This window comes from Portibacter lacus (assembly GCF_021533215.1).
Classification (GTDB): Bacteria; Bacteroidota; Bacteroidia; order Chitinophagales; family Saprospiraceae; genus Portibacter; species Portibacter lacus.
On sequence record NZ_JAJNKA010000015.1, the window covers coordinates 1 to 115,343 of the forward strand.

The 115,343-nt window shown below is 35.7% G+C and carries 106 protein-coding genes and 1 pseudogene (1 of these 107 running past the window's edge); 83 read left to right on the forward strand and 24 right to left on the reverse strand.

The features are described from left to right. Positions 1-329: hypothetical protein (locus L2586_RS20375; RefSeq protein ID WP_235294799.1), on the forward strand; the 329-nt coding region annotated here is incomplete at its 5' end. A 663-nt stretch (positions 330-992) separates the two neighbouring features. Here L2586_RS20375 and L2586_RS20380 read toward each other — a convergent pair. After that, positions 993-1,595, reverse strand: coding sequence for a YdeI/OmpD-associated family protein (locus tag L2586_RS20380; protein ID WP_235294800.1), 603 nt, complete (start codon positions 1,593-1,595; stop codon positions 993-995). Positions 1,596-1,798: 203 nt separating this feature from the next. On the opposite strand from L2586_RS20380, the gene dgt reads away from it, so the two are divergent. The 5 genes from dgt to L2586_RS20405 all read left to right on the forward strand — a co-directional run bounded on the left by dgt (position 1,799) and on the right by L2586_RS20405 (position 5,696). Then, the gene (gene dgt, locus L2586_RS20385; protein WP_235294801.1) at positions 1,799-3,166 is read left to right on the forward strand and encodes a dGTP triphosphohydrolase; all 1,368 of its coding nucleotides are present in this window, start codon (positions 1,799-1,801) and stop codon (positions 3,164-3,166) included. Beyond that, positions 3,163-3,696, forward strand: a complete 534-nt coding sequence (locus tag L2586_RS20390) for a DsrE family protein (RefSeq protein ID WP_235294802.1) — start codon at positions 3,163-3,165, stop codon at positions 3,694-3,696. Before dgt ends, L2586_RS20390 begins: the two co-directional genes overlap by 4 nt. Positions 3,697-3,956: 260 nt before the next feature. Continuing rightward, positions 3,957-4,499 carry a GNAT family N-acetyltransferase gene (locus L2586_RS20395; protein ID WP_235294803.1) on the forward strand — a complete coding sequence of 181 codons (543 nt, stop codon included), beginning with the start codon at positions 3,957-3,959 and terminating at the stop codon, positions 4,497-4,499. Further along, on the forward strand, positions 4,483-5,211 hold the full coding sequence (locus L2586_RS20400) for an alpha/beta hydrolase (protein ID WP_235294804.1): 729 nt from the start codon (positions 4,483-4,485) through the stop codon (positions 5,209-5,211). The genes L2586_RS20395 and L2586_RS20400 overlap by 17 nt, the downstream gene beginning before the upstream one ends. Beyond that, complete coding sequence (locus L2586_RS20405; protein ID WP_235294805.1) at positions 5,208-5,696, forward strand: hypothetical protein; 489 nt, start codon at positions 5,208-5,210, stop codon at positions 5,694-5,696. The genes L2586_RS20400 and L2586_RS20405 overlap by 4 nt, the downstream gene beginning before the upstream one ends. 175 nt (positions 5,697-5,871) lie before the next feature. On the opposite strand, the gene L2586_RS20410 is transcribed toward L2586_RS20405, so the two are convergent. Next, positions 5,872-6,762: a patatin-like phospholipase family protein gene (locus L2586_RS20410; RefSeq protein ID WP_235294806.1), complete on the reverse strand. Its 891-nt coding sequence runs from the start codon at positions 6,760-6,762 to the stop codon at positions 5,872-5,874. Continuing rightward, a complete protein-coding gene (locus tag L2586_RS20415; protein WP_235294807.1) occupies positions 6,762-8,465 on the reverse strand; it encodes a hypothetical protein in 1,704 nt (567 codons plus the stop codon). The genes L2586_RS20410 and L2586_RS20415 overlap by 1 nt, the downstream gene beginning before the upstream one ends. 44 nt (positions 8,466-8,509) lie before the next feature. Here L2586_RS20415 and L2586_RS20420 point away from each other — a divergent pair, with 44 nt between their 5' ends. Next, the gene (locus L2586_RS20420) at positions 8,510-9,010 is read left to right on the forward strand and encodes a Smr/MutS family protein (RefSeq protein ID WP_235294808.1); all 501 of its coding nucleotides are present in this window, start codon (positions 8,510-8,512) and stop codon (positions 9,008-9,010) included. On the opposite strand, the gene L2586_RS20425 is transcribed toward L2586_RS20420, so the two are convergent. The 5 genes from L2586_RS20425 to L2586_RS20440 all read right to left on the reverse strand — a co-directional run bounded on the left by L2586_RS20425 (position 8,997) and on the right by L2586_RS20440 (position 13,522). Further along, on the reverse strand, positions 8,997-10,094 hold the full coding sequence (locus tag L2586_RS20425) for a DegT/DnrJ/EryC1/StrS family aminotransferase (protein ID WP_235294809.1): 1,098 nt from the start codon (positions 10,092-10,094) through the stop codon (positions 8,997-8,999). The genes L2586_RS20420 and L2586_RS20425 overlap by 14 nt on opposite strands. Next, complete coding sequence (locus tag L2586_RS20430) at positions 10,084-11,028, reverse strand: glycosyltransferase (protein WP_235294810.1); 945 nt, start codon at positions 11,026-11,028, stop codon at positions 10,084-10,086. The genes L2586_RS20425 and L2586_RS20430 overlap by 11 nt, the downstream gene beginning before the upstream one ends. A 77-nt stretch (positions 11,029-11,105) precedes the next feature. Beyond that, on the reverse strand, positions 11,106-11,444 hold the full coding sequence (locus L2586_RS24875; RefSeq protein ID WP_394804427.1) for a GtrA family protein: 339 nt from the start codon (positions 11,442-11,444) through the stop codon (positions 11,106-11,108). 53 nt (positions 11,445-11,497) lie between these two features. Then, positions 11,498-11,902, reverse strand: a complete 405-nt coding sequence (locus L2586_RS20435; protein ID WP_235294811.1) for a sugar 3,4-ketoisomerase — start codon at positions 11,900-11,902, stop codon at positions 11,498-11,500. Next, entirely contained in the window at positions 11,903-13,522 is a 1,620-nt protein-coding gene (locus L2586_RS20440; protein ID WP_235294812.1) for a glycosyltransferase family 39 protein, read from the reverse strand. A gap of 82 nt (positions 13,523-13,604) precedes the next feature. Between L2586_RS20440 and L2586_RS20445 the strand changes: the two genes are divergently transcribed. From L2586_RS20445 to L2586_RS20460, 4 genes are all read left to right on the forward strand, one after another. Next, positions 13,605-14,441, forward strand: a complete 837-nt coding sequence (locus L2586_RS20445) for a BKACE family enzyme (protein ID WP_235294813.1) — start codon at positions 13,605-13,607, stop codon at positions 14,439-14,441. Further along, a complete protein-coding gene (locus tag L2586_RS20450) occupies positions 14,438-15,109 on the forward strand; it encodes an LbetaH domain-containing protein (RefSeq protein WP_235294814.1) in 672 nt (223 codons plus the stop codon). The genes L2586_RS20445 and L2586_RS20450 overlap by 4 nt, the downstream gene beginning before the upstream one ends. 329 nt (positions 15,110-15,438) lie before the next feature. Then, entirely contained in the window at positions 15,439-17,679 is a 2,241-nt protein-coding gene (locus L2586_RS20455; protein ID WP_235294815.1) for a hypothetical protein, read from the forward strand. A 266-nt stretch (positions 17,680-17,945) separates the two neighbouring features. Then, positions 17,946-21,959 (forward strand): T9SS type A sorting domain-containing protein, encoded by a 4,014-nt coding sequence (locus L2586_RS20460; RefSeq protein ID WP_235294816.1) that lies wholly within the window; start codon positions 17,946-17,948, stop codon positions 21,957-21,959. A gap of 132 nt (positions 21,960-22,091) precedes the next feature. On the opposite strand, the gene L2586_RS20465 is transcribed toward L2586_RS20460, so the two are convergent. The 6 genes from L2586_RS20465 to L2586_RS20490 all read right to left on the reverse strand — a co-directional run bounded on the left by L2586_RS20465 (position 22,092) and on the right by L2586_RS20490 (position 25,897). Further along, a complete protein-coding gene (locus L2586_RS20465) occupies positions 22,092-22,652 on the reverse strand; it encodes a DNA-3-methyladenine glycosylase I (RefSeq protein WP_235294817.1) in 561 nt (186 codons plus the stop codon). Then, the gene (locus L2586_RS20470) at positions 22,643-23,215 is read right to left on the reverse strand and encodes a nitroreductase family protein (RefSeq protein ID WP_235294818.1); all 573 of its coding nucleotides are present in this window, start codon (positions 23,213-23,215) and stop codon (positions 22,643-22,645) included. Before L2586_RS20470 ends, L2586_RS20465 begins: the two co-directional genes overlap by 10 nt. Positions 23,216-23,315: 100 nt before the next feature. After that, entirely contained in the window at positions 23,316-23,978 is a 663-nt protein-coding gene (msrA, locus tag L2586_RS20475) for a peptide-methionine (S)-S-oxide reductase MsrA (protein ID WP_235294819.1), read from the reverse strand. 77 nt (positions 23,979-24,055) lie between these two features. Further along, positions 24,056-24,817, reverse strand: a complete 762-nt coding sequence (locus tag L2586_RS20480; RefSeq protein WP_235294820.1) for an outer membrane beta-barrel protein — start codon at positions 24,815-24,817, stop codon at positions 24,056-24,058. Between the two features lie 160 nt (positions 24,818-24,977). Further along, a complete protein-coding gene (locus L2586_RS20485; RefSeq protein WP_235294821.1) occupies positions 24,978-25,613 on the reverse strand; it encodes a peroxiredoxin in 636 nt (211 codons plus the stop codon). Between the two features lie 11 nt (positions 25,614-25,624). Then, positions 25,625-25,897: a hypothetical protein gene (locus L2586_RS20490; protein ID WP_235294822.1), complete on the reverse strand. Its 273-nt coding sequence runs from the start codon at positions 25,895-25,897 to the stop codon at positions 25,625-25,627. 273 nt (positions 25,898-26,170) lie between these two features. Here L2586_RS20490 and L2586_RS20495 point away from each other — a divergent pair, with 273 nt between their 5' ends. From L2586_RS20495 to L2586_RS20525, 7 genes are all read left to right on the forward strand, one after another. Continuing rightward, positions 26,171-26,518 carry a hypothetical protein gene (locus L2586_RS20495; RefSeq protein WP_235294823.1) on the forward strand — a complete coding sequence of 116 codons (348 nt, stop codon included), beginning with the start codon at positions 26,171-26,173 and terminating at the stop codon, positions 26,516-26,518. A 597-nt stretch (positions 26,519-27,115) separates the two neighbouring features. Next, positions 27,116-27,460 (forward strand): hypothetical protein, encoded by a 345-nt coding sequence (locus L2586_RS20500; RefSeq protein WP_235294824.1) that lies wholly within the window; start codon positions 27,116-27,118, stop codon positions 27,458-27,460. Positions 27,461-28,155: 695 nt separating this feature from the next. After that, positions 28,156-28,500, forward strand: a complete 345-nt coding sequence (locus tag L2586_RS20505) for a hypothetical protein (RefSeq protein WP_235294825.1) — start codon at positions 28,156-28,158, stop codon at positions 28,498-28,500. 86 nt (positions 28,501-28,586) lie between these two features. Continuing rightward, entirely contained in the window at positions 28,587-29,747 is a 1,161-nt protein-coding gene (locus L2586_RS20510; protein WP_235294826.1) for an aminotransferase class V-fold PLP-dependent enzyme, read from the forward strand. 64 nt (positions 29,748-29,811) lie between these two features. Next, entirely contained in the window at positions 29,812-31,482 is a 1,671-nt protein-coding gene (gene ettA, locus L2586_RS20515) for an energy-dependent translational throttle protein EttA (RefSeq protein ID WP_235294827.1), read from the forward strand. 4 nt (positions 31,483-31,486) lie between these two features. Then, on the forward strand, positions 31,487-31,804 hold the full coding sequence (locus L2586_RS20520) for a cupin domain-containing protein (RefSeq protein ID WP_235294828.1): 318 nt from the start codon (positions 31,487-31,489) through the stop codon (positions 31,802-31,804). Next, positions 31,804-32,451, forward strand: a complete 648-nt coding sequence (locus L2586_RS20525) for an ankyrin repeat domain-containing protein (protein ID WP_235294829.1) — start codon at positions 31,804-31,806, stop codon at positions 32,449-32,451. Before L2586_RS20520 ends, L2586_RS20525 begins: the two co-directional genes overlap by 1 nt. 618 nt (positions 32,452-33,069) lie before the next feature. Here the strand turns inward: L2586_RS20525 and L2586_RS20530 are convergent. The 4 genes from L2586_RS20530 to L2586_RS20545 all read right to left on the reverse strand — a co-directional run bounded on the left by L2586_RS20530 (position 33,070) and on the right by L2586_RS20545 (position 38,281). Continuing rightward, positions 33,070-36,093, reverse strand: coding sequence for a M12 family metallo-peptidase (locus tag L2586_RS20530; protein ID WP_235294830.1), 3,024 nt, complete (start codon positions 36,091-36,093; stop codon positions 33,070-33,072). Positions 36,094-36,370: 277 nt separating this feature from the next. Continuing rightward, complete coding sequence (locus L2586_RS20535; RefSeq protein ID WP_235294831.1) at positions 36,371-36,571, reverse strand: hypothetical protein; 201 nt, start codon at positions 36,569-36,571, stop codon at positions 36,371-36,373. Between the two features lie 15 nt (positions 36,572-36,586). Further along, positions 36,587-37,213 carry a copper homeostasis protein CutC gene (locus L2586_RS20540; protein ID WP_235294832.1) on the reverse strand — a complete coding sequence of 209 codons (627 nt, stop codon included), beginning with the start codon at positions 37,211-37,213 and terminating at the stop codon, positions 36,587-36,589. 6 nt (positions 37,214-37,219) lie between these two features. Next, on the reverse strand, positions 37,220-38,281 hold the full coding sequence (locus L2586_RS20545) for a PorP/SprF family type IX secretion system membrane protein (protein WP_235294833.1): 1,062 nt from the start codon (positions 38,279-38,281) through the stop codon (positions 37,220-37,222). 104 nt (positions 38,282-38,385) lie between these two features. On the opposite strand from L2586_RS20545, the gene L2586_RS20550 reads away from it, so the two are divergent. The 4 genes from L2586_RS20550 to L2586_RS20565 all read left to right on the forward strand — a co-directional run bounded on the left by L2586_RS20550 (position 38,386) and on the right by L2586_RS20565 (position 45,453). Beyond that, positions 38,386-39,252 carry a C40 family peptidase gene (locus L2586_RS20550; RefSeq protein WP_235294834.1) on the forward strand — a complete coding sequence of 289 codons (867 nt, stop codon included), beginning with the start codon at positions 38,386-38,388 and terminating at the stop codon, positions 39,250-39,252. Between the two features lie 436 nt (positions 39,253-39,688). Beyond that, the gene (locus tag L2586_RS20555; protein WP_235294835.1) at positions 39,689-40,600 is read left to right on the forward strand and encodes a dihydrodipicolinate synthase family protein; all 912 of its coding nucleotides are present in this window, start codon (positions 39,689-39,691) and stop codon (positions 40,598-40,600) included. 75 nt (positions 40,601-40,675) lie between these two features. Beyond that, a complete protein-coding gene (locus L2586_RS20560; protein ID WP_235294836.1) occupies positions 40,676-43,939 on the forward strand; it encodes a SusC/RagA family TonB-linked outer membrane protein in 3,264 nt (1,087 codons plus the stop codon). Positions 43,940-43,956: 17 nt separating this feature from the next. Further along, positions 43,957-45,453, forward strand: a complete 1,497-nt coding sequence (locus tag L2586_RS20565; protein WP_235294837.1) for a RagB/SusD family nutrient uptake outer membrane protein — start codon at positions 43,957-43,959, stop codon at positions 45,451-45,453. A gap of 54 nt (positions 45,454-45,507) precedes the next feature. Here L2586_RS20565 and L2586_RS20570 read toward each other — a convergent pair whose 3' ends face one another. Continuing rightward, positions 45,508-46,233, reverse strand: a complete 726-nt coding sequence (locus L2586_RS20570) for a FadR/GntR family transcriptional regulator (RefSeq protein WP_235294838.1) — start codon at positions 46,231-46,233, stop codon at positions 45,508-45,510. A 173-nt stretch (positions 46,234-46,406) separates the two neighbouring features. On the opposite strand from L2586_RS20570, the gene L2586_RS20575 reads away from it, so the two are divergent. From L2586_RS20575 to L2586_RS20600, 6 genes are all read left to right on the forward strand, one after another. After that, positions 46,407-47,579 (forward strand): AGE family epimerase/isomerase, encoded by a 1,173-nt coding sequence (locus tag L2586_RS20575; protein ID WP_235294839.1) that lies wholly within the window; start codon positions 46,407-46,409, stop codon positions 47,577-47,579. 3 nt (positions 47,580-47,582) lie between these two features. Next, positions 47,583-49,178 carry a sialidase family protein gene (locus L2586_RS20580; RefSeq protein WP_235294840.1) on the forward strand — a complete coding sequence of 532 codons (1,596 nt, stop codon included), beginning with the start codon at positions 47,583-47,585 and terminating at the stop codon, positions 49,176-49,178. A gap of 133 nt (positions 49,179-49,311) precedes the next feature. Further along, positions 49,312-51,969: a sodium:solute symporter family transporter gene (locus L2586_RS20585; protein WP_235294841.1), complete on the forward strand. Its 2,658-nt coding sequence runs from the start codon at positions 49,312-49,314 to the stop codon at positions 51,967-51,969. A 361-nt stretch (positions 51,970-52,330) separates the two neighbouring features. Continuing rightward, on the forward strand, positions 52,331-52,738 hold the full coding sequence (locus tag L2586_RS20590) for a VOC family protein (protein WP_235294842.1): 408 nt from the start codon (positions 52,331-52,333) through the stop codon (positions 52,736-52,738). 154 nt (positions 52,739-52,892) lie between these two features. Continuing rightward, positions 52,893-53,678 (forward strand): VOC family protein, encoded by a 786-nt coding sequence (locus tag L2586_RS20595; RefSeq protein WP_235294843.1) that lies wholly within the window; start codon positions 52,893-52,895, stop codon positions 53,676-53,678. Between the two features lie 233 nt (positions 53,679-53,911). Beyond that, the gene (locus L2586_RS20600; RefSeq protein WP_235294844.1) at positions 53,912-54,814 is read left to right on the forward strand and encodes a sugar phosphate isomerase/epimerase family protein; all 903 of its coding nucleotides are present in this window, start codon (positions 53,912-53,914) and stop codon (positions 54,812-54,814) included. A 238-nt stretch (positions 54,815-55,052) separates the two neighbouring features. Here L2586_RS20600 and L2586_RS24715 read toward each other — a convergent pair whose 3' ends face one another. Further along, a complete protein-coding gene (locus tag L2586_RS24715) occupies positions 55,053-55,778 on the reverse strand; it encodes a T9SS type A sorting domain-containing protein (RefSeq protein ID WP_235294845.1) in 726 nt (241 codons plus the stop codon). Between the two features lie 160 nt (positions 55,779-55,938). Between L2586_RS24715 and L2586_RS20610 the strand changes: the two genes are divergently transcribed. From L2586_RS20610 to L2586_RS20690, 19 genes and pseudogenes are all read left to right on the forward strand, one after another. Continuing rightward, positions 55,939-57,036, forward strand: coding sequence for a choice-of-anchor V domain-containing protein (locus L2586_RS20610; protein ID WP_235294846.1), 1,098 nt, complete (start codon positions 55,939-55,941; stop codon positions 57,034-57,036). Between the two features lie 533 nt (positions 57,037-57,569). Continuing rightward, positions 57,570-59,003, forward strand: a complete 1,434-nt coding sequence (locus L2586_RS20615; RefSeq protein ID WP_235294847.1) for a serine hydrolase domain-containing protein — start codon at positions 57,570-57,572, stop codon at positions 59,001-59,003. A 190-nt stretch (positions 59,004-59,193) separates the two neighbouring features. Beyond that, complete coding sequence (locus L2586_RS20620; protein ID WP_235294848.1) at positions 59,194-59,445, forward strand: DUF6364 family protein; 252 nt, start codon at positions 59,194-59,196, stop codon at positions 59,443-59,445. Next, positions 59,445-59,867, forward strand: coding sequence for a type II toxin-antitoxin system VapC family toxin (locus L2586_RS20625; protein ID WP_235294849.1), 423 nt, complete (start codon positions 59,445-59,447; stop codon positions 59,865-59,867). Before L2586_RS20620 ends, L2586_RS20625 begins: the two co-directional genes overlap by 1 nt. A gap of 1,159 nt (positions 59,868-61,026) precedes the next feature. Further along, a complete protein-coding gene (locus L2586_RS20630; RefSeq protein ID WP_235294850.1) occupies positions 61,027-61,266 on the forward strand; it encodes a ribbon-helix-helix domain-containing protein in 240 nt (79 codons plus the stop codon). Continuing rightward, on the forward strand, positions 61,259-61,567 hold the full coding sequence (locus L2586_RS20635; RefSeq protein WP_235294851.1) for a type II toxin-antitoxin system RelE/ParE family toxin: 309 nt from the start codon (positions 61,259-61,261) through the stop codon (positions 61,565-61,567). The genes L2586_RS20630 and L2586_RS20635 overlap by 8 nt, the downstream gene beginning before the upstream one ends. Before the next feature lie 154 nt (positions 61,568-61,721). After that, positions 61,722-62,687 carry an alpha/beta hydrolase family esterase gene (locus tag L2586_RS20640; protein WP_235294852.1) on the forward strand — a complete coding sequence of 322 codons (966 nt, stop codon included), beginning with the start codon at positions 61,722-61,724 and terminating at the stop codon, positions 62,685-62,687. A gap of 540 nt (positions 62,688-63,227) precedes the next feature. Beyond that, positions 63,228-63,464 (forward strand): hypothetical protein, encoded by a 237-nt coding sequence (locus L2586_RS20645; RefSeq protein ID WP_235294853.1) that lies wholly within the window; start codon positions 63,228-63,230, stop codon positions 63,462-63,464. Then, the gene (locus L2586_RS24880) at positions 63,449-63,757 is read left to right on the forward strand and encodes a type II toxin-antitoxin system RelE/ParE family toxin (RefSeq protein WP_394804425.1); all 309 of its coding nucleotides are present in this window, start codon (positions 63,449-63,451) and stop codon (positions 63,755-63,757) included. Before L2586_RS20645 ends, L2586_RS24880 begins: the two co-directional genes overlap by 16 nt. Positions 63,758-63,916: 159 nt before the next feature. Further along, positions 63,917-64,387 (forward strand): hypothetical protein, encoded by a 471-nt coding sequence (locus L2586_RS20650; RefSeq protein WP_235294854.1) that lies wholly within the window; start codon positions 63,917-63,919, stop codon positions 64,385-64,387. Further along, a complete protein-coding gene (locus L2586_RS20655) occupies positions 64,377-64,913 on the forward strand; it encodes a hypothetical protein (protein ID WP_235294855.1) in 537 nt (178 codons plus the stop codon). Before L2586_RS20650 ends, L2586_RS20655 begins: the two co-directional genes overlap by 11 nt. Positions 64,914-65,056: 143 nt before the next feature. After that, positions 65,057-65,410, forward strand: a complete 354-nt coding sequence (locus tag L2586_RS20660; protein ID WP_235294856.1) for a type II toxin-antitoxin system RelE/ParE family toxin — start codon at positions 65,057-65,059, stop codon at positions 65,408-65,410. Continuing rightward, positions 65,388-65,687 (forward strand): helix-turn-helix domain-containing protein, encoded by a 300-nt coding sequence (locus L2586_RS20665; protein WP_235294857.1) that lies wholly within the window; start codon positions 65,388-65,390, stop codon positions 65,685-65,687. Before L2586_RS20660 ends, L2586_RS20665 begins: the two co-directional genes overlap by 23 nt. A gap of 271 nt (positions 65,688-65,958) precedes the next feature. Then, positions 65,959-66,024: pseudogene (locus L2586_RS24885) on the forward strand (hypothetical protein); the annotation flags it as partial. 117 nt (positions 66,025-66,141) lie between these two features. Then, positions 66,142-66,351: a hypothetical protein gene (locus tag L2586_RS20670; protein ID WP_235294858.1), complete on the forward strand. Its 210-nt coding sequence runs from the start codon at positions 66,142-66,144 to the stop codon at positions 66,349-66,351. A 114-nt stretch (positions 66,352-66,465) separates the two neighbouring features. Then, positions 66,466-70,416: an ATP-binding protein gene (locus L2586_RS20675; protein ID WP_235294859.1), complete on the forward strand. Its 3,951-nt coding sequence runs from the start codon at positions 66,466-66,468 to the stop codon at positions 70,414-70,416. Positions 70,417-70,538: 122 nt separating this feature from the next. Continuing rightward, complete coding sequence (locus L2586_RS20680; RefSeq protein ID WP_235294860.1) at positions 70,539-70,940, forward strand: LytR/AlgR family response regulator transcription factor; 402 nt, start codon at positions 70,539-70,541, stop codon at positions 70,938-70,940. 97 nt (positions 70,941-71,037) lie between these two features. Further along, positions 71,038-73,323 carry a beta strand repeat-containing protein gene (locus tag L2586_RS20685; protein ID WP_235294861.1) on the forward strand — a complete coding sequence of 762 codons (2,286 nt, stop codon included), beginning with the start codon at positions 71,038-71,040 and terminating at the stop codon, positions 73,321-73,323. A 502-nt stretch (positions 73,324-73,825) separates the two neighbouring features. Beyond that, the gene (locus tag L2586_RS20690) at positions 73,826-74,617 is read left to right on the forward strand and encodes a dioxygenase family protein (RefSeq protein ID WP_235294862.1); all 792 of its coding nucleotides are present in this window, start codon (positions 73,826-73,828) and stop codon (positions 74,615-74,617) included. 46 nt (positions 74,618-74,663) lie between these two features. On the opposite strand, the gene L2586_RS20695 is transcribed toward L2586_RS20690, so the two are convergent. Further along, positions 74,664-74,969: a helix-turn-helix domain-containing protein gene (locus L2586_RS20695; protein ID WP_235294863.1), complete on the reverse strand. Its 306-nt coding sequence runs from the start codon at positions 74,967-74,969 to the stop codon at positions 74,664-74,666. A gap of 166 nt (positions 74,970-75,135) precedes the next feature. Here L2586_RS20695 and L2586_RS20700 point away from each other — a divergent pair, with 166 nt between their 5' ends. The 23 genes from L2586_RS20700 to L2586_RS20805 all read left to right on the forward strand — a co-directional run bounded on the left by L2586_RS20700 (position 75,136) and on the right by L2586_RS20805 (position 98,407). After that, positions 75,136-76,998, forward strand: a complete 1,863-nt coding sequence (locus L2586_RS20700) for an autotransporter outer membrane beta-barrel domain-containing protein (RefSeq protein ID WP_235294864.1) — start codon at positions 75,136-75,138, stop codon at positions 76,996-76,998. A 356-nt stretch (positions 76,999-77,354) separates the two neighbouring features. Then, positions 77,355-77,495: a hypothetical protein gene (locus tag L2586_RS20705; RefSeq protein ID WP_235294865.1), complete on the forward strand. Its 141-nt coding sequence runs from the start codon at positions 77,355-77,357 to the stop codon at positions 77,493-77,495. Between the two features lie 258 nt (positions 77,496-77,753). Further along, a complete protein-coding gene (locus L2586_RS20710) occupies positions 77,754-78,833 on the forward strand; it encodes a hypothetical protein (protein WP_235294866.1) in 1,080 nt (359 codons plus the stop codon). Positions 78,834-78,931: 98 nt separating this feature from the next. Beyond that, complete coding sequence (locus tag L2586_RS20715; protein ID WP_235294867.1) at positions 78,932-81,832, forward strand: EVE domain-containing protein; 2,901 nt, start codon at positions 78,932-78,934, stop codon at positions 81,830-81,832. Next, the gene (locus L2586_RS20720; RefSeq protein ID WP_235294868.1) at positions 81,825-83,201 is read left to right on the forward strand and encodes an McrC family protein; all 1,377 of its coding nucleotides are present in this window, start codon (positions 81,825-81,827) and stop codon (positions 83,199-83,201) included. Before L2586_RS20715 ends, L2586_RS20720 begins: the two co-directional genes overlap by 8 nt. A 467-nt stretch (positions 83,202-83,668) precedes the next feature. Beyond that, positions 83,669-86,227, forward strand: coding sequence for a GAF domain-containing sensor histidine kinase (locus L2586_RS20725; protein ID WP_235294869.1), 2,559 nt, complete (start codon positions 83,669-83,671; stop codon positions 86,225-86,227). Next, a complete protein-coding gene (locus L2586_RS20730; RefSeq protein WP_235294870.1) occupies positions 86,220-86,642 on the forward strand; it encodes a DNA-binding transcriptional response regulator in 423 nt (140 codons plus the stop codon). Before L2586_RS20725 ends, L2586_RS20730 begins: the two co-directional genes overlap by 8 nt. Next, on the forward strand, positions 86,639-87,367 hold the full coding sequence (locus L2586_RS20735) for a hypothetical protein (protein WP_235294871.1): 729 nt from the start codon (positions 86,639-86,641) through the stop codon (positions 87,365-87,367). Before L2586_RS20730 ends, L2586_RS20735 begins: the two co-directional genes overlap by 4 nt. An 81-nt stretch (positions 87,368-87,448) precedes the next feature. Continuing rightward, positions 87,449-88,135: a hypothetical protein gene (locus tag L2586_RS20740; RefSeq protein ID WP_235294872.1), complete on the forward strand. Its 687-nt coding sequence runs from the start codon at positions 87,449-87,451 to the stop codon at positions 88,133-88,135. Between the two features lie 22 nt (positions 88,136-88,157). After that, complete coding sequence (locus tag L2586_RS20745; protein WP_235294873.1) at positions 88,158-88,700, forward strand: methylamine utilization protein MauJ; 543 nt, start codon at positions 88,158-88,160, stop codon at positions 88,698-88,700. Between the two features lie 9 nt (positions 88,701-88,709). Continuing rightward, entirely contained in the window at positions 88,710-88,949 is a 240-nt protein-coding gene (locus L2586_RS20750) for a hypothetical protein (RefSeq protein ID WP_235294874.1), read from the forward strand. 169 nt (positions 88,950-89,118) lie between these two features. Then, positions 89,119-89,445 carry a helix-turn-helix domain-containing protein gene (locus tag L2586_RS20755; protein WP_235294875.1) on the forward strand — a complete coding sequence of 109 codons (327 nt, stop codon included), beginning with the start codon at positions 89,119-89,121 and terminating at the stop codon, positions 89,443-89,445. Next, positions 89,442-90,491: a DNA cytosine methyltransferase gene (locus L2586_RS20760; RefSeq protein ID WP_235294876.1), complete on the forward strand. Its 1,050-nt coding sequence runs from the start codon at positions 89,442-89,444 to the stop codon at positions 90,489-90,491. The genes L2586_RS20755 and L2586_RS20760 overlap by 4 nt, the downstream gene beginning before the upstream one ends. Continuing rightward, entirely contained in the window at positions 90,488-91,330 is an 843-nt protein-coding gene (locus L2586_RS20765; protein WP_235294877.1) for an NgoPII family restriction endonuclease, read from the forward strand. The genes L2586_RS20760 and L2586_RS20765 overlap by 4 nt, the downstream gene beginning before the upstream one ends. Positions 91,331-91,563: 233 nt before the next feature. Next, positions 91,564-92,760 carry a DUF4268 domain-containing protein gene (locus L2586_RS20770; protein ID WP_235294878.1) on the forward strand — a complete coding sequence of 399 codons (1,197 nt, stop codon included), beginning with the start codon at positions 91,564-91,566 and terminating at the stop codon, positions 92,758-92,760. A 50-nt stretch (positions 92,761-92,810) separates the two neighbouring features. Further along, complete coding sequence (locus tag L2586_RS20775) at positions 92,811-93,275, forward strand: hypothetical protein (protein ID WP_235294879.1); 465 nt, start codon at positions 92,811-92,813, stop codon at positions 93,273-93,275. 186 nt (positions 93,276-93,461) lie between these two features. After that, positions 93,462-94,217: a DUF6090 family protein gene (locus tag L2586_RS20780; RefSeq protein WP_235294880.1), complete on the forward strand. Its 756-nt coding sequence runs from the start codon at positions 93,462-93,464 to the stop codon at positions 94,215-94,217. A gap of 169 nt (positions 94,218-94,386) precedes the next feature. Continuing rightward, a complete protein-coding gene (locus tag L2586_RS20785; protein WP_235294881.1) occupies positions 94,387-95,220 on the forward strand; it encodes a carbon-nitrogen hydrolase family protein in 834 nt (277 codons plus the stop codon). A gap of 119 nt (positions 95,221-95,339) precedes the next feature. Further along, entirely contained in the window at positions 95,340-95,924 is a 585-nt protein-coding gene (locus L2586_RS20790; RefSeq protein ID WP_235294882.1) for a Crp/Fnr family transcriptional regulator, read from the forward strand. Between the two features lie 45 nt (positions 95,925-95,969). Beyond that, entirely contained in the window at positions 95,970-96,644 is a 675-nt protein-coding gene (locus L2586_RS20795) for a DUF4386 domain-containing protein (RefSeq protein WP_235294883.1), read from the forward strand. Positions 96,645-96,925: 281 nt separating this feature from the next. Further along, a complete protein-coding gene (locus L2586_RS20800; protein WP_235294884.1) occupies positions 96,926-97,093 on the forward strand; it encodes a hypothetical protein in 168 nt (55 codons plus the stop codon). Between the two features lie 324 nt (positions 97,094-97,417). Further along, complete coding sequence (locus L2586_RS24525) at positions 97,418-97,543, forward strand: hypothetical protein (protein ID WP_262914192.1); 126 nt, start codon at positions 97,418-97,420, stop codon at positions 97,541-97,543. Positions 97,544-98,239: 696 nt separating this feature from the next. Then, a complete protein-coding gene (locus L2586_RS20805) occupies positions 98,240-98,407 on the forward strand; it encodes a hypothetical protein (RefSeq protein ID WP_235294885.1) in 168 nt (55 codons plus the stop codon). Positions 98,408-98,527: 120 nt separating this feature from the next. Here L2586_RS20805 and L2586_RS20810 read toward each other — a convergent pair whose 3' ends face one another. Then, positions 98,528-99,967: an FG-GAP repeat protein gene (locus L2586_RS20810; RefSeq protein ID WP_235294886.1), complete on the reverse strand. Its 1,440-nt coding sequence runs from the start codon at positions 99,965-99,967 to the stop codon at positions 98,528-98,530. 241 nt (positions 99,968-100,208) lie between these two features. Between L2586_RS20810 and L2586_RS24530 the strand changes: the two genes are divergently transcribed. Beyond that, positions 100,209-100,340, forward strand: a complete 132-nt coding sequence (locus L2586_RS24530; protein WP_262914193.1) for a hypothetical protein — start codon at positions 100,209-100,211, stop codon at positions 100,338-100,340. 524 nt (positions 100,341-100,864) lie between these two features. Beyond that, the gene (locus tag L2586_RS24535; RefSeq protein ID WP_262914194.1) at positions 100,865-100,996 is read left to right on the forward strand and encodes a hypothetical protein; all 132 of its coding nucleotides are present in this window, start codon (positions 100,865-100,867) and stop codon (positions 100,994-100,996) included. A 388-nt stretch (positions 100,997-101,384) separates the two neighbouring features. Here the strand turns inward: L2586_RS24535 and L2586_RS20815 are convergent, their stop codons facing one another. After that, the gene (locus tag L2586_RS20815) at positions 101,385-102,557 is read right to left on the reverse strand and encodes a serine hydrolase domain-containing protein (protein WP_235294887.1); all 1,173 of its coding nucleotides are present in this window, start codon (positions 102,555-102,557) and stop codon (positions 101,385-101,387) included. 349 nt (positions 102,558-102,906) lie between these two features. On the opposite strand from L2586_RS20815, the gene L2586_RS20820 reads away from it, so the two are divergent. The 11 genes from L2586_RS20820 (at position 102,907) to L2586_RS20870 (ending at position 113,948) form a co-directional block, all read left to right on the forward strand. Further along, positions 102,907-104,361 carry a TlpA family protein disulfide reductase gene (locus L2586_RS20820; RefSeq protein ID WP_235294888.1) on the forward strand — a complete coding sequence of 485 codons (1,455 nt, stop codon included), beginning with the start codon at positions 102,907-102,909 and terminating at the stop codon, positions 104,359-104,361. A gap of 117 nt (positions 104,362-104,478) precedes the next feature. Continuing rightward, a complete protein-coding gene (locus L2586_RS20825) occupies positions 104,479-105,837 on the forward strand; it encodes a sulfatase family protein (protein ID WP_235294889.1) in 1,359 nt (452 codons plus the stop codon). A gap of 162 nt (positions 105,838-105,999) precedes the next feature. Beyond that, entirely contained in the window at positions 106,000-106,707 is a 708-nt protein-coding gene (locus L2586_RS20830) for an autotransporter outer membrane beta-barrel domain-containing protein (protein WP_235294890.1), read from the forward strand. Between the two features lie 31 nt (positions 106,708-106,738). Then, complete coding sequence (locus L2586_RS20835; protein ID WP_235294891.1) at positions 106,739-107,977, forward strand: exo-beta-N-acetylmuramidase NamZ family protein; 1,239 nt, start codon at positions 106,739-106,741, stop codon at positions 107,975-107,977. A gap of 361 nt (positions 107,978-108,338) precedes the next feature. Beyond that, the gene (locus L2586_RS20840; protein WP_235294892.1) at positions 108,339-109,730 is read left to right on the forward strand and encodes a short-chain fatty acid transporter; all 1,392 of its coding nucleotides are present in this window, start codon (positions 108,339-108,341) and stop codon (positions 109,728-109,730) included. A gap of 36 nt (positions 109,731-109,766) precedes the next feature. Beyond that, positions 109,767-110,021, forward strand: coding sequence for a hypothetical protein (locus L2586_RS20845; RefSeq protein WP_235294893.1), 255 nt, complete (start codon positions 109,767-109,769; stop codon positions 110,019-110,021). Between the two features lie 64 nt (positions 110,022-110,085). Next, positions 110,086-110,568 (forward strand): hypothetical protein, encoded by a 483-nt coding sequence (locus L2586_RS20850; protein ID WP_235294894.1) that lies wholly within the window; start codon positions 110,086-110,088, stop codon positions 110,566-110,568. 284 nt (positions 110,569-110,852) lie between these two features. Beyond that, positions 110,853-111,659 carry a polysaccharide deacetylase family protein gene (locus L2586_RS20855; RefSeq protein WP_235294895.1) on the forward strand — a complete coding sequence of 269 codons (807 nt, stop codon included), beginning with the start codon at positions 110,853-110,855 and terminating at the stop codon, positions 111,657-111,659. Positions 111,660-111,873: 214 nt separating this feature from the next. Beyond that, complete coding sequence (locus tag L2586_RS20860; RefSeq protein WP_235294896.1) at positions 111,874-112,353, forward strand: Crp/Fnr family transcriptional regulator; 480 nt, start codon at positions 111,874-111,876, stop codon at positions 112,351-112,353. Between the two features lie 132 nt (positions 112,354-112,485). Next, positions 112,486-112,893, forward strand: coding sequence for a DoxX family protein (locus L2586_RS20865; RefSeq protein WP_235294897.1), 408 nt, complete (start codon positions 112,486-112,488; stop codon positions 112,891-112,893). Positions 112,894-112,934: 41 nt separating this feature from the next. Next, positions 112,935-113,948 (forward strand): LLM class flavin-dependent oxidoreductase, encoded by a 1,014-nt coding sequence (locus L2586_RS20870; RefSeq protein ID WP_235294898.1) that lies wholly within the window; start codon positions 112,935-112,937, stop codon positions 113,946-113,948. A gap of 360 nt (positions 113,949-114,308) precedes the next feature. Here the strand turns inward: L2586_RS20870 and L2586_RS20875 are convergent, their stop codons facing one another. Further along, on the reverse strand, positions 114,309-115,343 hold the 3' portion of the coding sequence (locus L2586_RS20875; RefSeq protein WP_235294900.1) for a DUF4861 domain-containing protein. Its footprint extends 252 nt past the window's final position; the window shows 1,035 of its 1,287 coding nt (coding positions 253-1,287); its start codon lies beyond the right edge, outside the window; its stop codon occupies positions 114,309-114,311.

Here is a 115,343-nt window from a genome sequence, read left to right on the forward strand (position 1 = left end):
TTAATCTTCGGGAGTACTTGGGATCAACGGAACGAAGTGGAGTTAATCCTAAGCTTGAAAATTTAATTCGCCATTTGTGTTTCAACGCTGTTGCGTTGAATAAAGAAATCAATAATTTGATTTTAATCTTCGGGAGCACTTGGGATCAACGGAATGAAGTGGAGTTAATCCTAAGCAAGGTCCAGCGGACCGAAGTTGTTTATAACTCTGATCTAACAAGGAAGTTGAGGTGCATCGCACCGGCTTTGTTGGTAAGAGAAGCCATCAATTCAAGTTTAGTAAATAACAATGCCGGTGCGCTGCTCCTTGTTGTTTGTGAAGGAGGATAATGTTACAAACAAGGTCAGTCCTACGGACTTTAATTCTAGCCAAAAAAACATACAAAAACATACATAGCCTTTGCTGGTGATCGGACAGGTAACAGGATGTGATACCATGAGTTTTTTCTAGAGGAAAGATTATGAATCTGCGTGATTTGCGAAATCTGCGGGATACTTATATTGCATGCAGTAAACTTTTTATTTAACTCCTCAACAAAAACATACACAGCCTCCGCTGTTGATCGGACAGGTAACAGGTGTGATACCATGAGTTTTTTCTCGTAAAATAATTTTTCAATTAGCTGTACTCCCAAAAAAACATACACAGCCTCCGCTGTTGATCGGACAGGTAACAGGATGTGATACCATGAGTTTTTTCTAGAGGAAAGATTATGAATCTGCGTGATTTGCGAAATCTGCGGGATACTTATATTGCATGCAGTAAACTTTTTATTTAACTCCTCAACAAAAACATACACAGCCTCCGCTGTTGATCGGACAGGTAACAGGATGTGATACCATGAGTTTTTTCTCGTAAAATAATTTTTCAATTAGCTGTACTCCCAAAAAAACATTCATAGCATCCGCTGGTGATCGGACAGGTAACTGGATGTGATACCATGAGTTTTTTTCTCTAACCACTATCCATTATCCATTATCCACTATCTACTATCATCTGCCTCCCCACAAAGTATTCAATGTCTTCCCTTCCCCAAGTAGAACTTTAATTTTCTCCAGCCGATCTAACTTCGTCTTCTCTCGCTTCGCATCTATTATATAATTACTAAATTCATTTTTCTGGCTAGTCGTAAAATTCTCAAATGTTTTTAAATGATCTGGATGGCTATCGAAATGAGATGAGAGTAGGCTTGGAATTTCGATCGGTACTTTGTTTTTCTTCTTGAAAGTGATACTCTTTCCTGATTTTTTATGCTCAATCGTTTCTTCTAAATAGGCGATTACTAGAGGTTCATCAATTTCTTCCAAATTCGCAAATCGCCATTGACGCATACCTACCGTCTTTCCTTCTTGAGCATTTTCTAAAACCTTAGATTTATCCTCGAGAAGCGCCCCCTCATGAAACCATAAGCAAGACCAATTCTTGAAACTTCCGATTCCAACTAAATTCTTACCTTCGAAGCCATAGGATGGCATTCCCCATTTAATGCTTTCTTCGAAGGGAAGGTTTAATAATAGACTTCTTAACTTTTCGAGCTCATTCTTTCTCTCTGTATGTCTCTGTATATATTCCTCTACCGATTTTACTGCAGCCATTTTCTTGATTTTTAACCCAATATTCTACCTGATTTGTAATTTAAATAAAAATCAGGAAATCAAATTGCAATCTTGATGAATTCTAAGTGAATCCATTATCCTACACCCTTCAAATTTGATTTTCAATACATTCCCATCGATTATGAATCATTAGAATGGTAAAGGTGGATTTTATTTGATATTATTGCAGATAATTGATTTTTATGAATTGGAATTCGTGTTTTACAGGAGAAAGTCTATCAAATTCTCCCGTTAAAAAGGATAGTAGGTCAAATTTCCAAAAGGATTATGATCGAATTATCTTTTCATCTTCTTTCAGGAGATTGCAAAATAAAACTCAAGTTTTCCCGCTTCCTGGGACTACTTTTGTACATAATAGACTTACACATTCTTTAGAAGTAGCTTCTGTCGGCAGATCACTCGGTGAAATTGTTGGCCAACATTTAATAGAGGATCCTGAAGTAGAACTGGATAACCATGCGGAAGCATTTTACGCTAAAGATCTAGCCTCAGTTATTTCTTCTGGTTGCCTTGCACATGATATCGGGAATCCTGCATTTGGTCACTCAGGTGAAGAAGCCATTTCTAATTATTTTGTGGAAAATGCAGAAGCCAACATAGAACACGAATCATTAAGGTCTAGATACACTGAAGCTCAGTGGGCTGATCTTACTTCTTTCGAAGGAAATGCGAATGCGCTTAGGGTATTGACCCAGCATTTCGGAGGTAAGTCTGAGAGCGGTCTTGGTCTAACATTGACCACCTTAGCCTCGATATTAAAGTATCCTTGCTCATCAAGTGATAGAGATAAGAAAATTAAACATCGAAAGAAATATGGGTTTTTCCAGTCTGAAAAAGCTATTTTTGAAAGTATTGCAGAGCGATTAGAATTTATTCCTGACGGCGATCAGGCGACCTTTAAGAGGCATCCATTCGTATATTTAGTAGAAGCGGCAGATGATATTTGTTACAATATTATCGATATGGAAGATGCACATAGAATTGGATTACTATCAAAAGAAAGAGTAAGTAGCGTTTTTCTTGATTTAATTAAAAAACTTGATTTAGAAGAAGTCAGACATGACCAAGTAGTCTCCACATTTGAAAGGATTATAGACGAAAATGAGTCGATTGCCTACCTTCGAGCTAAGTGCATAAGTGCTCTAGTTATTGCTTCTGTTCAGGAGTTTATGAATAATAAAGTGGCTATCATAGAAGGGAACTTCGATTCGAGTCTGGTCAATGAAATTGAAAATAAATCAAACGCATTAGAAGCCTTAGAGCGGATATCGTATGAAGAAATCTACCGTCATCCGTCAGTATTGGAAATAGAAGTAGCGGGATTTCATGTGATGTCAGAGTTGCTGAATATATTTCTTCCAGCAGTATTGAAATCGAATAGGTCATCGTTAGATAAAACCATCATTGCGCTCATTCCTAAGCAGTTCCAAAATCATATTAATGATCAAAATTTGTATCTAAGAACAATGAATGTTTTAGATCATATTTCTGGAATGACGGATGCATATGCGATGGAAATGTATAGAAAATTAAAAGGAATAGAAATATGAAAATCTACTTAATTGTTTTACTCTCTTTTTTAGGTCAATGGGTTTTTGGGCAAAGTGAAAATAGGATAGAAGGTCCAGTTATATTTGGGTATGGAGCAACTTATGAAATAGAGGACCCAGATTTTGAAATAGATGCTGACCAAGAATACAAAGTAATATTCGACCTTTATCAGAAGAATTCAAATCCTGAAAAAATAAATACATCCTTGAATACGATCGCTAGATTCATAAATATGCATGCTAATCTGGGTGTTGATGTTTCAGATATGAAAATTGTTGCCGTAGTGCACGGATCTGCGAGCAGTGATATTATGGACGATGAATTTCACAACGAAAAATACGATGTTGATAATCCAAATGCAGATTTGATTTCGAAGTTGCAGAAAGCAGGCGTAGAATTTTACTTGTGCGGACAGACGATGCATGTTCGAAACTTAGATCGTGATCAAATATTAGAGGGAGTAAACGTTGCATTGTCAGCGATGACTGTTAACAACTATTTTGTGGCTAAAGGTTATTCTCAGTTATAGCTTAAATAAAAAGAGCTAAGTCGAAATCATTCGGCTTAGCTCCGTGTCTTTTGATAACTCAAGTTGGATTTATGAGTTAAGACACACATAAAATATTTAATAGAATGTTCATTATATCAGACTAGACATTGAATCTTTTATTGCACTGCTTTAGAAAGCAACAGAGAATTTGCAAAAATTTGTCTAAGATGAACAGGTCTAAAATATAATATGTTCGTTCTCTGTAACTGTACAATAAAGATAAGGTAAATTTAAATATGATGCAAGAGGGATATTTATTTTTTTCTGAAAGATTAGGGTTTAGACTTTGGAAGGAAACAGATCTTAAGATATACACTGAATTAAGCAGTGACCCTGAAGTGATGCGCTTCTTTCCTCAAGAATTTTGGCTAGATGAGCGAAGTGCTAAGCTATCTATTAGCGGTTTCCAGAAACATTATCGGGAATACGGATTTACCTACTTTGCTGTCGATAAACTTGATACCGCTGATTTTATTGGATTTATTGGAGTGAAAACAATAAGTTATGATGCTTTTTTTGCACCAGCAGTAGATATAGGCTGGAGATTACATAAGGACTTTTGGGGAAATGGATATGCTACAGAAGGAGCTAAGCGAACTTTAGCGTGGTTCTTCGAAAACTTTGATCTAGATCGAATTGTTAGTATGACACCAGAAAAAAATATTCCTTCTGAAAATGTCATGATAAAAATTGGAATGAATAAAATAGAAACGTTTAATCATCCATTATTAGTAACTGAAGATCCTTTGTCGAAACATGTTTTATATGAAATTAAGAAGTAGTTCTATTGTTTTAATGCTCCTTTTTATCTTCCAATCTTGCAGCTACTTTCCGGAAGATTTTGATCGTGATGAAACGCCATCTCTCACGGAAACGATTAAGTATATCAAAATTGGTGATCAAGGTTCGAAGGCTTTAATTTTCTATCCAGGTGGCTTGGTGGATCCATTCGCTTATGTTAATATGCTTTCAGCGGTAGCAGGTGATGATGTCGTTGTTTTTATACCGAAAGTCCCATATAATTTGGCAATTTTGAATATCAATCATGCAGAGGAAATAAAAAAAGCCTTTCCAGATATTAAAGAGTGGAGTGTCGGCGGTCATTCGTTAGGTGGTGCAGTGGCTTGTTTTGTTATCAATGATCATCCAAGTGAGTATGAAAATCTATTTTTATTAGCTGCATATCCTTCTGAAAGTACAGACTTGAAATCTTTCGAAGGGACCTCGATTGTGTTATTTGGTTCTAATGACGGTGTTGCGGATTTAGAAAAATTGATTAATTCTAGAGATCAATTCAATAATCCAGTAGATGTAGAAGATATAGATTTCATCGAAAAGACAGCTAGCACAAGTTTTTTCTATCAAATAGAAGGTGGTAATCATGGTAATTTCGGCAACTATGGTTTTCAGAAAGGTGATAGGGAATCCACGATTACTAGAGAAGAACAACAATCAACGTCAATTTTAATCATGTCTAAAATCTTAGCACAATGAGGTTTGTCATCGCATTTGTAGTTGTCTTTGCTTGTTCGGTGAATGGAATAGCACAGAGGTTAACCATTGACCTAGAAAGTTTTCCTACACTTACTCAAGATTACGGGAAGTCAATTATTGCTCCGTATTCTGGAATTGGATTAACATATTTCTATGACAAGTATGCTACGGGATTGAATTATAGGTCTGTGCCATGGGGAAGTGAGGTTTCAGTGAGCCAGGCATTTAACATTCCATTCTATCAATCTGAAAAAATAGCTGTAGGGAGTAGCTCTCAAGTTTATGTGGGCGTCCCATTATATTACAATAAGTTTTCAACGTCTTTGGGTGCTTCTAGTCGAGTAACTCTGAAGTTTGAGAAATTCCAGAGGATATTTATAAGTGGAGGTTTAGGTTATCATATCAGCCCTTCTTATCGGAGTATCAGTAGTAAATATCAATTTGTAGAAGGAATATTAGCATTTCACATAGCGCTATTAAAATAAAAAGTCTTCCAATTGCTCAGAAGACTCCCGCTAGATAAATCTAGCGTATCTAATCTACAACACTTAATCTTGTCGACTTCAAGTCGTACATTAGATATTGGCTCAAAGGGAAGTGTTATATCAAGATCTTAAATATAAGAATATAAAATTTAGATTAAAAACAATTGGGGTAGATTTATTTTGGTAGTCTTGATTTTACGAAATTATATCCTTGCTCCCACCATTCTTTCATTTCTTCTGGCTCGAAAACAAAGGAGTTTTCCGTTAAAAGCTTTGGAGTGTGGAAAAACCTAGTTTTAATATTCGAATGTCTGCTTTCTAGTAAACCAAGGTAGATATCGTCCTGGGCAATTTGATTAATCATGAAATCTATCGCATTAGTTAGTAGGTTGAACGCATTAGTGGACTTCGCTTTATTGGTAATCTGAAGCCTTGGATTAAGGACGATAACATCTATTTCTGTAGCGCCAGCATCTATAGCTTCTTGGATAGGAATCAAGTTTCCAAAACCACCATCTGCGTATTCGAAACCATTTTTTTCTACCAGACTCATGAATGGGACAAAATTGCAAGACAACCAGATCCAGTCACAAAAATCTTCATAATTGTAATCCTTAGCATACTTATATTCGACCACATTCCTAGTCAAGTTAGATACCGTTACAATAACTTTTTCATGCGTTGCTTTCAGTCGCTTAAATTCTGCTTCTGTGAAGAACTTTGTGATGTGTTTTCGCAAGGACTTACTTTCACCGAATGTCTTTTTTCCCTTGATAAAATTCCAGGCTACTCGCATGTGATTGATGTGGGTGTCGACTACAACTCCATCTACTTTATCCACTATAAATGGGCAACTACTAAATATATCACTCTGAATAGTGCTAGTATATGCTTCCTTAAGTCGTTCCGTTTCACCTAAAGCTAGTAAGGGAATCATTAAACTGCCTGTGGAAGTTCCTACGAATATATCATAATCAATTTTCGCTTCCTTAATTAAGTATTCTGCTGCTCCACCAGCAAATGCTCCTTTCGAGCCGCCTCCAGAAATTACAAGTGCTTTCTTCATTAATATCTCCAAGATGATAAATCTGCACCGACAGGTACGCGATTTTTAATATTTGATGCCCATTTCGTAATAAAAAATTCATGATACCTTAATCTTGAAATGTGATTAGGCAGTTCATGAGAACCATTCCAACAATGTTCAGCGCGGTCACCATAATCGACATCACCTCTGTAATAAGGTGATTGGGTTTGCTCTAAAAAAGCCTCCGCCAAGTAGACTGCATTGTTCAGGTAGTAATTATCCATGTCACCACAGTAAATGTTTATTTTTCCTTCTAATTTAGGGCCTAGTGTTTTCCAATCTCTTTCCATGATGTATCGTAGATCATAGTTTTCCTTCCAGTAAGCTGCAACTTCAGGATTGATGTCACCACTTTTTTTATCCCAGATTCTCATCGGATATCCATCTGCTGACACGGGTGAATAGACAGCTTCCCAGATATCCCACTGCTGGCCAGATCGACTTTTAGAACCTAGTGCTAATTCCAGCTGGTTCATATCTTTTATGGTCGAAGAAACTTCGCCTAAATAATCGCGATGCCCTGGAATGAGGGTCTGTTTAAACGTACCAGGACGGAAATATGCGTTCTTATCTTCGTACAAATTGATTAAGCACATCGCTCTGAAATCTATAGGATCAGGGCACGCAGCGTAACATCCATTATACTCATTCGGGTACAGGACTTGGACAGCTAAAGCTTCCCAACCGCCAGTAGAACCACCGTATACAAATCTAGCCCATCCTTCACCAATTCCTCTGAATTGCTCTTCGATATATGGAATTAACTCATAAGTAATGGCGTCACCATATGGACCTAGGTTCTCAGAATTGACCGCATATGAATCATCATAATATGGATTCGCATGTTGGATTTCAATAGCGATAACTCTTGGGAAATCTGGTCCAGTCCATAATTTATAGAATCGATGTTCTTCTTCTTGAACCATATTGTTATAACCCATGATACCGAATCGGCTGCTATATTCTGGTTTTAAATTTTCGTCAGGAGGCTCTACTCGAAACCCTCCGAAATCTTTAGGGAAATGCCCATGCATTATGGCAAGTGGATATTTCGCTTCTGGATGTTCATCGAAGCCTTCTGGGAGTAGTATGTGTGCTCCTAAATACATCGGCCTTCCCCAGAACTCAGTCAGAAGTTTGCTTTGTATTTTAATGTGTTTGATGTACTTGGTATCTTCGGGCTCTTTGATTTCTGGAATCACATCTGTTATAGAAAATGATGAGTTCTGCAATGCTTTGCTTGCGATTCTTATTGGTTTAGAAAAGCTATTTCCAGGTGCTCGGTTCCATTGCTGTCCTTCACCGCGGTCCATAGGGAGCTTAACAATATGTCCATCTTTACGGTGGAATGTTTCGTATCTATGGAAAAGAAATTGAACATTATATTCTCCTTCTGGAAGTTCATCAAATGTTTCAAGTGGATATCCATATAATTCCGAGGTATTCACCGTTAGATGCTTCGATGTAAGGTTTTCTATATCTATACCATAAACTTGCTGTGTGTTATCATTATCACTTAGCTGGAACCTGGGTTCAGAAGTGTTGTCGGTAGAGATAAGCATGAGCAATCGACCGTCACTAGGGAGGTTTTCTACTGGAAGATCAAGGGATATATTAATCTGGCCGTTCAAAAAGACGAATAAGTAACACAAAATGATTACTAGTGTGTATTTTCGCTGCATATTACTCTTATTTGTACCAAGTTAATATTTTTTAAACAATTAAAATGTCGGGTGTCGAAGATTTATGGATTGGTGATTTGCTCCGCTTGAAAAAGTCAGGAAGGGTAGGGAAGTTTATGGGCCAAAGTAAGGATGGCCGCTTGCGCATAGAGATTGAGCAAAAGGTTGTTTTATCTAAATTTGAAAACGTAGAAGTGCTTCCAGAAGTGACTCATAATCAGAAATTGATCGATCTTAAAGAAGAAGAGTTAAGCCAGAAACTAGGTTATAAAAAATTAGAACCGACGATAGATCTGCATATTGAAAGACTAAATCCGAATTTGACTAATGCGCTACCGGAAAGGATTATTGATTTCCAGATTAAGTCCTTTGAGAATTTCATGGCTGAGGTTGTGAATAGAGGTCTTAAATATGTAACGATCATTCATGGGAAAGGTACAGGTGTCTTAAAAACATCGATTCAGACTTACCTGAAAAGCATGGATGAAGTGAAGCATTTTCATGATGTGAATAATGGAGGTGCAACAGAAGTTATTTTGAATTAAACTCTAGTATTAGATCACAGATGTAATCTATGTCTGATTCTGACAATCCAGGATAAATGGGAAGACTTAATGATTGTTCAGCTAATCTTTCTGCAATTGGGAAATCGCCTTTTTTATAGTTAAGATGTTCATAAGCTTGTTGCAAATGAGGTGGAATAGGGTAGTGAATAAGTGTTTGAACTCCATGTCCATTAAGATGCTTTTGCAATTCATTTCTAGCCTCGGATTGAATGCAATACACATGACATACATTAGAAGGATGAATAGCAGCCCATTCATGGCCAAGTCTTTCATTATACCATTGGGCTATTTCGCGCCGTTGCGCATTCCATTGATCCAGATATTTTAATTTGACAGACAATAGCGCTGCCTGCATTTCATCCAGTCTAGAATTATGACCTATAACTTCATTCACGTATTTTACTGAAGAACCATAGTTTCTTAATTTTTTAGCTTTCTCAGCCAACTCGGAATTATTAGTTGTGATTATACCGGCATCTCCTAATGCTCCTAAATTTTTTCCAGGGTAAAAGCTGGTGGAGGAGATCTGTCCGATAGAAGAAGATTTTTGGTGATTGTAAGAAGCACCTTGAGATTGTGCGTTGTCTTCTATGATACTTAGCTGGTATTTTTTAGCAAGATTTATTAAAGCATCCATGTCACACATTTGTCCATACAGATGGACGGCCATTATCGCTTTTGTCTTGGATGTGATGCGTTCTTCTATTTTATTAATGTCAATGTTATAAGTTCTAGAGGAAGGTTCTATAGGTACAATGGTAGCACCTACTCTTGCAATAGCGTTCCAGCACGCAATATATGCATTAGAAGCAACCAGCACCTCATCTCCTTTTCTAATATTCAGGCATTGAAGTGAAATAATTAAACCATCTAAGCCACTATTAACACCTACTGCATAATCACTCCCAGAATATGAACCGTATTCTTTCTCAAATTGGAGACAGGACTTTCCATGGATATACCATTTACTTTTAATTACATCACTGGCTGCTCGGATAAGTTCTTCTTCGATTTCATCATGAATGCCATCGAATGATAAATATGGTATTTTTCTATTCTTCATCATTCTTTCTTATAATGTATCCAGGTCTTGATTTGACCTCTGTATAAATTCTCCAGATGTATTCAGCAACAATACCCAGACATAAAAGAACAAGTCCATTAAAAAAGCTTATGAGAACTACTATGGTTGCCCATCCTTGAATCGGCAAACCGAACAATCGATTATTACTGAAAAGTTTAGCACCTATAATAATCACAATAATTAGAAAAGAAATGAGGGCAGTTGTGAATCCTATACCGATGATAAACTTGATCGGAAAATTAGAACTACTAAAGAAACTATCTGATGCAAGTCTCCATTTTTTCTTAAATGTCCATCTTGATTTGCCAACTGTAGGTGGTCTCTTATAGGCAAAGTATTCAGGTTCGAAACCTAGCCTTAATGCTTCTATAAGAGGAGTAGTATTTCGTGGACTTATTTCATCGTTGATAATATCCATAACTTCTCGATCGGCTAGAAAACCATCTGCACCTCCAGGAGGGAATTCTATATCTGAGAAGCGATTCATCATCTTATAGTAAGAATTAGAAAAGAAGTCATTAAAGTATCCATCATTTCTTACATCATGATAGGCTACAACGAGTTTGGCCCCTGCTTCCCAATGGCGATACATTTTAATAATGACATTCAGAGGACGCTGCAGATCATCAGGAACCGTAACGATACATGCTCCTTTAGCTAGCTTAATTCCAGCAAATTGCACATAGGGACTGGTATAGTTTCTACTTAGTCGATAAGCTGTTATTCTTTGATCTTTCTGAGCAATTTCTTTCGCTTTTGGATAAGACTGGTCAGAAGAGCCATCATCGATAATGAGCAGCTCGAAAGGAATGGATTCCTTTTCCATTGCATCAATGATTAGCTTACTTGTATTTTCTAACCTGCTTTCACTTTGAAATGAAAGAAGGACAATGCTTAGTAATTTCTGATTCATATGATGGCAAATAGCTAGTTAAAGGTATCTTATAAATCCTATATGATGTTAATTTTTAATAAGTTATTGCTGAGAAACTATGTTTTTGACAAAAATCTATTTGCAATAGTGAAGTTCCAGATAGTGGTAAAGGGAAGCACTAAGAAAGGATATATGTAATTCTCAAAGGATAGAAAGTGGGTAAATAATTTCATGATGAGAACACCTAATATGAGTCCAGTAATGTAAATGGAATAGTAGGTGATCATATTTTTTACTTTAATAACTGTCTTAAAAGTGAAAGTGCTATTTAAAAGAAAAGAAAGCATGATTGAAAATGCGTAGACACAAATATAGGTCAGAAATAGAGGTGTTTCGAAATACTTTAAGAGAACAAAATTTGTACTTAGTGAAAGTGAAGTAACGACAGCTCCCACTCCTAAGAATGTGGAAATTTTCTTTAAAATATCCTTAAACGGTTTACTCAAGCCTAAATTTTTATCAAATCAGAAAAAGTACTAAAAGAACGAATGTAATCTTTTTCATCATAAATGGTAGAAGATAAAACCAATTGTACTGCACCTATTGAATATTTCATTTCATGCCAGCACATCTTGGGTATGTATAATCCTTGATTAGGTGTAGATAGTTGAAATTCATTTTTTTTCCCGAGAGCGTCAATGGTGTTAATATCTATAGAACCAGCCACAGCAATTAATATCATTTCAGTTTCAAGATGGGCATGTTTTCCTCTTGTTACATCTTTAGGTGTGTGGTATGTCCAGAAAACGCGCTTTATTAAAGGGAGTACTTTCTGATTTTCAAATATTGACAAATAACCTTCTTCTTCCTTGCCATGCATTTCCATTTCTATGATCTTAGGTTCCCCTTCCACTTATTTTCGTTTTAAAGTCATGACTTGATTAGGTTTAAACCAGTCGAATGAATCCCCTGCTTTTACATTATAGAACTTTTTTTCATCATAATTAAAAACAACTAAAGGTTCATAATTATTTCTTAAGTAATAGAATGTTTGATTGTATAAGAAATCATTAGAGACGTTAGAACTTTTCCATGATTCTCCAGTCAATGCATAAAATGCATAGTCAACATTCGCATTTTTATATTCCTCGATAGCTTCTCCTTGATAAACTCTATTTTTCTCATTATCCATTGCAATCATTACAGGATATATCTGATCAAAGACAGGTTTCTTTTCCATAAAGAAGTAAGCATTGGCATCAATTCCAAAAACTCCAAAAGTATGATGTGGTTGAATTTCTTTTTTTAGTTCATTCAGCATTTGAAACATGATGCTCTGCAAATTATTACTCCTTGCTAATGCTGTATTCTTAGCGTAGTCACGCTCAAAGTACTTGTCTCCATTTCTGCCGATATCACCCGCTACCATTAGCAAGCAACTAAGCGAGATGATGATGGAAGTCTGTTTGATCTTATACTTTTCTAATACAGTTTTTAGACCAATTAGGAAAAGTGGCATTATTGCATATACCGGTATCCAGTAATGGCCATAAAATCTTAATCCTGGAAAAATTAATGCTAGAGCTAGAAAAAATGGGATTAATATGAACCAATAAAACTTGGCTTTATATAAAATTAGTGTTGCAATACCAGAAAGCAAGAGCAGTGAGTTCGTGAACAATTGATATTTAAAAACCCAACCTCCAAAGATCCTCAAATATTCTCTTCCTTCTCCCCATGAAATTTTACTACTATAAGTAGAAGGGTAAGTGAACGTCCAGTAAATAGCATCTTCTAGTGATCCAGTAAGAAGGATAGGAATGAGGCATAATGTAATTATAGAAACTGCACCTAGTGCAAGGGAACCCACATTCTTAATGATGCCATCTCCTTGATAAAATCCATCCTTTCTGTAATGTTCGATGACTATCAATAATACTGCACCGATTCCTAATAATGCGTAAGTCTGCTTAATCAACGCTGTTCCCGCAATAAAAAAACCTGCTAAAAAGAGATATAGGAAATTCCACTTCGATGTTTTTCTGAACAGGAAATAAATTCCTGAAAGTAAAAAGGTTACAATAAAAAGTTCAGAATTTGTCTCTGTGTAAAAATTGAAAATGTTTTGTGCTAAAAATAGCCCCACACTTCCTACCAATAATGAGAATGACCAAGAACTAAATTTTTTAGCGATTAGAATGAGTAGTCCAGTGTTAACAATTGTTAGAAATAAACCTAGCATCCTTAGTCCAAAACTTGACCAAGAGAAAATTAAGCCACCTAATCCGTAGCAATAATAAAGTAAAGGTGGTTTCATTTCGAAGAAATCAACAAATGGAATCTTTCCTTGCATGACTTTATTTCCTAGAAGAGAATATACAGCTTCATCCCTCATAATAGGAGAGTCAAAAGCGAAATATCTAATAAGTAAGGAAATAGCAGCAATAATTGCCGCACTAATTATATATGCTTTTTGGTAGGAAACTTCTTTAGGTTTCTGCTTATGTTTTTTGCCACTAACTTTTGAGGTCATTTGTTAATATTACTTAATCAAGAATTTAAATATAGAATATAATTTTCATATGTTTATTAAATTAATAATGTGTTTAGTAAACATGAAACCAAAAAATCTAATTATAAACTTTGTTCCGACAGGAATGATACCTTCTAAACTGCAAAATCCCAAGGTGCCCATTTCACCTCAAGAAATTATAGAGGATGTTCACAGAGCTTATGAAAAAGGAATCACTTTAGTGCATCTGCATGCTAGAGATGAAACGGGAATACCTACATATAAATCGGCAGTCTATCGAGAGATTGTAGAAGGTGTAAAGAAATATTGCAATGATTTAGTGATCTGTCTTTCACTAAGCGGACGTAACTTTAATGAATTAGATAAACGCAGTGAAGCATTAGAATTGGGAGTTGATATGGGGTCCTTAACATTAAGTTCTCTGAATTTTCCACAACAGGCAAGCGTCAATAGTCCAGAAATGATTTTCGGCTTATGTGAAAGGATGAAGGAAACAGGAACAAATCCAGAGTTAGAGATTTTTGATTTAGGGATGATTAATTATTCCAAGTATTTGATTAAGAAAGGAATGATTTCAGGTCCTTTGTACTATAATATTATTCTTGGAAATATCTCAAGTTTGCAATTAGATCCTACCCAAATCGGAATAGCAATTCAAAGTTTACCAGCAAATAGCTATTGGTCTCTTGGTGGAATAGGGGATACGCAGCTAAGAGCTAATGTTATTGCTATTGCTCTTAACGGTGGAGTTCGGATAGGTCTAGAGGACAATATTTACTACGATATGAATAGAGAAATTAAAGCTTCTAATATGGACTTAATAGAAAGAATCCATAGAATTGCAGCAGAATTTGATAGGCCAATAATGAAAGCGAAAACATTCGGAGACTTAGGGTTTTATAATAAGAACAGATCATGAATGAGCGACCACTCTATATTTTAGGAAAAGGTAATTTTGCACTGAGCATCATCCTTGATATTGTTAAGCTTAATAATCATAATGGAGTAGTTACCATAGTTTCTAATATTAATGAGGATAAAAATACGTCAACCGGATTTCCCTATACTGCAGATGGAATAAAGATCAGAATTATAACCATGAATGATTTTAATCCAATTCCAGGAGCTGGTTATATATTAGGTTCCATTGGAAAATCAAGAATGAAGATTTACAATCATTTTTTAGAGGAAAAAGGAATTACCGCTGATGAATATGTTACATTAATACATCCATCAGCTGTAATATCATCTTCAGTAAAAATGGGCTATGGAGTACACATAGGCCCTTTATCAGTTATTGCACCCTATGCTGTATTAGGAAACTTTGCGACTATTAACAGAAATTGTAGTGTGGGGCATCATACCGAAATGAAAGACTTTGCTTGTATTAATCCTGGAGTAAATATTTCAGGAATTTGCGAAATTGGAATTAATTCTTCTGTAGGAACTGGAGCAAATGTTTTGGATCAAATGGTCATAGGTGATTATACGGTCATCGGAGCTGGCTCACTAGTTACAAGGAGTTTAGGTGATCGTGTTGTTGCATATGGTGCTCCAGCAAAAGTTGTTCGACCTAATGTAGAGTGAAATTTAAATAACAAGAATTAAATGTTAGCTTAGCTGAATTCATAGGAAATGGGTTTTAAACTGATTGTTTTCCAAATTTGTAAGCTTACTATATAGGATTTTTTACTTGTTGATTGTAAAATTTTAGCCATTTATTTGATAAAATAAATTTAGATGTGCAGCTTGAGAAACCTTATTTTATTAGTTTTTTGATGACTTTTAGGGAAGGTGAATCTAGATAATTTTATTGGAATCCAAGCAATTTTAAAATACTTGTTATATATTGTATTACAGAATACGAGATTTAAAGGATTATATATTTACCTTTTTCGTATATAAATCTGGAATTTATGTTAAAAAAGTTTTTTTCTAGTAAGAAAAAAAAAGAGGAAGAACCTATTCGTCCTCCTGTTCCTGACAACCCATCACCCAATGGTAAAATTGTCATAAAAAAGCGAACCCCAGCCAAAGTACCTTCCAACTTTATCAATACTCCAGAAGTCTATGCCGCACCTGAATATATTGCGCCAGAACCTGAATATATTCCTGAAGAAGTTATTGTACCACAGGATAATCCAGTAACACCAGTAAATCGCGATCAGGAAGAAGCAGTTGCAACACCGAATCAAAACGAAGACTATAGTAATGATATCAATGAATTAGAAAATAAACTAGGGACTTTAGACGCGGAGAAAGACCAGCTTTCTACAGATCTAGATGTTGCTCAGAAATTAATTCAAGATATGCGAGTTCAGCTTGCAGACTCGAATAGACAGCTGCACGAATTAGAAATTAAAAATGAAAATTTAACTGCACAATTAGTACCTGCGGATGAATCTAAAGAAGAACATATAGCTAAGTTACAATCTGAAATTGAAAATAAAAACGCGGAAGTTACTAAGTTCAAAAATGAGCGTAATCTAGCACTTGAAGAGATTGAAGCGTTAAACCTAAAACTGCAGAAGACCGAAGATAAATTTGCAAATTTTAAAGATTCAACTGATGATACGTCTAAGGAGAAGAAAGAAGCAGAGTCTGAAATTCAGATTTTACAAGCAATGGTTAACAGACTGGAAGGGGAGCAAGCTGAGTTAGAAAAGGAACACAGAGAAACTTTAGAGCAAGTAGAAGAGGTGAGAGATGAACTTTCAGCTGAGTTAAAGAAATATAAGGAGCGTGAAGAAAAGCTTGATGATGAATTCATTAAGTTGAAAAATGAGAAAGCGGTATTCGAAGCGCATGAGAAAAAGCATCTTAATTTACTAGAAGAGCAAGAGCAAAAAATAGAAGAACTTAAAAAAGAAAAAGAAACTTTATTCAAGTCTTTACAGGAGGCAGAAGGCGGTGATACAGAGAGTCATGCTGCGCTAGCACACGCACAGAAAAATTTAGAATCGCTGAAAAAAGAACTTGAAAAAGCAGGGGCAGATAAAGAGAAGTTAAATGAGCAATACGTAGCGGAGCAGAAAAATGTTGCGGACGTTAAGACAGAACTACGGAAAGTAGAGAAAGAAGTCAAGAAAAGGGACGAAGAAATAGGAAAAGAAATTGCTAAGAATGAAAAATTGGCAAGTCAAGTTAATCAATTAAAAGGCGAGCAGAAAAAAGCAAACGAAAAAATAAAGAAGCTTGAATTAGATATCAAAGTTGTCCCAATGCTTGAAAAAGAAATGGGCATTAAGGACAAAGATATCGAAAGCAAAGTCAAAGAAATTTCAAACCTTACGAATAGATTATCCCAGTCAGAAAGCACCCAAAAGAATTTGGATAAAGCCAATACCAAATTCGGGATGGAAATTGAAAAGTTGAATGCTGATGCTCAGAAAAAAGCTGAAGACTTTAAAAAAATAACTGCTGAACTTAAGCAAAAAGACGCAACGATAAAAAGTGAACTGGAGAAATCTAGTAACCTAGAAAAAGAACTGATTAAAGTAAAAGCTGATCTGCAAAAGGCTAACGAGGAAAAAGCAAAAGCAGAGAAAAATGTGGAAGCTTTAACAGCGAAATCTAATTCGGATCTTGCGAAACTTACTGGAGATAATGAGCACCTAGGAAATAAGATTAAAGTCTTAGAAAAAGATGAATCAGATCTGAAAAAGAAGCTTACTGGATTAGAACAAGAAATTCAACAACTCAAAACAGAAAATGCTGATCTGAATCTTGAAGTTGCGAAACTAAATAAACAATTAATTCAAACGGCTACTAAATTAGCAGCTGCCAGTGTGGTGAGTATTCCAGAACCAGAACCCGCGCCAGTTCATCAGCCTACGCCAGTTGCAGAAGCACCAAAGGTAGAGCCTGTTGTAGAAGCTTCACCGCAAGCAACAGAAGAAGTAGCTAGTGAGGAAGAATATGATGTGCTGACCATCAATGTGTCTATAATTCCTCAGAATGATGAGTTTGAATTAGAGCTTCCAGCTGACATAACTGGGATGGATATTATTTCAGAATTAATAGATGCAGGTGTATTAAATGAGGATATGAATTTCGCAATTAATATTAAACATACCGGAGTTGCGATCGGTGGTGATGATACTTTAAAAGCGATGAAGGTCATGAACGATGATTATATCGTCATAAATACAGAGTAGTAATTTAATAACATCTAATGTTTTTGCACTTTTGGAAATAGGCCCAAATACATCTCGTAGTTTTTACGCTACATTAATCCCACTAATAAATAAAATTTATAACAAGATGAATGCTTCTGCAATAAGAGCATCGAAATATAGTTATTTGACTATATATTAATTATTTATATATTTAGCTTGTGCTGAATTGAGATTCGTAATAATACCAATTTAACGGGTTGTTTTTTTGTGATTTAATTCAATAAGGATTTTAATATTTTCATACCATGAATAAAAAAATACATTTTGCCTTTTGCCTTGCGATTTTGCTGATTGGATTCAAAATTGTTGACGTAAATGAGGGAGGTAAATCACTACAACAGCCTGAAATGGTGGATGCTAGGTCCTATATCAAGGGAAAGCAGATGAAGAAAAGAAATGGTATTGTGAAAATGGATTCGCCAGAAAAATATGGTGAGATTCAGCGTCAATTAAGAACTCCGATCGATGCAGTAAGTCCACAATATAGCCCGAATTATCTAGTGGAAGAACTTCGAAAGGCTAGAAAGAATTTCGATGGGACTTCAGCTAGAAATGAATTAGATTTTGTATCAAGAGGTCCAGGAAATGTCGCGGGTAGAACAAGGGCTATATTAATAGATCCAAGAGATGATAGCCACAGTACTTGGATTGCAGGCTCTGCGTCTGGTGGAATATGGAAGACCACGGATGCAGGGAAAACATGGAGAAATCTATCTGAAGATTTAACTTCATTATCGACGAACACTCTAGCGATGTCGCCTAGTAATCCTGATGTGATATACGCTGGGACCGGCGAGCATTTTGTGAATGATACAGATGGAAATGGGATGTGGAAATCTGAAGATGGAGGAGAAAGCTGGACACAGATTGCTAATCCTGAACAATATGAGTCTTTCAAGAATGTAAGTAGAATAGTAGTGGATCCTGATAATACAGACATTCTATTAGTCGCCACATCGAATGGATCTTGGGAAGAAGATGAAGATGATGATTTTGTGATTTGGAAGTCGACGGATGGAGGTCAGTTTTTCGAACGAAAGTATACGAGTGAAATTGGCAGAATCGATGACTTAGATGCGAACCCTCAGAATTTTAATACACTTTATGCTGCAGTAGAGGAATATGGAGTCATAAAAAGCGAAGATGGAGGTGAATCTTGGTTGGAGCCTGCTAGCAAGTTTGCAGATATAGGTAGGGTTGAAATCTCTGTATCCGCTGTAGATACATCTTATATATGGGCATCTGCTGTTGGTGGACCTTCGAATTCAGGAACAACAGTTTATGTCAGCAAGACTGCTGGATCGACATGGTCTATTATTCAAGATGAATTAGTAGATTTTGATTATTTGGGTGGTCAAGGTTTTTACGATAATATTATAACTGCTCATCCATACAATGTGAATGAAGCTTACATCGGAGGGGTTAATCTATTCAAGATCAATATTTCCGGACAAGTGGAAGAAGTTCTTGACTTTTCAGTTAATGAGATCAATACAGATTTGTTCATGGAATTTGTTGGTGGTACTGATTTTGAAAATGATGGTGTAATCGCAAAAGAAGACTTGAAATCGGTTTCGATTCGGTTCGGATCTGGGACTCAGAAGGCACACCGATTCACAGCAGGAGGATTAGGAGCTGGAGTTTCTTTCGGAATTTATGATTATGTTGATTATGTGGAAGTTCCGTTTACAGTATGGGACAAAGAGAATGAAGTTCAATTAATGGTATCATTTAGAGATCAGCAAATGGACGGGAAGTGGAATCTGCTGGAGTTGCTGACTTCCGGTGATGCAGATGATCAGTCGCGTGAGTATTTATTCATTCATGATATTCCATATGATGAAGAAGCTTCTCCTATCATTGGCGTAGAAGGCGGAATAGTAGAAGAAATGATGTATTTCATTTGGCCGGTATTAACACCAGGATTTACATTTGATCCGGATAATTTGCCAGTTTCTAGCCTAGAAATCAATAAAGTATTTACTGGAATCGAAACATCTTCTTCAGTTGTTATTTCTGATGCGTATGGTCAATTTAATGGGAATAATACCTTTTCGAATGACAATTTCGTCAACCAGAAAGGGATGCATCCTGATCAACACAATATTGTGATGATCAAAGAAAATGAAGCGGATAAAACATTTAGATTTATTGTAACGAATGATGGAGGTGTCTATATTTCTAATGAAAGTAGTGATCCAGGAACGAAAGACGAGGATTTTAACTATGGCGGCTTTGGTTATAATACTTCTCAATTTTATAGTGCAGATAAAGCACCAGGTGAGCATCGCTACATCGGTGGTATGCAAGATAATTCAACGTTTTTTACACCTGCAGGAGTTCAAGCAGATAGTGCAGCTCGCTATAATTTTGCGATAGGCGGAGATGGTTTTGAATCCATATGGAATAACAGTAATCCTTTTCAATTAATAGGTGGATCACAGTTTAACAATTTTGCGAGATCTTTAGATGGAGGTAAAACTTGGTTTCGAGCTACCGATGTTATTTCTGGGACGAGCCCATTTATTTCTAGACTTGCTAATTCTAAGCGCTTCCCTAATAGATTATTTACATTAACTTCCACAGGTGTCTGGAGAAGTGAAGATTTCGGCGGCTCTTGGATCGGTAGTCCGCTTGAGGAAATGTGGAGTTTTAATAATCTGGCGGACATAGAAGTATCACATGCAGATTCAAGTGTCGTCTGGGCAGGTGGATTTCTAAATAAAGAAGAACGAGTATTTGTATCCCAAGATGCGGGATTGACATTTAGCCCTGTGAATAATTATGAAGGAGAACCTTTGGGTTTTGTTTCAGGAATAGGTACTCACCCTATAGATAATGCTACGGGATATTTACTTTTTTCATTTTCAGGGAAGCCTAAGGTAATTAAGACAACTGATTTTGGACAAACGTGGGAAGACATTTCAGGTTACGAAGGAAATAATGGGATTAGTGACAGAGGATTCCCTAATGTTGCCATTCAGACTTTATTAGTATTTCCTAATAATACCAATAGAATCTGGGTAGGTTCAGAAATAGGAATCATAGAATCCATGGATGGTGGTGAATCCTGGAATTTATTAGATTGTAATATGCCTCCTGTAAATGTCCACGACTTTAAGATTCAAGATGATCAAATAGTAATCGCCACCTATGGCAGAGGCATATGGTCCGTTCAAGTAGATGGAATAGAGCAAAATTATCTATTACATCCATCTGTTATCGCCGGTAGACAAGATATTAAGGGCGACTTAGACATTGATTTTTATCTTCCTTCGAAATTTGATTCATCATTTGTGGTCATTGATGGCGAACGATATGAAAGGGTAGGTGCTAATGAAGTTGGATTGTTTACTTCATTAAAAGATAATTTACAATTAGAAGGTGAGATAGAGATTTTAATTGAATCTTTTTCGAATGGAGAAAGATTGGAATCTATTCCATTTATAATAGACCTCTACATTCCCGGGCCTATCGTAACACAGTACAATAATGATTTTGCGGATGATGCAAGGATAAATGAATTTGTTGGCGATGGTTTTAGGATTATTCTGGAGGAAGAATTTGAGGATGAAGCAATTCATTCTGGTCATCCACATGCTAATGGTATAGAATATACGTACCAACTTACTTCATCTTATCAGCTTACCGATGAAAGCCCGAATCAAATGAGATTCAACGAAGTTGCGATCATAGAACCTGGAGAGCCTGAAACGGTCTTTGGAGATAGTGAATTCTGGGATTATGTAGTTGTCGAGGGATCTAAGGATGGACAAACATGGAATATATTAGCGCCTGGGTATGACTCGAGAGCACATGTAGATTGGTTAGAAGCGTACAATAGAGAAGAACGTGGCACCTCCGAGCTTTATAAGGAGCGATTGATTAATTTAGAAGAGACATTTGATGTTGGAGATACTATACTTGTTAGATTTAGATTAAATGCGGACGCCTTTGTCAATGGTTGGGGCTGGGCAATAGATGACTTAGAAATAGGAACATTAACATCGAGTGTATCGGATGATGTTTTAGAAAATGAGCTATCCATCTTTCCTAATCCTGTCTATGATAATCTTTTCATTAGAAGTGAGTTAGATCTCAGGAATGCAGAGGTTATCATCTATAATGTGAGCGGTGAGCAGGTATTAAATTTATCTTATGCTGAGGAATTAAACGTAAGTCAGTTGGTTCCGGGAGCCTATTTTATGACGATTATAGGGGAGTCAGTTCACGAGGTTCACAAGTTTTTAAAGATTTAGGCGGTATTATAGTTGTAGACATCATTCTTTACTAGTGTATAGCCTAGAATCGAATAACAGACTTAGGTGTAGGTCAATGTTTTTTCACCTTATTGACAAGGATGAATACTCAGACGAAAAAACGTGCAGAAGTTAATGACAGTAACAGTCTGTCGTATGGTCATTAACCATTCCACATGCTTGCATGAAGGCATAACATATGGTACTACCGACGAATTTAAAACCTTTTTTCTTAAGGTCTTTTGACATCAGATCACTGATTTCCGTTTTCGCTGGTACTTCGCTGACATGTTTCCATTTGTTCTGGATTGTTTCTCCATTCACGAATTGCCAGATATACTTGTCAAAACTTCCATATTCTTTTTGAATAGATAAGAAGACTTTCGCATTGGTAACAACACCATTAACTTTAAGCTTATTTCGAATGATACCTGGATCCTGTAAAAGTTGGTCAATTTTTGCCTGATCGTAATGAATAATTTTTTCCGCTTCGAAATTATCAAACACCTCTTTATATCGTGCTCGCTTTTTCAACACAGTTATCCACGAAAGTCCAGCTTGCGCTCCTTCGAGATTAATCATTTCAAATAATAAACGATCATCATGTACTGGTTTTCCCCATTCTAAATCGTGGTAATCGATGTAAAGTGAATCACTACTAACCCAGGCACATCTTATTTTATCTACAGCCATTCTGTCTTGTTTTCTATAGGTGTTCGTGTTGATTCACATTCGAAGTCTTTTTTATAGCCCATGTAGAATAATCCTAAGCACTTTTCACCACTTTTCAAATTCAGAAATTCATTCATCGTGCTAATAGATTTAGGGCTCGACCAATATGAACCTATACCTAATGTTGTGCAACTTAACCACATATTCTGAACAGCGCATGCGACTGCAGCAATTTCTTCCCATTCTGGAACAGATTCTTTAGGATCTCGTTTCATACAGATCGCAATAACGCAAGCAGATTGCTTTGGCTTTTTGAGTGTCTTTTTATATTTCATCGGCGAAAAGTCCTCTTCAGAAATATTTGATTTATAATAGTCGCCTAGAAATTCACTTAACTCATTTAACTTTTCACCTTTCATTATTTTAAATAGCCAAGGTTCTGTCTTTCGATGCGTAGGAGCCCAGTTCGCATTTTCGAGAATTGCTTGTAACGTCTGGTCACTAATTTCCTTATCTTCATACATCTCAGGGAAGATGGATCGTCTTTCTTGAATGATTTTCGTTATTTTCTCAAAGTCTGTCATACCGTATAATTTAAGATTTGATAAAGCGAATTAAGTCATTTTTTTGCTAATCAAATCGATTACCATTAAAAAAGGCCCAATTTTCATTGAGCCCTTATATCTATTGATGATTTTCTTTTAATAATTCAGGATATTTTGCCTGAAATCGTTTGAGCCTTGGAACCGAAACGGCTCTCACGTAAGGTTGATTTGGATTATTTCTTTCATAATCTTGGTGATAATCTTCAGCATCATAGAATGCCTTATATGGAACGACCTCCGTAACAATAGGAGAATCATATACTTTATCTTCTGTCAATTTAGCAATGTACTTTTCAGCGGCTAGTTTCTCAGCATCGTTTTTATAAAATATGGACGATCTATACTGTGTACCTCTGTCTGGTCCCTGCTGATTCAAAGTAGTTGGGTCCTGAGAACCGAAAAAAACTTTTAATAACGTTTCATATGAAATAACACTTGGATCGTAGTAAACTTCTACTGCCTCGGCATGTGCTGTTTTTCCTGCACTTACTTGAGAATAATTAGCGGTACTTTTCTTTCCACCTGCATATCCTGAAATCACCTCTTCTACACCTTTTACTGATTCAAAAACCGCTTCCACACACCAGAAACATCCACTTGCAAAATATGCCGTTTCTAAATCCTCTAAATCAGCATTCACTTCCTTCTTAGAAGCTGATGAATTTATGGGTGATTGTGCATTGCAGCTTATCATTCCGAGAAAAATGATGGAGCTAAATAAAAGTTTATTAATTGAATTCATATTGAATTTTTTCTTTTAAAACTGATTTAAGATCAATTTTGTTTGCAGAAACTACATTGTTTTAAAATTATTAACTTTTATTTTCTCTTCTTTAATTTGGGTCCATAAGATTGATTAAATTGCAATGGCATGTTGTAGACGACAGATAACTGAGCATTAATTGACATTTGATGCATTTCTTCGGTCGTAAATGAAGTTGAATCTTCGATTAAATAGGTCATCGGCTGATAAACTTTTAGTTCTACAGAAAATGGCTTGTACACAACAACGCTCAGATTATAATTAAGACCCCAAGTCACTCGGTTAGTCTCGAAAGCATGTTTCTCATCTTCATTATTCAGGTTGTATACTTGCTTACGATTAGAATAAAATCTGTATTGTACTAACTCTGGACTTCCGTCGTAATCAGGGTCATTGTAATTATAGCGCGAACCTCTTCCAGTAGTCTGGAAAGCCATAGAGAGTTCTGGTCCGAAACCTAGTTTTACTCTACCTATCTTGATGACTGCATTTCCTGCAACATTGAATGCTGAGTTATTAATGCTTATTTCTTCGTAAAAATTCTGTTCTGGACTTTTATTCTCATCTAGCCAATAAGAATCATGATCTATTTCAAAATTTGAATTTACATAGGAGACTTCTGCTTTCACCCCCAAGCCTCTGGCAATAGGTTGATAGATATCTATACCCGCTTGATACCCGTTTCCGAACCTGTACATTTCTGTATAGTTTCCGGATTTATACTTGTTTGTAAAACTTAAATTTCCATTATTTCCAATCTTCACTCCGATGGTTGTGGATTGACATACTGCAGCTGTTCCCCATGCTATCATTAGCATAGAGATGATTAAACACCTTTTACTCATAAAATTAAATCGATATTTGGATTAGTAAAACACCTTTCAGTACAATTGACACAAAGTCAAAAGCTTACCCAATAAAAAAGACCTTGAAATTTAACATTTCAAGGTCTTTTGTAAACTGGTTTGCAATAAGTTGCTAAAGGTTAGGCTGCGGAGTTATTCTTAAATAAGGCTTAATGCGCGTATGACCTTTAGGAAATTTTTCTGGTATTTGCTCATCTGTTATAGATGGAGAAATAACAACATCTTCGCCATTTTTCCAGTCTGCAGGTGTTGCAACAGAGTGATTAGCAGTTAGTTGTAGTGAATCGATAACTCTGAGGATCTCTTGGAAGTTTCTTCCTGTAGATGGTGGATATGTTAGAGTTAATTTTACTTTCTTATCTGGCCCAACTACGAAAACTGACCGAACAGTTGCTTTACCTGAAGCTCCTGGGTGAATCATGTCATATAATTCAGCTATTTTCTGATCACTATCAGCAATAAGTGGATAATTTACAATTGTATTCTGAGTTTCATTAATGTCTTTAACCCATTCATTATGCTCATTAAGTGGATCTACACTAAGTGCAATTACCTTAGTATTTCTCTTTGCAAATTCATCCTTCAATTTTGCAACCATTCCTAACTCAGTCGTACACACAGGTGTGAAATCTGCAGGATGCGAAAATAAAACAACCCATCCATCACCTATGTAGTCATGAAAGTTGATCGTACCTTCTGTTGTTTCTGCTGTAAAATCGGGAGCAGTTTCCCCTAATCTAATTGCCATTGTAAAATTTTTTATGGTTTGAATAATAGTATTAACATTACTACTAATAACAACATAACTAATGAAATTATGTTTTTTAACCACATGTTTTTTCTATAAGAATTTATTTGAAGGATTCTTCTCTTGACAATTTGATCTTTCTCATATAGTGTTAAGCGATCTTTTTCATCTTTTAAATTAGTGGCTGGAGGCGTAATACTTAAAACATCAAAAAGAGATTTTCTCTCTTTAATTAAGTTTTTATTATTCGTTATGGTAACCATTGGTCTGCCACTATATCCCATGACTTGTCTATTATAATTTCATTAACAAATATTGTTTTTTCGGAGTTCCAAAACTTAAAACAGGGTAGTCTTAAAACCTACTTAATTGGTAGTTTTTTTACTGTTGTTCATCGTAAAAAGAATCTGTTTGTGCAACTTTTCCAAATGTTCGTCGTCTTTTAAGTGTACATCGATAGGGCCGTATCATTACAAAATTAAAAGTGAAATACTTGATTGACAAGTATTTATATATTTAAATCTTAATTAACTTAATAATATTAAATAATAACTGTAATGAAAACATCAAAATTATTGTTCGTCGCACTTTTATGTGCATTCTTCGCAAGTTTTAATACATATGCCAATACAGCTGCAATAGCTCCTGCAGATAATCCGACTGAAATTAGACAAGAAATAATGGACCTCGTTAAGTCTATCGATATAAGTGACATTAAAGAAAATTACGAAAGAACTTACATTCAGTTTATCGTAAATTCTAAAAATGAAATTGTAGTTGTGAATGTTTCAAGCTCAGATTTTGAAGCACGAATCAAAAGCAAATTGAACTATAAAAAATTAAAAACAAAGGACGTAAAACAAAATGAAATTTATACTGTCCCAGTTGTTTTCAAGAAGCAATAGTCTTAGTAGTAAAAGTGAGAATTTTTTTAGAGGAGTCCGTTGGTTAGAGCGGGCTCCTTTTTTTGTATGTAGACCTCAGGTCTAAGAGTTTATCTATTCTAGCCGTTCTAATCTAAATTAACTTTCCGCAAAATCAGGAAAGTTCGCAGCCTTTATCTACGCAAATTTTGATACACTGGTCTTTGAGTCTGCCTCCATATATATACATACTATTTTTATTTAGGTAAATTTCTTTTCACTGACTTTCGATTCTAATACTCTTATATATAGTTAAGAGCGGAAATGGTATTGTTCTACATTAAAATTTGACAGAAACTAAGCTAGGAGCCTTGAATTAATAGCCTTATTGTGTGGAAACCTTTCTATTAAATTAAAATGATATTAACAGTTGTCTTAATTAATCTGACGTTCGTCTTTTAATTGATCAAGTTCATAGAATTACCTCCATTTGAGTGCAACCTTTCGAAATAAGCTCCGTCTTTAAAGTGTACAACAATATGAAAATATCTACTCATAAATAACGCATAAATAACAGATTAGTAAGTATTTATATATTTAAAAATTAATTAACATAATAACAATAAAAAAACAATTATAATGAAAAAATCAAAATTAATGTTCGTCGCTCTTTTATGTGCATTCTTCGCAAGTTTTAATACCTATGCTAACACACTAGCAACAACACCTACAGATAATCCGACTGAAATTAGAGCGGAAATATTAAAGTTAGTGAAGTCTATCGACATCAGTGACATTGAAGATAATTACGAGAGAACTTACATTCAGTTCATCGTGAATTCGAAAAATGAAATCGTAGTTGTGAATGTTTCAAGTTCAGAATTCGAAGCAAGAATCAAAAGCAAATTGAACTATAAAAAATTAAAAACAGAGAACGTAGAGCAGAATGAAATCTATACAGTTCCAGTTGTATTTAAGAAGTAAAAAGTGAGAAGTTTACACAACCCATATTGAAAATTAAAGAATTTGCTGGGTTAAAGGAGTCCGTTGGTTAGAGCGGGCTCCTTTTTTTATTTAGTTTTTCGGCTTCGGGGCCTATTAGTATCTATCCATTCCAACTCAGAATAACATCCTGTTAAAGTAAAATAGCTTGAATCACTCTTCTTCTCGATTCTAATATTAAATGTTTTCGAGTCTCTCATTAACGATCAGTTCCTATCCAAAATATCTTCATACTTAAGTTGAATAGACATTATCATCTGCCTTTACAGATATCTTTGAACAGGCTTCGAATCTTCCATGATAGATAATATAATTTCATCACTTTTTAGACCTATCATGCATTTCTGATACTTTACTATTTTATATAAATAACATGGCAAACTTCTAAAGTTGGACCTTAGTTTTTACCCATTATATTTTTATTAACAAAAATTTAGAATCCTCAGATCAAAGGCTAAAATATTATGGTCTTAAATCCTCCTAGGTTAGTAGTTTTTTTCGTGTCGTTCATCGTAAAGCCATTTGATCATGCAACTTATCGAAGGAAAAAAGCGTCTTATAAGTGTAGATCGATATGGCCATATCATTACAAAATATAAAAACAAATACTTGAATGACAAGTATTTATATATGTTTAAAAATCTTAATTAACGTAATAACAATAAAAAACAATTATAATGAAAAAATCAAAATTAATGTTCGTCGCTCTTTTATGTGCATTCTTCGCAAGTGTAAACACCTATGCTAACACACCAGCAACAACTCCTATAGATAATCCGACTGAAATTAGAGCGGAAATATTAAAGTTAGTGAAGTCTATCGACATCAGTGATATTGAAGAAAATTACGAGAGAACTTACATTCAGTTCATCGTGAATTCTAAAAATGAAATCGTAGTTGTGAATGTTTCTAGCTCAGAATTCGAAGCAAGAATCAAAAGCAAATTGAACTATAAAAAATTAAAAACAGAGAACGTAGAGCAGAATGAAATCTATACAGTTCCAGTTGTATTTAAGAAGTAATGGTTTAAATAGTAAAAGTGAGAATTTTTTTAAAGGAGTCCGTTGGTTAGAGCGGGCTCCTTTTTTTATATTTGGGAAAAAAGCGAATGCTAGAATGTAAAAAAGATCTTTTTCTAATCGACGAACATGTACATTATCTGAATAATTCCTACATGTCACCCAATCTTAAGTCAGTAGAAATGGCAGGTGTCATAGCCGTGAGGTCCATGAGTAAGCCATATCTCATCGACCCATCTTCCTTTTTTAAACCATTAGAAGATCTTAAGAAATCATTTGCTCAAGTAATTAATCTTAAGAATCATGAGCGAATTGCCATTGCACCTTCAGCATCTTATGGACTGGCCAATGTAGCATCTAATCTCAATATTAACGGTAAGAAAAACATCGTAATTCCCGAGGGACAATTTCCTTCTAATTACTATTCATGGGATCGCGTGGCTAAAGAACATAATCTAGAAATAAGAATCGTCAGTCCACAAGAATCGATAGAAAATCGAGGTCAATTATGGAACGAAGCCATCATCGATGCCATAGATAAAGATACATTATTGTTAGCTTGCGGTCATGTCCACTGGGCCGACGGAACAAAATTCGACTTAAGAGCATTCAGAAAAGCATGTGATGAGCATGATGCTTTACTGATCGTGGATGGCTCTCAGTCTATCGGCGCACTTCCATTCGATATTGAGGAAATAAAACCGGATGCATTGGTATGTGTGGGTTACAAGTGGCTTTTTGGTCCTTATGGAATCGGTTTTAGTTATTATAGTGAACGCTTTGATCAAGGCAAACCGATAGAAGAAAACTGGGCTAATCGAAAAAACAGTGAAGATTTTAAAAATCTCGTTAATTATCAATCGGAATACAAACCCTATGCTAATCGATATATGGCTGGGGAAAGCAGCAATTTTATCAATGTTCCGATGATGCAGACTGCTTTGCAGCAAATCAATGCTTGGGAAGTTCAAAATATCCAAGATTATTCTGAAAATTTAATATCCTCATATCTTGATGCATTTAGAAGTATAGGATGTAGAATAGAGGATGCAGAATTTCGGTGTAATCATTTACTAGGAATAAAATTACCTGGTCATATCGACATCGATGCAATCGGCAAATCACTTAAAGCAAATCATGTCTATGTTTCTATCCGTGGTAATGCAATAAGAGTGGCGACTAGTACCTATAATTCGAAAACAGACATGGATAAGTTGTGGTCTGTATTATACGAAAATCATATGGTTTAAATTGGTTGTGGAAATTCCACTTTTACGATTAACTTTGAAGTCAAGTTAAAAACAAAAAATATATATGTCAGATAAGAAGGTGATTTTTGCAATGGAGGGTGTAACGAAAACATTTCCACCGAGCAAGACAGTGTTAAAAAATATTTGGCTTTCCTTTTATTATGGAGCTAAAATCGGAGTTCTAGGTTTAAACGGATCTGGAAAGTCAAGTTTATTAAAAATTATCGCAGGATTAGATACTAATTTTCAAGGCAAAGTAACCTTTGACCGAGAATATAAAATAGGTTATCTAAGACAGGAACCGGAATTGGATCCAGATAAAACTGTTAAGGAGATTGTGCAAGAAGGTGTACAGCACATCGTAGATGTAGTTAATGAATATGAAGCCATTAATGCAAAGTTTGCTGAGCCGATGTCAGATGATGAGATGAATGCATTAATTGAAAGACAAGGAGTCATCGGTGAGAAAATGGAGCAATTAGATGCTTGGAATTTAGATCACACACTAGAAGTGGCGATGGAATCACTGCGATGTCCACCAGATGATGCGAAAGTAAGTGTATTGTCAGGGGGAGAACGAAGAAGGGTTGCATTATGTAGGTTATTATTGAGTAAGCCAGATATCTTATTATTAGATGAGCCTACGAATCACTTGGATGCGGAAAGTGTCCATTGGTTAGAACAATATCTTAAGTCTTTTCCAGGTACTGTTATCGCTGTAACTCACGATAGGTACTTTTTGGATAATGTTGCAGGATGGATTTTAGAGCTTGATAGAGGGGAAGGAATTCCGTGGGAAGGAAACTATAGCTCTTGGTTAGAGCAGAAATCTGATCGATTAGCGAACGAGGAAAAAACAGAATCGAAACGTCAGAAAGCCTTAAAAAAGGAGTTAGAGTGGGTTCGTCAGGGACAAAAGGGAAGACAGTCGAAAGGTAAGGCAAGGTTGAATGCATACGAATCGATGAGTAATGCGGATGTTAAGGAAAAAGAGGCAAGATTAGAATTACTTATTCCTAAAGGTCCTAGGTTAGGAGACACCGTAATCAACTTAAATAATGTGACCAAGTCTTTCGATAATCGAGTGTTGATAGATAATTTATCATTTTCGATTCCTAAAAATGCGATCGTTGGTATTATAGGTGCGAATGGAGTAGGGAAGTCCACTCTATTCAGAATGATAATGGGTGAGGAGCAACCCGATTCAGGAAGTGTAGAAATTGGTGAAACGGTGAAACTTGCGTATGTTGATCAATCGCACGAAGATCTGCTTCCTGAGAAAACAATCTTCGAAGTGGTAGGACAAGGTAATGACTTTATAGAAGTAGAAGGTAAGGAGGTCAATGTTAGAGCATACGTCAGCAAATTCAACTTTGCAGGAGCCGATCAGCAGAAAAAAGTAGGAGTTCTTTCCGGTGGAGAGCGAAACAGACTGCATATGGCGATAACACTGAAAGAAGGTGGAAATGTTATTCTACTGGATGAGCCTACAAATGATATTGATGTGAATACCTTGAGAGCACTGGAGGAAGCTATTGATAATTTTGCAGGATGTGTTCTTGTGATTTCGCATGATAGATGGTTTATCGATAGATTAGCAACACACATTATTTCTTTCGAGGATGAAGGTGATGTGGTTTTCTACGAAGGAAATTACAGTGCCTATGAAGCCAATAAGAAAGAGCGATTAGGTGATGTTGCACCAAGAAGACCAAGATTTAAGAGTTTACTATAGGAAAATGAATCATTTAACAATAGGCAAAGTGCTTGAAGAGCTTAAGGAGGTGGAGTCACCCTTTCTTGAGGTTTTCAAGCATGGAAGCCTTGTTGTAGAAATGTATCAACCAGACAAGGTGGACTTGCAATCTCCTCATACTAGAGATGAAGTTTATATAATTGCGGCGGGATCAGGTGCATTTGTGCATAATGAAGTAATGAAAAGAGTAGAGAAGGGTGATTTTTTATTTGTTCCTGCGGGTGACGAACATCGCTTTGTTGACTTTTCTAATGATTTTAGTACTTGGGTATTATTTTATGGGCCAGAAGGAGGAGAATAATGCAATCACTAGAATTATACATATTACGAGGGGAATTAGATTATTTAGAAAATAATCCTGAAGAGGTCAGGGCTGTAGTTAATCGAGCAATTTACTCAGGAGATCAGAAAGAACATAAAACCCATCCTATTCAGTTTGTTTCGGAGAGCATTCATGGACTTAAGATATCTGAATCATTGGGTTTAGGGATGATCAGTTTGTTCATAGAGTTAGGTGCATATGTCAATGGTTATGGAACATGGAAAGAAGATTCGCCACTTTTAGCAGCTATCGGACTGTACCAAACGGAAATCGCCCATTTTTTAATTGACAAAGGTGCCGATTTTGCGCATGTAGGATATCATGGTGCTACGGCATTGCACTGGGCAGCATGGACTGGTCAAGATACATTGGTCGAAGCGTTATTAGAATTTCCAGTAGACATAGATGTATCGGATCATGATTTCGGAGCGACACCTTTACTTTATGGGATACACGGTTATTTCAGAGGAGGAGAAGAGAACAAAAATAACCAAGTGAAATGTATAAAGTTATTGCTTGATGCTGGTGCTAATCCAAGGCACAAAGATAAAGAAGGTAATGATGCTTGGAGTTATGTGAAGGGTAGGGATGGTGATGAAGTGTTGGAAGTGTTAGGAGAGCGATAAGCTGTAAGCCGTTAGCAGTGAGCTACTGAAATGAACTTGAACATACATTCTGAGAAAAAGCAAGAAGATTTTAGTTTATAGTTTTTAGTTTTTCGGGGAAACGAGAAAGCTGGTAAATTTTAAGTTATGAGTCCTAGTAATCAAAAGTATTAATCTGCGGAAATCTGCATAATCTGCGGGGAAATTTTAGCATAGCGATAAGCTGTGAGCTGTTAGCTGTGAGCTACTGAAATGAACTTGAACATACATTCTGAGAAAAAGCAAGAAGATTTTACTTTTTAGTTTTCAGTTTTTAGGGGAAAAGAGAAAGCTGGTAAATTTTAAGTTATGAGCCCTAGTAATCTAAAGTATTAATCTGCGGAAATCTGCATAATCTGCGGGAAAATTTTAGGGGAGCGATAAGCTGTAAGCCGTTAGCTTTGAGCTATTGAAAGGAACTTGAACTTACATTCTGAGAAAAAGCAAGAAGTTATTAGTTTTAGTTTTTCGGGGAAACGAGAAAGCTGGTAAATTTTAAGTTATGAGTCCTAGTAATCAAAAGTATTAATCTGCGGAAATCTGCATAATCTGCGGGAAAATTTTGGAGAGCGGTGAGCTGTGAGCCATTAGCAGTGTGCATTAATTTGAAATATTTATCCGATCATATTGCCCAGTGGCCTTCGTGGTAAAAGTAGAATTTGCTTTTAACACCAATGGCCCGATCTGAAATTCACCATAAATATTAATGCCCCTATGATTTTCTATGATACCATAATTAACAATACCAGCATTTAGATTTGGATCCGGTTCATGCATATACATGCTCAGATCACCCTTGTTTTGAATATATCCACCGAGCTCATTAATAATCACACTCCCAGTTTGATTGTTAAAACTAAATCCACCATCCACAATATAAATATCACCATAATTTCTAATCGCATAAGGAATTGATTTATCCGTTTTGTTACAATAGATGTATCCATATGCATTTAATGTACCATGATTTACTATAACACCTGTGGATGATAATTCTAACGAAGCATTAACTCCCACGGTGAAAGTACCATTGCTTCCTACTTTAATTCCTTTGACTATTATCCCATAAGTGTTGGGTGGAATGATAACCTCCCTAATCGATTCATCCATTCCGATCATCACTTCTTCACAGGGCAACGGAATATGGCCTAACGACCAGTTATTTTCATCCATCCAGTCTGTGCTTAATCCTAAATATACATTCTGCAATCCTAAATATCCATCATCCACTATTCCATTGCAGTCATTATCGATCCCATCACAGATTTCAGGATTTCCATCAAAAGAATCTGCTTCATTATCATTACAATCCGTCACATTAGCACAATGTGAATCACCATCAGAGTCCACTCCAAATCCATCACTGCACATCAAACTGACATCACCGCTGTAGGGCATTAATGGATTGCCAGACATCGAAAAGAAATTTATACTACAATAATTGCTTAATGAAGAATCAAAACATCCAGATAAATTATTACTAGAGAAATCAAGATAATTCAAGTTGCTTAGATAAAATCCAAAGTAGAGTGGAGTTGTTCCGTAAAATTGGTTATTACTAACATCCAAATGCTTTAGCCCTCTCATATTTCTGAGCGCATCCGGAAGGGTATCATTGAAATTATTGTGACTAATATCTAAGGTTTGTAGACTTGTCAGATTCTCTATTTCTGTAGGAAGCCCTCCTGAAATTGAATTATTAGATAAATTAATTGTTTGCAATTTGAAAAAAGTATCAATAGAAGAATAGAGATAGCCACTAAGGTTATTATTACTCAAGTTTATTCCGATGATCTCCGCCTTATTATTGCAAATGATACCATACCATTGACAATAATCACAATCACCACTATTTAATCCATCTTCCCAACCTTGTTTATTCGTCCATGAATCACCATTTGTGGCATTATAGAAACTCAATAATGAGTCCGTTAATGCATAATTGCATGGCGTTTCTTCAGTGTAGGCGCAAATACTAAATTCGCCAGAATCATTCGATCCCACATCAGCAACTCGAATGTATATTTCTTGACCAGCCTTACTGATATCATCTATGTTAAGTAATGCCTGATTACCTGCACCAGAATTATCGTCACATTCCCACAATGTCAGCCCGAAACAATCACCAGTATACGTTTCGATTACAAGATCGTCTAGACCACCATTAATAGTTGATGTCTCTATATTCACTTTCCCTGAAGTAGGAATAGTCACCTTGAACCAAACGTCCTTCGGATTCGCTGTTGCATCACATGAGAATGCACCTAAGTTACTTGTTGCAGTGCTGTATACATTATCATAAGTCCATTCTATGCAACTGATACTTGGAAATAACTCAATGGCTGTTAGACATTCATCATTTATCGGAGGAACATCACTACAGTCTTGACTTAGAATACAATCTGCATTGATAAATTTATTATAGATTAGTTCACCTGGTTGAGGTCCGAATCCTTTAGATAAATTAACACCTACAGCATTCAAGTGGCAATAGGACATAATCGTTCCTCCATCTTCGGGAACAGGTGGTTGTCCGCATGATCCTGGCGTTGTCACGCAACCATCGATTGCCGTATAGTTTCCATTCCATGAACAATCTTGTGTGTGAGGTGAGCCAAAATTATGACCCATTTCATGGGCAATAACCATCACGTTCCAAGAATAGTTGGGATAAGCAACAACGCCTCCATTCAAGTTACCACTAACCGCGTAATTATTGTACGTGCTGCATAAAGCATTCAGCCATGCAACTCCACCGCCTAAACTTCTACCTGATAATAAGTGAGCGAGCCTTCCGTTAAATCCCGAAATTGACCTCACCCTTTTGAATTCGTATAATACATTTTCACTTCCGCTGAAGCCTACATATGGATCAGAACTCGTATGAATCATGATCTCTGAAATTTTGATTGAAATTCCTACTCGATTGTATTGGAGTGAAACTTGATTGAAAAGATTCACCACCCAATCTGTGGTCGCTGAGAGGTTCTTACCTTTTTTGCTATATGCAGAGTAGTCCACCTCGAAATAGATATCTACACAATCTGAAGATGGTGCTCTATTGGTCCCAACTTTAGGAACTACATTTTGATTTTCTTTGATACCGTTCGTGGAGCATATAAATTCTTGCTGCTCCTTTAATTCATTATTATAGAAACCGACGTAATGGGTTTTATCGAATCTGTTAATCTGGAAATCGCCAGTCTGATCAGAAATTAATACATCTATTTCTTCCCCTCTCATGCTAACCGCTGCAATCGATTTTGCTTCATTTCCTTCTATATAACCCTGATAGAATACGTAATTTTCACCCTCTGTAAATACATCTCCCGTTTCTGTGGTCACCCTAAAGTTATCACTCAGGATTTTAACTTTTTTTAATATTAATGATTTTGATCCTTCGAATGTAGGTACCACTAGATTCATATGTTCTTTATTTGACCTGCTTGATCTCGTGAAATTCTTATCCAACTTGTACATGAGTGCTCGATCTATCGGAGCTGCGTTTCTATGTTGAGCTGTCGCTTTAGGGTCAATTTGGAAGAATTCAAATTTACTTAGTGTCTGCGCATAGGTTGCGGAAACCATAAAAAAGAGAAATACAATAGAGAAGAATCTATTCATTGGTAGAAGGATTATATGATAGGTAGACTATTTCTAAATCATCGTCACTAGATAATTCTGGTTAAATGTCGCTTACTTATTAAAAGTGAAAATTGAAGAATTTTGGAATTAATGCGCTAACCTAAGTTTTTTTAGGTCAATGTTTTAAGGTGCTAATTAATTTGTTGCAACGAAAACCTGGCTGCAGACACTCATATTTTATATGTGTACTTCAACTGAAATTGTGAAATATAGGTTAACTGATTGATGCTGGTATGGATGAACTGTTGGTAAAGGATTAAAAATTATAGTTATTCGTCAGCATCAGATATGTTGCCACAGAACCAAGGACAAGTGCAATAAGATTGGTAAGAATCATCGGGGAGAGGACAAAGAATTTATTTCCTAAACTTATATTGAAAGTCCGGTCTTTAATGGTTTTTCCGATGATGTAAATGACTACTGCGAAGAACCAGAAATATACCCATGGTTGAATCATAATTTTTAGTATTAGTTATTTAATAACGATATTTCTACCGTGATACTCTTTTGCATTAAGTAATTCATGAAGCTTTCCTATATTCTCAGATGTAACTTTTCCAGCGGGCATAATGGATAAGTGCTCGCCAGCCGCATCTTTCATTTGCATTAATGTTGCTCTACCTTCCCAAGCAGTTTTTTTCTGACCAGAGGTAAGAATTCTAGTGATTTCTGGAATTTGACTCAGTGTTTTAGTTGCCGTAATTGGGTCCTCCACATCATCAATAGCCTTGTGAAAACAAACTTCTAACGGTGAGGCAAGTTGGGCAAGTGCTCTGGTCAATTCCTCATTTATACATTGACCTTCTAAAACTCCAAACACAACACCTTGAATCCCAATTGCTTTAAATTCAAGGATTTCCTGTTTCATTTGCTCTACTTCATCCGAATTATATTCGAAGTTTCCACCCCGAGGTCTAATCATCACCATAATCGGAATATCAGTCTGCTGCATCAATTTCTTAACTTCTTCGATGTCCGGTGTAAGTCCATCCAATTCTAGCCGAGAACAAAACTCAACTCTGTTCGCTCCATTAGCAATAACAGATAAGGCTTCATCTACCGTTTCGATACAAGCTTCTTTAAGATATGTTGCAGTCATGATAATTTAAAAAGTAGGACAGAAATTAAAATCATTTTCATATTCTCCAATATACGAAATGCTGAACTCAAAAACACCGATACCTTGGCGATCATTGATTAAGTCTCGTAAACTTAGGTCGTAGCTGAATCCGATCAACATATTATCATATTCGAATCCACCTAGCAAGATTAATGCGTCTAAAGTATAAACTTCAACATCTCGGACTGGTCGCAAAAAAGCACCAACATGAAATGCTTGTTTGGCAGCTTCATTTCGCGCTATTCTAAAGCCTGATCCCGCATTTAATTCTAAATGTGGTCCTTGACTTAGGAAAAGAACTCTTGGTGTAATTCTTAATTGTTCCGAAACTCGAAATTCGGTATTTAGATAAGCACTGTATTTCATATGTAAGTTACTCTCCTTTTCTAGGTCAGGATTGATCGCATCTACACTTTTGAAAAACGAAATGTTAGGCGTATGAAAATGTGCTAGTGCAACACCCGTGTTAAAATTGAAATACTTAGAAGGAGATATCGTGTAATGTAGACCGACTCCAAAATCACCATAAGCAAAATTATTCACAGGTAATTGCTCTGAAGTTTCTAAGTCGAAAGCATCTAGATTATTAAATTGATCGCCGAATTGTAAGTCTTCATAATTGATATTCTTCTGAGCTAGACCTAATTGGAAACCTAACCCAAGGTATTGCCTTGTCCTTTTATCTAAAGCTTTATGATAGGCGAAAAACAAAGATAGTTGGTTTGTATTCAGATCGTAGAGCGCGGCATTATCTCCATAAAACTGAAAACCTACAGATGCGAAATCTGGATTCTTTTTATTGGTGAATGGGATTTCATAACGTAAGTCACCACCCACACCGTAAGTAGAGATACTATTTTCTATAGCTGCCCTCCATTGATCACGATAAATAGCGCCGACTCGGAAGGATCCGTCATAGGATCCAGCAAGTGCCGGGTTCAAATTTAAAGGTGCTGCAAAGAATTGCGAAAAGTGTTGATCCTGAGCACTTAACTTGTTCAAGGATAATAACACAGACAGAATAATAATAGAATATACCAGTTTCATCAATGCAAAAATAGTTTTTTCCTCTGTTTTATTGTGCTAGAGGAGCAATAATTAAGGGTTTTGGAATCATTATTGTTAATCTATTATAGAACATATTGAATTCAATGCCGAAGAAGTACGGAAAGAAAATTATTCAAAGTGAGGATCCATTTGCAATTTGCATAGTGGCGATAGCTCCTTTACGTGCTAGACCTAGCCACTCTGAAGAACAAGTTTCTCAATTGTTAATTGGAGAGCAAGCTATGATCTTGGATCGGAAGGGAAAGCACTGGTATAAGGTTAGAACCGAATGGGATAATTACGTAGGCTGGATCGATGCGAAGCAGATTCACCTAATAGATGAGGAGGATTTCGAAAAGAATAAAGAGCATGCAGCTTTTGCATTAGAACTGGTTCAAGGAGCGATGGGTGCAGAATTCAGTATACCTGTTACCATTGGAGCAACACTTCCTCGATTTGATGGAATCAGTTGTAAGATGCCTTTCGGAAAAATGACTTATAGTGGTCAAGCTATCTTCGCAGATACTTTAGAATTAGATGAGTATAGACTTGTAAAGCTAGGATTGAAATATATTCATGCACCATATCAGTGGGGTGGGCGTTCTCCCTTCGGAATAGATGGGTCGGGCTTGATTCAGATGATTTTCAAGCTGGCAGGAATTCGAATTCCACGTGATTCAGATAAGCAGATAGCCTTAGGAGAACTTGTTGATTTTCCAAGTGATGCTCAACCAGCAGATCTGGCTTTCTTCGAAGACACGAAAGGCAACATCGTACATGTAGGAATGATCATTGAAGAATCTAAGATTCTTCATGCATATGGCAAAGTAAGACAAGATTACTTTGACCATCATGGGATCTATAATAGTGACTTAGGGAAGTACACTCATAAGTTGAGAATCATTAAAAGAGTTATTGTCCGTGAGAAAAACATGGATGGCGCATTATCTGCGGTAGTTTCCGAGTCTTAATTTTTGTCCAAGGTTAAAATTTACAGATCAGTTAGGCTTGATTTTGCAATAGATTAGATTGTCTTAGTTTGCTTAAGATGAAATTCCTCTTTTATCTAATTTTAGTTTTAACCAGCGTATGTATATCTGGCAATTCGCTTTACAAATAAAACAATCATGGAGTGATCCTCATTAAAACGGTCTAAGAAAAAGTAGATAATATTATGGATCATGCCGTAGTGATAAGTCCAGATATTCGTAAGTTAGGTTAGGTAAATATAATTAGTGAGCTTGAGCGTTTTGGCTTTTCACCCCTGCACGAATCTGTGTATTAGGAAACACCATTTAGTTCCTATGATAAAGAAATCTATAGTTATGATTAAGCACTCTTTTTAAATAAAATTTGCAAAAGGGATTAATTTTTATACATTTGCTTATGTAATACATAATACAACATATGAAACTAATAGCAGCAGTTTATGCACCAATGCAAGCAGATCAGAGCCTAAACCTTGAGATTATTGATCAATATGCCCCTTTTTTGATGACAAATGGAATTAAAGGAGTCTTTGTTAACGGATCGACCGGAGACTTCGTATCACTAACTGACAAGGAAAGAATGGAGCTCATTGAAAAGTGGTCTGATTATTCAAAAGAGGACTTTAAAATTATAAATCACGTTGGCCATAATTCACTTCGAGAAGCTAGGAAATTGGCAAGCCATGCCAGTAAGTATGTAGATGGAATAGCGGTTCTGCCTCCTTATTATTTCAAATTGAAGCGCATTCAAGATTTGGTTTTGTATTGCAAACAGATAGCTGAAGCTGCACCTAATGTACCTTTTTATTACTACCATATCCCAGCACTCTCTGGAGCTAATTTTAAGATGCGAGACTTTGTAGAAATTGCAGTTAAAGAAATACCAACCTTCCAAGGGATTAAATTTACCAATAACGATTTTATTGATTATCAGGAGTGTGTGTTATACAACGATCTCTTGGCTGAAAAATATGAAATGTATTTTGGTATAGATGAAATGCTGATGAATAGCTTGAATCTCGGAGGAAATGGATGGGTCGGAAGTACGTATAACCATATTGCACCCCTTTATCAAAGCATTATGGAAGCATTCGGAAATCAGGAATACAAACTTGCAATGGAGATGCAAAGTAAAGCAATTAAGTTTGTTAATATCTTAGATGGCTATGGCGGATTTAATGGGGCAGGAAAAAGTTACATGAGAGCGTTAGGAGTGGATTGTGGGCCTACGAGATTTCCACATACCTCACTTGCTGACGATAATATCTTAGAAATTAATAAAAAACTTAAAAGTGCCGGATTGACGGAGTCTAATTTTTCAAGTAAATAAAACTAATCTTTTTTTTGACCCTATATGTAATACATAATACAATGTAATTCTTTCACTATAATAAATCATTTAGATATGAAACATTTTTTTAGACAAATAAAATACCAGAGTTTGTCCCAAGGGAATCAACTTTTATCCAATTTTAGACTTGGAACTACTATAGCTTACTTGTTGCTAGGGTGCCTAAGTCTTTCTGCGCAACAACAAAATATTAGTGGAATTGTAATTGATGAGAACAATCTACCTCTCCCCGGAGCAAATATTTTGATCAAGGGAAGTAATTCTGGAACTCAAAGTGACTATGAGGGGAAATTTTCAATGACTGCATTAAAGGAGGATGTCATTGTGGTCAGCTTTCTAGGCTATATCACACAAGAATTAGAAATTGCGGATCGTACTGTTTTTAATATTTCAATGAGTCCATTAGCAAATTCACTTGATGAAGTCGTGGTAACAGGTTATGGGTCGCAATCAAGGGAAAAGTTAACCACCTCGATTGCAAAAATGGACACCAGAATTTTAGAGACCTCTACGAGATCAAATGCAGCGACAGCACTACAAGGAACCGTACCCGGATTAAGAGTTACGAATACGACTGGGCAGCCAGGATCTACTCCGCAGATTGTTCTAAGAGGTGGTACAAACTTTAGTGGAGGTGATTCACCATTGATCTTAATAGATGGTATTCCAGGTAGTTTTTACGCTTTGAATCCAGATGATATTGAATCCATAGAAGTGTTGAAAGATGCTGCAGCTACTGCAATATATGGTGCAAGATCTGCAAATGGAGTGATACTGGTTACGACGAAAAGTGGAAAACTAGGGAAGACTAATGTCAACTATAAGTTCCGATATAGTATTAATAATGAAAGAAATGATCAACAATATTTAGAGGCGGCAGACTTCATAACTTATAACAGACAAAGTGTGTTGTATTATAATGAAGCTTCAGGAAGGAATAATTTTGACGCTGGATTCTTACACGGAGCAACAGGATTTGCTACAGGTGGAAATACAACAAATTCACCATTTACAACCCAGTATCTAACTCCAGAGAATGAATATTTGTTAAGTCAGCCAGGATGGAGTACCGTTCAAGATCCAGTAGACCCCACTAAAGAAATTCTATTTTTGAACAACCCTGTGAATGATAATATTTACCAAGATAGCCGTGCTAAAGATCATTATGTTTCTTTTGATGGTGGAAATGAAAACGGGAATTACTACCTCGGTCTTGGTTACCTTGATAATGATGGTTTAATCCTTGGTTCTGGATTTGAAAGATACTCCAGTAAGTTTTCAGGTTCTTACTATTTGAGGAAAAATCTTAAGGTAAATTCTAATTTCTTATACGCTCATTCTAGTTTGAATACTAGTCCTTTGGGAGCTGATAATACTGTGTTTAGAAGATTTGCAGGTCAGCCTCCTACTTCAAGAACGTATAATAATAATCCAGATGGTTCCTTGTCTACTATTTTAAATCAAGGTACTAATTCGGGGTTCGGAAATCCTTTATACTACAAAGATAAGGCTATTCGTAACAATCTGGAACAACGATTATCTGCTTCTGTTGGAGTAGATTGGGAAGTTATTGACAACTTGACACTTTCTTTCCAAGGAAGTCATTTTGCAATAAATAATCACAACGAAAGTTTTAATAAAGCATACTTAAATGGAAATACCTTAATTACCACTAGAGATGCTTCTGTTTCGCTTGCTCGAACTTTGAGGAATCAGTTAACTGCAACAGCAGATTATAACATAGAAATTGGAAATCATAATTTTAATGCATTAGTAGGAAGTGAATATTTCAAAGATAACTATTTTACTAGTTCTGCGGCCACTAGAAATTCTCCTACAGATTTAATAGAAACATTGAATGCCGGCTCTGAAGCCAGAGGAATTCCTACTTCATTTGAAACTGAGTATTTAATCCTATCTACTTTCGGTAGACTTTTATATGATTACCAAAACAAATATTTAGTCAGTTTGACTTTTAGAAATGATGGCAGTTCGAGGTTAGGCAATAATAAATATGATTTCTTTCCAGGTGTGTCCGTCGGATGGAATGTTCACAACGAAGACTTTTTTGCTAATTCAGGTATTGCTAATATCATTTCTAAATTTAAGCCAAGAGTTTCATATGGTGTGAATGGTAATGTAGGCGTACTAAGTAACTATGGAGTTTATGGAGCATATGGATCACAAGGTGTTTATGATGGCCAGACAGGTTATGCTAATACAGGGCTCCCTGTTTTAGATTTGCAATGGGAACGATCTACAACCTTAAATGCTGGATTCGACCTAGGATTAATGAAGAATAGAATCGGAATTATTGCTGATTTCTATACAAGAGACATCAATGATAAATTGGCGCAACTAACTTTACCTTATTATACTGGCTTTTCATCAATTACAACGAACAATGGCGTGTTGAGAAATCGCGGTGTTGAAATTGGAATCGATGCAGATGTTATTAGGAGCGAAAATCTACAGTGGAATATCGGAGCAACTTTTACTCAGAATAAAAATTACGTGGTGAAACTTCCTGAAAATGATAATGAGTTTAATCGTCAAGGAGGTACACTAATTTACAACCCTGATACAGGCGAAGAAGAGTGGGTAGGAGGACTGCAAGAAGGACAGCGTTATGGAGGTGATTTGATCATTACTTATGTACAAGATTATATTTATCAAAATCAAGAACAAGTAGATGAGCATGCCGAACGAGAAGATGTTTTGCTGCCCGATCATTTTACAAGATATCCTGGTGATGTAGCTTGGGTGGATGTAAATAATGACAATGTGATTAATAGTCTGGATAGACAAGTTATAGGAAGAACAACTCCTAGTATTGTTGGTGGTTTTACTTCTAATTTGATGTATAAGGGGTTTAGTTTGTATGTGAAAGCAGATTATGCTGCTGGTCACATGATATATAATCATATCAGAGGAAAAGGATGGGCTCAAACCCAAGGTAACTTGAATCAACCTATTGAAGTGTTGAATAGTTGGACACCTGAAAATACCTATACAGATTTACCACGATATGTTTTCGTAGATGCCCAGAAGAATATTTTCAGAGGGAGTGAAAGTGTAGTGAATAGTAGATTTTGGGAAAAAGGTGATTATCTGGCTTTACGAGAAGTGACCCTTAGTTACCAGTTTGGGAGTGATGTTTTTCGAGGAGTCGCTAAGAATCTAATGGTTTATGCTACTGGAAGTAATCTCCATTATTTTAAATCATACAGTGGTGATACGCCCGAAGTAGGAGGTTGGAGAGCTGGAGATTTTCCGCTTCCTAAAACCTATACATTCGGACTTAACCTTAATTTTTAATCAAAAAAAGAACTAAGATGAAAAAATACATATTTATTTTATTGAGTCTGTTGGTTTTCGCGTCCTGTGAGAAACAACTCACACTAACCAGCCCAAGTGAACTTACTTCTGCGGGGTTTTGGGACACGGAAAACGGTGCCAGAGCAGCACATACGGGACTATATGGCACCCTTAGGGGAAGTGCAGGAACCTTGTGGTTGCTTGGCGAAATAAGAAGTGATTTATGGGGAGGACAGACTTTCGAATCACCGAGTTATATAAGTTTAATTGAATCCAATATTACCGTTACCACTGCTCCTTTTGGTGGGTGGGCAGGTTTATATAGTGCAATTCATAAATTAAATGATTTTATAGCCAATGTCCCTGAAATAGAATTTGTATCTGAAAGTGAAAAAAGTCATATGATAGGCCAAGCATATGGCTTGAGAGCATTGTATTATTACACATTGTTGAAAACTTGGGGGGAAGTTCCTATCGTAACGAATCCGGTTTCGGATTTCGATCCGAGTGTGTTAAGTAAAGCTAGATCTTCGGAAACTCAAGTAATGGATTTGATTAAAAGTGACTTAGAATTATCTCTTGCAGCATTTGGGACAGATTTTAGCTTTTGGAATAACAATAAGAACTATTGGTCTAGAGCGGCAAGTCTAACACTAAAAGGGGAAGTTTATATTTGGTCTGGGAAATTACTTGGAGGCGGAGATGGTGATTTCACAGAAGCCTTGACTGCGTTGAACCAAGTTGCTGATGGATCGGGAGTGAGTTTAGTGGAGCATTTTAGTGAACTTTGGGGTGTTGAAAATGAAAACAATTCGGAATTTATTTTTGCACTTCAGTATAAGCAAGATGAAGCGAGTAATTTTTATAACTCTCTTACAGGAAGGACAACGGAGATTCATCCTCAATTTGATGATGAAGGTAATTCGATGAGTGATTTTATCATCGGTGGTTCGAATAGGCTAGGGCCGAGTGAGAAAACCTTACTTGTACTTGATGATTCTTTGGATTATCGAAGAAATGAAACATTTATTCGATTGTATGTGGATGGAGAAGGATATCCTGGTTATAATTCAGAAAAGTACTTTGGGGCCATATTGAATAAGTTTCTTGGAAGTGTAGACGGAAGTATCAGAATATTTGAAAATGATGTTCCAGTGTATAGATACGCAGATGTCCTTTTGTTAATCGCGGAAGCAAAGAATAATTTGGGTCAAGACCCATCTGCAGAAATTAATCTTATTCGCCAAAGAGCATACGCCGATAACTATGATGAAAGCACTCATGCTTATGTTTCTAAATTAGTCTCTGAGAATGCCAATGCAATCTTGAAGGAAAGGTATAAAGAGTTCATAGCGGAAGGTAAAAGATGGTGGGATCTTAGAAGAGCTGGAGATAATTATGTGATAGAAAATGTAGAGTATTTAAGTGCTGGAGATGAATACAAGTTGATACTACCTATTACGGAAGATATGATCGGTCGAAATCCAGATTTAGCTCAAACAACAGGATATTAAGTGTATAAAAATAAGAATTTCTATTTTTAGAAAGTGAGAGCAGGAGGACTTAAATTAAGTCCTCTTTTTTTTGAAGAATGCTCTGTCAAAATGAGGTTCTAAATGACGCCTCATCGCACCTCTGAATGTTTCAGGTGTACCCACTTTCAGATTGTTCAGAAGCATTCTATGTGATACGAATTGTCCTGCAGTATATTCGTAAGTTGAATTTTTAGTGAATTCTTCTTGTTGGTATAGGTATTCGAATACAGGAAGCAAAAGTCCGTGAAATCGCTGAAGTGTTGTGTTTTTGGATATTTTGTAGAGCTTACCATGAAAGGCAATTTCCTTGTTTAATTCAAATGCGGTTTTATCATAGCTTGTTTCCTCTTCTAGTCTAACGATTTCTTCTAATTCATCTAAGTCTTCTTGCGTCTTATATTCGAAAAGAAAATCAGCCATTCCCATTTCGAGAATAAGTCGTAATTCGAATAAACTCTTGAGCGTTTTCTGCCCCAGTAATGTGGGATCCATAATCCGTTCAAAATTATTAATGATATCAGGTTCTTTAAAGGTCATCCCCTTGTGCTTCTTGGAATCGATAAATCCTAGTGTTCTCAACCTTAGAAGAGCTTCTCGCACTACAGTCCGGCTAACACCAAGTGCATCACAAAGATCCAATTCTTTAGCGATCGGGTCACCAGGCTTATAGTTGTTTTCTTTAAAGTATTGCATTAATTCATGTTCTACCTTATCAACTAATGATAGCGTATCAACTGCTTTAATCTTGTCTAATTCCATATGAATAGGTTCTAAGTAAAAGTATTTAACTTTTATACATTGTAAATCGTGCCTTAATGACCAGGTTTAGTTGAGTTTGTCCCAATTTAAATACTTTAATTTCTCTCTAATTAATATCAATATTAAGAATAATATTTCATATATTTGTATTATGTATAACATATTGAATATTTATGCTTCATTCTTCACTTTATAAAGACACGCTTCTAGAAAATGTTATTCCCTTCTGGGAGAACCATTCAATTGATCATGAATTTGGTGGTTACTTCACTTGCCTTGATCGAAAAGGAGACATCTTTGATACAGATAAGTTTATTTGGTTACAATGCAGGCAAGTATGGATGTTTTCCTTTTTATATAACAATGTAGCTGAAAACGAAAAGTGGTTAGATATAGCCAGAATCGGAATAGATTTTCTTTTGAAATGCGGAAGGGATGCTGAAGGCAATTTTTATTTTTCTACCACACGAGAGGGAGAAGCATTAGTTCAACCCTATAATATTTATTCGGACTGTTTTGCGACGATGGCCTTTGCACAGTATGGAAAAGCAACTCAGAACCAAAAATACATAGATATCGCTCGTGCAACCTATCACAATATTATTAGACGAAGTAACAATCCTAAAGGGAAGTATGAGAAGAGAACTTCTGCTAGACCTTTAAAAAGTTTTTCGCTTCCGATGATTTTGTCTAATCTAGTGATGGAATTATCAGAGGTACTGGATGCTGAAGAACAAGAAAGAACGATAGATTACAGTGTACATGAAGTTATGAATCAGTTTTTCGATCCGGAATCGGGATTGATTCTGGAAAATGTGAATCAAGACGGTTCTTTATCAGACACCTTCGAAGGCAGACTGATTAATCCAGGGCACGGATTAGAAGCCATGTGGTTTATGATGGATATCGGAGAAAAACGTAATGACCAAGAGTTGATCCATAAATGTTGCGAAATAATTATAAATCTGTTGGAATTCGGTTGGGATGATCAATATGGTGGAATATTTTACTTCCTAGATATTAAAGGTCATCCACCTCAACAATTAGAATGGGATCAGAAACTGTGGTGGGTTCATCTAGAAACATTAATTGCTTTAAGCAAGGCATACTATCATACAGGAAATCAAGAGTTACTGGATTGGTATAATAAAGTGCATGATTATACATGGTCTCACTTTCCCGATCAGGATTATGATGAATGGTTCGGCTACTTGAATCGACGAGGAGAACCTCTTTTGGATCTTAAGGGTGGCAAATGGAAGGGATGCTTCCATGTTCCTAGAGCCATGTACCAATGCTGGAAAACTTTTGAATTAATTGAAAATAATACGAATAAAAATAAATAACACATGAATCACATTCACTTATTCATTTTAAGTCTTTTTACCTTCTTCAATACTTCTGACAGTTTCGGGCAAGTAGACAATTGGCAAGCCACTTCTACTTATATTAAAATGCCTGTTTTTGGGGACGTTGATATGAATCAAATAGTAAAGCTGAATATCACAAGTGACAAGAATGTCAATGTAAAAGGGAAGAATACAGTGGAAAGCATTGAAGTTAATTTTGATGGATCTACGGACTTAAAGGATATCCTGAAAGTGGAAATTTACACTACAGATTCCTCTACTTTCGAAAATCCTGTTTTATTCGGTAGTTCAAATGAGATTAAAGAACAATTAGAGGTTAAAGGGAATCAAACATTGACCTCTAAAGACTTACATTTCTGGCTTACTATCGATGTGAAAGACGAGATAAAATTGACCAATAAAATCAAAGCAAATATCTCCAAAATCAACATGACGGATGGAAGCATAAAACATATAAAGAATTCAGATCCTGATTATATACACAGAGCAGGAATTGCTGTTAGAAGGAAGTTTGACGATAATGTGGATACCTATCGAATACCTGGATTAGCAACAAGTAATAATGGAACACTTATCGCGGTATATGATATTAGATACAATAGGTCTAAGGACTTACAGGAAAACATAGACATCGGAATGAGCCGAAGCACGGATGGGGGACAGACCTGGGAAGCGATGAAGATCATAATGGATATGGGTACTTATAATGGATTGTCTGAAGAAGAAAACGGCATAGGTGATCCTGCAGTATTAGTCGATAGAAAAACAGGAACGATCTGGGCAGCAGCTCTGTGGATGCATGGAAAGAAAGGCCAAAGTGCTTGGGCTGGATCAGAAGCAGGAATGTCTATCGAAAAAACTGGACAGTTTATGCTTGCTAAAAGTGACGATGACGGATTAACATGGTCTGATCCAATAAATATCACATCACAGATTAAAGATCCGGAATGGAACCTCTTCTTAGATGGTCCAGGAAAAGGTATTACGATGAAGGATGGTACATTAGTGTTTGCGGCTCAATATAAAGACCATAATGCTATTCCTCACTCCACGATAATTTATAGCAAAGATCGAGGTGAAACTTGGAAAGTTGGAACAGGTGCGAAATCAGAAACTACTGAAGCTCAAGTGGTAGAGTTGTCTGATGGGAGTCTCATGTTGAATATGAGAGACAATAGGAATGCAATAAGTCGTAAAGAATTGCTGAATGGGAGATCTGTTTTTATTACTCGAGATATGGGTGAAACATGGATTGAACATCCTTCTTCCAGACGCGCTTTAAATGAATCTGTTTGTATGGGTAGTCTTATTGCAACTGAAGTTAATGGGAAAAATATACTTTTCTTTTCTAACCCCAATAGACCTAATTCTAGAACGAATATCACGATACAGACTAGTTTTGATGAAGGCAAGACATGGCCCATTGAAAATAAAATAAATCTACATGAAAATCAGTCTTATGGATATTCATGTCTGACGCGAGTAGATGATGATCATATCGGCATTCTATATGAAGGTATAGGAGATATGTATTATCAAATAGTGCCTATTGCTGACTTAATTGGCAAGAAGTAGCCGGTGAATTGCATTTAAATTTTTTATCTTATGTGATTTTATATGAATGAGGCATAAGAGGCCATTGTGAATTTCATTCATTCCATTCATCAAAACCGAAGAAGAACTTTAATTTTTTATACCATCAAACTCAATGAAACCAATCTTATTTCAAGTAAAAAATTATTTCCGTTTATCGCAAAATAAGCTTGTTTTAGTATTTGTAATAGCCCTACTTCTGACTACTTCTACGAGTGTTATAACTGCTCAGCAATCTACATTTAGCAGTTCTGAATTAGTTGAACTTCCTGAATTGCCCACGATAAATGGAGATACCGAAAGTCTTGGTTTCGCTGGAATGCTAGGAGGGATGTCTCATAGTGTTGTTATTGCTGGTGGAGGAGCTAATTTTCCTGAAAATCCGCCTTGGAAAGACGGTGCGAAAGTATGGTACGATGATATCTACTTTTATAAAGATGATAAATGGACGCTTTCGAAAACTAAGCTTCCATTTCCAATAGCATATTCAGCTTGTACGAGCACAGAAGTAGGAATAATCTGTGTGGGTGGAGATAATAGTGAGCAAATCTTTGACGCTACCTTATTGATCAACTTTGATAGGGAGGCAGACGAAGTCGTCGTAAAAGAAATGCTGGCGCTTCCAGAAGAAATTGCCTATTCAACATCGGTGAGTGATGATGGATTTGTCTACGTGATAGGCGGAAAGAATTCATCAGGAAGCACGAATATATTTTATCGATTAAATATAGAAACGCAATCATCATGGGAGAAACTTCCTGATTTTCCCGGACCGGCAAGAGCAGTTCACTCAGCTGCAGTTCAAGACAATTCTGATTCACGGATCATCTATATCGTAGGAGGAAGGAATGAAACGAAGGGTGAGAAATCAACAGCGCTTTCTGATTATATTTCCTACGACTTGCATACTCAAGAATGGAAGCAACATGGAGCTCTCAATATCGACGGAGCGCCGAGAGTAATCATGGGTGCAGCAATGGAGGCGAGAGGAAGTATGCACCTTGTTGTTTATGGAGGCTCTGATGAGCTTTTGTTTGATGAGATTGAAAATCTATATCTCGCGGAAGTGGAAAGCGATGATCCGATAGTCAAGGCCGAATTAAAAGCGAAAAGAAATGAAATCGTAGCAAGTCATTCTGGCTTTAGTAAGGATGTTTTAGCGTATAATACTATAACGGATCAATGGTTCCGAGAAGGACAATTGAAAAACCAAATTCCTGTAACCAATCTTTCTTTCCAATCAGGAAGTGATTTTTACATCATTTCAGGAGAAGTCGCTCCTGGCGTGAGGACACCCTCCTCATATGTCGCTGGGGCAGCGAAAACGGGAAGTAATTTTGGCTTGGTGAACTACATCGTGCTCTTTGCTTATTTACTTGTTTCACTGCTGATCGGAATTTATTTTTCCAGAAAACAGAAATCAACAGAAGACTACTTTGTCGGAGGTGGAAGAGTGCCTTGGTGGGCATCAGGCCTGAGTGTTTTCGGTACGCTTCTCAGTGCGATTACCTTTATGGCAATTCCTGCAAAGGCGTTTCTAACGGACTGGTCATATTTCTTTCTGAATATGGCGGCCATTGTAATCACACCACTTATTGCCTTCTTATTTATTCCTTATTTCAGCCGATTAAAAGTATCTACAGCGTATGAATTTCTAGAAAATAGGTTTAACTATCTGGCAAGAGCTTTCGGAAGTTTGTCATTTATTCTTTTCCAACTAGGACGGATCGGTATTGTGCTTTTACTGCCGTCTTTAGCCATATCTATTGTAACAGGAATTTCAGTAGAAACGAGCATTTTGATCATGGGAATCATTTGTATTGTCTATACTACATTCGGAGGAATCGAAGCGGTGATCTGGACGGATGTCTTACAAGTTATAGTCCTCATGGGAGGAAGTATCGTCGCAGTTGTTTGGATTTTACTGCATACGGATATGCCCGTTGGAGAAATGATCACTTATGCAAGTGACCGCCAGAAAATTAACATGGTCAACCTGGATTTTAATTTTACGGAAACCACCTTTTGGGTAGTATTTATAGGTGGGCTTGCTTCCGCTATGGTAACGCAAGGTACTGACCAAACGGTTGTCCAAAGATACCTCACTAGCAATAACGTAAAAGATGCTCAGAAAACCTTGTATACTAATGCGGTATTGACTTTACCTGCCTCCATCATTTTCTTTGGAATAGGAACACTTTTGTTTATATTCTATACGGAAATGCCTCAGCGTCTGACACCAGATATTTCTAATAATGATTCTATCTTTCCTTGGTACATCGTGAATGAATTGCCGATCGGTATTTCAGGTCTCTTGATTGCAGGTATATTTTCAGCGGCCATGTCGAGTATTAGTAGCAGTTTGAATTCAGTTTCTACGGCATTCAGCAGTGATTTCTACAAACGTTTCAGACCAGAAGTTGAAGATGTTTCTTTATTGCGAATCGCTCGTTTTGTTACGGCAATCACAGGAGTGTTGGGAATTATTTTAGCACTATGGATGGCGAATTCGGATATCAAGTCACTTTGGGATGAATTTTATAGATTTCTGGGTCTTTTCACGGGTGGATTAGGAGGTATGTTTCTACTTGGATTATTGACGAAAAGGGCTAATGCTACTGGAACCTTACTCGGATTAGCGGTCAGTGCATTATTGATTTGGTATGTTAGTGTATTTACAGAAATTCACATTCTTATGTATTCTTTGCTTGGTGTGGTTTCTTGTTTCGTGACAGGTTATCTTTTTAGTCTTATTTTTAAAGAGAAGGCATAAGGTCATTTTTTTGCAGGTCAATGTTAGGGCGCGAAAAGTTGGAACTGAATAATTACATAGAAAATTAGGGTTATTTCTTTCATGGTCAATGTTAGCGCTTGTAATGTGAGAAGGTTTTATTCTACATTTTGATACGATTTAGGTACTTTTTTCTGTAGATTATTTGAAAAATGACTTCAAACTCAGAAGCTGAAATGACTATAAGTATTTATTATAAAATGTATCTTGTGTAATAGAAATTAGAATATTACAAAAAGGAATACCAACTGTAATATCTTATTAAAGATGGCAAAAGTTTTCGTGAAAACCCTTGCGGTTGGTCGAGCAACCAAACCTGACGCATAACTAAATAAATTAAACAATGGCAAATCAAATTTTTATCAATTTAGCTGTCAAAGACTTACAAAAGTCAACCAACTTTTACAAAGCATTAGGATTTACGAATAATCCTCAATTTTCAGACAATCAAGGAAAATGTATGGTGTGGAGTGAAAACATTTTTGTTATGCTTTTAAATCATGAGAAGTTTTCCTCCTTTGCAACAAAACCTATTGCAGATACAAAATCAAGTCTAGCAGGGCTGTTCGCATTGTCTGCCGATTCGATCGATGAGGTAAATTCGATCATGAGTAAAGGACTTGATGCTGGGGGAATAGAACCCAATGATCAGAGAGACTATGGCTTTATGCTGCAACGAACAATTGAAGATTTTGACGGACATACTTGGGAGATATTTTACATGGACATGTCCAAAATACCAACAGAGTAGCCAAATGTTAAGCTGGAATTACATTAATTAAGAAGTTAGAAACAAACTTTATCCTCATTTTAACTTCAATGAAAATACCTAAGAAGCATTCAATTTTCACAAATTCGTTACTCAGACCATTATTAAAATAAACTTGGTACTACAGAATATAAAGATGAAATTATTTATAGCCGTTGTTATATGCTCATTCCTCATAAGTTGTCAGCAGCAAGAATCAAATATGGAAGTTGATCATGTCAATATATGGTTGGAAAACACTCAGGAAGCAAAGGCGAAACTGGAAGAAATAGGGTTTACAGGAGTGCCAGATTCCTTATCTCGGATTCATTCAGGACAAGGTACTACTGGTCGCTATTTCTATTTTCTAAATGCTTACTTAGAATTAATATATGTTTACGATGAAGAGGAGTTTCTCGATAATGCGAAAACAAATCCTAAGTTAGATTTTGAAGAAAGGTCTAAAAGTCCAGAAAATGGTTACTTACCATTTAGTATTGCACTGAATATGAAAGAATATGATGCCCGTAAAATTCCTTTCCAAACGGTTAAGTACGCTCAAGATTGGATGGAAGAAGACAATGCAATATTCGCTGCAGAAAATTCTAAAATCAATAAAGAAGAACCATCATTATTTGTGGTATACCCAGAGATCACATATGATAAGTTTGAGAATCTGGAAGCGTTGTCCAATATTCCTGAAGAATACGCGATATGGAGAAAGTTTTATAAACATTCGAACGGGGCAGAAAAGATTTCGAAAATTAAGCTCCATTCAAGAAACCTAGACCAGACCAGTAGCACAATTCAAAGTATTGCTGCTCTTGATAATGTTGAAATATTAGATAGTGATGAGTATTTAATGGAGTTGTATTTTGACAATGAAAAGCAAGGTAGATCTTATGATCTAAGACCAGAAATTCCACTTGTAATTCATCTGTAATACATCCCAATAAACATGTTAACGATATCAGACATGGTGGAGAATGGAGGAAAACCTTGGTCTGACGAAATTCAGACCTAATCAAAATCATTATTGAAAGAGGACCAAGCTCCCTTTAGTCGATCTGTGAATGCACCTAAACTGGAAATCTATGGAAGCTTGTGCAGGAAATCTACTAAATTTGGTATCTTCCTTTTGAATGTAGAGAATACTGGAAAAAATTAATGTTAAATATGGATAAGACAAGAAGGAATTTATTACGCAGTATGGCCATCACTCCAGTTTTACTAGGATCTCGCAACCTCTTCACAAGCCCATTAGATAATACCTCAGCCACGTCTAGATTGCAATATAGTGTCAATGCATATACTTTTAATGACTTATTGAAAAGTGGTGAAATGTCATTTTTTGATATGATGGACTTTGCTGCTTCTCTCGGTCTGAATGCTGTAGATCTAACGGGCTATTATTTTTCAGGCTACCCAAAAATTCCAGACGATAAAACATTGTTTCAATTAAAAAAGAAAGCGCTACAATTAGGATTGAATATTTCTTGGACAGGAGTGAGAAATGACTTTACCAATCCAGATAAAACGGCTAGAGCATCTGATATTGAATTGATAAAAAATTGGTTGCAAGTATCCTCAAAACTAGGAGCTTCCATCATGAGAATTTTTGCTGGAAAGGGAAAGTACGAAGGCTACACGAAAGACCAGGTTAAATCATGGATGGTATCAGACTTTAAAGAATGCGCCGAATATGCTGAAGAGATAGGAGTCATTGCAGCCATGCAGCATCATAACGATTTTTTGTACACCGCCGATGAGGTAATCGATATATTGAAAAGAGTAGATTCAGAATGGTTTGGGTTAATACTAGATATTGGTAGTTTAAGACAAGGTGATCCTTATGAAGAAATTGAAAAATTGGCACCCTATGCAAATTATTGGTTTATCAAAGAACTTGTCTACGTCGATGGAGTTGCTGAACCGGTAAACATGAAAAAGATCGCCACCATTCTCAAAGACACCAATTATACTGGATACATCTCTTTTGAAAGTTTAACCGATGGAGACTCGAAACAAATTGTAACTTCTATGTTTAATGATTTCAGATCTGAATATGAAAAAGGATAAGCAAAGTAGAAACCAAGAACCAAAACGCCACAAGTAAACCAGATGAATACATGAAATACTGCGTTATCTTCTATTCTAAATGCATAGTTTCTGATACTGAAACCACGAAGATCCACGCATTTTCTTAAGGGTGGTCAATTTTTTAATCTATGTTGATTGAGAAAGTTCGCTTGACCACTTAGGAACGCCTATCTTTAATTCAAACCCTAAACTATTCCAGAGTACGATTTGCAAGTAGTCACTTAATTATTTTCTTAACGATAAAGCCATCTGATGTCTCTAGGCGCAGTAGAAGAATCCCACTACTCAAGAAAGCCAGGTCATTTATTGTTTCGTTCATTACTTGGCCACGTTTAAGAATGCGTCCATCGAAACTTATTTTCGAATAAACGCTTCTATTTTGAACACCTTCTAAATGTATTGAAGTTGTGAATGGGTTTGGATAAAATTCGAACGTCTCTTTTGACGGGAAATTACTCACTCCGACAGAGGATCTTTGCCTTGCTAAAAAGTTAATATTCTGAACATCTAAATTTGTTTGAAAACTGCCGCCAATAAATAACTTACCATCCAAATAGGATAGACTATTCACAGCTTTATCAAATATCGCAATGGGTTCAATACGATTGTTAACTAAGTCATAAGTGGCAAGGTTTCTTCCATAAGTTCCTACTCCTTGCGAGAAATAAAACTCACCCCCAAATGTGAATTTGCTTCCAGAATGAAAAGCGATTGTGTTAATCGAATATAACTCTGTCCCAAATTCATTGACATATAATGGTTGTAACGTTGAATTAAAATATCTACTGATACATATGTTATTAGAATCTGGTTGATTGCTGCAGGTTCCTCCGAAAATTAACGGACCACCTATACTTTCTACCACATTCACAGTATCACTGATATGATCACTAATTCCATACCATCGATCAGTATAATTAGATTTAAATAAGACATTATTCACAGTTAGGGTAGTATCAATTTTCTTAAAAAATGCGCATCTCTGACATAGGGGCACGACTTCATCTTAACGTCATTTATTTATATAATGATCTCGAACTCGAAGTCATTCTATAAAAATTTTCCAAGACACACACACAACACGAACTCATTAATTAGCTACCATGAAACTTAGAATAGTATTTTTATTATTTTTCTCCACACTGGCTTATGTTTTATTAATTTCATCACGCACAGGTCCAGCGTCTACTTTTAGTATAGATCGAACGGGCTCTCCACTTTCTTATGGGTTAACTTGCGGGTCCTGTCATGGTGGGGCGTTCAATAATGCTAGTCTGACCATAGTTTTGAAAGACAATGCTAACCAGCCGGTAACTTCTTACACTCCCGGAAATACATATCTAGTTGAAGCCAAAGTAGCTTCTCAATTTAACTTTGCACGTGGCTTCCAATTGGTTGGCTTAACAGATAATAACTCCCAAGCAGGGAGCTTTTCATCTCCTGGATCTCAAACAAAAATAAGTCCTCTTAATGGGCGACAATATTTAGAACACAGTACTCCAGCTTTATCAGCTGACAATTATGTTTTCACAGCTACTTGGACTGCACCTACTGCTAATACAGGAGAAGTAACTTTTTATTCTACCGGTGTAGTGGCAAATGGCAACAATTCTCCTTCCGGAGATGAAGTCACAGTTCCTGTTCAACTAATGATAAGCGAGGCCGTTACGGTCCCAGTAGAATTAATAGATTTCCGTGCATCCAGAAATGAAAATGAAATACTTGTTTCTTGGGAAACGGCGTTGGAAGAATCCTTTGATAACTTTGAAATAGAGCGAAGCGTTGATGGAATTAACTTCACTAAAATAAGTGAAATTTCTTCAACCGGAAATCATAGCAAATACAATTATACAGATCCTGTCCGATCAAGTAATAAAATCTATTATAGATTGCGATCGAATGATCTGAATGGTGCTTTTCAGTACAGTGAAATTATCCATGTAAAAGGAGACAGATCAGCGGAAGAGATTGTTGTTTTTCCTAATCCCACACGTGGAAATACATGGATTGAGCTACCTAGCTCCCATGATCGTTACGACATTAAATGGTTCGATATCACTGGCTTCCAATTGGGATCTATGAAGAGCGAAAAAGGTCAATTAGAATTACCGTTCGACCAACAAACATCAGGTGTTTACTTGATAAGTGTAAGCAATGGTTCCGGCGAGCTGATGTTCAGCAAGCGTATTGTTAAACTATAGGAATGATGAGGATATTTATGATGTGAACCACTTCCGTAAGGGATAATGTCTATATTGAATCCTACTAATTCCTGAAAGCTGGCAAAGCTTTATTCGCAGAACTTACGGAACGGAAACTCTAGAAGAAGTAATTCAAAAAATCATGCAGTCTTTAATAAGCGATACCTAGTAATATATCCCGAAAGAATAGGGTAGAGGTCTAGGTCAATGTGGGAGTTTCTTTAGTAAGTTATCCGCTAGGTATCGAGTAATACTTATCTTAGTAGTTCATTTTAATATCGCTAGCTATCAGAGCAAATTTTATAGATTAGCTTTTTAAAGCTAAATATATAGGAAGCGGCTATGAGGTTAGTTAAATTTTAGGGAATTCAGAAACTAGGAATGATTTATATTAAATTGAGGGTATATAAGTGAGTTACCCCTCATTAAAAAATAAAATTTAAGTATGTAAATCCAAAAAGATAAAAATGATATCCAAAAATAACAAGGCTTTACTTGCATCAAAAAATGGCAATTATTTAATAAGCTTAGTTATGCTACTTTTAATAACTTCTTGTTCTGTAGATCGAAGTAACTGGACAGGAATATGGCAAACTAAAATTGAATATATAACTGGAATACAATCAACGTTTGAGCTTGAGTTAAGTAAAGGAATGTTTAATAGTGAATGGAGTGGACGATGGGAGGCAGCAGAAATAATGCAATATGGAGTAATCCCAAAATTAAAAGTGACAAATTTTAATATTGAATTTGATTTTGTTGATGTCGGAAAATTCGAAGGTAAATTATTACAAGAAAATATTCTAGAAGGAATCGTCTATGGATTAGATGGAAAAAAAGACACTTTGAGATTTATTAAAGTAGATGATTGGACATCTAATATGCCTGCTAGAGTTAATGAAAATGGGCTTGCTATAAATAACTGGAATTATAGTTCCCCTGAATTAATGGATGATGGATGGCCTATTGTAGACTTAAGGAATTCCAATGTTTTTCAGCAACCATTAAATCGATTGTTCCAGAATGTGGTTGATGGAAAATATCAAGGTCTTGACGCTGCATTGATTTCTTATAATGGTGAATTAATATTAGAAGAGTATTTTCATTTAGGTGCTCAAAATAGGATTCATTTAATCAATTCTTGTACAAAAAGTGTAACCTCTCTTTTAATCGGCATTGCACATGATAATGAGTTGATAAGTAATATAAATTTACCTATTCGGGACTATTTCAATAATTATACCGATACTTTAAATCCAAGTAATTGGCCTGTGAGTCTTAAACATGCCCTCACAATGTCTGCAGGGTTAACTTGGCAAGAAAATAACATACCTTACTCTAATCCAAAAAATGATGCAATTAGAATAAATTTTAGTTCGGATATGTACAGATATGTTTTATCAAGAAAAATAGCTAAAGGAGGCCAGCCAGGAGAAAAATTTGAATATAATAGTGGTCTTTCTATTTTACTTGGAGGCGTACTCCTTAATTCGACTAAAATGCCTACTGATAAATATGCTGAACAATCTTTATTTATGAACCTGGGTATTCAACAATATTTTTGGCAATCTGTAAATAATCAGGTGCACACAGGAGGTGGACTATTGTTACTCCCGAGGGATTTTTTAAAAATAGGACAATTAGTACTTAATAATGGAAAATGGAATGGGCAACAGGTAGTTTCAGAATCTTGGATTAAAGAATCTACTTCGTTTCATTTACCTATAAGTGAATCAAAAGATGAGGGTTATGGGTATCAGTGGTGGACAGGTCATTTGAATGTTGACCAAACTAAAATTCCTATAGTATACGCCGCAGGATATGGAGGACAATTCCTGTATATTGTTCCTGATTTAAATCTTGTAGCACTTTTTCTTCATCATAATCCAAGTGATTTTAATCTTAATCATACCATTGCTTTTAGTGAAATGGAAAAATTTATCGCTCCTGCATTTTTATTGAAGTGAAGAACCCAATACCTAGAAATCTTTTATCAGCTATGAATATTAGAACGAGGGGTAACAGACTGCGATAACTCCATACCTCGTTCCTCGGAACGGAGCAAGCAGCTAAGACGTTATCTCTCAGAAAAAGTAAACAGATCTCCTCTTGACTGTTACGTGTTAATTTCGTATATTTGTACGTAAAAGTAATCCAATGGATAAGAAATTGACATTAAGTCTAAATCAAAAAATAATCGAGCAAGCAAAAAAATATGCCAAACGAAATGGTACAAGTTTGTCAAAGATGATTGAATCATACTTTCAATCCATCACAAATTCTCAAGAAGAAGAAACGGATATCAAAATAACACCTCTTGTAGAAAGCTTGTGCGGAGTCGGCAAACTACCTGAAGGATTTGATTACAAAAAGTCTAGAATTAAGTACTTAGAAAACAAGACCAACTAGTGAACGTATTTGTCGACACAAATGTAATAATTGACCTACTTGCGAAAAGAGAGCCATTCTATCATGAAAGCCTCAAACTTTTTTCATTAGCTGATTCCAACCAAATCGAATTAACAGTTTCAGCACTGAGTCTTGTCAACACTCACTACATTTTAAATGATGTGATGAAGCTAAAAGATGCACGGTCAATTATTGGAAAATTCAAAGTTCTCGTTGAATCACATGCACTTAATGATAAAGTTGTTGATTTAGCGTTGAACGATCTAAACTTCAAAGATTTTGAAGACGGTATCCAATATTATACAGCATTAGAATCAAATGCCAATTCGATTATAACAAGAAATCTAAAAGATTTTAAGCATTCAAAAATACCTGTGATGAGTCCAAAAGAATTTTTGGCAAAGAGAAAAACCGAGAGTTAACAGGATACGATCTCGGAATACGTCGCTATCGCTTGCACTCAAGATGCATCTAGACCGTTCTGATTCAAGGCATTAATAATAAGCTCTTAGAAGTGGTACATTTCACATTTTAATAGTACAGATTATACTTTAAATTGAAGGCAGATAACAAAGAGGATGAGCGTATTTCGAATACAAGAAGGGTTTTATACCGAAAGAATAGGGTAGAGGTATAGGTCAATGTGGGTGTATCTTTTGCCTGTTAATTTGTGGTTGTCGATCAATGCTTATCCGCAGTAGTTCATTTTAATATCGCTAGCTATCATGGCAAATTTTATAGATTAGCTTTTAAAGCTAAATATATAGGAGTCCGCTATGAGGTTAATAAATATAAAGGAAATAAGAAACTAGGAATGATTTATATTAAATTGTGGGTATATAAGTGAGTTATACTTAATGAATTGACTCCGTCAATTCATCTATGGTGGTACTTAAGCCATTTATAACGCTCAATTCCTTGAAACTTTTTTCGGTCGAGACTAAAATTTTGTCAGGAGAAGACGATCAACTTAGACGCGCGCCAGAAAGCAAATTAAGCAAGAACATTTCCTTCAATTCGATAACCAAATCTTGCAACGGTAAACTCATCTTTGTCTTTGCCCAATTACAGCAAATCTGTTTTTATTTGTTCAGCTTTTCACTTAACGAATATGGAAACCTTCAACTTTCGCGCTTACAGTAAATCTAGCAACTTTGCTCACTCCAATCCAATCGTTCAATCTTGTCATGTTCCAATTCGTCTTCTCTTTCGTATTTTCGTTAGCTCGACCGAAAAAAGGATGCCAACGCACCGATCTTTGCGAGTCAGATTTTAAACGTTCAACGTATTTATCTCCGCTTGTAGCTTTTTTTAGAATTTACGAATGGCAAACGCAATCGTGTGTCATAAGATTTCTTTTTATCACTAAGTATAACACGCGATTAAGAAGTGAATTTCGCCTTAAATAATTCCCACTTCAATACGCATTTCGTAAAATTGTTTAATTTTAGAAGTAACGTTAGGCGGAAGGCGAAACTCCTCTTATCGCTATCACGTTACCTACCATACAAGCCAACCTTACATTTAATTTGTATTTGATGCAAATATGATGTATATTCACACCAATATATTAAATAGCAGATGAACAGACAAAGTATAACATTTACAAAGCCAAATGATGATTGGTTAAAAGAGATGGTATCAAACCAAGAGTATTCAAGTAAAAGTGAATTAGTAAATGACTTAATTAGACAAGCTAGGAATCAGCAAGCTCAAATTGACTGGATCAACCGAAAATTAGAAAAAGCCGAAAAGAGTGGTTTCACTAAAATGAGTAAAGCTGAAATTCTTATAGAATCTAAGTTAAGATTAAATGGCTAATTACAAGTTAAGTAATACAGCCAAAGAGGACTTGATTCGAATTCATCAATTCGGCGTTAAAAGATTTGGAATAAGACAAGCTGATAAATACTTCAATGAATTATTTGAATATTTTGATAAAATTGCCAACAATCCATTTTCGTTTGAATCAGTTGATTACATAAGAATTGGATACCGAAGATGTCCATGTGGTTCAGATACCATTTACTATCGACTTAATCATGATGAAGTTGAAATTATGTCAATAATTGGGAATCAAAATTTTCAACACCAAGTTATAAAGAGGAAAGAAGTACGGTAGGTAACAAGTGATATGAGATCAGACTTGCTATCGCTGCGTCCGCTCCATATCACCGATCCGTTATATTTATGATAATCAATACAAAATTCACAAAAAAAACACCCATTGATTATCAACGACTTAGCGAACTTTAGTCAGAACATAAAAAAATAAAATGAGAATTAGCCTAATAATATTTCTACTCAGTTTTTTTCTCCTATTTTCTTGTAAAAAAGATGAAAGTGAATTGATACCGAATCCAATATTGAAGTTAGATGAGACAATATCAGTGGATGGTATTTTACGTACATTTCATATTCAGCATCCACAGGATTCTAAAAATAAGCCATTAGTAGTTTTACTTCATGGTCATGGGGGGAGTTCGGACCAAAGTATAGGTGAGGGCTTAGGTAAAAATCCACAGAAAATATGGTTAAAGATTGCTCAAGAACAAGAATTTATTGTTGTAGTTCCTAACGGCGAACTCGGCCCAGAAGAGTCTCGAGGTTGGAATGACTGCAGAACAGATGCTATAGGTAATCCATCTACTGATGATGTAAAGTTTATTACGAATTTGCTGGAGAAAATAGAACAAGAATATAGTCATGATAAAGGTAGAGTATATATAACTGGAATTTCAAATGGTGCTTTAATGACTCAACGGCTTGCTGAGGAAATCCCAGAGAAAATTGCGGCATTTGCTTCAGTTGTTAATTCATTGCCAGAAAATTCAATTTGCATAGAAAGCGATGAAGTCATATCTGCACTATATATGAATGGAACTGTGGACCCTCTTGTACCTTACGGTGGTGGTCAGATTTCAAGTAATAGAGGAATAGTTAAATCTACGGATGAAAGTATCCTTTATTGGATACAACGGAACCAAACAGATACTACACCTATCATTGAAAAGTTTGACAATATAAATATCGACGACAACAGTACTGTAGAAAAAGCGACTTATAAAAATGGATTAAATAATAGTGAAGTTATTCTTTATAAAATTATAGGTGGTGGTCATACAGAGCCAAGTAAAAGTGAAAAATATTCTCAAATCTATAAGACTATAGTAGGCGAACAAAATGAAGATATTGAAATGGCTGAGGAGATTTGGAAGTTTTTCAAAGACAAAATCAAATAAAGATGCAGTAGCTAACAATAGATAAGAAAGAAGAGCTCCTTCGCCACTCCTCCTCTTATCATTTTCCGTTCTGATTCAAGGCATTAATAATAAGCTCTTAGAAGTGGTACATTTCACATTTTAATAGTACAGATTATACTTAAAATTGAAGGCAAATAACAAAGAGGATAAGCGTATTTCGAATACAAGAAGGGTTTTATACCGAAAGAATAGGGTAGAGGTATAGGTCAATGTGGGTGTATCTTTTGCCTGTTAATTTGTGGTTATCGATCAATGCTTATCCGTAGTAGTTCATTTTAATATCGCTAGCTATCATGGCAAATTTTATAGATTAGCTTTTAAAGCTAAATATATAGGAGTCCGCTATGAGGTTAATAAATATAAAGGAAATAAGAAACTAGGAATGATTTATATTAAATTGTGGGTATATAAGTGAGTTATCCCTGATTAAATTGAAAAAAATGAGCTCTTGGCACTTTTAGAATAGTAATACTGTTTAAATAATATCTATATGTATCTTTATAAATAAAATCAAATAGGATGGCTTCTCAAACTCTTAAAGAAAAAGTACTACAATCGGTCAACAAATTAGAGGACGATTCAATACTTCAAGGACTCTTAAATTATATCGAACTGGAAAGCGATAATGATTCAATTTACGAGTTTGATGACGTTCAACTCCAATCAATAGAAGAAGCCAAACAGCAAGTCAAAGAGGGATTGACACAATCACATAGTGATGTCAATAAAGAAATTGAAGAATGGCTAAACAAATAAGCTGGACAAATCAAGCAAAAGCGGATAGGATTAGTATTCTTGATTTTTATAGAAGAAGAAACAAGTCTACATCATATAGCAAAAAACTCAACCGAATTTTTATCCATGAAATCGAAATCATTTCTCAACATCCTGAGATTGGTAAAAGATCAAACTCAACAAATGTCAGGGTGAAAATCTCAGGAAATTATTATTTAATTTATATGATCGAGGGAGATACAATTTATATTTTGAGAATTTGGGATACGAGGCAAAATCCGATCAAATTGAACAAGAATTGGCGGCCAAAGTAAACAACCAGGGATAACAGTAGATAAGAAGTAAGAGCTCCTTCGTCGCTCCTCCTCTTATCATTGACCGTTATCCACAATTTATTGATACTTTCCATTTAATGTAAACTACTTATCTTACAGTTAACTTAATTTGTAAACTATTTTCAGTATATTTACGTTATGTATATAGTTGATGTAAAAACACAAGAGCATTTCGATGTTGATATCACATCAATTGAATCTCAAGACTTTAAGAAAATTACGAAAAAGGAATATTTCTTCAATTGGAAACTTGAGAAAAATTATGAAATCAATAAATTAATCAGAACGGATGATTCAAAAATTTTAGGCTTAGTTTCAATTGAAAGAATACCAGAAGAATGGAGAATTCACATTAGATTACTATCTGTCTCAGTTGATAATAAAGGTAAACAGAAATCTTATGAAAGAATTGTGGGAAACTTGCTGACATTCATTTCAAAACTAGCGATAAAAGAATTTGCGGAACTTGCTTGCGTCTCTTTAAAACCAAAAAGTACTATAGCCCAACATTATATAAAAACTTATGGAATGAATGTTACAGGAGCAACCTTAAGTTTAGAGCTCCCTGAAATTTTAAATCTTGTCAAAAAATATGATAATGGAAAATAATAAGTCGAGTAATACACTAAGCAGCCCTGAATTTGGCGTAGACTCAAGATATAAAAGCTTAGATAAGAAGTTATCGGATGGCAAACAATTAATGGAAGCTAGATTAAAAAGACTAAATAAATTATCTAGAAGTCAGGTCATTAATGCTAAACTCCTTCAACTTAAATTGAGGATGGAAGATTATCTAAAACAACCTAATTACCAAGAGGGTAATTTCTTTACTAATTTCTTAACGAACTACATTGATACCATTTATGACAAACGGTCAATGTTCGCGAAGGATATAAATATCACTCCTGTAAGTTTAAGCCAAATATTAAATAATCACCGTGAACCCAAGGAAGAGTTTATGTTTAGACTTATGCTGCATTCCGAATTAACTTACAAACACATCTGTAAATTTCAAAAGAAGACATGGTATCAGGTTTATTACCATGAAAAAATTTGTGATACCATGGCAAATCAAAATGAATGGAGGCCTACAGAGAAAAAACACGTTAAAATCAAGCATGCTGTTTTAAAGTAAAAAAAGTGGATAACAGTAGATAAGAAGCAAGAGCTCCTTCGTCGCTCCTCCTCTTATCATTGACCGTAACTAGGCATAATTTCCAATAAGATTGAACTCAAATTACTTTGTGATTGTTATCTATTTAGCTAACTTTGGCTTAAATGGAACAAAAAGTCAGACATGCCAAATTGTACAAAAACTACTTCATGGACTTTTATCAAAAGTTAGATAAAAAGACAAGAGCAAAAGTAGATTGGACAATTAAAGTCATTGAGTATCATGAAATGGTTCCAACAGATTATTTCCAACGAATGGCAAATACAGACGGAATATGGGAAATAAGAGTAAAATTGGGATCAAACATCTACAGAATTTTCTGTTTTTTCGATGAAGATCAACTGATTATATTGGAAAATGGCTTTCAAAAGAAAACACAGAAAACTCCAAGGAATGAAATCAAAAAAGCTGAAAGAATTAAAAAAGAATATTTCAATGAAAAACAATCCAAATATTAAATCATTCGATCAACATATTGATGAACAATATGGAATTAAAGGTACAAAATCTCGTGATGAATTTGAATCAGGGTATGAGGCATTCAAATTAGGCATTACCCTTCAACAGTTAAGGCATGAGGAAGGATTAACGCAGGAGCAATTGGCAAACAAATGCGGAACAACCAAAAGTTATATTTCAAGAATTGAGAATAATGCTTCAGATATAAGACTTTCAACCATAATCAGAATCTTTAAACAAGGATTTGGTAAAGATTTAAGACTAACGATCAACTAATACGCCTAGTAACATGCCGCCATCACATAAGCCTTTCCTCCGTCAGGCCTCTGGATGCATCTAGACCGTTCTGATTCGAGGCATTAATAATAAGCTCTTAGAAGTGGTACATTTCACATTTTAATAGTACAGATTATACTTTAAATTGAAGGCAGAGAACAAAGAGGATGAGCGTATTTCGAATATAAGAAGGGTTTTATACCGAAAGGGAAATTAAATACTTCGGGGTCAAACCGATAGGAATCGAGGGAGCAAAGGTGCAGGAATATGCATTCCGCACGGAATTGATTTAGATAAAAATGGAAATGTATATGTCGCAGACCGCGAAAACAATAGAATTCAAAAATTTGATGCCAAGGGGAATTTTAAGGCTGTTTGGCAGAATGAAATAACGGATCAACTCTATTCCGTCACGATCGATCCTCACAAGAATCATCTCTTCGGAATAGATTACATGATCGTAGAGGACACGATTGTAAAAGGTTCTGACATTTTCCGTTTTGATCTCAATACGAATCTACAACTGCAATTTGGTAGAACAGGATTTTATGATGGTCCCATTTCCGGATACCACGATATTCAGATTGACGATGAAGGAAGTATATACGTTGGCGATATTTTGGGAAATAGTATTCAAAAATTCAGATTAACGGAAGCTGAATAAAATAAAATCGAACCTACAACACCATGTATGATTAATTGCTTTAGCAAGTGCTTATTTGGGAAATTCCTTCGGAATCTGCTCGCGTAAGTATTTGTTTACTAAATTACTTGCTAAATGTTCGATTCGAAATGTTACTGGGCTTTAATGCTACTTTTAGTAGTCCTGCCTGTTATTGTCTTAGGCCAATACCAGCCCACTAAAATCGACATAGAAATGCCTGTGTATGCTGTACTTCCTACTGTAGAAGGTCCAGTTTACTACATTCAGAAAAATGATGATGTCATCTACAACGCATTAGAAAGTTTCGCTAAATTAAAAGTATACGATGGGCATAATTTAATAGATTTAGGGTCTTTAGGCAGATGGGTAGATGTTAATGAAAAGGTGACAATGGATCGTTTACAAGATGGTTCTATATTTATTACTTTCACATACTTTAATCTTGAATATTTATACCACCCGCGTCTTGATAAGCTTGAGGCTTTCACTTCTCCATTAACTTCTGGGAATATATATAGTATCGGAGTAGTGGAAGGGGCTTTTTATTATTCTATTCGCAAAGATGAAGGCTTTCAGATTATCCGTTACAATGAAAACAAACATGAGTTTGTTTGTGATTCTAAATACTTCGTCTCCCAAATTATAAAAGGTGACGACTCATTTCTTTTTCTGGAAGCTGAACTAAATGATGATGATGTATCATATATAAATAAGAGATGGCATGAAGTGGACTTGAATTGTGGAGAGATGAATAGGGTAGTAGGACTGAGAAATCTTGAAATAGAAAATGAAAACATTGACCTAGAAATTACAGAACTTACTCAAGTTAATGGACGATCTACATTCCGTTTTGGTCCAGACTCAACAGCAATTTATGAATGGGATATTAACACAGATTCCATCTCAGCATTAGCATCGGATTTACCAAAAGCTTATCTGCAACGATCCACGGACGTTTCAGGAAATAGTGCGGAATTGTATAAGCACGAAGGAAAAATAAAACTCGATCTCACCCTACTTGATCATGAAAAAATAAGCTATGAAACTAATTTTAACAGTAGCCAAGTGAGATCGTTGAAGTTCGGTAATTCACCAGATCAGCTGTGGGTAGCTAGTAAAGAAGGATTATTTAGACTGGATAGAGAAAATCCCTCGGTTACACGGATTTTAGGTGATGAAAGTTTTCGAAATATAAACATCATTAACAAAGAAGAAGTATTTCTGATCTCCTCTACGGGTAGGAGTTTTGTAAGAGATAGAGACGGAAACACTTTAAGAGAAATAACAGATCGAGGCAACAGTGCGTCTGATAATAGATTTCTCAAGAGGGACCTCAAGGGCAGACTTCTATTCGATGGATCATGGCATGTTTACGCAATACAGAATGATTACAGTTTAGATACTGTTGCCCATCAAGGAGGTAATTACTATGCACAACTGTTAGATAGTGACGATTTATTTATTTCTTCGGCACATGCAGGTAACTTCATTAAATCTTTAAAAATCGAAAGTCATGATACCATCTTTCTTTCAACAGAAATAGACAGAGTTTTGGATTGCACAAACCTGGATGTGCATACGATTGCGATGGCTTCTAATAAAGGCTTTACAGTTTATGATATAAAAGGTGAGCAATTCATCTTTCAAGATACCATAAAAAAGAAAGCTCTTTCTTTGTTAAAGGATGATCAATCCAATATCTACGTTGGTTATGAAGATGGTACTATGCGACATTACAACGCATCACAAGGCAGATTCGAATTAGTAAAAGAATGGTCTATTAACCCTGGATATGGTATTGCCAAGATCTTACCCACGACAGGAAATCGCTTATGGATTTCTACATTTAGTGGGGTCTGCATTTTCAATACGTTTTCAACCGAGTTTTACTTCTTAGATAATGCCCTATTTAGCAATCCGGAATGTAATCGATACTCGTCATTTTATGACAGCGTCTACCAAAAAGTTTACATCGGTACAGTCGAAGGCTTGTATATTTTCGATGAAACAATAAGCAAAGATTCCACACACCGTTCAGAACTTTTCTTCGTTGAAAAGTCTTATCCTGTTCTTGATAGTGATTCAATACGGACTGAATACATACTATGTGAGCAGTCCACAGAAATAGTATTACCAGCTCATAAACGAAATTTTTCATTGAGTTTCTCGACAAAAAGTAGCCCTTATAGAGCAGATATACAGTTTGAACACCGCTTAAATGGAGGTCACTGGCAGGAGAATGGTGCAAATAATGAATTGAGATTTAACTACTTAAAAAGTGGGAAGAATGTTATTGAAATTAGAGCAATAGAGAAGAAGACAGAAAGTAACATCATCTTTGCCACTGTGCAGGTGAACCCATTCTTCTATGAAAGTTGGTGGTTTCGCCTAGGAAGCTTACTCCTTATTTTCGGGGGATCGCTATGGTGGTTTAGACGACTTAGATCACAAAATAAAAGGCTAGAAGCTGCTGTAACAGAAAGAACTGCAGAGTTGAGGAATGAAAGAGAAATCATCAAACAGCAAGCAGACGAACTCGAAAGTTTAGACAAACTTAAAAACCAGTTTTTTGCCAATATTTCTCATGAGCTGAGAACACCATTAACATTACTCATCTCACCCATAGAAGGAATCAGTGAAGGCAGTAATCTCACAGACCAACAAAGAAGTCTGCTTAGGATAATGAAGGACAATGGGAAACTCCTACAAAGTAGAGTATCAGAATTGCTAGAATTGAGCAGGTTAACTTCTAAAAAGGTTGTTTTAAGGAGTCAAAAAATAAACTTGAAACAGCTCATCCATTCATCAACTCAAATTTTCGAACCCTTAGCCGAAAGGAAAAATATTGACTTGATCATTCACACTATAAATCTTTCACATAGTATAATCGGGGATGAAATAAGAATATCGAAGATCATTCAAAATTTAATCATCAATGCTATAAAATTCACCAATGAAGGAGGGAGGATCACTTGTAATTTTAAAGTAGAAGATGAAGTGCTACATATGGAGATCAGTGATTCAGGAATAGGTATTAAAGAAGAAAATCTAGATAAGATATTTAATCGCTTCTACCAAGTGCAATCCATTAACGAATTAGCTAACCCAGGGACTGGTATTGGTTTGTCAATGGTTAAAGAGTACGTAGAACTAATGAATGGTAGCATAAAAGTTAATAGTGAATATCAGCAGGGAAGCAATTTCCTTGTGACCCTTCCCATTGAAATTACCGACTTATCGGAAAAATCTGTAGCCGCTTTAACCATTCCAGCTTTACAACCCTCACTTCATGTATGGGCTAACACGCTGAAACCTAAATTACTTATCGTAGAGGATAATGAAGACTTAAGAAAGTACATCAGGCTTGTTCTAGAAGCGTATTTTATGGTAGAGGAAGCGGAAGATGGCGAAATAGCCTGGAGCCTTTTACAGAAGGATGCAAGTATCGATATCATCCTTTCAGATATTATGATGCCGAAAATGAATGGCATTAGTTTGCTAAACGAAGTTCGTCAAGATGCTACACTCCAGATAAAGCCCTTTGTCTTCCTAACTGCTAAACACAATGAAGCTGATCTAATGTCTGCCTATCGAATGGGAGTGGATGATTATCTGAAAAAACCATTCTCAGAAAAGGAATTAATCTATCGATTGAATGCAGTTTATCAGAACTACAAAGCTAGGGTAGCGTATAAACATGTGGAACAGCAGTTAACTATAGCAAAGGACAGTCCCGAGATCATTGAGTCGGATTTCATCAGGAAATTGAATCAAACCATATTGGAACATATTCAATCCAATGAATTCGGACTTGACCTTTTAGCAGAAAAACTCCAAACAAGTAAAAGAACATTAATCCGAGTAGTAAAAAAAGAAATAGGAATAACCCCAAATAAATACATCATAGAAGTGAAACTTAATAAGGCAAGACAACTTTACGAAACAGGAAAGTGTGAAAACTTGGAAGAAGTGATCGCGCATGTTGGCATTTCTACCCCTTGGTATTTCCGAAAACTATACCTAGAAAGATTTGGAGTTGAGTGGGGTCAATCGATTGATATTTAATTAGTTAGGTGGGTTTGTCACTTTTGTTTATGTTTTTGGCAATATTGTTTACATCCTTTTCTAACGCTGAAGAATACTAGGTATTACATTGCTATCATATCTAAAACCACAATACCTCAAATATGACTGCACTTCCCTTAAACGGTCTGGACGCTCGCATTCTTAAGATGCCAGAAAGGCCTACTCGGACTACAAAAAAAACACCCCCGAAGTTGTTCATTTCCCTTAGAGATAGAACTGTAGGCATTAAGTCTGCAGATATTCTGTTTTGTAAGTCAGATAGTAATTACACGCACTTCATTTTAAAAGATGGCTCTACGGTTCTGGCTTCGAAAAGTTTGAAGTACTTCCAAGAAATTCTCGGAGACAGTCTCTTTATCCGATGCCATGCCTCTTATTTGGTTAATAAAGACCAGATAGAAAGCATAATGAAAAATAACGCTCTTCTGGAAATCGCTGGCCATTTCATTCCAGTTTCAAAGTCAAGGAAGAAAGGTGTCAAGGCTATTTTTCAAAACCTTTGAAGACCTGTATAACCTAAATGAGACCATAGAAGATTAATACCCTGAACGCTATTCAGAGTATTATAAAAATTGACCTCCACTTTCAAAAATAACCAAAATGAATTTTTCAAATTTTTTATTAACCGCCATACTTACAATTTTTTCCTTTATCAATATGAACGCACAAACGTGGGTATGGGAAGGAACCTATAATGTGGATTGGAGTTTCGGTCCCAATTGGGACCTTGGTATTGCGCCGAGTCCAAACGCAGATGTGCAAATATATTCAAATTCAAATGGTATTAACCCCACAGTTATTGGTACTAAAGGATGTAAATCCATAATCATTTTTGATTCAGCGTCGTTATCGATTGCCCCGGGATCATCTCTTTCTACAACTGGCTCAATAGGCGTAAATGGGCAAACCTCGGCATTTTTTAACAGAGGCACATTTATTAATAATGGTGACTTAATCATAGGAACAGCGTCTCCGTCCTCTCCCGGGACCATACCATTCTGGAATGTGGCTGGGTCGGTTAGTAATTCATCGAATGCTACTATTAAGATTAGCAAGGCTGACTTAGTTGGAATAGTTTCACAAGCTACTTTCAGCAATAGTGGTTCGATTATTATCGGAGAAGCAGCTAGTCCTAACATGCAAGTAGGCCTTCAGTTAACGGAAGGAACTTTTACTAATAATTATAATGGAAATATTGAAATCAATCGATCTACATCAACACCTGTATTTATAAGTAATAGCAGTTCTCTGGTTAATTCTGGTGATATCTATATTGGCAATAACCAAGCTTCAGGAAATAATGGATTAGAAATCGGCGCATCAGCTACATTGACTAATGATATAGGAGGTAAAATCGAAATAGATGATGTCTTATTATACGGGATACTAAATACAGGCACCGCAATCAATAAAGCCGAAATCGATATCAAATCAGGCGACTGTGAATTCTCACTGGTGAATACAGGCACATTTACCAATACGGCTGAAGGTGTAATAAATTTTAATATGTCCGCTGACCAAATGAATTTGTTTAATACTGACGGCGGAACTTTTAACAATAACGCTACTTTGAATTTTGGACAATTAGGAAACATTGCTTCTAGGGCTATTCAGAACCAAGCTACCTTTAATAATCAAACAAGTGGAGAGATTAATATTGACAGGACTTCAGAATTTGCCTTGGTTAATATTTTAGACTTTACAAATAATGGCGAAATTAATATGGGTGACCTTGCTGCAATAGGGCAAATGGGTATTAATAATTTGGGGAACTTTAGTAACAGTTCAGGTCATATTAGTATCAATAGAGCAAGTAATAGAGCTATGGAAAATACAGGGACGTTCGATAATGTTACAAGTAGTAGTATCAATATTGGCAGTTCGAACACAAGTGGGAGCTTCGGTATAGTTAATGCGGGAACTTTCTCAAACGGCAGTTCCTTGACTATTAATAGAGTTACATCGTCAGGCATTTCAAATTTAGGTGGAGGTACTTTCACAAATGGATTTCAAGGGAATATCAGGATAGGGAATGTATCGCTAAGTGCTAGCAATGGAATAGAGAATGCAGGAACATTTAGTCAAACTTCCTTCGGATCTTCGATAGAAATCAATGGAACTTCTAATATTGCCTTTTTAACATCCCCGTCGTCTACCACCTCCATAGCCGGTTTATCTGATTTGAAAATTGGAAATACGAGTAACTCTGGTATAGAAGGAATAGTCACTCAAGATGACTTTACAAGTAACGGAAATATAAGTATTAATCGAGTTACAACCACAGGGTTTAGAAGCACTGGTGGTACCACGAATATCGCAGGTGGAAGCTTAAAAGTTGGAGATGTGACAGGGACTGTTGACTATGGAGTTGATGTATCCTCAACCTTCACGGTGGGAACTAACGCAGATATTGAAATTAATCGATTTACGGAAGCAGGTTTGTATAATTCCTCAACTGGGAGTTTAGTGATAAATGGTGACTTGAGGATAGGAAATGGGGTCTCTTCAGGAAGGTATGGAATTCATAACTTGAGCGACATTACGGTGAATGCCACTGGTAACATTGAGATTAATAAAACGATCAATAATGCCATCCGAAATCTCTCTTCTGGTACTTCTTTGACGAATTTTGGAACGATTCACATTGGTAACAATACGGGGACGGGTCAATATGGGATTTATAATACTGGTCTGATTGACAATGAAAGCTCAGGTGAAATATTTATCGATAGAACATCTATAAATGCTATTTATAATGCAAGTTTAATAAGAACTGATGGCGACATCAATATGGGTGCCACTTCCGCTAACACAGGAGTAGATATCTTAAATGAAGCAGGAGGAGTACTTGAAATCCAAAGTGGAAATGTAATTGTACATGAATAGGTATCTCATTCACTCCCTATATGCACTCGTAAAAGTCACACTTGCAGTACACTAGGTGAAAAAGCGCAAAATGGCTCAATCATAAGTTTTTTGTTTATGGAGTCGAAATTTTCTTCTAATGTCTTACTTATGGCGCAACAGCTCTTTTAAGCGCTCCAACGTACATGTTTAATTAGGTCCTGATCAAATTCTACTAGTCTTTTTGAGTTATAACTAGACTGGAAAATTATGCACATTTCCCGAATATTTGTGAGTTAGAAATTAGATTTCATGCCAACACTTTACTGACATAAGTGTATCGGGATGTTTGATGTGCTATACTTAGCTAGTGAATATTGATGATTTTATCAGAATAAATAAGGAAGACGATTTAATTCTATCTTTAATATTACAACCTTCAACATACATTTATAATTTTTTTATATATTTAGAAGTAACGTATTTCAGGTAGAACAAAGCTTCTAACTACTTGGAAATATTAAGACAACAAAAAACTAAACAAATGCCCAATTTATCTAAACGGAAATTCCTATTAGGTATGCTGTCTGCATTCGGTCTTCTTGCTTTAAGTGCTTGGATAGCAAAACGTAAAATCCTAACTTGGATAGTTAGACAAGATAATAAAAGTGAACCCCAAATGACTTTAGCTCCTGGAATAGATGATGAAATTTGTGTTTTATCCTCTCCAATTTCAGAAGGTTCTTATTATTTGAATTCACCCTTGAGAAGTGATATCAGGGAAAATATCAAAGGACAAAACCTAATCCTTAAATTTCAAATTGTTGTCTATCCTAGCTGTAAGCCAATAGAAAATGCAATAGTGGAAATTTGGCAATGTGATGCGCATGGCAATTATAGCGGATATAAAGAAGGAATAGGTCATAATATATGGGAATCTGCTAAGCAATTAGAGTACGGGAAAAAGCAACATATTGAAGCTACTAATGAAACCACATATCTACGTGGTTACCAAAAAACGGACTCAAATGGTATAGTATCGTTTAATACTGTGGTTCCAGGTTGGTATGACCCAAGAGTGCCGCACATTCACTACAAAGTTATTATGAATGACGCAGAACACTTAACCAGTGAATTGTATTTTGATGAAAATTTTTGTAATGAATTATACGCAAATGTTGAACCCTATAATCAATATGGAGTGTCACCTTATGATTTTAGAAATGATAAATCATTATCAAAGGTGGAAGAAGGCACTGGCCTTATATTAAACCCTGAGAAGAAATCTGAAAATACTGTATATGCGACTGCAAAAATTGGAATTAAATTATCTTAATAGCTAATTACATCTAAGGAAAAAGAATGTATAATTAATGCATCAACTAGCAGATAAGCTTGTATATTTTAGGTATTTTAATTGAACGAAAAAATAATATTTTCAAAATGCGATTATCGATCCTTTTAAGCATAATAATATTTTCAACTACAATACTCTTTACACGCTTGTGCTCTAGACCTTCCTCTCCATATACGATTAACTTCTTTCGCCAATAGTAGAATGTTCCTGGATATAAGGCGTACTTCTCTAAAGTAACTTTGACTCCATTTTTCTTTGCCTCAGCGATAATCTGAAGCTTTTCCTTCTTGGTGAATTTCTTCGTCCCCTTTTCTGTGGTTTTCATATTCATAATTACAAAAATTATTTTATAATTACTGTCTGATCATATCGCGGGCTGTTACATTACTTAGAGGAAAATAAATGACTCATGGATTGAAGTATTATTTATTTTTTATACTTTCACTTTAGAATCTTAGTTAGATTTAAGAAAATTGAAACCTAAAAAAATAAGCATAATGCCAAAAACGAAGAGTCATGCCACAAGTGGTGGTTGCCACATACGTGGGAAAATATCTGCATATCTATCTATTGCTTTCTTAATCATAACAGCTTTCACGAATCTTTTATCAGCACAGACAACATATACCAGTGTTGCAAATGGTAACTGGGCCAGTGCTGCTACTTGGGACGGAAATGGTGTGCCTCCAACACCGATACCTCCAGGAGATGTAGTTATAGTAAATAATGTTCTGTCAAGTACAAGTCTAATAACAAATCAAGGTGTAATCAATATTACGCAGGCTGGAAATGGTGGCCTCGACTTGTATTCAGGAGCTATTCTCACTAATTCAGGAACAATTAACGTTAATTCAAATACTTTCGGATCTGCTTTGGGAATTAGTACTGGAGCGACGCTTGAAAACGATGGCTTGATTACTGTAGATGGTGGCACGCAGTTTAGTACACTGAGAATAACTGGAGGAACCTTAAACAATAATTCTGGTGCTACTTTAGACTTGAGTTATGCTTTGGGAACGATTCAAAATGCTGGTGGATTATTTAATAATCTGAATGGTGGACAGGTGAATATTGGTCCAAGTTCACAATTTAATGTTCTCTTTTTTAGCCAAATGATTCCCTTTTTCAACAATAGTGGAATAGTCGAATTAGAAGGTTTTATGTTTTTGGGTAATGAGTTACTTATGAACTCCGTCGGTTCATTCGAAAACTTACCTGGTGGTATAATTAATATAAGAAATGAAACGAATACCACCATGCAACTAGATGATGCAACCTTGAACAACCAAGGGACAATCTACCAGGATGGTGGAGTCCTACGACTTGGTCAAAATGGATCATTAATCAATTCTAATGGTGGAAACTATGTACAAGTAGATGGAAATCTAACTGGTCTTGGAAATATTGATTCCCCTACACTAATGACTTCTTCGCAATTTAGTCCAGGATCGAGTGTTGAAGATTATAATCTGACACTTAATGGGAATTACCAAGGGATGGGCATGATGCAAATATATATCAATAATGCCAATAAAGACATCCCAAAGCTATCAGCTACAGGGACCGCGGATGTAACAGCAGATACATTGGAAATAGCTGGATTTGGTTTTACCCCAAGTTTAGGAATTACTGCAGAATTGTTTACCGCAGCTGGCGGTATAACAGGCCCTTTTTCGTCGGTAGAGTACCATCCTTTTTTTCCATCTCCTGGTGCAGGTCTACAATATGAAATAATCTACGAGCCAACAAGAGCTTATCTTTTAGTTGTTGCTCCTCCCACAGCAATATGCCAGTCTGTGACAGCATCGGTGGATTCTAGTTGTGAAGCAATTGTTTCCGCGGATCAATTCGATGGTGGGTCGACAGACCCAGAAATGGATATGCTATCATTCTCTGCAAGCCCAGCAGGGCCATATGCGGTTGGGACGACCAATATTACACTTACCGTTAGTGATGGTGTTGGAAGTGATCAATGTAATACCTCCGTTACGGTCAATGATGATATTCTGCCCATAGTGACATGTACTTCTCCTATCATATTCTTAGATGAAAACAATATGGCTACAATTACTGCAGCTGATTTAACTTCGAGCATTACTGATGAATGTGGAATTTTGGGAACTACTTTGAGTCAAAGTTCCTTCGATGATAATGACTTAGGACCTCAGATGATAACTGTTACAGCTACCGATAACAATGGGAATATGGGCACATGTGTTGCTTCTGCTACTGTCACATCTATGCCAGCAGGAATACCAACTTTGTCACAGTGGGGCCTTATTATCCTTTCAATTAGTATTCTCATTTTGGGGGTGTTATTTCTTCAACAGAAGTTCTATTTCCATGAGATTAGTTCCTAAATGAGATATAGAATTTTTCAAGAAAACATTTAGTTTTGATTCAAATTGTTTACGATTGAGTCTTGTTATGCTCTCAATAAAACATGACCTACACAAACCGTTCTGATTCGAGGCATTAATATTAAACTCTTAGAAGTGATACATTTTAATAGTACAGATTATACTTTAATTTGAACGCAGATAACAAAGAGGATGACCTTATTTCGAATACAAGATGGGTTTTATACCGAAAGGGAAATTAAATACTTCGGGGTCAAACCGCAGGAATATTATTAACATTCTTCTACTTTTGAGTGGTCAAACCTCACGAATCGGAGTGGTCAAACCGTCGTTTAGATCTCAATACGAATCTACAGATGCAATTCAATAGAACAGGATTTTATGATGGTCCCATTTCCAGATACCACGATATTCAGATGGTCGATGAAGGTAGTATATACGATGGCGATATTTTAAGCAACCAACTCCAGAAATTCAAGTTAAATAAAGGCGAATAAGCGATGACTTCCCAGATTTCAGAGAAGGATATGGATGGATATGGAGAATGGGGATGACGGAATATCGATATCAGGAAGCGTTTCATAACGAAAGAATAGGGTAGAGGTATAGGTCAATGTGGGAGTGACTTTTGGATGTTGATTTGTGGTTAACGAGGAATAAAGTTAACGTCAATCTTTTCAAATAATTATATTTTGTTATATTCAAAAATCACACAAAATCAAACTTAAATTTTGACGTCAGTCAGTATCTAAAAAATGGAAGCAAAGAAGCATTTAAGAAAACCGGAGAATTGGGAAGATTTTGAGAGTTTGTGCAAGAAACTTTGGGGAGAAATATGGGATTGCAAAGAAATCAAAAAGAATGGCAGAAAAGGTCAATCTCAAAATGGAGTTGATGTTTACGGTATTCCAAAAGGGGAAAAATCCTATTACGGTATTCAATGCAAAGGTAAAGATGAATATTCTCATAAACTACTTACGAAAAGTGAAATTGATAAAGAGATCGATTTAGCAAAATCGTTTAAACCAGCATTAACTAAATTCTATTTTGCTACGACCGCAAATAAAGATTCTAAAATTGAAGAATATATTCGAATTAGAGATTTTGAGAACAGGCTACAAAATTTATTTGAGGTACATTTATTCTCATGGGAAGACATTGTAGATTTAATTGACGAAAATAAACAAACTCATGATTGGTATTTAAATTTAAACAAGTTTAATACAAAATCCAATGCTGAAATTTGTTTTGAAAATGACCAAAATGAACTTGTTAAATCTATTCCATTTTATGAACAATACACACACTATCAATTAGGATCGAAACCAACAAATATATTTGATTACACATCATTCAAATCACCCATAATAAGAAACCCGCTTATTAGAGGTAAAAATAAAAGTTATTGTAGATTTAGATTGAAAATTAAAAATACAGGAAGTGCACCAATTGAGAATCCCAAAATCATTATAAATGCTAAAGGAGAATATACGGAAATCGGAGATGAATATGTAGATGCTATAATAAAGCCTGCTAATGCTAAAACTGATGTAGAAGTCAATTCTTTACAAGGAAGTTTATTTATTTGTCCTCATAGAAATACTCTTGCTCCTGGAGAAGAATATTTAAGCAACACAATTTGTATTAAACCAGATTTTAAAGGCGCCAACATTGAATTAATATGGAAATTGGTGTCGAATAAATATAATAAAGAAGGATTACTAAAGATTAATATCAATACTTACTTAGTTGAAAAGGAAATAAATGAATATGTTGATTTTAAGCAAGATGAAAGAATAGAAAAGAAAATAGTAGATTACATAGATGATAATTGATAAATAAGAAAGCAAATAACACACCGAGATAACTAAACCGTCTGGTGGTCGGTCTCAGGGTTTAGCTATCACATTTACTCCAAAAAGAAAAACAATTAATGAAAGACAAAATATTTTCTTGGGTTGAAACCCATAAAAAACTCACCCAATTTATCAGTACTAAGGAGAATGCCCAACAAGATCTTATTGACCTGCTTAAATCTGTTGGTATAGGTCCATTCAATGACAAGGCTGGTCCCGGTGAGCATAACATTGACCTTGATGAAATAGATCCTTTTACTTTCTTTTGTTACATCTATAAATATGGAACTAAGAAAAGATTAAAATACCTTCAGGAGATTGCGGCAAAACTAAATATTGAACAACCTTTAGGAGAGAGTGGTATTCCATCGGCTCAAGCACAAAAAGTTTGGTTGTTCTCATACAAATATGATAGAAATAACAATGAGATTAGCCGTTTATGGAGCCTATTCAATAAAGAACTAAAGGATCAAATAACCGACCAAGACTTCGAGGATGCTTTACAAATTAGAAGTACTGGAAAGACAAAACTAACAGAAGCACTATTTTATGTTAATCCAGAGAAGTATCTACCTATAAATGGACCTACAAAACCATACTTAAAGGAATACCTACAAATTGACCCAAAATTTAACTCATACACTGAATACTTAGATATTTTAGCTAAGGTAAAAGACAAAATTGACATCCCATTTTATGAGCTTTCTTATGAAGCTTTGAAATGGAATAATGAAAGAAAAAAAGTTAATTACTGGATTTTTCAAGGTAACCCAAATGTATTTGATTTTGAAACTGCATTGCGAGATGAAATTCTTAGTGATTGGACTGTTAGCGCCCATAAAGGGAAAATTAAAACCGGTGACAAAGTTATAATATGGATTACTGGCGAACAGTCCGGATGTTATGGATTTGCTGAAGTCGTTTCAGAACCTTATGAAAAAACATCATCCGCAGATGATCACTCATGGAAAGTCGAAGATAAAAGTGCTCTTAAGGCTGACATAAAAATCACTCACAACATAGTAGACTCTCCCATTCTTAAATCAATAGTGGATTCCCGAGAAGAATTAAAAGATTTAAAAGTCGGTAATCAGGGTACAAATTTTTCAGCAACTGAGGATGAATTTGAATCCTTGCTTGGTCTTGCAATTCATAAAACAAAAAAACAATATTGGCTTTATGCACCTGGTGAAAATGCCCGTAACTGGGAGGAATTCTATGAAAATGGAATTATAGGTCTAGGATGGGATGGAATTGGGGATTTAAAACAATACGATACTCGTGATGAAATAAAGAAGGCCTTAGTCAATGCTTATGGGGGAAAAGGCTCAAAGAAAAATGCTGTTTTAGCCAATGATGATTTTTTAAATAAAATCAAAATTGGAGATGTAATCATTGCCAAGAAAGGAAGAAGTGAATTACTTGGCTATGGGGTCGTTGCTTCTAATTATAAATATGACAAGAATCGAACTGAGTATCAAAAGGTAAGGCTAGTTGACTGGAAACAAAAAGGAAATTGGAAACTTGATTTTAGGCTTGTACTAAAGACATTAACTGATATAACCAAATATCCCTCTGAGCTTAAGGAATACTCAACATATTACGAACAACTCCTAGGGATAATGGAGCTAAATAATGATCTTGAAAAGATTGATCCCATGAACTTTCCGCTAAACACAATCCTTTATGGTCCTCCAGGTACTGGAAAAACATATCATACCATTTTAAGAGCTGCCGAGATTATTGAAAATCGAAAGATTGAATCTTATGATGAAGCTCTTGAAATTTTCAAAACCAACCTTCACGATCAAATTGAATTCATCACTTTTCATCAGAATTATAGCTATGAAGATTTCATTCAGGGCCTAAGACCTGAAACAGACAACAAATCTTCTCTTGTCTTTGATAAAAAAGATGGTGTCTTTCTTAAAATAGCAACGGACGCCCTTTTTGAATATTACAAAAAATCTAAGTCCAAAGAAGAGTCTATAAGTAACAGTGAAATTGACTTAAATGAAGCTTATCTGGATTTCATTGAAAACCTAAAAAGTAGTGATAAAAAAGATTTCAAAACAAGTTCAGGTTCAACCATTCATATTAGTGGGTATACCAAAAATGACAACATTGAATTCAAACATAGCAACAGCGCACGAAATTACATAGTTTCTACCAATAGACTTTTAAAACTGTACAATGTCTACTCTGATATAGAAAGCATTAAAAACGTACATAATGATATTAGGGAGGCGATTGGCGGTTGTAATACAACGGTATATTGGGTTGCACTGAATGAATTCATTTCTTTTATTAAATCCACAAGTAATAAGTCAAATATTGATGAACCAGATAATGAAAAATACGATGAAATAGGATACGAATCAAAGAAGAAATTACTAACAACTATTGACTTAGATACTTTACGGAAAGTAAACTCTAACGAAGTCAAAAAATACGTCATTATCATTGACGAAATAAACCGTGCAAACATTTCAAGAGTTTTTGGAGAGCTAATAACCCTAATTGAGCCTGACAAACGTTCGCATGGTACAATTCCATTGGAAGCAAGATTGCCTTCTGGCGACCCATTTATTGTCCCTTCTAACTTGTTCATCATAGGAACGATGAACACTGCCGATAAATCAATTGCACTATTAGATATCGCTCTTAGGAGAAGATTTGAGTTTGAGTCCATGTATCCAAAATATGAAATCGAAGGTCAAGAAATCTATGATGTAAATATTCTAAAAAAGATCAACAAGGAAATAATTAAATCCAAAGGTCACGATTTTCAAATCGGTCATGCTTATTTCATGGGAGAAAATAAGGATTTGGTTCACCGAATGAATAAAAAGGTAATTCCTCTTCTCCTTGAATATTATATGAATGATGAAAAAGAAGTGAAAAAAATTCTGCACACAGCAGGCCTGACAATTGAAGAAGATTCATGGCCACTAAGAATCACTGGCACCAATGATTAATCTATTTGAATTTGAAAATAAGGCAGATATTCCAGCTTCAATTGATGGATTGGAGGGATTTCTCGATGAGATATGGAACAGTCGTGAAAAGAATTCATTTTATACAGAGAATGGAAATGACAAAATAGAATCTCAAAGATTTCTTCAATTCATTCATAAGACCAACGAATTAAAATCAAACAAGTATGTTGGTGTAATTCATTATGAAGGACATAAAATAAACTTGTTACCAAAGATATTTTTCGATTCTGAAAAGGAATATTCAACATCCGAAGTAAATCAAATTCAAAACCACATACTTTGGTGGTTGAGCTATTGTCGTAAAATTAAATTTCCCAATTACCAGGCTTCATTGGGCAGTGCAAAAAGTGATTTTTTTGAAGTGTTGATTTATCTCTTCTCTAAGTATACTCGTGAACTATTAAGCTCTTCCATCTACCAGCAGTATGAAGAAGTAAATCGAGAATTATCCTTTATAAAAGGGAGGTTAAACACTTCAGCATACATCAATGAAAACTTAAGCAAAGGTAAGTGGCACAAACTCAATTGTACATATGATGCTTTCGTTTTTGACAATGAATTCAATCGCATCATAAAGTATGTTACAACGCTGCTTTTTGAGGTCACCTCGAGTCAGGATAACAAAAAGAACTTAAGAGAAATCCTTTTTATTTTGGATGAAGTATCAGACGAAACGGCTACTGCTAAACAATGTGCTAGCATCTCATTCAACCCCATGTTTGGTGAGTTTGAAACGGTCCGTGATTATTGTCATTTGTTTCTCACGAACTGTATTTCATTTGATTATAAAAACGACTTAAAACTCTTCGCGTTTTTGCTGCCAATGGAGTACGTTTTCGAGGACTTTATTTTTGGATTCATTGATAAAGAATTAGAACTTGTAAAGGCCAAATCCCAAAGGAGTGACACTTATTTGGATGAGGAAGAATCATTTAAACTTAAGCCTGACTTGTGGTTAGAAATAAATGATAGATCTCTGATTGCAGATGCTAAATACAAGATTATCTATTCATATGAGAAAGACCCGAAAAAAGGAATCTCTCAGAGTGACTTATACCAAATGCTTGCTTATGCTGTAAGGTTTAAAGTGGATGAAATTATCTTATTCTACCCTAACACACTTAAACAAGGTCAAGAAGAAGAAACAGAACTGACGATTAAAGATGCTTTAGCAGATGGTAAAGAAATAACCATCAGAGCATTTCAGTTACCGATTATTAAAAGAGATTTACTCGAAACAGATTTGCTTACGAAAACTGATCTAAGTGAAATATTTGAATCAACAAGGCAAGAATTAATAAATAAAATAGAAAAAATATTGCTGCCACGAGTTAATGTGAAATCATAAATTCTTGCGGGTTGGAACAACTCTGTTCATGAAAGTTTAGAATTAATTAAGAAGATGATATATGAAAAAAGGAAGCGTTTTTTATCGGAAGAATTGGGTAGCGGTGTAGTAGGTCAATGTGGGAGTGTCTTTAGCATGTTAATCTGTGATTGTCGAGGAATTACTGTAGATGCACTAATTTTTAATTTATAAAATCATAAAGTTTTATTTTATAGATTAGAGTTTTGTAAGTAATTATAGAATAGTAGACTATTCGGTCAATAAATATACTAGAATTGAGAAATTTGGAATAGTGTATATATCTTAGTGAGGATATAAGAGAGTTATAGGGAATTTAAATTTTTATCAACCTAATAAACTGCAACATTGTAACTTTCTCAATTATATTTCAGATCGAACATAATTCATTTGACATAATTATAGATTTTAAATATTATTTATATATTTTAATAAAAAAAAAGGAATTGTTGAAAATATTAACAACAAACAATTATCAAAAACTATTGAATCAAATTGCAAATTTGAAGAATAGCAATGATCAGGGCTTAAACTCAATAGATAAATTATCAACAACAATATCTGAACTTGAAGTTATAAGTTCCGAGTACCATTTAATAAAATTGTTCTATGAAACAGTAAAAAAACTAGAAAAACAGAATTCAGATTTCTCTGTGTTATCACTTGGCATCGCAAAGTTCTTTCGGAACAAACTAGATTGTCAAGGAATAATTGTCGGATATAAGAAAGATGACATTTTAACTGATTCGGGTGTTAGTCTATCTAAGGAATTAGGAAAGACAAAACAATATTTAAAAAAGTTTCTTGAAATCCATGAAGACGAAAGTTTTGTAAACTCTTTCTTTAAATCAGATGAAGATCACTTCTTGTGGTCGAGTGATGAGTTTAATGTAATCAATGAAAAATTTTGGTCAGATAATTACTCACAGGTTATTATTGCTGATAATCTCAAGCGTAGAATAGAGGATTATATTAATTACACCAATGAAATAAAAAATATACTAATCATTCCAATTAGAGAGGGAAAAGAAGAAGACATGATAGGTTATGTAATTCTTTTCAATTTTCCTTTTGACAAATTAAAATCAATTTATCGAATATTTAATACCTTATCTAGTTTTCTAAATTTACTATATAAAATCAACTTACGTTTCAAGCAATCTTATGTCGACTATGAATTTCTATCGAATTTAAGTTCTAAATACTTTGAATCAAGCTTGCAAGTCATCTTTGAACAGATGGCTAGAATCATACCTATATCATACGCAAGTTTTTGGATTCCGACAATTGAGGAGAATGATGATTGTTTTGTATTAAAAAGCACCTATTCATCTTTACTAGACAAAGAGAAAGTTGAACGTTTAAAAAGCTCAAACTTATATAAAAGTAAGGCAACTGTATTACGTGAAATATGTGATTTCGATAATTTCATGACAAACTACGATGAAAACTACATATACTTAGAAAATCAAGATGAAACCTCTTCTGGCTTCACTTATTTTGATGATATTGGGTCTAATTCGCTATTAATATATCCTATATACAAATATTTCAATGAAGATCGTCATGAAGAAAAAGTTTCTACATTAGGTGCTTTTATATTTTATATAAGAAAAACAAGCCAAGTTTCTCTACACCAAAAAAATCGTATCAGTAAACTATTTGAAAAAATATCTTTCAATATTGAACATAATCTCTATGATATGAGATATCACCAAATCGAAACTTTGGTGAAAGAATTTTCCGAACTAGATTCATTCAAAATAACAGATGATTTTGATATAATCTGTGATAAAATTCGAAAAACAATAAGATCTGAACATGTAAGTATTTTTTTTGCAAATCCAAGAAACGAGCTTTATTTGGGTGCATCTACATCCGAAAGATTTAGAAATGTAGATAGAGTAACAAAACAAATTGTTTCGTACCACAATGTTGCTGAATTTAAAAACAATCCAAATAAACCAATTTATATAAATGATGATAGTTTGACTTATAGAAGCTATAAAGCCAATAATGCGGTTGTTTGCCATGAGGTTCATTCTCAAAGTGTAGTTTCAAATACCACATTTTGTGAAGCTACCACGAGTCATCATGAATCACTAATGATAATTCCATTGCGAATAGAGAATGATGTTATTGGAGTACTACGAATTGTCAACAAAATTCATGGAAAAGATTCAATTCTCCATACATTTACAGCAAATGATGTATACATAGGCACTTTATCTGCAAAGTTGGCTGTTAGTTATATTATAAAATCGCAATATTTATTAAAACAAAAATTATTTATTGATTCGCTCGCACATGAAAACAGAACACCAATTCAAATTATTGAGTTGGCAATATTTAATATTCAATGTATAATGGATTCTGGCCAAATACCACAAAGACTGCAAGCCGACTTGAATACAAATTTTAAAAATGTCGTTTCATATACCTCTCTACTATCTAACAATTTTAAAAACCTGAACTCAATTATCAATTTTGAGAAAGACTCTAAAAATTCTTATTCTTACGAGTGTATAGATTTAAAATCTAAAATTGAAGATGTAATTGAATTAATGCGGCCAATCGTAAATCAAAGAGAAAATAAACAGATATCTTTTAAACTTGTTATTAATAAAATGCCAACATTTTATCTTGATGAAGATAAAATGACTCAGGTCATTTATAATATTATATCTAATGCAATTCGTTATTCATACAACTCTACAACAGTTGAGGTCTATTACAAAGAACTAAAGAAAGGTGGGTTGGAATTCTCCGAGATAAAATTTGAAAATTATGGTCATGGAATCGAAGAGTTTGAGCGGGATTTGGTATTTAGGGACTATTACAGATCTGAGAATGCTAAAAAAGAGGTGCCAGAGGGTACAGGAATTGGATTGCCTGTCACAAAGAAAATTTTATCTGACATGGGATGTAGTATTGAAATATCTAAACTAAACAATCCAACTATATTTTCTATTTTTATTCCATTAACAAAAAAGTGTAAAAATGACTAAACGAATTCTTCTATTTGACGAGGCCTATACATTAGGAGTAGGTTTAAAACAAGCCTTTACTTATACTTTACCTGAAGTTGAATTTGATATTGCAACGACCTACAAGGAAGCATATGAGAAAGTCATATTTAATAAATATGATTTAATTATGATAGATTTAATGATTCCAATATATGATGAAGACAAACTTGTAAACCCTGAACTGGACGATGTCTATAGTACTGGATTGCACTTTTATAGGCACCTAAAAAAGTTGTTTAAAGATAATACGATCTCTCAAATGCCTTCAATTTTTATATATTCTGCGAAAGAGAGCATAGATTCAACTCAGTTTGACAATAATGTTATCTTAAGAAAACCACAGCGTCCAATAAAAATAATAAATAAAGTAAAAAGAACTCTTGAACTAGTATGATTTTTAGAATCGCACTTATTTTCTTTCTAAGCTTAATTTTAAAAGCAGAGGCAAAAGGTAATAAACAGACATATGAGAGTGCCGAAGCACTTGCAAATTTTGATTCAATTATTGATGTAAAAATTATAGAGCTAAACAATTCTATTGATACCAAAATTACTCAGCTTAAAGAAGCTAAAATCGATCTATTAAATACAGAAAATTTATATTTTAAAGAAAAAGCTACATGGCATCTAACGGTTTTGGCAATTCTATTTGCAATCTTACCGATTTCAATTGGATTTATTGAATTCTTCAAGCATCGACTGGCAAAAAAGTATAGGGAATTGCAGGAAAAACTATCACAACTAGAAAGTAAAACGTCTCCTTTAAACAGAATGATGGAGTATAATTCGTTATATATTATACATGCGATTAAACCCATTATTGAAGAATTGATAGATAAGGTGGGAACTAGCTACACCTCTGATATTGAGAAGGAAAATGATTTGGATAGGGTGTATCAAATATTCTTTGATAATGAAAAGTGTGTTAATCTCTTTAGCACCGATTTAGTAGAAGTAAATTCTTCAAAACAGTATTTGAAAAATAATGGAAATGCTGACACCGTAATTCTACTGGAAATTTTTAAGGACCGCAGTAAAGATACAAGTGTATTAAAAGATATAGATGACATTTTGGGTGTAATTCGACGTCGAGTTAAGAATATGACTACGAATTCATAAAATCCCTATAGCATGTTGCGATCACATAAGCCATCCTTCGTCAGGCCTCTGGATGCAACCATCACGTTACCTGATATTAAAATGAAACAAATTAAAAAATTTAGCGATTCCAGATTAGATGACTTCTGTATTTATTGTGGAGCAAAATCAGAAACGAGAGACCATGTCCCATCGAAAATAATTATGGACGAACCATTTCCAAAGAACTTACCAGTAGTACCTGCATGCGATGTCTGCAATCAAAATTTCTCTCAAGATGAAGAATATTTCTCTTGTTTAATTGAATGTATTTTGAGTGGCACAACCGAGCCAGAAAAACTAGGACGAACTAAGATTAGAGATATACTCAAAAAAAAGCCTTTTCTAAGAGCAAGAATAGAAAAAGCGAAACTTAATAATAAAGGACAAATATCTTTTCAACTAGAAGAAGAAAGAGTGACGAATGTTATTCTAAAACTAGCACGAGGGCATGCAACTTACGAAAATAGTGAACCAGAATTTAATGATCCAGCTTCAATCTCGATCAAACCGATAATGACAATGAGCGAAGCGGAAAAAGCTAAATATTTTTCTTTAGCTGCTGGATTATTTGCTGAAATCGGCAGTAGAGCTTTTCAAAGAATCGTCAGTGGAGGTGAAATTGTAAACAATAGTTGGGTCGTGGTTCAAAAAGATAAATATCAGTACAAAATAGTTCATGGAAAATCTGGTCTATCGGTAAAGTTTATAATTTGGAATTATCTTGCATGTGAAGTAGTATGGAATTAATAAACACTTAAAGAGCTAAAATATGCCTAGTTGGAATGTTGATTTGGAAGTTTTTGGACCTACAACGATCAAAAGAGTATTCAATTTTAAACAAAGGAAGGAATTGGATTATCATGATAGATTATATAGCAACATTGAGATTAATAACAATGGCAGACATGGAGTGAAAATAACGGCAGCAGCCTTTTCAAATGAATTAATTTATGCAAAAAAAGGTGCTTTGTACTTTGTGGGGCAAGCAATTGATACATTAAGTTTTTCAATAAATCTTCCAGTTTATATAAGCTATACTGAAAATAGGATTAATACTCCAAAAACTGAGGAGGTCAGAAGAATAATAGAAGATGAAGAATGGATACAAGTTTTCAAAGATGCAAGATTATATAATTTAACAGAACCAACTTTCTTAAGAGCCTTAGGGTGGTATAGAAAAGGATTATGTTCGGATGATCCGTTTGATAAATTTTTAGCATTTTGGAATTCCATAGAAACAATTACAAATAAATATAACCCCAATAAAGTTAGCTGTGTTGATCGTGGTTCAAAATGTCATATGTGGGAATGATTTAAATCTGTGTGGGGAGAAATTCAGGATTGGAAAGTAATCCCAAATCAGGAGTTCTGGATTGACGATAATTATGATACTCGAAAAAATATAGCCCATGGAATAGCATCTATCGACATAGAAGTTATTGAGGAAATTATTCCCAAAATTGAAGTGATAAATAAAGTTGCATTTGAGTTTATTAATGATTGGAAAGAAACTAGATTAAATCCTCAAATAACTTCAGACATAAAAGATAAGTTGATTTAATGGGAATAGAATTTTACTTGCGACATTCTATGCCTTCTATGATTCTGTCGTAGTCAGGTCTATGGATGTCGCTATCATGTTTCCTGAAAGAAAAAAAAAGAAATTTAACTCACAATTGCATCGGTTACATTAAAAATATATATATATTTGTCAAATAATGACAAGTCTCATGGAAGCAACATTTGGTGAATATATAAGAAGTCTAAGAAAAGAAAAAGGGTTGACGCTAACTAAATTGGCGGCAAAACTTGACTTAGATTCCGCCAATCTAAGTAAAATAGAGAATGGTATTCGAGATTTCGATGAAAAGCGGCTTAGTGATCTTGCTCAAATTTTTGACATAGATTATGAGGAAATCCGAAAGGAATTCATAACTGATCAAATCGGCAAGAAGATTTATGAAACGAATTGCAGTCATGAATTACTTATAGTTGCAGAAGGTAAAGCAGAATATAGAAGATTAAAGAACAAAATTAAAAAGACAAAATTAATATGAGAGTAGTTTCTTTTTTTGCTGGAGCAGGAGGTCTTGACCTTGGATTTCAGCAAGCAGGATTTAATGTAATATGGGCTAACGAATATGATAAAGAGATATGGGAAACATATGAAAAGAATCATCCACATACAATTCTTGACAAAAGAAGTATTGTAAATATACCAGCAGATGAAGTGCCAGAATGTGATGGAATAATTGGAGGTCCGCCATGTCAAAGTTGGAGTGAAGCTGGTGCTGCGAGGGGAATTAAGGATAAAAGAGGACAGTTGTTTTATGATTTTATTCGAATATTAGAAGCTAAACAGCCTCAGTTTTTTCTTGCAGAAAATGTAAGTGGAATGCTGATAAATAAACATAGTGAAGCATTGGAAGGAATCAAAGAACTATTTAGAAATGCAGGAGTAGGTTATGAGCTTTCGTTCAAAATGCTCAACGCTTGTGATTATAATGTTCCACAAGATCGAAAAAGAGTATTTTTCATCGGAATTAGAAAAGACCTTAATTTTAAGTATGAATTCCCTACTCAAACCTTCCCAAAAATTACTCTTGAAACAGCAATTTCAGATTTGAAAGAAGGAGCCTTGCCAGCATTAGAATACAATAATTCAAATGGGGAAAATTGTGTTGTTCCAAATCATGAATATATGATTGGAAGTTTCTCAACAATATTCATGTCACGGAATCGTGTCAGAAGTTGGGACGAACAATCTTATACTATTCAAGCTGGTGGGCGACATGCACCAATACATCCGCAAGCGCCTAAAATGAAATTTATTGAAAAGAATATCCGTGTCTTTGTGCCAGGGCAAGAACATCTATATAGAAGATTAAGTGTCAGAGAATGTGCTAGGATTCAAACTTTTCCGAATGATTTTATTTTCCATTATAAAAAAATTGCAGCTGGGTATAAAATGATTGGTAATGCAGTCCCAGTAAATCTTGCTAAATTCTTGGCAAATAGTATAATGCAACAGTTAAAATCAAACGAAATGAATAAAAAAGTTGTCATTCTGGAGCAAAATGAGAAAGAAGCAATAACAGCATGACAAATATCTTAGAAGCAATTAACAATATGGTAAGGCATAAAAACTTTGCCATCCGAGCAATCTATACTGGTAGGAATAGAGCTAATAGTATGGGTGACGCACTTGAGAATTACATAAAAGATGCTTTTGCTAATACTTTTGATACTCCTAGCGAAGAGATAAGAATGGAAGTTTTTAATGAAAAGTTTTCATGGCTGGGATCACAGAATAATCCACCCGACATTATGATTAAAGGTGGAGATGCTATTGAAGTTAAGAAAACTCAAAGTCCAAACAGTAGTTTAGCGTTAAACAGTAGTTACCCGAAGGCAGATTTGAGGGGCACAAGTCCAATGATAACAAGTGACTGTAGAAAGTGTGAAGATTGGACTATTAAGGATTTGATCTATTGTGTTGGACACACTTCAGATGCTGAAATAAACTCACTTTGGATGATATATGGGAGTATTTATGCGGCGAAACATGAGACTTATCAAAGGATAAAAGCCACAATCTCAGATGGAGTCAAAGAAATTCCAGATGTTGTATTTTCTGAAACTAAGGAGCTTGGCAGAGTGAATCAAGTAGACCCACTTGGAATAACAAATTTACGAATTCGAGGAATGTGGCAAATTGAAAATCCACGGAAAGTCTTTAATTATTTACATGAACCTAGTGGAAAAGATTTTGAATTAATTTGCGTCATCCCAAATGATAAATACTTTAACTTTCCTGAGGCGAGTAGAAATAAATTGGAAAATTTAGAAGTAGAGGGTTTTAGTATTGCAAGCAAAAATGTGAAAAATCCGAACAATCCAGTAAAATTGATTGAGTGCCAAATTATTAAGTTTTTGATATAATTATATGACAATTTTAAAACCTTAATAACTAAGATCAGAAGGGAATTGTACGTAGATTTTATTGCGTGATAACATGGCAGCACCTAAGTCGCAATTCTTTTTATGTTCTAACTTCATATCGATAAACACCACTTCATCCTATAACCACCCACAAAAATTGAATAAAACCCAGCACATTACAATCTTATCTCCGGTTTACTCAATAAAAACTTCTCCCTAGAAAAAATCACTAAATGAAAAGAATCGCACATGGAAATCCTATTTTTATTTCGAACGGACAAACTGAAATTCTCAAAACTGTAAATCTCTTTTTAGAAGCAGATATCCAAAATCTAATTTTCGAAAATCCAGAATGTCTCCCCATAAGTGATATCGATGAATCTTACAATCCTGTTATCCCTGTTTGTAAAGAATTAAATACGGGTGCTGGTCCTCTTGATATATTTATGATAACGCCCAATGGAGATTTAGTCATCATTGAAACGAAACTTTGGAGTAATCCCGAAGCAAGAAGAAAAGTAGTCGCTCAAATATTGGATTATGCAAAAGAACTTTCAGCTTGGACCTATGCTGATCTACAAAGAGAATTGAACAGGAAACTTGGGACTAAAGGAAATATTCTTTATGATTTCTCAACAAGGACTGAAGCTGAAAACATACTTAGTGAAACAGATTTTGTGGATGCTGTAAGTAGAAATTTAAGAATAGGCAAGTTCATGTTAATTATTGCAGGTGATGGAATTAGAGAAGGAGCTAAAAATCTAACGGAGTTTATTAGTAAAGCAGGCAATTTAAATTTTAGTCTTGCGATGGTTGAACTCCCTGTTTTTAAAAACCAAGCTGATGAATTAATCATCTTCCCAAGGACAATTGTTAAGACCATTGAAATTCAAAAAATAAATATAGAAATAAGTGAAGGAACAAGATTCGTTTCAGATGACCATGAAAAGTTGAATGATAATGATACTGATGTTTCTCCTGAGATTAGAAAAAGAAGAGATTTCTTTACTTCTTTTTGGACAGAATTTATAGAAAACTTACAACTCGATGATCCTGAATGTCCATTGCCTAACGTTACTAAATCTCAAAACATATACCTCTATCCAGGCAATGATAAAAATGCTTGGATAAGTGCATATTTTGCTACAAGTCATGGAAGTGTTGTAGGAGTGTATCTTAGATTTGCTAACAATCAGAAAGGAGGTCAAATAAAAGAAGAATTGGAAGTGTATAAAGAAGAAATGTTAGAGGAACTTGGACCTCATGTTATCTGGAGATGGGATAAGAATGCTGTGGATGCTTTTACAATCAGAATGCCTCTTGAAGAGGTATATGATCCTAAAAACCGAGATTTAATAAAAAGGTTTTTTAGTGAATGGATCAATAAATTTGTGAACGTGATTAGACCTAAGTTAAAAGAAATAGATTAAGAACATTTTTCGTTAGAAGTTTAATGAAACCCTCCACAAAACCTAACTCTATGAAAACACCACCCATTTCGATCTGTTTTCTCCTTACAACAATCATCCTCCTGATGGCTTGTGATCGAGTATTAATTACCCCTCCACCAGTCAGTCAATCCGATATGTGGAATTGTCATAGTGAAACAAAATGGGATTCATTGTCTACAAAAGAAAATCTAATCGGCGTTTGGGAACAGGAATTTGTAAGTTGTTTTTGGTTTCCTGAAAAAGCAACTTATGTAGAATCTGGAGCTTTAACCGTGGAATTTAAATCTGATAACACGTTAGTGGTTAAGGAAAACGGCGAACCTAGGCAAACATCCATTTGGAAAATGGTTAATATCGAAATAGGTTTGTTTTATTTAGAACATGATCCACCCGTTCGTGAGCTTAACGGACGCATTTTATTTTGTGATGATAGGGTAGAATTTAATGCGAGTTACCGTGACCTTTGTGATAACTACTTCTTACGGATTGAATAATCGAAAGTTTAGTTATATTGATTGATAGCTTTAAAGGAGCTTCTAATTTAAACCCAATCAACCTTATCAACCCATTAATACTAATACTTTCACTTTCAGCTATTTGTGAACATCAGGAATTTTTTTTAGATTGTAGGAGAATGCAGTACTGAAGCCTAACCCACACGAAAACCAAACCTCAACCAAATGGTAAAAATTTTCAGAAAACTTCGGCAAAAAAATTTAACCAACAACAAATTCTCCAAATACCTGATCTATGCCATCGGAGAAATTGTGCTTGTAGTCGTTGGAATCTTAATTGCTCTCTACATCAATAATCAAAATACAGAAAAACAAGACACCATAAGTCTGAATGGATACCTCCACAACATTGCGGAAAACATCAAATCTGATCAAATAAATCTCGAGCAAATCTCAACCTTCCGTGATAGTTCTGTCATGGGTTCTAAATTCTTCATGAAAATGGTAGAACAAGATTTAACATCACAATACACTAGCTACTTTTCGAAATACTTTAATTTCAATCCTTGGCTGGACGAAACGTTTCAGTCTAATCAAAGTGGTTTTGAGGCATTAAAAAATTCGGGCTTTCTAAACAAAATCCAACAGACGCAATTAGAAACAGAATTGTATAAATATTACAGCCTAGTAGAGAAAATAAAAGAGGAAGAACAAAGTCTCAATAATTTTATGGAAGAGATGGAATACGATATGTATAAAAACAACATCGTACAAAGAACTAAACCGCTCATTAGAAAACTCTTCCAAAGCAAAGCAAGTGAAAAAGACATGGATGAATTACAACAGATTCTAAACTATCCTGCTTTTCTGGGCAGCCATTCTCGTAATGCAGGCACCAGCTATATGAATGTATTATATGATCAACTTTCTGAAAATGCAGATCACCTGTTGAAGGAAATTGACATCATAACAAAAGACTAATACGCCGGTATCACTTATGCCTTCCCAAGATCTGCACTGGAGGTCGCGATCTATCGTTAACTTGAATAAAAAGGCGGAAAATGTTCCTTAGGAATGACAAATCAATTATCTTACTAGCCATATAACACAAGAAAAGATAGATCTTTACGATAACTGAAAAGCAAACATGATGAAGAAGCATTTTTTACTTTCTATAATATCATTTTTCATATCCTCTATAATGATAGGCAGCCCATTAACCATTAAACAAAAAAAGGAAGTGAAAATCGCGATGGCACAAATCTTATGCATCGATGGAGATAGAACAGGAAACTTTGTCAGAATTGAAAATGCGCTAATAGATGCAAGTAAGCAGGAAGTAGACATCGTTGTTTTTCCTGAATCGGCGATTCTAGGTTGGCAAAATCCGGATGCTCATCAATTGGCGGATCCTATTCCGGGCAATGATAGTCGACGCTTGTGCGAATTGGCTAAGAAATATGAAGTATTCATCTGTATCGGATTGGATGAAAAAGATGGTGATCAATTATACGATTCGGCCATATTGATCGATGATACCGGTCATATCATACTGAAGCATCGAAAATTTAATGTCCTTCCTGAATTAATGACGCCGCCCTATTCGATAGGAGAGGACCTTAATGTAGTCGAAACTAAATTTGGAACCATCGGAATGCTTATTTGTGCAGATTCGTTTATGAATAACTTACTAGACAGCATGAAAATGAAGGCGCCAGACTTAATGCTGATTCCATATGGCTGGGCTGCTCCCGAAAAAGATTGGCCTGAACACGGGAAGGAATTGGAAAAGGTTGTTAAAAATGCCTCGAAGGTAATAGATTGTCCAGTTGTAGGAACTGATTTAATAGGACGAATTTCTAAAGGGCCTTGGACAGGACTCGTTTACGGTGGACAAAGTGTTGCCTATGATCATCGGGATGATACGACGATCATTGGAAAAGACAGAGATAGAGATATTGTAGTTTTTACACTTGAATTATAGAGCGGCAAGAAAAGAGATGAAGCGCTTGCTTAGATTGTAGGGAATCCAAGAGATGACACATCGAGTAAGCTAAACTTAGGATCGCATTAGGCTCAGCACGGATCATCGAAGTAAAATTTATGGAGCAGGAAATTTTTAACTACCTTTCAAAATACACAACAATCACTGAAGAGTTAGTGCGTGCAATTACAGAAAGTACCTATTTTCAAAGCTATCCCAAAGGCAGCATTTTACTGAAAGAAGGAAGTATCGCTCATGAATGTTACTTCATCTTAAAAGGGTGTATAAGAAGTTATTTGCTAAAAGATGGGGAAGAAATAACGATTGAGTTTTATACAGAGGAGCAAGTCGTTTCACCTGCAAGTTACGGGAAGTCAATCCCATCAGATCACTACTTAGAATGTCTAGAAGATGTGGTGGTCAGTGTCGGTAATCCTGAATTGGAAAAAGAAACCTTTCGAAAATACCCATCTTTAGCTTCCTTGTCATTGGTCATTGCGGAGGTCGTCATGAAAGAGCGACAGGAATCCTTTACATCGTTTAAGACCTCCACACCAGAAGAACGATATCTGAACTTGTTAAGCACGAGACCGGACTTGATTCAAAGGGTTGCTCAACAACAGATAGCAAGTTACTTGGGAATAAAGCCTGAATCATTAAGTCGGATTAAGAAAAGAATAAGGAGTAGGAAAGTGAGTTCTTAACTTTAGTCAAGGGATTCTAAGGAAACGCTGTTTACTTTTGTAGGTATGGAAAATAACCTAAATTCAATCCGAAGAACAGCCAGAATCGCTGGTATCCTAATCGTCCTTGGTATCCTTTCAGGCCTATTAAGCATCGTTGCATCAGTAGAAGGTGAAAACTATCTCACCTTAGTTTATCCGAATAGAATTCAAGTGCTGACAGGAGCATTTTTCCAGTTTCTATTGGTTCCGATTTATATAGGTTTTTCATTGGTCCTTTATCCAGTTTTAAAGACGTATAATCCATCGCGATCTATTGGCTTTGTGGGATTTCGGATCATGGCAGGTGTCTTTCAGTTGCTTGGCGTTATTTTATTGCCAATGTTTATCCTCTTAAGTCAAAAATTCTTGGCACAATCGCATCCTGACTTAACCTTTTATGAAACCATCGGTGAAATGTTGAAACTATCGCGTGATTTGGCCAATCATTTAGGCGTAATACTGGCAACTGGAATGGGTAATTTGTTGATGTATTCTATTTTCCTTAAGGGCAAACTTGTTCCTAGGTGGTTGTCGGTTTGGGGAATAATAGGGAATCTCTTAATCATGATCGCAAGCTTCTTATTGTTGTTTGAATTAATCGAGGTGGTCTCCATGTCCTATGGCGTGTTATCAATCCCATTGGTCATTCAAGAAATGGTATTGGCATTTTGGTTGATATGGAAAGGCTTAAGAATATAGGTAGGGAAGGAGTTAATGGATATTAAAATAGGAATAGATAAATTTCATTTCATTCTTCGATTGATATATGTGCCCCAACAGCAAGAATTCAGAATTAGGTGCCCTTGAAATATTTAGATGAACAAATTGCTTTCACATGATTTAAAGGATTGCCGAGCCTCATCTTACCCACTTGGCTCTGCCATCTTTCCGTTGCCCTCCAAGCTTACAGATCCATCCGTTTCATGGATCGGTAAACCTTAGATTTAAGATTCAGAATTAGGCGCCCTTGAAATATTTAGATGAACAAATTGCTATCACATGATTTAAAGGATTGCCGCGCCTCATCTTACCCACTTGGCTCTGCCATCTTTCCGTTGCCCTCCAAGCTTACAGATCCATCCGTTTCATGGATCGGTAAGCCTTTGATTAAAGATTCACAATTAGGTGCCCTTGAAATATTTAGATGAACAAATTGCTATCACATGATTTAAAGGATTGCCGAGCCTCACCTTACCCACTTGGCTCTGCAATCTTTCCGTTGCCCTCCAAGCTTACAGATCCATCCTTTTCATGGATCGGTAAGCCTTTGATTTAAGATTCAGAATTAGGGGCCCTAGAAATATTTGGATGAACAATTTGCTTTCACATGATTTAAAGGATTGCCGAGCCTCATCTTACCCACTTGGCTCTGCCATCTTTCCGTTGCCCTCCAAGCTTACAGATCCATCCGTTTCATGGATCGGTAAGCCTTAGATTTAAGATTCAGAATTAGGCGGCCTTAAAATATTTAGATGAACAAATTGCTTTCAGATGAATTTAAGGATTGCCGAGCCTCATCTTACCCACTTGGCTCTGCCATCTTTCCGTTGCCCTCCAAGCTTACAGATCCCTCCTTTTCATGGATCGGTAAGCCTTAGATTTAAGATTCAGAATTAGGCGCCCTAGAAATATTTAGATGAACAAATTGCTTTCACATGAATTTAAAGGATTGCCGAGCCTCATCTTACCTGATTGGCTCTGCCATCTTTCCGTTGCCTTCCAAGCTTACAGATCCATCCTTCTCATGGATCGGTAAGCCATTGATTTAAGATTCAGAATTAGGCGCCCTTGAAATAATTAGATGAACAAATTGCTTTCACATGAATTTAAGGATTGCCGAGCCGCATCTTACCTACTTTGCTCTGCCATCTTTCCGTTACCCTCCAAGCTTACAGATCCATCCGTCTCATGGATCGGTAAGCCTTTGATTTAAGATTCAGAATTAGGCGCCCTTGAAATATTTAGATGAACAAATTGCTATCACATGATTTAAAGGATTGCCGAGCCTCATCCTACCCACTTGGCTCTGCAATCTTTCCGTTGCCCTCCAAGCTTACAGATCCATCCGTTTCATGGATCGGTAAGCCTTTGATTTAAGTTTCAGAATTTGGCGGCCTTAAAATATTTAGATGAACAAATTGCTTTCAGATGAATTTAAGGATTGCCGAGCCTCATCTAATCCCACTTGGCTCTGCCATCTTTCCGTTGCCCTCCAAGCTTATAGATCCATCCGTTTCATGGATCGGTAAGCCTTAGATTTAAGATTCAGAATTAGGGGCCCTAGAAATATTTGGATGAACAAATTGCTTTCACATGAATTTAAGGATTGCCGAGCCTCATCTTACCCACTTGGCTCTGCCATCTTTCCGTTACCCTCCAAGCTTACAGATCCATCCTTTTCATGGATCGGTAAGCCTTTGATTAAAGATTCACAATTAGGTGCCCTTGAAATATTTAGATGAACAAATTGCTTTCACATGAATTTAAGGATTGCCGAGCCTCATCTTACCCACTTTGCTCTGCCATCTTTCCGTTGCCCTCCAAGTTTACAGATCCATCCGTCTCATGGATCGGTAAACTTACTAATCTGCTCTAAAATCCTTGATATAAAATCGATTGTCTTCATCATGTCCAACACAATTTCTGCCATTCCAAACTGCTGTTGAAATGCCCATGCCATTTAAGTTGTTAGCACCAGATTCCCAGGATTGCAACAATTCGAAATCTAAATAAAAGGAAGTTTGGTTTGCATTATAGGAATAGATATTAGCCTTTGACTTCACAAGGTTATTCTCGCTGCTTGAGAACAATGAATTTAACTTATCCGGAATACCGATAATAAAATGATTTGCATCGATCGAAACACTAGCTCCGGTGAAAATGTTATTATTACTTTCACCTGTTATGAAATATTGTTCAAATTCATCGGATTCATCACCAAAGGCAGGGTTTCTAAAATTTCCAATAATATGATAACCGCCATAGTTGTTTATTCCACCAGGATATCCTATGATTGCCCCGTTAGGATCGATACCCACACTATATCCATAGTATACATTAGGCTGATCCACTGTACTATATGGCCTTTGATAATCTAATGTTAAGCTATTATTTATGATTCTGTAGAAATATACTTTTCCTTCTTTGTTATTATGACCAGGTGCTCCTACCAATATGTAATCACCTTCGATGTCGACATCCCAGCCAAAATAATCACCTGCCGCAAAATTCCCACCGCCAGGTTGAAAAGTGGCAAAAATGGGGGCGTAAGTAGTAGAATTTCGCGTATATATAAAGAAGACACCTTCATCTGCACTCGAAAATGGATCGTTGAATGGAGATCCGATGACTAATCGATTTCCACTCATTGCTACCGAGAATCCAAATCCAGAGTTGATCTCGCTAAAAGTGTTATTTTTTAGTATTTGTCTTTGAACCCATGAAGATGCAACTCTTTCGAAAATATAAACTTTACTAGTGTCACCAGGCCCTCCTGGTGCTCCAACTGCCAACCAATCGCCTGCTATAGCTACATCTTTGCCAAATTTTTCTTGCGCGGGATTAGGAGAAGTGGAAATAATTTCTTCAATTTCAGTGTAATTCCCATTGTCGCTTTTAAACATAAATACACGTCCATTATCTGTGCCCGAAACAACGCCCGCTGAACCTATAGCTAAAGAGTAGCCTAAAGAAGTAGTGAGGGAACCAGTAGTTCGTTCTGTTGGCGGCAAAGAAGCAGTATCTGTAGCAAAGGCAAAGGGCAACCATTTCTGTCCATCAAATAAGTAAATGGTCCTTTTATCTGTATCATAAACCAAAAGTCCTGGAGCTGGAGAATTTATTGCCTTTCTAGCATCGCTTGATAACCTAGGAATCAATAGGCCTTGGTCAGTACTTTCGATTTCCAATTTGGAACTAGCATCCGGACTATTTGTACCGATTCCTACGTTGTTATTTTGACCAAAAAGACTTTGGTTGAATATTAGAAAGTAAAAAAGTATGGTAATTAGGGCGCACTTCATCTTGTCTGCTTGAAGATTAAAACAATTAGGTTTATAACATTTAGCTCCTTTCAACATATGGAAAGTAGTTTATATAAATTTACAAGCTTTTATATCGAAATACAAAAATATTAATATGTAAAGTGTAATACACAGAATGTCAACGAACTAAAACTCATTTTCATAGATTTTATCCATCCATCTCATGGATCGGTAAGCCTTAGATTTAAGATTCAGAATTAGGGGCCCTAGAAATATTTGGATGAACAAATTGCTTTCAGATGAATTTAAGGATTGCCGAGCCTCATCTTACCCACTTGGCTCTGCCATCTTTCCGTTGCCCTCCAAGCTTACAGATCCATCCGTTTCATGGATCGGTAAGCCATTGATTTAAGATTCAGAATTAGGCGGCCTTAAAATATTTAGATGAACAAATTGCTTTCACATGATTGAAGGGATTGCCGAGCCGCATCTTACCCACTTGGCTCTGCCATCTTTCCGTTGCCCTCCAAGCTTACAGATCCATCCGTTTCATGGATCGGTAAGCCTTAGATTTAAGATTCAGAATTAGGCGCCCTTGAAATATTTAGATGAACAAATTGCTATCACATGATTTAAAGGATTGCCGAGCCTCATCTTACCCACTTGGCTCTGCTATCTTTCCGTTACCCTCCAAGCTTACAGATCCATCCTTTTCATGGATCGGTAAGCCTTTGATTAAAGATTCACAATTAGGTGCCCTTGAAATATTTAGATGAACAAATTGCTTTCACATGATTCAAAGGATTGCCGAGCCTCATCTTACCCACTTGGCTCTGCCATCTTTCCGTTACCCTCCAAGCTTACAGATCCATCCATTTCATGGATCGGTAAGCCTTAGATTTAAGATTCAGAATTAGGCGCCTTTGAAATATTTGGATGAACAAATTGCTTTCACATGATTTAAAGGATTGCCGAGCCTCACCTTACCCACTTGGCTCTGCAATCTTTCCTTTTCCATCCAAGGTTACAGATCCATCCGTTTCATGGATCGGTAAGCCTTTGATTTAAGATTCAGAATTAGGCGCCCTTGAAATATTTAAATGAACAAATTGCTTTCACATGATTCAAAGGATTGCCGAGCCTCATCTTACCCACTTGGCTCTGCCATCTTTCCGTTGCCCTCCAAGCTTACAGATCCATCCTTTTCATGGATCGGTAAGCCTTAGATTTAAGATTCAGAATTAGGCGCCCTTGAAATATTTAGATGAACAAATTGCTATCACATGATTTAAAGGATTGCCGAGCCGCTCTAATTCTATCCTGTTTTAATTTTATAAAAATTGAAGAATAAGAGCTAGGAACCGACACTAAGTTAACATTGGAAATAAAAGAAAACAATGGATTTACAATGCATTTAAAGCCTCGATAATCCACACTGTCTTTTACCAGCTTTTGTTTAAAATTGATCCAACCCGTTTTTCCATGGTATTGTCGCATCATTTGCAATGGCAGAGATGGTGTTATTGAAATCGATGTCAAAAGATGAATCATTAGACTTAGAGTTCAAAATCATAACAACACTCAGACCATCATATCTGCTAATTAACCATGATCTAGTCGCTGGCAATGCACCAGTTGTCCACCAAAATTGTTGTTCATTCCAAAAACCTATTCCTCGGCCCCAATTTGGTGATAAAGGTCCATTACCTCTAAGCAATTCGATGGTATTGTCAGATAATACATTTTCACGAAGTGGTAATTTATCCAATGCACAAACTGCTCTTAATAAATCAGGTGCAGAGATAACCACGCCACCATCTCCATCTCGGCGTGAAGAAATCTTATACACATAATCTTCTTCCCCATCTTGACCGTAGTATTCTACTTCTTTTGCTTGGCGATCTTCACGAGTGAATTTTGTATAATGGAGTGAAGAAATTCCCGTAGGATTAAAAATATTCTTCACGAAATTTGAGAATGACTCTTCAGTCACTTTTTCAACTATCCGTGCCAACAACCAATAACCTGTATTAGAATAAACATAAGTATCTTCAATAGGATAGACTAAATCCCATTCATTGAGCAGATATTCAATAAATTCATCATTATTGTATGAAGGAAAATAATCTATAGGATCACCTCCTGAAGCAACACCCCACCCACCAAAAGAATTATGTAATAAATGATCGACCGTAATCTCCAATTCTTGGTCCGTTAATGTTGCCGTTCCAAACTTATTGCCTAATATTCCAGATGGTCCAAAAACTTTGTCGTCCAAATTTAGTTTTCCATCTTCTACCAATCTCAATATTGCTACGCCTGTAAACATTTTACTAATACTAGCAACTCTGAAAACGTGTTCTGGTGTTACCAATTCTGACTTCGAAACATTTGCCATTCCGTAACCCTTAGTGTAGACCATTTTTTCATTTTTACTAACCGCAATTGAGGCTCCTGTAATGTTATATTTTTCCATAAATGATTGCACACGATTATCAACAGCGGTGATATCTTCCTGAACAACAGGGTCCATTTCTCCAGGGTCCGGCATCATAACATCATCTTTATTACATGAAGTCAGGCTAAAAAATAAAAGAAAGAGAAAGGTAATATTCTTAGGCTTGTACATATTATTCTATTTGGATTGTTAAGGTTTTTCAAAAATAAATTAAATTTTATTGAGATCAAAGTCATCATTGCTAATTGCTAGAAAAACCCCAAATTCGAATGAAATCAATTGATCTATAGGGCCTTATGGCTTTCACTATATAAAAGAAGCTTAATCAGAAGATGTTTCAAGATATTCGACAAAAAAGTTGGAAGAATTAGGAGGAAACTAGAATAATGGAGCTAGGGCTTCAGTCTGAGTAAGAATAGAGTTTCGCACAAAAGTACAAGGTCCAAGGTGGATATATCATTAAAGATATTAGATTTGCTAAAGCAATATTAATTGCAAACGACAAACCATGAGGAAACCAATGAAAAACATACTGCTTTTAATATTCCTAGTAATCTTATGTAATTGCAAAGAAGAGCATGAAAAAGAGATGTCGACAGATATCCTCATTCCTGAAGTAGAAACGATAGACAGAAGAAATGAAGTCGTGATAAGTGTTAATGACACGGTCAATTCTTTTTTTACCAACCTTTTCCTTGATGAAATGCAGGACAAACCAGATATGTTATATCTCGGAAAGAAAGTGGATAAAATGTCAGTTGTTATTCCAACAGAACAATCCATTAGTATCAGAGGTGGAAACCCATGGGAATCGTTCTCTTATCAGTTAAATCTCGAGAAAGGAGATAGCCTACTCATTGACATACAGAAAATTAAAATCAATCCAACGAAGGAGATAAACTATCCAATATTTAGCATTTCGAATAGCGATAGAACATGGGATGAACTCAATTTTGGTTATTTATTGTATAAAAAGAATATCGCTGAAAAGGCAATTGTAATTGATGCTGCAGGGGATTTTCGAAAAAATAAATACGAAGCAGAAGAGGTGGTTCTCAATTCATTGCACTTACTAGATAGCCTAAAATCAAACCATCTTATTTCAAGTACATTTCACAAAAGTACCGAACTAAACCAAAAGTTGACATATGAAACTTCTAAAATCAGAGCAGCTAAATTGGAAAATAAGGAAATAATTATTGAAGATTTAGACCTAGATTTGAATGATATAAATCTATTAGGAAACAGTTTGTACATTAGTTATTTGAGAGGATTAATTCTTTACAAATATTTCAATACACAAAGAACTGTACTAAATTCTACCCAGTTCGATTTTGTTAATGAACAGGAGACCTTTCTAAACCATGAAACTAAACTAGCTTTACTAGATTCTTATCTTAAGAGTATATATTTCGTTGAGAAATCAAAATTAAAGGTGTATCACAAGAAGTTTGATGAAATGAATACGAATGAAGCACTTGGCAATAAGTGGCGCTCGCTATTGAATAAGGAAAAAATCAATAGTGAAAAGATGAACAGATCGAATAGAAATGAAGGTGTTTTGACCAATCTTGTAAGTGATAATGAATACACATTTGAAGAGATACTTTCAAAGCAGAAAGGTAAAGTAGTACTTGTAGATTTCTGGGCAAGTTGGTGTGCACCTTGCCGAAAAGAAATGCCCTTTTTAGAAGATTTAAAATCAAAATTTAACAGCACCGAATTTAAAGTCATCGAGATTTCAATTGATAAGAATTATTCTGCTTGGGAAAGGGCTTCAGAATTAGAGAATCTATCAAAGGACGAAAGCAATTATTTCATTAGTAACTGGGAGAAATCTAACCTCTATAAAGTTTATGAGATAGAGACTATTCCTAGATACTTATTGTTTGATAAACAAGGCGTTATCATAGATGATGATGCACCGAGACCGAGTGGGAATGAACTGGTTGAATTGATAAAGGCCAATTTGTGATTTTCCTAACTTCAGAATAATTAATTACTTTGGAAAATCGAATGCTAGCTTTCTATTTTTATAAGGAAATGATAATAGCGTTAACACCCATAATACAGCGATAACACGAATATGAACATGAAAAAATTGACATTTATAATCTGGGGATTCATCATTAAGATCGGGATGCTCTACTTATTCCTAGCACCAGGCCAAGCGTTCCAAAATGAAAACAGAAAACCGAATGTTATCATTATTTACACGGATGATCAAGGAACTATCGATGCGAATTGCTTCGGTGCTAAAGATTTGTACACGCCCAATATTGATGAGCTGGCAGAGACAGGCGTAAGATTTACTCAATTTTATGCGGCTGCTCCCGTTTGTTCTCCTTCCAGAGCTGCTTTGCTGACTGGGAAAACACCACTTGCCGCTGGACTACCTGGGAACGCATCTTCACAAAAGGGAGGTAAAGGATTGCCTGCTGAACAAGTTACCATTGCGGAAAAATTAAAAGAGCATGGTTATTTTACAGGGCATGTAGGAAAGTGGCACTTAGGTTATACGCCGGAAACAATGCCTAATGGTCAAGGCTTTGATTATTCGTTCGGTCACATGGGCGGGTGCATAGATAATTACTCGCATTTCTTTTATTGGAATGGACCGAATAAGCATGATTTATGGGAAAACAGCGAGGAAGTCTGGATGGATGGTGAGTATTTTCAAGACTTAATGTCGGACAAAGCGAATTCATTTTTAGAGCAAAATAAAGACACTTCATTCTTCCTGTATTATGCCATCAATCTACCTCATTATCCTTTGCAAGGGACGGACAAGTGGCGAGAACATTATAAAGATATGGAAAGTCCTCGTGACAAGTATGCTGCTGCAGTATCAACAGTCGATGAGCGGATAGGGGAGTTGTTAGCAAAACTGGAATCGCTTCACTTAAGGGACAATACAATTATTATTTTTCAGTCTGATCATGGCCATTCTGTGGAGGACAGAACATTTGGTGGAGGCGGAAGTTCGGGTATTTATCGCGGTGCCAAGTTTTCACTTTTCGAAGGTGGAATTCGTGTTCCTGCCATCATCAGTTATCCGACGGCGCTACCTCAAAAAGTAGTTCGAGACCAACTTTGTGTGAATGTGGATTGGTTTCCAACCATTCTTGATTTGGCTGATATTTCATACAAGGAGGATACATACGAAGGGAAGAGCATAAAGAATGTTATCACGGAAAATACACCGACTGCGCATGATGTTTTCTGGTGGTATAGCGGCAAAGATCGTTGGGCAGTTAGAAAAGGGGACTGGAAACTTTTAAAAAATCCAAGAGATCCTACTCAAAAGACGGCCATTGCAGAAAGTGATTCCTTGTTCTTAGTAAATATTTTAGATCATCCTCGTGAACTGGAGAATTCTGCTCAACAATATCCAGAAAAGGTGAAGGAATTGCAAAAGGAATACAACGCATGGTATGCTAAACAGAAGTGATAGGCTATCTTTTAATTGAGAACTATAACGCGTAATTTAGAATAAGAATGAAAGAAAAACAGAGCAGAAAGAGTTGATCGGGGTATATGTTTGGATCTCTATTTAAAGGAGCAAGTAGTGTTGATTGAGAAGGATTTTATCATTTTTATGTATTTTAACAGCATGAAAAGAATACATAAGGATCATTATGTAGCTCGATATCAGAAACATCTAGGACTGAAAGGTTTCCTCGTTTTCTTGTTCTTAACACTTGGATTACCGGGAGTTATAGCACAAAATCCTCTGGAAATGACGCTTGATATGGGCGTTAATCTTCCACGAACGACTCGAGATAATCTAAGTAATTCTCCTTATCTACCAGGATTTAACACCTCTCTAGAAATTGCATATCATTGGAGATGGTTAGGGTTAGGGGCTCAACTTTCGTATTTCAATATTAATAACCAAGATTACACCGTTACAAATAATTTTGGAACGCACCAATCTACCTCAAAAGCGACTGATTTTAGAGGTGAAAAGTCACAGATTGTATCAGTTAGTTTTCCATTATATTTTCACGTATACAATAGCGAAAAGTTAAGAATTTCTCCATTTATTGGACTAGATGGAGCCTACTTTCGTAAAAGTGCTTACACATGGGAAATTGACAACTTAGGAACAAGAGAAGAAATTGAAGTTGAGCTTGGGACAACTGATTTACTAGGACTAAAAGTGGGATTCGATATTACACATAAACTGAGTAAAAAACTTGCTCTAAAGTATGGAATCCAAAGAAGCTATCTTACGAACTTTTACAGTGATACCGTCGTGCTTTACGATTTTAGCATTGGAGTAGCCTATACGATTCTTCAAAATGTATCAACAAATTAACTTTTTCGAACACACCTAATTACTTGAATTAATGCGCCATAACTACACTAAAAACAAATCGATATTTATAACATTGCTGTTGCTGGTTTTTATGCTATCGACTTCCTGTGCTCAGAGACCAGAAATATCAATAGAACCTCAGGCTTCCATTATTACGGGGGCGGAAAGAACTGACCAGTACTTGCCACTTTTAGAAGGCAAAAGAGTTGCCATTATGGCAAATCCTACCACTGTAATCGGAAAGCATCATTTAGTCGATAGTTTACTTAAGCTAGATGTAAAAATCGTAAAGGTATTTGGTCCAGAACACGGTTTTCGAGGCAATGCCAGTGCAGGCGTAAAAGTAAATGATGAAATAGATGAGGCCACTGGAATACCGATTATCTCCTTATATGGTAAAAAGAGGAAACCAAGCAAAGAAGATTTAGCAGATGTGGATGTAGTTATCTATGATCTACAAGATGTCGGGGTTAGATTTTACACCAATATCAATGCCTTGGTAAGGCTGATGGAAGCTTGTCACGAAAATGATAAAAAGCTCATTATTTTAGATCGCCCTAACCCGAATGGATATTTGATAGATGGTCCCATACTCGATATGAAGTATAAATCAGGGATTGGGATGTTTCCTCTTCCGATGTCACATGGACTGACCGTTGGCGAGTTTGCTATGATGGCAAATGGAGAAGGATGGCTTACCAATGGAGTAAAGTGTAATATCGAAGTTATTCCAGTTCTGAACTACGACCATGATATGCCTTACGAATTACCGGTAAGTCCTTCTCCTAATCTGAATACACAATTATCCGTTTTGCTTTATCCGTCCACCTGCATGTTCGAAGGCACTTACTTGAACCATGGTCGCGGAACCTATTCCCCATTTACGATTTTGGGAAGTCCAGATCTTAAGGACAGTTACGAATTTAGCTTTACACCACATGGAATAAAGGGAATGGCTGAAACTCCGCTTTTTATGGATGAAGTCTGCTATGGAATTGACCTTAGAAATATTGACATCGATAAAATAAAAGAGAAAAAGCAGATCAACTTATCCTGGATTATTGAGCTTTATAACGCACATCCCAATAAGGAAAAATTCTTTGATTCTAGTTTGAGCAATCAGATGGGTGTGATCGAAAAATTGATCGGGTCTGGCCTTTTTAGAGATCAAATCAAAAACGGAGCTTCGGAACGCGAAATCAGAGAAAGTTGGGAACCAGAACTGTCACAGTACAAGTCCATGCGTTTAAATTATCTGCTTTATCCTTAATCATTCGCGGCTGGAAAGGTTGTGCAATTGATGTTCTGATATTGATGTTAATAGGTATCTAATGGGAAACGTTAAGCTTAACATTTAAGTTGATAAAATTTAGTATTTTTATTGAGCTCAGTATTTTTTAATTTGTACCAGATTGAAGAATAAACGGAACGGGCTAGGGAGGATTTTATCTAGACAGCTGGATATTTATTCTTCTTTTTCAGGTAAATGCATAACCAATAAAACATTTATAGATAGCATAATCGATATGGAGGTGGCTTAGTGTGTCTGAAGAAGGCCTTAATCAACAAATTGTATCATGCTATGGATCCAAGTCTGACTTGGGTCTACCAAAAAACTAAATAACCCTATTATGATTAAGGCGCTAGGTGCAAAATTCACCGAGATATTTAAAAAGTACATGCCCGATGCATTTGTCTTTGCACTGGTTTTAACAATTATTGTTGGGGGCATCGCAGTAGTATGGACCGAGTCCACCATCATGCAAGTTATTCAGGCTTGGTACAAAGGTTTCTGGATGCTCTTAGAATTCAGTATGCAAATGATTCTCATTCTGGTGACGGGATATTGTATTGCACTATCGCCTATCGTGAAGAAGTTGATTAACAAGTTGACCCAATTCATTTATACACCGAAACAAGTATATCCCTTCATCCTAATTGTAGGGATGATGCTATCGGCCATTAGTTGGGGCTGGATCGTTATAACGGCTGTCTTGGCTAGAACGTTAGCCATGCGAATTAAAGGTCTTAACTATCCATATCTCATAGCGTGTGTGTATTTCTCTGGAATATTTTGGGTAAATGGATTTTCTAGTTCTATTCCCTTGTTGCTGAATACAGAAAATAATTATCTGATAGAAGCAGGAATTTTAACCACTACCATTTCCACATCTTCGACGCTCGGATCGATCTTGAATATATCGGTAATGCTCTTTTCATTACTAGTTGCGCCATTGCTCTTTTTTCTGTTGATCCCAAAAGAAGAACAAGGCCTAGAAGAAATGTTATTGGATGAAAATCAAATCGATGTTACCACGATCAAAGAAGAGGCGGATGGTATGAAACATAGTGTAATGACCGTCTCAGATAAACTGAATAGCAGTATTATATTACAATACATGGTCGGATTAATGGGGCTTGCCTACATCGTCTTTCATTTCAGCACGAATGGACTAGATCTTAATTTAAATATTATGATTTTTGTCTTTCTCATAATGGGGATGTTTTTGCATAAAACGCCGATCCGATATGGGATAGCTATGAAACGATCAAGCATGAATATTTCGGGAATCCTGTTCCAGTTTCCCTTTTATGCTGGGATAATGGGTATGATGATTCATACCGGATTAGGTGATGAACTTGCAAGATGGATGGTTTCCGTTGCAACGATAGATACGTATCCACTTATGGCTTTTTTTAGTGGGGGAGTGGTCAATTTTGCGATTCCTTCTGCAGGTGGAGAATTTGCTGTCATTGGGCCAAGTATTATTAATGCGGTCAAGGAGATAGGAGTGGGATTGTCAGAATCGGAAGTTAACCAGATGATTGCAAGGTCAGCCCTATCGATTGCTTATGGAGAAACATTGACCAATTGCCTACAGCCATTCTATTTGTTGATTATTCTTCCCATTATGGGATTAGGAATTAAGATTCAAGCAAGAGATGTGATGGGCTATTTGATTGTACCATTTCTAGTGTTTTTAGTGGGCTGGTCAGTTATGGTTGTTTTTGTTCCGATTTGATCGTTGTTAAGTGTTTCTAGCAAGTCAGCAAGATTGATGTCATCGCGGGAAGCGATAACATCAGAAACGCTCTCTATCGATCTGAAAGTGCATTCTCGATCTGACAGCGCTTCTAGCGATGTTAGATCTGTTTCGGCAACATTGATGTCATCGTGGAAAGCGATAACATCAGAAACGCTCTCCATCGATCTGAAAGTGCATTCTCGATCTGACAGCACTTCTAGCGATGTTAGATCTGTTCTGGCAAGATTGATGTCATCGCGGGAAGCGATAACATCAGGAGGATATTAAGAAATAATAAATTTGCAACTTCGTTGTACTAGATATAACCCAACAAATGCCTACTTAATCCGGAATGAAATATTTAGTCTTCCTAATTACTGCAGTAATCATTTTCTTTCTAGTGAGGAAAATCATAAGGCGCGTGTTTCCCAATCTTACTAATGCCAATAACTTATTAAGCGGACTCTTAGCGCTTGGGCTTGCACCGCTATTCACTATAGCCATATTTATGTTATTTCTCAATGTACTGGTCTATGAATATCATCCGAATCGGAAATTTGAAATGGAGAGTTGGCATGAAAATGCACAAGATAGACATGAGATGTCCGAAGACTTGCTAGAAAGTCAATTGCTAATCAACAAAACGAAGGCGCAAATAGCTACCGAGTTAGGCTTGCCTAATGATGACATCTTATTAGAATTAGATACTTTGTCAATTTGGACTTATGATATGGGAGTGAGAGGGTGGGGATTGGGTTGGAAATTCTACTACCTAAATATTGACTTCGATAATAACTTATCGAAAAGTGTAAAAATAAAGGAAGTCATAGACTGAAAAATAATAGAGTGGGTAGATAACGCTTAAGCGTTAATTTATCTAAGGAAGATACAAGATCTTCTACAGCACAATTTTCTATCACGGCAGCCTTTTTTAGAAAAGAATAGATAGGAATTCAAATCTATATTAAATATTCAAAAAGCGGTTGATATAATTACATTTAAAATAATGATTATTTTACGAAGAAAATGGAAGGTGATATCGCTTGTCTATTTTTGCTTCATAGCCTGTAACCTTTCAGGATCAAAAAGTGATTTGGAAAATTGACCTAAAAAATAATAATGAAAAGAATATTCATTTATCTTATGGTTTTTCTAGGAACCGTTGAATTATCATATGCTCAAGATTTAAATAAGGATTTCAAATGGCCTGAAAGTAAGAAAGCCGCGGTTTGTTTGACATTCGACGATGGTCAAGATTCTCATCTGGATAATGCCATTCCTTTACTTGACTCATTTAATGTGAAAGCAACATTCTATTGTCCAGGAAATAAAGAGCCCTTATACAATCGGATCTCTGAGTGGAGAATGATCGTTGAAAATGGTCATGAACTTGGAAATCATTCTCTATTTCATCCATGTGATGGTACTCGTTTTGATTGGGTTAAACCGGAATATGACTTAAACCGGTACACCCTGGAACAGATGCGAATGGAATTATACACCGCGAATACCTTGCTTAAAGCTGTAGATGGAAAGTCAGATAGAACTTATGGTTACACCTGTTCAGATTATAAAGTGCAGGGGGATACATCCATCGTAGATGTTGTGAAGCAACTATTTGCAGCGGGAAGAAGTGATGGTCCGATACCAGAGTCTATGGAAAATGTAGACATTCATTTTATGCCTAGTTGGTGCGTAGAAAGTCATACCGGCAAGGAGCTAATTGATTATGTGAAAGAGGCCAGAAAAAATGGGACGATTGCCACATTCATGTTTCATAGTGTAGGAGGAGGTTACTTAAATGTATCCAATGAAGCATTGCTTGAATTGTTGATTTACCTAAAAGAAAATGAACAAGATTATTGGGTAGACACCTTTTATAATGTAACTAAGTATATAGCAGAACAATCAGGTAGTGCTGAATAGAGTATTATGGTGATGTGCGCTCACTCTATATCTGAAAACTCAGATATTGATTTATAAAATTTTGGTAAAAGCTTTCAAGTCGTCTGAAAATTCTATTCAATATAATTTTGATAAAAGCTAGAGAATATATATTTTATCTAAGTTTATTGTAATTTTTATACTTATGGATTAGCGCATATTTTTAGTGTGAGCTATAATATAGAGCAAAGTAAAATTGACATTGAAGACAATAAAAGTATTAAAAGGACAACTCCTTCAGAGCAAAGGTGATTTAAATTCTAAGATTTATATTATAGAAAGTGGTCTACTGCGTAGTTATACTATCGATGATAAGGGTAAAGAACATATTTACATGTTTGGACCTGAAAACTGGTTAGTTGCAGATAATTGTGAACCCAGTGTACCTTGTCAGCTATACATTGACGCCATAGAAGATAGTATTGTAAATGTTGCTCCTAAAGAAGAAGCAACAAAACAAGGAGCAGACATGGATGCAATCTTAAGAAGGCTAAATTCCATGCAAAACAGAATTGTTATGCTAATGAGTTCAACTGCCCGAGAACGATATTTACATTTTATTGAGACCTATCCTGAAATTCCTCAAAGAGTAACATTAAAAATGATTGCTTCTTACTTAGGCATTACACCTGAAGCGTTGAGTCGTGTTCGTAATGAACTTGCCCAAAGGAAATAATTCAATTCTGCTTCTTTATCTAATTGATTTGATTTAGTCTAAATTTTCTAACATTAAGAAGTTCTTGATTTACATCAATGCACAGGAAATCGTAAATCAGGAATTTTGTGTCATTAAGTAAAAAAAAATAAAATGACAAATCAAACAAACATCAAAGCATTTAACATTGGATTATGGATTGCACAAGCGTTACTTGCACTAATGTTTATTATGGCAGGCATAATGAAAGCTTCTCAACCTTTAGAAGTATTAGCAGAATCACTTCCATGGGTTACATCCACACCCTTAGGATTAATTAGGTTTATAGGTATAAGTGAAATATTAGGCGGATTAGGACTTCTGCTACCTGGAATTTTGCGTATCAAGCCTTTTTTAATAACATGGGCAGCGCTAGGGCTTGCTTTAGTTATGATTTTAGCAGCAGGATTTCATGCATCAAGAGGTGAATTTTCGAGTATTGGAATGAATATGATTTTAATAGCCTTAGCATTGTTTATTGCTTGGGGACGAAGTAAAAAAGCGCCAATCAATTCAAAATAACCTAATTAGCTTATTTTAAAATAAATTATATAATTGATTAGATGGAAATCGGAATAGACAGTTTTGCAGCCTCCCCTAATAACAGTGTGAATGGTTCTAAGTCATTAAGACAACTAATAGAGAGAATAGAATTAGCCGATCAAGCAGGTTTAAGTTATTTTGGAATAGGTGAACATCATAGGAAAGACTTTTTAGATTCTGCTCCTTCCATGATTCTAGCCTCAGCTGCAGCAAGGACAAAAAATATTAGGTTAGGTAGTGCTGTCACAGTATTAAGTGCATCTGATCCTGTACGTGTATTTCAAAATTATGCTACACTTGACTTGCTTTCGAACGGTAGAGCTGAGATAGTAGCAGGGAGAGGTTCCTTTACGGATGCTTTTCCGTTATTTGGCTTCAATCTGAATGACTATAACGATTTATTTGAAGAGAAACTGAATCTGCTTCTTGAGATTAGAGATAATGAGGTTGTTAACTGGGTCGGTAAATTTAGACCGGCACTAATGAATCAATCAATCTATCCGCGCCCACAACAGAAAAAAATGCCTATTTGGGTAGGTGTTGGCGGGACACCTTCATCCTTTGAAAGAGCAGGGAAACTTGGATTGCCTTTAATGGTTGCAATAATAGGAGGAGAAACTCATCGCTTTAGACCCTTGGTGGATTTATACAAGGAAGCTGGTAGAAAAGCTGGATTCGATGAGTCTGAATTAAAAGTGGGAATGCATTCAGTTGGCTATATTGGTAAAACAAGACAGGAAGCCGTTTCTAGTTTCTATCCAAGTTATAAAGAAATGTTTGATAAAATAGGACGAGAAAGAGGTTTTCCACCAGTTTCAAGAGCTGGATTTGATGCTCAGAATGGTTTAACTGGAGCACTACTTGTAGGCGAGCCAAGTGAAATTGTTGATAAAATTTTACGACATAGTGAAGCTTTAGGTGGAATAGATAGAATTACTCTACAGATGGATGCAATTTCAAATCACGAAACTTTGATGAAATCGATAGAACTAATTGGAGCTGAAATTGCTCCCAAATTAAATGGTAAAAATTGATCTATAAAAGAAGGTATAACGTATGCTTAACTTTTGTAACGTCTAATCCTGTTCTATCTGTATCATTGGTATTCTTAAAAAAGTAAGAGGAGGTTCCTGTTTTAGTTCAAGATGCAGAACCCGCTAAGATATACATAAAACAAGATTAATTTATTTTGCTATGGTAGCATTGAAAAATTAAAGTGAAGTTATTTCTAAGTTAAAAATGTTCTCAATATTTTCTTCTATTTTTAAGAAGGGTACTTTTTTATTGCACGCCGCTGGCAACTTCTAATAAAGAAGATGACAGTGGTGTGCGTATTTTAACACCACTTTACTTTAGGGGCCAGGAGACAAACCCCCAAAATCTCTAATTTACTACTATTTTACCTTTACTTGAACCTCCGCAGCCAATTGATTCGTAAGGTTCTTAAGATATTTTTCAAAGTAGGCTTTATCCGTAAATCCCTCGTCGCTAAGCTCCCAGCAAGCAACTGCATAATAAGTTAAAGGCTTGTTGTTTTCTACCTTTAACCTGGCCAGAAAAGTATTCGATAACCGTCCGGTCTTAGGTGCTTCCATATTTCCCAGATAAATATCTCGTGGAAGAATGATAGCCAACCCAAGCCACCATGTTTTATCATAGGTTTGTTGATCATGCGTGTAAAGCACGACGTATTTGTCGTTTTCTTCGTATGATTCAAGTGCCATCTCCGTGTTACTATTAACAAGCCCAACGACCAGCTCTTCATCTCCTTCCAATCCTGAAAGTTGAACAGTATTTTGGTATCCATACATTCCTGGCCAAATTGTCGTGTTTTCCTCAACGGCATAAGTCCTATCTTCAGATTTCCAATTGGTATATTGATAATTTAGTGCTGTTCGCACAGGTCCTTCTGTTACAATCTTAAAATTGGTTTTTTCGACATTACTCATCGTATCACCTTCGATGCTTCCGAGTCGAATAAGTTGATCACCGGCTTTAATGCCAAATCCACCTACGCCTACAGAATTCCCAACGGATAAAATGTCACGACCCCAATCTTCCATCACATGATAATTATCCTCCGTTTCTCCTTTATCATTAATACCTACATCTTCAGGTGAAATCTCAGGAGTCTTCTTTCCGAATACATCTTTCGAGTTTCTTCCATCCAGGTAGTGCCGAAATCCCACTTTATCATTTTCCCAAGTCGGCCCGTCGGTCTGGTACCTTTGAAAACCCATGACAAGGGGCAAGTCTTTGGCCGTTAATTCCTCATCGAGGGCTGGTTTTACGCGAATATCTGCTGCCAGTCGCTTTCCAAATCTCACACTAGTTCTTGCTGGAAAATTCGGAGGATCATTGACCCATTCTACAGTATAATTCAACTCTTTATTAGCTGGAATATCCACTACAAAAAATAGCTCATCCCA

Coding starts and splice junctions, on each gene's coding strand:
- L2586_RS20870 (WP_235294898.1), top strand. CDS start 112,935: ATGGAAATCGGAATAGACAGTTTTGCAGCCTCCCCTAATAACAGTGTG.
- L2586_RS20535 (WP_235294831.1), bottom strand. CDS start 36,571: ATGATTCAACCATGGGTATATTTCTGGTTCTTCGCAGTAGTCATTTAC.
- L2586_RS20425 (WP_235294809.1), bottom strand. CDS start 10,094: ATGAAGAATAGAAAAATACCATATTTATCATTCGATGGCATTCATGAT.
- L2586_RS20635 (WP_235294851.1), top strand. CDS start 61,259: ATGGCTAATTACAAGTTAAGTAATACAGCCAAAGAGGACTTGATTCGA.
- L2586_RS20730 (WP_235294870.1), top strand. CDS start 86,220: ATGACTAAACGAATTCTTCTATTTGACGAGGCCTATACATTAGGAGTA.
- L2586_RS20555 (WP_235294835.1), top strand. CDS start 39,689: ATGAAACTAATAGCAGCAGTTTATGCACCAATGCAAGCAGATCAGAGC.
- L2586_RS20745 (WP_235294873.1), top strand. CDS start 88,158: ATGCCTAGTTGGAATGTTGATTTGGAAGTTTTTGGACCTACAACGATC.
- L2586_RS20405 (WP_235294805.1), top strand. CDS start 5,208: ATGAGGTTTGTCATCGCATTTGTAGTTGTCTTTGCTTGTTCGGTGAAT.
- L2586_RS20410 (WP_235294806.1), bottom strand. CDS start 6,762: ATGAAGAAAGCACTTGTAATTTCTGGAGGCGGCTCGAAAGGAGCATTT.
- L2586_RS20800 (WP_235294884.1), top strand. CDS start 96,926: ATGAACAAATTGCTATCACATGATTTAAAGGATTGCCGCGCCTCATCT.
- L2586_RS20570 (WP_235294838.1), bottom strand. CDS start 46,233: ATGGAATTAGACAAGATTAAAGCAGTTGATACGCTATCATTAGTTGAT.
- L2586_RS20700 (WP_235294864.1), top strand. CDS start 75,136: ATGCCAAAAACGAAGAGTCATGCCACAAGTGGTGGTTGCCACATACGT.
- L2586_RS20660 (WP_235294856.1), top strand. CDS start 65,057: ATGGAACAAAAAGTCAGACATGCCAAATTGTACAAAAACTACTTCATG.
- L2586_RS20455 (WP_235294815.1), top strand. CDS start 15,439: ATGTTAAAAAAGTTTTTTTCTAGTAAGAAAAAAAAAGAGGAAGAACCT.
- L2586_RS20760 (WP_235294876.1), top strand. CDS start 89,442: ATGAGAGTAGTTTCTTTTTTTGCTGGAGCAGGAGGTCTTGACCTTGGA.
- L2586_RS20710 (WP_235294866.1), top strand. CDS start 77,754: ATGGAAGCAAAGAAGCATTTAAGAAAACCGGAGAATTGGGAAGATTTT.
- L2586_RS20620 (WP_235294848.1), top strand. CDS start 59,194: ATGGATAAGAAATTGACATTAAGTCTAAATCAAAAAATAATCGAGCAA.
- L2586_RS20520 (WP_235294828.1), top strand. CDS start 31,487: ATGAATCATTTAACAATAGGCAAAGTGCTTGAAGAGCTTAAGGAGGTG.
- L2586_RS20390 (WP_235294802.1), top strand. CDS start 3,163: ATGAAAATCTACTTAATTGTTTTACTCTCTTTTTTAGGTCAATGGGTT.
- L2586_RS20615 (WP_235294847.1), top strand. CDS start 57,570: ATGCTACTTTTAATAACTTCTTGTTCTGTAGATCGAAGTAACTGGACA.
- L2586_RS20560 (WP_235294836.1), top strand. CDS start 40,676: ATGAAACATTTTTTTAGACAAATAAAATACCAGAGTTTGTCCCAAGGG.
- L2586_RS20640 (WP_235294852.1), top strand. CDS start 61,722: ATGAGAATTAGCCTAATAATATTTCTACTCAGTTTTTTTCTCCTATTT.
- L2586_RS20545 (WP_235294833.1), bottom strand. CDS start 38,281: ATGAAACTGGTATATTCTATTATTATTCTGTCTGTGTTATTATCCTTG.
- ettA (WP_235294827.1), top strand. CDS start 29,812: ATGTCAGATAAGAAGGTGATTTTTGCAATGGAGGGTGTAACGAAAACA.
- L2586_RS20430 (WP_235294810.1), bottom strand. CDS start 11,028: ATGAATCAGAAATTACTAAGCATTGTCCTTCTTTCATTTCAAAGTGAA.
- L2586_RS20495 (WP_235294823.1), top strand. CDS start 26,171: ATGAAAACATCAAAATTATTGTTCGTCGCACTTTTATGTGCATTCTTC.
- L2586_RS20680 (WP_235294860.1), top strand. CDS start 70,539: ATGACTGCACTTCCCTTAAACGGTCTGGACGCTCGCATTCTTAAGATG.
- L2586_RS20505 (WP_235294825.1), top strand. CDS start 28,156: ATGAAAAAATCAAAATTAATGTTCGTCGCTCTTTTATGTGCATTCTTC.
- L2586_RS20440 (WP_235294812.1), bottom strand. CDS start 13,522: ATGACCTCAAAAGTTAGTGGCAAAAAACATAAGCAGAAACCTAAAGAA.
- L2586_RS20840 (WP_235294892.1), top strand. CDS start 108,339: ATGATTAAGGCGCTAGGTGCAAAATTCACCGAGATATTTAAAAAGTAC.
- L2586_RS20665 (WP_235294857.1), top strand. CDS start 65,388: ATGAAAAACAATCCAAATATTAAATCATTCGATCAACATATTGATGAA.
- L2586_RS20485 (WP_235294821.1), bottom strand. CDS start 25,613: ATGGCAATTAGATTAGGGGAAACTGCTCCCGATTTTACAGCAGAAACA.
- L2586_RS20510 (WP_235294826.1), top strand. CDS start 28,587: ATGCTAGAATGTAAAAAAGATCTTTTTCTAATCGACGAACATGTACAT.
- L2586_RS20595 (WP_235294843.1), top strand. CDS start 52,893: ATGAAATTATTTATAGCCGTTGTTATATGCTCATTCCTCATAAGTTGT.
- L2586_RS24530 (WP_262914193.1), top strand. CDS start 100,209: ATGAACAAATTGCTTTCAGATGAATTTAAGGATTGCCGAGCCTCATCT.
- L2586_RS20855 (WP_235294895.1), top strand. CDS start 110,853: ATGAAAAGAATATTCATTTATCTTATGGTTTTTCTAGGAACCGTTGAA.
- L2586_RS24525 (WP_262914192.1), top strand. CDS start 97,418: ATGAACAAATTGCTTTCAGATGAATTTAAGGATTGCCGAGCCTCATCT.
- L2586_RS20805 (WP_235294885.1), top strand. CDS start 98,240: ATGAACAAATTGCTTTCACATGAATTTAAGGATTGCCGAGCCTCATCT.
- L2586_RS20780 (WP_235294880.1), top strand. CDS start 93,462: ATGGTAAAAATTTTCAGAAAACTTCGGCAAAAAAATTTAACCAACAAC.
- L2586_RS20735 (WP_235294871.1), top strand. CDS start 86,639: ATGATTTTTAGAATCGCACTTATTTTCTTTCTAAGCTTAATTTTAAAA.
- msrA (WP_235294819.1), bottom strand. CDS start 23,978: ATGAATTCAATTAATAAACTTTTATTTAGCTCCATCATTTTTCTCGGA.
- L2586_RS20585 (WP_235294841.1), top strand. CDS start 49,312: ATGAAACCAATCTTATTTCAAGTAAAAAATTATTTCCGTTTATCGCAA.
- L2586_RS20480 (WP_235294820.1), bottom strand. CDS start 24,817: ATGCTAATGATAGCATGGGGAACAGCTGCAGTATGTCAATCCACAACC.
- L2586_RS20445 (WP_235294813.1), top strand. CDS start 13,605: ATGAAACCAAAAAATCTAATTATAAACTTTGTTCCGACAGGAATGATA.
- dgt (WP_235294801.1), top strand. CDS start 1,799: ATGAATTGGAATTCGTGTTTTACAGGAGAAAGTCTATCAAATTCTCCC.
- L2586_RS20460 (WP_235294816.1), top strand. CDS start 17,946: ATGAATAAAAAAATACATTTTGCCTTTTGCCTTGCGATTTTGCTGATT.
- L2586_RS20415 (WP_235294807.1), bottom strand. CDS start 8,465: ATGCAGCGAAAATACACACTAGTAATCATTTTGTGTTACTTATTCGTC.
- L2586_RS20795 (WP_235294883.1), top strand. CDS start 95,970: ATGGAAAATAACCTAAATTCAATCCGAAGAACAGCCAGAATCGCTGGT.
- L2586_RS20675 (WP_235294859.1), top strand. CDS start 66,466: ATGTTCGATTCGAAATGTTACTGGGCTTTAATGCTACTTTTAGTAGTC.
- L2586_RS20610 (WP_235294846.1), top strand. CDS start 55,939: ATGAAACTTAGAATAGTATTTTTATTATTTTTCTCCACACTGGCTTAT.
- L2586_RS24880 (WP_394804425.1), top strand. CDS start 63,449: ATGGCTAAACAAATAAGCTGGACAAATCAAGCAAAAGCGGATAGGATT.
- L2586_RS20575 (WP_235294839.1), top strand. CDS start 46,407: ATGCTTCATTCTTCACTTTATAAAGACACGCTTCTAGAAAATGTTATT.
- L2586_RS20850 (WP_235294894.1), top strand. CDS start 110,086: ATGAAATATTTAGTCTTCCTAATTACTGCAGTAATCATTTTCTTTCTA.
- L2586_RS20720 (WP_235294868.1), top strand. CDS start 81,825: ATGATTAATCTATTTGAATTTGAAAATAAGGCAGATATTCCAGCTTCA.
- L2586_RS20835 (WP_235294891.1), top strand. CDS start 106,739: ATGCGCCATAACTACACTAAAAACAAATCGATATTTATAACATTGCTG.
- L2586_RS20655 (WP_235294855.1), top strand. CDS start 64,377: ATGGAAAATAATAAGTCGAGTAATACACTAAGCAGCCCTGAATTTGGC.
- L2586_RS20630 (WP_235294850.1), top strand. CDS start 61,027: ATGAACAGACAAAGTATAACATTTACAAAGCCAAATGATGATTGGTTA.
- L2586_RS20395 (WP_235294803.1), top strand. CDS start 3,957: ATGCAAGAGGGATATTTATTTTTTTCTGAAAGATTAGGGTTTAGACTT.
- L2586_RS20765 (WP_235294877.1), top strand. CDS start 90,488: ATGACAAATATCTTAGAAGCAATTAACAATATGGTAAGGCATAAAAAC.
- L2586_RS20580 (WP_235294840.1), top strand. CDS start 47,583: ATGAATCACATTCACTTATTCATTTTAAGTCTTTTTACCTTCTTCAAT.
- L2586_RS20695 (WP_235294863.1), bottom strand. CDS start 74,969: ATGAATATGAAAACCACAGAAAAGGGGACGAAGAAATTCACCAAGAAG.
- L2586_RS20845 (WP_235294893.1), top strand. CDS start 109,767: ATGTCATCGCGGGAAGCGATAACATCAGAAACGCTCTCTATCGATCTG.
- L2586_RS20690 (WP_235294862.1), top strand. CDS start 73,826: ATGCCCAATTTATCTAAACGGAAATTCCTATTAGGTATGCTGTCTGCA.
- L2586_RS20755 (WP_235294875.1), top strand. CDS start 89,119: ATGGAAGCAACATTTGGTGAATATATAAGAAGTCTAAGAAAAGAAAAA.
- L2586_RS20590 (WP_235294842.1), top strand. CDS start 52,331: ATGGCAAATCAAATTTTTATCAATTTAGCTGTCAAAGACTTACAAAAG.
- L2586_RS20650 (WP_235294854.1), top strand. CDS start 63,917: ATGTATATAGTTGATGTAAAAACACAAGAGCATTTCGATGTTGATATC.
- L2586_RS20815 (WP_235294887.1), bottom strand. CDS start 102,557: ATGTACAAGCCTAAGAATATTACCTTTCTCTTTCTTTTATTTTTTAGC.
- L2586_RS20600 (WP_235294844.1), top strand. CDS start 53,912: ATGGATAAGACAAGAAGGAATTTATTACGCAGTATGGCCATCACTCCA.
- L2586_RS20740 (WP_235294872.1), top strand. CDS start 87,449: ATGAAACAAATTAAAAAATTTAGCGATTCCAGATTAGATGACTTCTGT.
- L2586_RS20490 (WP_235294822.1), bottom strand. CDS start 25,897: ATGGGATATAGTGGCAGACCAATGGTTACCATAACGAATAATAAAAAC.
- L2586_RS20530 (WP_235294830.1), bottom strand. CDS start 36,093: ATGAATAGATTCTTCTCTATTGTATTTCTCTTTTTTATGGTTTCCGCA.
- L2586_RS20685 (WP_235294861.1), top strand. CDS start 71,038: ATGAATTTTTCAAATTTTTTATTAACCGCCATACTTACAATTTTTTCC.
- L2586_RS20865 (WP_235294897.1), top strand. CDS start 112,486: ATGACAAATCAAACAAACATCAAAGCATTTAACATTGGATTATGGATT.
- L2586_RS20380 (WP_235294800.1), bottom strand. CDS start 1,595: ATGGCTGCAGTAAAATCGGTAGAGGAATATATACAGAGACATACAGAG.
- L2586_RS20810 (WP_235294886.1), bottom strand. CDS start 99,967: ATGAAGTGCGCCCTAATTACCATACTTTTTTACTTTCTAATATTCAAC.
- L2586_RS20785 (WP_235294881.1), top strand. CDS start 94,387: ATGAAGAAGCATTTTTTACTTTCTATAATATCATTTTTCATATCCTCT.
- L2586_RS20830 (WP_235294890.1), top strand. CDS start 106,000: ATGAAAAGAATACATAAGGATCATTATGTAGCTCGATATCAGAAACAT.
- L2586_RS20525 (WP_235294829.1), top strand. CDS start 31,804: ATGCAATCACTAGAATTATACATATTACGAGGGGAATTAGATTATTTA.
- L2586_RS20550 (WP_235294834.1), top strand. CDS start 38,386: ATGCCGAAGAAGTACGGAAAGAAAATTATTCAAAGTGAGGATCCATTT.
- L2586_RS20705 (WP_235294865.1), top strand. CDS start 77,355: ATGCAATTCAATAGAACAGGATTTTATGATGGTCCCATTTCCAGATAC.
- L2586_RS20670 (WP_235294858.1), top strand. CDS start 66,142: ATGATCGTAGAGGACACGATTGTAAAAGGTTCTGACATTTTCCGTTTT.
- L2586_RS20500 (WP_235294824.1), top strand. CDS start 27,116: ATGAAAAAATCAAAATTAATGTTCGTCGCTCTTTTATGTGCATTCTTC.
- L2586_RS20465 (WP_235294817.1), bottom strand. CDS start 22,652: ATGGCTGTAGATAAAATAAGATGTGCCTGGGTTAGTAGTGATTCACTT.
- L2586_RS20775 (WP_235294879.1), top strand. CDS start 92,811: ATGAAAACACCACCCATTTCGATCTGTTTTCTCCTTACAACAATCATC.
- L2586_RS20715 (WP_235294867.1), top strand. CDS start 78,932: ATGAAAGACAAAATATTTTCTTGGGTTGAAACCCATAAAAAACTCACC.
- L2586_RS20400 (WP_235294804.1), top strand. CDS start 4,483: ATGAAATTAAGAAGTAGTTCTATTGTTTTAATGCTCCTTTTTATCTTC.
- L2586_RS24535 (WP_262914194.1), top strand. CDS start 100,865: ATGAACAAATTGCTTTCACATGATTTAAAGGATTGCCGAGCCTCACCT.
- L2586_RS20540 (WP_235294832.1), bottom strand. CDS start 37,213: ATGACTGCAACATATCTTAAAGAAGCTTGTATCGAAACGGTAGATGAA.
- L2586_RS20770 (WP_235294878.1), top strand. CDS start 91,564: ATGAAAAGAATCGCACATGGAAATCCTATTTTTATTTCGAACGGACAA.
- L2586_RS20645 (WP_235294853.1), top strand. CDS start 63,228: ATGGCTTCTCAAACTCTTAAAGAAAAAGTACTACAATCGGTCAACAAA.
- L2586_RS20450 (WP_235294814.1), top strand. CDS start 14,438: ATGAATGAGCGACCACTCTATATTTTAGGAAAAGGTAATTTTGCACTG.
- L2586_RS20790 (WP_235294882.1), top strand. CDS start 95,340: ATGGAGCAGGAAATTTTTAACTACCTTTCAAAATACACAACAATCACT.
- L2586_RS20565 (WP_235294837.1), top strand. CDS start 43,957: ATGAAAAAATACATATTTATTTTATTGAGTCTGTTGGTTTTCGCGTCC.
- L2586_RS20825 (WP_235294889.1), top strand. CDS start 104,479: ATGAAAAAATTGACATTTATAATCTGGGGATTCATCATTAAGATCGGG.
- L2586_RS20470 (WP_235294818.1), bottom strand. CDS start 23,215: ATGACAGACTTTGAGAAAATAACGAAAATCATTCAAGAAAGACGATCC.
- L2586_RS20820 (WP_235294888.1), top strand. CDS start 102,907: ATGAAAAACATACTGCTTTTAATATTCCTAGTAATCTTATGTAATTGC.
- L2586_RS20420 (WP_235294808.1), top strand. CDS start 8,510: ATGTCGGGTGTCGAAGATTTATGGATTGGTGATTTGCTCCGCTTGAAA.